Origin of the sequence: Stenotrophomonas sp. SI-NJAU-1, from assembly GCF_020883215.1 — a bacterium.
In the GTDB taxonomy this organism is placed as follows: domain Bacteria; phylum Pseudomonadota; class Gammaproteobacteria; order Xanthomonadales; family Xanthomonadaceae; genus Stenotrophomonas; species Stenotrophomonas indicatrix.
The window spans coordinates 3,455,466-3,570,808 of record NZ_CP086598.1 but is presented as its reverse complement, the minus strand read 5'-3'; the positions used below and the strand labels follow the sequence as shown (position 1 = coordinate 3,570,808).

Below are 115,343 nucleotides of genomic sequence, written 5' to 3'. Positions count from 1 at the left end.
CACCCCGCAAACCCACAGTACCCCGCCTTCGACAGTTTTCCGCGGCTGTTGGTAACGGCGGTTGTCGGCACGCGCGACTATTGGTAGGTGTCGACCTTGGTCGACACGAAGCGAGCGCAGCAAGCGACCCGCTTCTGCTTTTCTTTTTCTTTCCGTGGTTGGACGCGCGCAAGGAACTGTCAAAGGCGGGGTAAGAGGGGTTTCTGCAGGGCTTGCAGCCCTGCACCCGCTACAAGCCAGAGCAACAGCAACAGCGGCATTCGGTGGGATGGCGGGGCACCTGTGGGTTTGCGGGGCCGCCGCAAGTACGTCCTTGTAGGCTTGGTCGCCGCATCCATGCGGCTCACACCCCGCAAATCCACGGTACCCCGCCTTCGACAGTTTCCCGCGGCTGTTGGTAACGGCGGTTGTCGGCACGCGCGACTATTGGTAGGTGTCGGCCTTGGTCGACACGGAGCGAGCGCAGCAAGCGACCCGCTTCTGCTTTTCTTTTTTCTTTTCCGTGGTTGGACGCGCGCAAGGAACTGTCAAAGGTGGGGCGGGTGGGCCATGCAGGGGACGCTGCAAGTACGTCCCTGTAAGCTCGATGGCGCCATCCATGGCGCCAACGCCCCTGCATGGCCCACCCGCCCCGCCAACCGCGGCTTTTGATTTCAGCATCCAACCACGAGGGGCTCAGCCGTTGGCCGCCGCAAACACCGGGCGCGTCAGGTTGTCCGCCTCGCCATCAGTGCACAGCACTTCGTCTTCAATGCGGATGCCGCCGTACGGACGGAAGAAGTCCACACGCTCCCAGTTGATCGCATCGCCATGACCGGCGTCCTTCACTTCGTTCAACAGCATGTCGATGAAGTACAGGCCCGGCTCGATCGTCACCACCATGCCCGGCTCCAGCACGCGGGTCAGGCGCAGGTACGGATGGCCGGCGGGACGCTCGATGCGGCCGCCTTCATCGCTGGCCGCGAAACCGGCCACGTCATGCACCTGCAGGCCGATCAGGTGGCCGATGCCATGCGGGAAGAACGCGGCGCTGACGCCGGTTTCCAGCGCGGTCTGCGGCGATACCTTGATCACGCCGAAGTCCTTCAGCACGCCCATCAGCGACAGGTGCGCATCCACGTGCAGCTGCTTGTAGTCGAAGCCCGGGCGCACGGCCGCGCACATCGTCTGCTGCGCGGCATCGACCGCGTCGATCATCGCCGCGAACTCGTCATGGCCGGCGGCGGCGTAGGTGCGGGTGATGTCGCTGGCATAGCCGTGCGCGCTGGCGCCGGCATCGATCAGGAAGCTGCGCAGCGGCTGCGGTGCCTTGCGGCCCAGTTCGGTGTAATGCAGCACCGCCGCATGCTCGTTCAAGGCCACGATGTTGCCGTACGGCAGCTCGGTGGCGTCCTGGCCCACGGCCTGGCAGTACGCCATGTGGATGCTGAACTCGTCGGCGCCGTTGCGGAACGCCGCTTCGGCCGCGCGATGGCCGCGCACGCCGAGCACCTGCGCCTGGCGCATCAGGGCGATTTCGTACGCCGTCTTGCTGCCTCGGTGCCATTCCAGGTAGTTCACCACCGGCGCCGGATTGTTGGGTACATACGCGCCCAGCGCGCTCTGCGGCTCACCCAGGATCGCGCAGCGCGCCGGGTCGGGCGGCAGCAGTGCCAGCGCTTCGTCCGGCGTGCGGATGATGTGGATGTCGAAGTGCTCGACCCACCAGCCGCTCGGTGCATCCGGCACCACATGCCAGTAGTCGAACGGCTGGTGGAAGATCACCGCCGGACGCTTGCCCGGGGTGAACACGATCCAGCTGTTGGGCACGCGGGTCAGTGGCAGCCAGGCCTTGAACTGCGGGTTGACCGCGTATGGATAGTCACGATCGTCGAAGACCTGGTAATGCAGGGTGCCGCTGGGCACCACCAGGTGGTCGAAGCCGCCGCGGGCCAGCGCCTGCTCGGCGCGTCGGCACAGCACGGCCAGGTGGTCGGGATACAGGGCGCCGGGGTCTTGCTGGATCATTGCGGTGGCTCGACACGGAAAACGGCCCTAGATTCTGCCGGATACCGACGCAATCCGCTGTGCCGGAACCGGCACTCAGCCCGTCGAAACCGGTGCCTCGTCGCTGTCTTCGCCGATCCACCGGCGCAGCAGCTGCCGATGCTCGCGCGACAGGGTCAGGAAGCGGAAGCCCGCCCAGCTCTGGCCGGGTGCATGCGCCGGTTCGCTCCACAGCAGGTGTACGCCGACGTCGATCCACTCGCTGCGGCCATCGGCCAATGGCAACGGGAAGCGCAGCTGATACAGCGCGTCGTCGCGCAGCGCGGCACTGGCCAGCATCAGCATGCCGGTCTCGGACACGTTGCCAAGCCGACCGACCACGCTGTCGCGCATCTGGTCGGTCACCGGTACCAGATCGGACACCTGCCGGCGTGGCGCGCGGCGGGTATCAACGGGCGGTTGCGTACTCATGCGTTGGGCTCCTGCGGGCGACGTCCGGCCAGCGTGCGCAGTGCGCTCAGGCTGGCCTGCCAGGCGCGGTCGACCAGACGGCCCTTGTCTTCGGTGACCAGCTGCGCGCGTCCGGCGGCCATCTGCCGGGCGAGGGCATCCAAGCTGGTTTCGCCGATCTTCTGCCCACGCGCGTTGACCAACAGCACATGGCCGGTCAGCAGGCTGTACCAGGACAGGCGCTGGCGGCGCAGCGTGCCTTCGCCAGCGTCGATATCGAACCAGCTGCCGAAAGGCAGCGCGCACAGCTGCTGGTAACTGGCCTCCTCGGCCTCGCTGCGTGGTGCGGCAACGCTTGCCAGGGCCTGTGCGCCGGCGTGTTCGCCCAGCCGTGCACGGGCCTTCAGGCGTGCACTGAGCTCGGTGCGCGAGGTGCTTTCGTCTTCGCCACCCGGCGTGGACAGGCGGCGCGCGACGGCAGCCGCCTCCTCTGCGTGGTAGCCGACCTGCAGCAGGGCCGATTCAACCTCGGCAGCCAGCGCAGCGTCGGTCGCGCTGCTTTCGCTGGCGGCCTCGGCCGTGATCGCCGCGATGCGTTCGGTCTGCTGCAGGCGCTCCTGCCATTGCGGCGAATCATCGCCGTGGCGCAGGCGGGTCAGTGTCAATGCATCTGCCCACGCCTGGCGCAGCAGTGTCTGCACGAAGCGCGGCGGCTCCTGCGTATCGCAGCACTGGTCGATCTGCGCAGTGGCCTGGCGTCGCGCAAGTTCCAGCCGCTCCTTGCCGCGTGCGGCTTCCACGTGACGGCGCTCGGCCAGCTCGGCGCGGTGCGCGGCGGCACGCTGGTGCTGCTGTATCTCGTCGTTGGCGGCGGCAAAGGCCTCGGGCGTGCGTGCATCCTGGCCGAGCAGGCCCTGCACGCTCTGCGCCAGCCGCTGCAGCAGCTGCGGATCGACATCGTCATCGCCGAGCCAGCTGGCGCCGGCTTCAGCGACATGGTTGAGCAGTTCGCGTGCCGGATGTTCGTCGCGCACGAAGAACCCGGGATCGGCCATCGCTGCGCGCGCCAGCGGTACCTGCAGGCGCGCGAGCAGCGCGGCCGGCACCGGGTCCGGCCGTTGCTGCTGCTGCACCTGCTGCAGCAGCAGGCGCAGCAGATCGAGGTTGTCGCGGTCGTGGCTGCCAAGGCTGGCCTGCGTGCCATGTTCGCTGCGCAGCTGGGCGAGCACGGCGGCCTGCAGATCGGTCATGGCGCTGGCGGCGCTGGCCTGGCCCTGCAGGCGCGCCAGCACGGCATCGACCGCTGCACTGGGCAGGGCCGCTGGATCGGCCGCTGGCTGCGGGCTCTGCCGCGCCTGTTGCAGCATCTCGTGCAGCACGCTGCTGGCCGGTACCGTCATGCCGGCCGACGCGCCGGGCGCAGCCGCGTCGGCGAAGGCATCCTGCATCAACGTCGACCACGAGCCGGGCGGTGCCGAGCCACCCCAGCCGGTCATCGGCGTGGGCACGCGCGGCGACGGGCGTCCGCTGCGTCCGCTGCCGACCGACTGGGTGATGATCCGGCGGGTGCTAGAAGAGCGTGCCAGGTACGGGGTGTAGACCAGGCCCGGCAGGATGCCGTGCTGTGCCAGCAGTGCATTGGCGCGGTCGAGCACATCGCCCAGCCGCTCCAGCACCTGCCGCTCGAAGCTGCGGTACAGCGCCATCTGCACCTCGGCGCTGAGGGCATCCTGTTCGGCCAGCTTGCGCACCATCGCGCACAGGGCCTGCGGGGCCAGCGGCAGGGTATCGGCTTCAAAGGCCGGTGCACCGGCGACAACGCCCAGGCGCTGGCCAAGCAGGTTCAGGGCGTTGGCTGATCGCAGCGTTTCCCGGCGCACCATTTCAGTCAGCAGCAGGTCGCGGTCGACTTCATGCTCGGCGACCAGGGTCAGCCCCAGCATGCCGGGCAAGGGCGGTGGGGTGGCGGCGGCCACCACCGGGGCGGTCGGTTCACGCAGCCGCGCAAGCGCATCGGCCAGTGCATCAAGCATGCGGTCGCTGAAGTGGCCGGCGAACGCATGCAGCTGGCCGCGCTGTGCCAGCAGCTCGGCCTGCTGCTGCGGGTTGCGGGCATGGTCGGCGTCATGCAGCAGGGTCTGCTCCAGCGCTTCCACGGTCAGGATCAGCGGTGCCGTCAGGGCGTGGTGGCACAGGCCGATCAACGCGCCCAGCAGCTCGCGCACGCGCGGCGGCAGGTCGGCTGCGGCCAGGCGTGCTGTGTCGGCACTGGAAAGGGAAAAGACAGCAGACATCGGCGAGGGGGTCCGGATTCCCGCGGATCGATCTTGGAATCTACCGTGTCGGCCGGTGAAGGCGCTACTTTAGCGATGGATCCATTCAGGGCCGCCTGCGATGGCGGCGCCGCAGCAGATCATGCTTCCAGGAACAGGCTGACCACATCGTTGGTGAAGCGCCGGCCCAGTTCGGTCGGCTGCACGTGCCCGTCTGCCACCACCAGCCAGCCACGCTGCACTGCTTCGCGCAGCGGTGCGTCCAGCACGCTGCGGGCCAGGCCGGTGCGCGATTCGAAGTCGCGCAGGCTGAACCCTTCGTGCAGGCGCAGCAGGTTGAGCATGTACTCGAACGGCAGGCGCTCGGCGGCGATCACTTCATCACCGCCGAACGATGCGGGCGTGCCTGCGGTGTCCATGTACGTCTGCGGGTGCTTGTGCTTCCAGCGTCGCAGCACGTGTTCCTCGGCACCGGAACTGATCTTGCCGTGTGCGCCGGCACCAATGCCGAGGTAGTCACCAAAACGCCAGTAATTCAGGTTGTGTGCGCTCTGCCGGCCGGGACGGGCATAGGCACTCACCTCGTACTGGCCGAAGCCGGCCTGCGCCAGCAGCGCCTGGCAGTGTTCCTGCATGTCCCAGGCATGGTCTTCATCGGCGATGCCCTGCGGCGGCCGCGCGAAGAACACGGTGTTCGGTTCCAGGGTCAGCTGGTAGTGCGAGATGTGGGCCGGCTGCAACGCGAACGCGCGTTCCAGATCGGCCTCGGCACCGGCCAGGGTCTGCTCCGGCAGTGCATACATCAGGTCGATGTTGAAGTTGTCGTAGCCCGCATCCTGCGCCATCTTCACCGCGCGCTCGGCCTCGCCACTGTCGTGGATGCGGCCCAGTCGTTTCAGCGCGGCATCGTCAAAACTCTGGATGCCGAAGCTGAGGCGGTTCACCCCGGCCGCGCGGTAACGATCAAAGCGACCGTGCTCGGCGGTGCCCGGGTTGGTTTCCAGAGTGATCTCGGCATTCGGTGCAAAGCGCAGGCGGGCACTGGCCTGCTGCAGGAAGTGGTCGATCGCCTCGGGGGGGAACAGGCTGGGCGTGCCCCCCCCGAAGAACACGCTGCTGACCACCCGGCCCCAGACCAGCGGCAGGTCCTGGTCGAGGTCGCGCACCAGCGCATCGATGTAGGCATCGAAGGGCAGTTCGCCCTTGGCCTGGTGCGAGTTGAAATCGCAGTAAGGGCACTTGCGCACGCACCACGGCAGATGCACGTACAGCGCCAGCGGCGGTGGCACCAGGCGCGGTAGGGCGTCGTGGTCGCAGGCTTCACCGGGCAGGTGGTTGCAGTGGTCGTGGGCGTGGTCGTGCGGCATGGTGGTCATCGGTAGGGCCGGCCGCTGGCCGGCTTCCCTGTGTCGATCCGGTGGGGCATCAGAGCCAGGCCGCGAGCTGCTGCTTGAGCTGCTGCAGGGCGATGGCGCGATGGCTGATGGCGTTCTTCAACGCCGGTTCCATTTCCGCAGCAGTCAGGCCGTGGGTTGTGTCCAGGAATACCGGGTTGTAGCCGAACCCATTGGTGCCGCGCAGTTCGCGCATGATCTGACCTTCCCAGCGGCCTTCGCAGATCAGCGGCTGCGGGTCGGTGGCATGGCGCAGCAGCACGATCACGGCGTAGAAGCGGGCGCTGCGCTGGCCATCGGCGATGTCGGCCATCGCTTCCAGCAGCTTGGCATTGTTGGCCGCTGCATTGGTCGGGTGACCGGCATAGCGCGCGCTGTACAGGCCCGGTGCACCGCCGAGGGCATCGACGATCAGGCCCGAATCATCGGCCAGCGCCGGCAGGCCGGTCGCTTCGCAGGCCGCGCGCGCCTTCAGCAGCGCGTTCTCGACGAAGGTCAGGCCGGTCTCTTCCACATCGCCCAGGCCCAGTTCGGCGGCCGAGGTGATCTGCAGCGGCAGGTCGGCGAGGATTTCCTGCATTTCCACCAGTTTGCCAGCGTTGTGGCTGGCCAGGACAAGCTTCTTCATCAGCGGGGCTCCAACAGGTCCCAGGTGTTGCCATACAGGTCGCGGAACACCGCGACCGTGGCGTAGGGTTCTTCGCGCGGCTCTTCCAGGAACTGGACACCGGCAGCCAGCATCGCCGCGTGGTCGCGGCGGAAGTCATCGGTATTGAGGAAGAAGCCGACGCGGCCACCGGTCTGGTTGCCGATACGGCTGCGTTGTTCTTCGTTGCTGGCGCGGGCCAGCAGCAGGGCGGCGGCGCTGCCATCGGTTGGCCCGACCACTACCCAGCGCTTGCTGCCCTGGTCGATGTCGTCCAGCAGCTGGAAGCCGAGCTTGCCGGTGTACCAGGCAATGGCCTCGTCATAGTCGGCCACCACCAGGGTGGTCAGGGCGATGCGCCGGTTCATGCCGACAGCGCTGCCTGCTGCGCGGCCAGCAGCTCGGTCACGCCCTTCTCGGCCAGGCCCAGCAGCGCATCGAGCTCGTCACGGCGGAAGGCATGGCCTTCGGCGGTGCCCTGCAGTTCGATGAAACCGCCGCCGTCATTCATCACCACGTTCATGTCGGTGTCGCAGTCGCTGTCTTCGGCGTAGTCCAGGTCCAGCACCGGGGTGCCGCGGTAGACGCCGACCGATACCGCCGCCACCGCGCCGAGGATCGGATTGCGCTTGATGTCGCCGCGCTTCATCAGCACGTTCACCGCATCGACCAGGGCCACATAGGCGCCGGTGATGGCTGCGGTACGGGTACCGCCGTCGGCCTGCAGCACGTCGCAGTCCAGGGTGATGGTGCGTTCGCCCAGTGCGTTGCGGTCCACGCAGGCGCGCAGGCTGCGACCGATCAGGCGCTGGATCTCCAGCGTGCGGCCGCCCTGCTTGCCGCGTGCGGCTTCGCGGTCGCTGCGGGTGTGGGTGGCGCGCGGCAGCATGCCGTACTCGGCGGTCACCCAGCCTTCGCCCTTGCCACGCAGGAAGCCCGGCACCCGGTTCTCGATGCTGGCCGTGCACAGCACGCGGGTTTCACCGAAGCAGACCAGCACCGAACCTTCGGCGTGGCGGGTGAAACCGCGCTGGATGACGACCGGGCGCAGCTGATCGGGCTGACGGCCACTGGGGCGGAAATCGGACATGGGGCAGGTTCCGTAGGGAAAGGGAGTACGCCACCGTCCCCGCGGCCTTCACGGGGCGGGGAAAGGGGCTCAAAAGAGACCGCTAGGGTACCATTCCCCCTTTGCAAGCACCGGATACATCCATGATTCGAAGCATGACGGCCTATGCCGGCGGCGAGCGCTCCACCCCGTGGGGAACGCTGGGCTGCGAGCTGCGCTCGGTCAACCACCGCTTCCTGGAAGTGGGCACGCGCCTGCCCGAGGAACTGCGCGCATTGGAACCGCAGCTGCGCGAACGCATTTCCGCGCGCCTGAGCCGTGGCAAGCTGGATCTGGTGATGCGCCTGCGCGCGCCGGACTCGGCCGCCAGCCTGCAGGTCAACGAGGTGCTGCTGGGCCAGCTGGGCCAGCTGGCGCACCGGCTGACCTCCGATTTCCCCAACCTGCAGGTCAGCTTCACCGACCTGCTGCAGCTGCCGGGCGTCACCCAGGGTGAGGCCACCGATGCGGCAGCCCTGCAGATTGAAGCGCTGGCGCTGCTGGACCAGGTGCTGGAGGGCTTCATCGCCGCCCGCGAGCGTGAAGGCAATTCGCTGGCCACCGCCATCGCCGAGCGCGTGGATGCCATCGAGCGCATCGCCGCGGAGGTCCGTACGCTGATTCCCGCCATTCGCGACGGCCAGCGCACCAAGCTCGCCGCTCGCCTGGCCGACCTGCCGCATCCGGTTGATCCGGGCCGCGCCGAGCAGGAACTGGTGATGTGGCTGCAGAAGCTGGACGTGGACGAGGAGCTGGATCGCCTGTCCAGCCATATCGTCGAGATCCGCCGCGTGCTCAAGCAGCGTGAACCGGTCGGCCGCCGCCTGGACTTCCTGCTGCAGGAGTTCAACCGCGAGGCCAACACGCTGGGCTCGAAGTCGGTGGACAGCCGCACGTCCAACGCCGCCGTCGAGCTGAAGGTGCTGATCGACCAGATCCGCGAGCAGGTGCAGAACATCGAATGAGCATTTCCACGCCCCCGGCCGCGATCGCACGCGGCACGCTGTACATCGTTGCCGCCCCCTCCGGCGCCGGCAAGAGCAGCATCGTCAACGCCACCCTGGCGCGCGACCCGCAGATTGCCCTGTCGATCTCCTTCACCTCGCGCGCCATGCGCCCGGGTGAAGTGAACGGCCAGCACTACCATTTCGTCAGCGCCGAGAAGTTCGAGGAAATGATCGCCGCCGGCGATTTCTTCGAACACGCCTGGGTGCATGGTGACTGGAAGGGCACCGCCCGCCAGTCGGTGGAGCCGCAGCTGGCCGCCGGCCAGGACGTGCTGCTGGAAATCGACTGGCAGGGCGCGCAGCAGGTGCGCCAGCTGGTGCCGGGCACGGTGACGGTGTTCATCCTGCCGCCGTCCAAGCAGGCCCTGCAGGACCGCATGCGCAAGCGTGGACAGGACAGCGAGGCGGTCATCGCCCAGCGCCTGGGCGCCGCCCGCGATGAAATGCTGCACTTCAACGAGTTCGACTACGTCATCGTCAACGAAGTGTTCGATACCGCCGTGGACGAACTGTGCGCGATCTTCACCGCCAGCCGCCTGCGCCGGGATGCCCAGAAGGTCCGCCATGCCGGCCTGATCCAGGCCCTGTTGACCCCGGATGCGGGTTCAACTGATTGATTCCTAAAGGGTCCGGTGGGGGTTGGCTTGATTTTGTCCAGCCCCTGCCAGTACACTCCGTCCCCTTTCCCTCATTCGACTGAGCGGCCGACCGGTCGCCGGGAGCCCGTATGGCCCGCATTACCGTAGAAGATTGCCTGGAAGTCGTTAACAACCGTTTCGAGCTGGTGATGATGGCCTCCAAGCGCGCCCGTCAGCTCGCCAATGGCGTGCAGGCCACGCTGGACAACAGCGAGAGCGAGGACAAGCCGACCGTGCTGGCGCTGCGCGAAATCGCTGCCCGCAAGATCGACAACGCGCTGATCGACGAAGTCGAGAAGGCCGAGCGTGAGCGCGCCGAGCGCGAAGCGCTGGAGTGGGCCGCCGCCGAAGTGGTCGCCGACGAAGACATGTCCAAGAACGACGATTGATCGCATCGATCAACGTCATTGCTGGATACGCCGAACAGCCCGCCCCGTGCGGGCTGTTTCGCATTCAGGGTTTGCCGTAAACGTCGCGCTGGCATAGGCTTTGGCCATGAACCCAGGCCCCACTGCCAAGGTCGCCGCAGTCCCCGCTGCCGCCGTACCCGATTACGTACTCCAGCTCGAACGCGCCGCCCACTACCTGCCGCCCGAGCAGCTGCCGCTGCTGCGCCGTGCGTGGGAAGTCGGTGCCTCCGCGCACGCTGGGCAGACGCGCAAGTCGGGCGAGCCCTACATCACCCATCCGGTGGCCGTGGCCCAGGTGCTGGCCGAGCTCGGCCTGGACGTGGAAGCGCTGATCGCCGCGATCCTGCACGACACCATCGAAGACACCCCGCTGACCCGCGAGGCCCTGTCGGCCGAGTTCGGCGAAGCCGTGGCCGAACTGGTGGACGGCGTCACCAAGCTGGACAAGCTGAAGTTCCGTGACCGCCAGGAAGCAGCCGCCGAGAGCTTCCGCAAGATGCTGCTGGCGATGTCGCGCGACCTGCGCGTGATCATGATCAAGCTGGCCGACCGCCTGCACAACATGCGCACGCTGGGCGCGCAGAGCCGCGAAGCGCGGGGCCGCATCGCCCGCGAGACGTTGGAGATCTACGCCCCGATCGCGCAGCGGCTGGGCATGAGCCTGGTCAAGAGCGAACTGCAGAACCTCGGCTTCAAGGCGCTGTACCCGTGGCGCCACGCGATCCTGGAAAAGCACATCCGCAGCCAGCCGGTCGTGCGCCGCGAGGCGCTGGCGCAGGTGGAAGTGCAGCTGTCGCAGCGCTTGGCCAAGGAAGGCATCGAGCACCGCTTGGTCAGCCGCATCAAGACCCCGTGGAGCATCTACAACAAGATGCGCGACGAGAACAAATCCTTCGACCAGGTGATGGATGTGTTCGGCTTCCGCCTGGTGGTGCGCGGCGTGCCGCAGTGCTACCACTCGCTGGGCGCGGTGCATGCCGCGTTCAAGCCGCTGGACGGGCGCTTCCGTGATTTCATCGCCATTCCCAAGGCCAATGGCTACCAGTCGCTGCACACGGTGCTGTTCGGCCCGTATGGTTCGCCGATCGAAGTACAGATCCGCACCGAGGAAATGGACCTCATCGCCGAGCGCGGTGTGGCTGCGCACTGGACCTACAAGTTCGGCGGTGATTCGCCCAACAGCGCGCAGAGCCGCGCCCACGCCTGGATCGTCGAACTGATCGATTCGCAGCGGGCCGCCGGTTCGTCGCTGGAGTTCCTCGACAACGTCAAGGTCGACCTGTTCCCGGACGAGGTCTACCTGTTCACCCCCAAGGGCAAGATCCTGGCCCTGCCGCGCAATTCCACCGCGCTCGACTTCGCCTACGCCGTGCATACCGACGTCGGCAACATGGCCGTGGCCTCGCGCGTGGACAAGAAACTGGTGCCACTGCGTACCAAGCTGGTGTCGGGGCAGTCGGTGGAGATCATCACCGCGCGCTCGGCCACGCCCAAGCCGCAGTGGCTCGAATTCGTGGTGACCAGCAAGGCGCGCACCGCCATCCGCCACCAGCTCAAGCAGCTGGAGCACGAAGACGCCGTGCAGCTGGGCCACCGCATGCTCGACCGTGCGCTGGAGGCGATGGACAGCTCGCTGGAGCGCCTGCCCAAGGGCCGCCTGGATGCCTTCCTGGCCGAACACCGGTTCCCGCGCCTGGAGGCCCTGCTGGCTGAAGTCGCGCTGGGCAACTGGATGCCGACCCAGGCCGCGCAGGCACTGATGGCCTACGCCGAACTGCGCGGCGGCGCGCATTCGCGCCACAGCTCGCAGGAAAAGATCCTGATCAACGGCAGCGAGCGGGGCGTGGTTACCTTCGCCGGCTGCTGCCAGCCCATTCCGGGCGACGACATCATGGGCTACCACACCGCCGGCAAGGGCATTGTGGTGCACCGCATGGATTGCCCGAACCTGGCCGAACTGCGCAAGTCGCCCGAGCGTTGGGTGCTGATCGGCTGGGATACCACCGTATCCGGCGACTACGACACCTCGCTGGTGGTGGAAGTGGAGAACGGCACCGGCGTGCTCGCACAGCTGGCCGCGGCGATCGCGCAGAGCCATTCCAACATCGAGCGCGTGGATTACCTGGACCGCGACTTCAACGCCGCAGTGCTGGCGTTCAACATCCAGGTGCGCGACCGCAACCATCTGGCCGAAGTGATGCGTCGCCTGCGCCGCCTGTCGGTCGTGCAGGCCGTTCGCCGGCAGTAGATCCACGCCATGCGTGGATGACGTTCCGCGCACACAACGCACGGGGTCGGATCCGTTTGCCGCCGGGAAACGGATCCGACCCCAGCCGACATTGCCCCCACCCGGTACAATCACCGCTCTGTTTTCCCCCAACGCACCGGAGCGACCCATGTCCCGCCAGATCATCAACACCGAAAAGGCCCCGGCCGCCATCGGCCCGTACTCGCAGGCCGTGCGCGCCGGCAACACCGTGTATTTCTCCGGCCAGATTCCGCTCGACCCGGCCACCGGCGACATCGTCGGCGTCGGTGACGTCGAAGCGCAGGCCCGTCGTGCCTTCGACAACCTCAAGGCCGTGGCCGAAGCCGCCGGCGGTTCGCTGGACAAGGTCGTGCGCCTGGGCCTGTACCTGACCGACCTGGCCGAATTCGCCAAGGTCAACGCGGTGATGCAGGACTACTTCCAGGCCCCGTTCCCGGCCCGTTCCACCATCGAAGTCTCCGGCCTGCCGAAGGGCGCCAACTTCGAGGTCGACGCGGTGATGATCATCGACTGACCGCCACGTGGCACGCAAGGCGGCGGTCACCCCGGCACTGGCACCGTCCGGTGAAGCATCGCTTGCGATGCTCGCCGGCGTCGGGCCGGCCGTGGCCGCCAAGCTGCAGGCGCGTGGCCTGGCCACCCTGCAGGATCTCTGGCTGCACCTGCCGCTGCGCTATGAAGACCGCACCCGGCTGACCCGCATCGAAGACCTTCGCAACGGCATTCCGGCGCAGGTGGAAGTGCGGGTGGTCGCCGTCGAGCGCGGCATGCGCTACCGGCCGATGCTGAAAGTGGCGGTGGAGGATGAAGGGCAGGGCACCCTGGTGCTGCGCTTCTTCCATTTCCGCCAGCAGCAGGTCGGCCAGTTCGCGGTCGGCAACCGCCTGCGCTGCTTCGGTACACCCAAGCCGGGGCACCTCGGGTTGGAGATTGTCCATCCCAGTTACCAGGTACTGGGCCGCAACGACGATCCCGATCTCGGCGACCGCCTCGACCCGGTGTATCCCACCGTCGAAGGCGTCGGCCCGATGACGATGCGCAAGCTGATCGGCCAGGCGCTTGATCGCCTGCCGGAAGAAAGCACGCTGGAACTGCTGCCGACCGGCTGGCTCGAGGGCCTGGGCCTGCCATCGCTGCGCAGTGCGTTGCTGACCGTGCATCAGCCACCGCCGGATGCAGACCTGGCCGCACTTGCCGCCGGTACCCATCCAGCGCAGCGCCGGCTGGCAATGGAAGAACTGCTGGCGCACCACCTCAGCCTGCGTCGCCAACGCATTGCGCTGCAGGCGCATCACGCGCCGCCGCTGGCCGGTCCCGGCAAGCTGGCCAAGGCGTTGTTGAAGCAGCTGCCGTTCGCCTTGACCGGCGCGCAGGCACGCGTGTTCAAGCAGATCCGCGAAGACCTTGCGCGCCCCAGCCCGATGCTGCGGCTGGTGCAGGGCGATGTCGGCTCGGGCAAGACCGTGGTGGCGGCATTGGCAGCGATGCTGGCGGTGGAGCAGGGCAAGCAGGTCGCACTGGCCGCCCCCACCGAACTGCTGGCCGAACAGCATCTCAACAACCTGCGCGGCTGGCTGGAGCCGCTGGGCGTGCGCATCGCCTGGCTGGCCGGCAAGGTCACCGGCAAGGCGCGCGCAAAGGTGATGGAACAGGTTGCCAACGGCGAAGCGCAGGTGGTGGTGGGTACCCACGCACTGATGCAGGAGGCGGTGGTATTCCACGATCTGGCGCTGGCCATCGTCGATGAGCAGCACCGCTTCGGCGTTCACCAGCGCCTGGCGCTGCGCGACAAGGGCAAGGGCGGCAACAACGTGCCGCACCAGCTGGTGATGACCGCCACGCCGATTCCGCGCACGCTGGCGATGTCCGAATACGCCGACCTGGATGTATCGGCCATCGACGAACTGCCGCCGGGCCGCACGCCGGTGCAGACCGTGGCACTGAACAACGATCGCCGCCCCGAGCTGATCGAGCGCATCGCCCTGGCCTGCCGCGAAGGGCGGCAGGTGTACTGGGTGTGCACGCTCATCGAAGAAAGCGAAGAACTGGATGCCACCCCGGCACAGGCCACCTACGAATCGCTGCAGGCGCTGCTGCCGGGCGTGCGCGTGGGGCTGGTGCATGGCCGGCTGAAAGCGGCCGAGAAGCTGGCGACGATGGTCGCGTTCAAGGCCGGCGACATCGACCTGCTGGTGGCCACCACCGTGATCGAAGTCGGCGTGGACGTGCCCAACGCCTCGCTGATGGTGATCGAGAACGCCGAGCGCCTGGGCCTGGCCCAGCTGCACCAGCTGCGTGGCCGCGTCGGCCGTGGTTCGGCGGTGTCGCGCTGCGTGCTGCTGTACCAGGCACCGCTTTCGCAGATGGCACGCGAACGCCTGCAGACCATGCGCGAAACCAACGACGGTTTCGTCATTGCCGAGAAGGATCTGGAGCTGCGCGGGCCCGGCGAACTGCTGGGCACCCGGCAGACCGGCCTGGCCGGTTTCCGCATTGCCGATCTGGCCCGCGACGCCGGCCTGCTGCCGGGCGTGCATGCGCTGGCCGAACGCCTGCTGGCGCAGCAACCGGCGCTTGCAGATCGCGTGGTGCAGCGCTGGATCGGTACGGCCGTGCGCTACGCCTCGGCCTGACCGCGCGCGGCACGTCGCCTCGACACACCTCCACGCATGGCGTGGAGCTACAGTGCCAAGCGCTCGGGCAGCCCAGGAAGCACGAAATACTCGGACGCCTTCCCCACGCGCTCTTTACTGACAAGTCCGGCCGTCACCAATCCGTTCAGGTCCTTCAGCGCAGTCGGATATGTAATGGTGTGCGCTGCCTGGTGGCTGGCCACGGTGTAAGTGCGATCGGGATCCTTCAGTGCGTTGGCGAGCAAAGCGCGCTGGCGGTGATTGAGCGGTCCGTTGCCAAGTCGAGCTGTACGAAGCATGCGCCTCGCCGCTTGATCCTCTGCATGCTTCCTGGCGATGTAGGCATGCAGTCCCTGGATCGACTGCTCAATGGCCTCCAGTTGCTGCGACACGAAGTAGCCAAGATCCCGATTGTCACTCTCGGTATACAGGTAAGCCCGCATGTACTTGCCCGGGGATTTCTTCAGTACGCTGGAAATGGACAGGTATTCGGTCATCCAATACCCAGCATTCATCATCGCCCAGTAGAAAAGCACGCGTGCGGTGCGCCCGTTGCCATCCACGAAAGGATGGTCGTAGCCGATCTGGAAATGCAGTGCGATTGCCTTGGCGACCGGATGAATGAACGGTGTGCTTTCCTCATTGATGAACTGGCACAGCCGCTCAATTCTCGCAGGCACTTCCTCGGCCGGGGGGGGGATGTGCAGCAGCGTCGGCGGTGAACCGCGGTCGAAGATCGCAACGTTGTCCTCGGCCGTCCTGAATCGCCCGGAGTCGGTTGGAAGCTCAAGCGTGCCGTCAGTGAGGATGTTGTGCAGTTCCAGGATCTCGGCGGGCGTGATGGGGCGTATGCCGCGCTCGCGGATGACGTTCATCGCCACGTAGTTGTTGTAGATCATGCGCTCGGACTGGTCACGTGGAGCCCGACCAGTACTCAGCATTTCCTTCGCTACGGCTCGCGTGGTTGAGGCGCCTTCCAGCTGCGATGAGGTCATGGCTTCCTCAATCAACGAGCGGATCAGGAACCGTCCTTGGCCGCTGGCTGCGTCCACGCCCTTCACCGAACCTGCGGCTTCCCTGTCGATGTAGTGCAGGCGCCGTTGCATCGAGTCGGTGAGTGCCAGCTTGAAAGGTTGCTGTGTCTTGTCCAGCAACTGCGGCAGGGGCTTCAACAACGCCGCCCGCGTCCACGTGATGCCCAGCCACCACTGTTCCGCGTTCAGGCCTTCCGGGGGCGTCCTATGGCGCAGTTTGTCCCAATGTTCGTAGACGCCGTTTACCTCAGGGCCGATCCGGGCATCGAGAATGCTCCCGAGGGTCTCGACGTGTTTCCGGGCAAGCGTCGACAGGTCAGGCGCTGGAGTGGGCAGCTTCATGGCTGTTTGCTATAAAAAGAATATATGTTTTTATAGCAAACAACGTTGAGATCGCCAAGAACGCCTCTAACCGAAGCCTGTTCATGTTTATGAGCGGACATGGCATGGGCCTTCTCCGATCTGAAAGGGGCTACCCAAGGCTTGGTCACGCTGCCGGCAACTGCGTACCCATGTATTCGGCCAAACCCCGGCATGCCAGCAGCAACCCGAAGGGATAACGGGATGCAGTCATGTCGGCAGTCCTTGTGCGCAAGGCAGGAGGCCACCCACGCGAAGGCGAGGGTGGCGGACGGTGAGTGGTTCCAATACCGGTGACTGCCTCAAGAACGCCGGCGGGCGCGAAGCCCCCACGCACCGCCCGCCATAGAACGCGCGGACGGATTGCCTGCCGGACGCCACGCAGTAACACGCGCGCAACGCCAGCAGGCAAGCGTAAACAACAAGGCAGTCAAACGGGATTGGAAGCCCGCGCCATCCGTTGTCGATGGCCTCCCATGTTTTCCATGAAGGACCGTGCGCCTCAATGAGAAAAGTTGGAAAGATCGAAAACGCTGCAATTGCAGCGCGGCCCTGCGCGGCACGCCGATTACGTCATCTTTCCCGATCCCGCCGACGTCCATCCACGCATGGCGTGGATCTACCGTGTCGACCAAGGTCGACACCCACCAAGAGCAGGCCATTCCATTCCGAAAGATCGCGGAAATCTGTCGAAGGCGGGGTGGGGCCGGTTGCGGGGGCGTGAGCGCCATGGGCCCGAGGCATGCCTCGGGCGGGTTGGGCAGGACGCCCAACCCCGGTCTTGCCGTGTGCGCAGGACAGCGCACACGAGCAAGGCGCGACCGAGCTTACATGGACGTACTTGCAGCGTCCCCCGCAACCGGACCCACCCCGCCATCCCACGGAATGTCAGCTTCTGCCGTTGCCGTTGCCGTTGCCGTTGATTCGGCGGGTGCCGGGCGCAGCCCGGCCGAACCCGAACCCCCGTACTTGCAACGGTCATCATCCCGGTCCACACTTCGTTGCCGATCTGAAGACGGCAACGATGACCAAGAAGATCCCGCTGTTGATCGATACCGACCCCGGTGTCGACGACGCACTGGCCCTGCTGATGGCCTTCGCCGATGAACGGCATGACGTGGTCGCCCTGACCATCGCCGCCGGCAACGTAGGCCTGCAGTACACCGTCCGCAACGCCCTCAAGCTCTGCGACATCGTCGGCCGCACCGACGTGCCGGTGTTCGCTGGCAGCCCCGATCCGCTGCTGCATCCATCCGTCGACGCCGCCCACGTGCATGGCCGCGATGGCTATGGCGATGTGGACCTGTCGCCGCCGAGCCGCCAGGCCGACGCCGAGCACGCCGCGCTGGCCATCCTGCGCCTGTCGCACCAGCATGCCGGCGAACTGATGCTGGTGATGCTCGGCCCGCTGACCAACCTGGCACTGGCGCTGAAACTCGATCCGACCCTGCCCCAGCGCATCAAGCGCATCGTGGTGATGGGCGGCGCAGTCACCTGCCACGGCAACATCACCACCGCCGCCGAATTCAACATCGCCTTCGATCCGGAAGCCGCGCATGTGGTGTTCACCGCGTTCCCGCACTTGCTGGTGTCGGACTGGGAAGCCACCGTTGCCCACGGCCTGCCGTTGGCCGAAGCCGAGCAGTGGCTGGGTGCCGATTCCGATCGCGCGCGCTTCTACGAGCTGATCTCGCGCAAGACCCGTGGCCTGTCCGAAGACAGCAAGGGCGGCCGCTGGTATACCGCCGACGCGCTGGCCATGGCCTGGGCGCTGAACCCGGAAGGGCAGCTGCAGGTTGAATCGCGGCCGCTGAATGTGGAACTGAACGGCACGTTCAGCCGCGGCGCGACCATCGTCGACTGGAACCGCCAGACCGGCCAGCCGGACAACTGCGACCTGCTGATGGCCTACGACCAAGGGCGTTTCGAGGCCCTGGTACGCCAGGCCCTGGGTGCGGACTGAGGTCAGCCCCCTGCACTGGTTGCCCCGGGCGGCAACCAGTGCTTATAATGCCGCTCTTGACCACCAGCCCATTTACGGTGTGAGCCCATGAAGGCCGATATCCATCCGAACTACCGCGACGTCGTCTTCCATGACGTCACCTCCGATTTCAAGATCCTGACCCGCTCGACCATGAGCACGAAGGAAACCATCAAGTGGGAAGACGGCAACGACTACCCGCTGGTGAAGGTTGAAATTTCCTCGGCTTCGCATCCGTTCTACACGGGCAAGCACAAGGTCATCGACACCTCGGGCCGTATCGACAAGTTCCAGAAGCGCTACGCGCGCTGATACGTCGTACCCGGTTCGAACCGACGGCCGCGCTCTGCGCGGCCGTTTGTTTTTGTCCAGCGCCTGCCCAACGGGCGTTTGGATGGACGGAACACTGCGTCCTTGTGACAACGCTTTTGCCGATCCCGGCCGCTCGCTGGCAGGGTGCCGGCTGCCTGTCGTCTACGACTTCTGTCTAGCGCCCGGCAAATGCTGCTGTGCGATAATGACCTGATCCCCGGCACAGGCCGAGGACGTCATTCACGTGCCTGACCAATGCGCTTGGGCAGGCGCCTTCCCATGAAGGAGCGCACACAGTGTCCGATCTTGATCAGGTCACGCTCAACGCCGGCGATAAGTCGGTCGTTCTGCCCGTCATCAAACCCACCCTCGGCAACGACTGCGTCGACATCGCGAAGCTGACCAAGGAAACGGGGTATTTCACCTACGATTCCGGTTTCACCGCGACGGCCAGCTGCAAGTCCGCCATCACCTACATCGACGGTGACAAGGGCGTGCTGCTGTATCGCGGCTACCCGATCGAGCAGCTGTCGGAAAAGTCGAGCTACGTCGAAGTGGCCTACCTGCTGATCAACGGCGAGCGCCCGAGCGCCGAGCAGCTGAAGGCCTTCACCGACGAGCTGGCTGCCGAAGCCAACGTCGATGAGTCGATCAACACCCTGATCGGCAGCTTCGCCAAGGATGCCCATCCGATGGCCATCCTGACCGCCGCCATCGCGCAGCTGTCGGGCATCTACCACGCCTCGCTGGACCTGTCCGACGCCGAACAGCGCCGCCAGGCCGCCGTGCGCCTGATCGCCAAGGTGCCGACCCTGTCGGCGCTGATCTACCGCCACGGCAAGGGCCTGCCGGCCAACAAGCCGGATACCTCGCTGGACTACGTCAGCCGCTTCCTGAAGCAGACCTTCGAGTCGGCTGATGGCAAGTACGAGCTGAACCAGGACGTGGTCAAGGCACTGGACCTGCTGTTCATCCTGCACGCCGACCACGAGCAGAACGCGTCGACCTCGACCGTGCGTCTGGTCGGTTCGACCGGTGCCAACCCGTATGCGTCGGTCGCCGCTGGCGTCACCGCGCTGTGGGGTCCGGCCCACGGCGGTGCCAACGAAGCCGTGCTGAAGATGCTGGAAGAGATCGGTTCGGCCGACAACGTCGAGTCGGCAGTGCTCAAGGCCAAGGACAAGACCTCCGGCTTCCGCTTGATGGGCTTCGGCCACCGCGTGTACAAGAACTTCGACCCGCGCGCCAAGGTCATCGGCGAGATGACCGGCAAGGTGCTCAAGCAGCTGGGCGTGCAGGATCCGCTGCTGGACGTGGCCGTGAAGCTGGAACAGGCCGCGCTGCAGGACGAGTACTTCGTCGCCCGCAAGCTGTATCCGAACGTCGATTTCTACAGCGGCATCATCTACAAGGCGCTGCAGATCCCGACCGAGATGTTCACCGTCATGTTCGCCCTGGGCCGTACCTCCGGCTGGGTCTCGCATTGGCTGGAACAGCAGGTCGACCCGGAAATGAAGATCGGCCGTCCGCGCCAGGTCTACACCGGCCACGACGTGCGCGACTACCAAGGCTGATCGCCTGCGGTAGGTTGTGCTGAAAACGCCCCGCGATTGCGGGGCGTTTTTTTTGCTTCGCTTTTGGTAGATGCCAACCTTGGTTGGCAAGCTTTCGGTGCCGCGAAACATCACCCACGCATGGCGTGGATCTACTGCGCTCCGGGCGCTTGGCATGATGTTCGCCGCGGCAAGACCGCGTGATTCAAGGGTCTCACCAGCTTCACAAGCGCTCGCGCAGCCTCAGGACGCCAGCTGCACCTGCAGCACTGATACGGAGCGTCCAACCCATGAGTACCCGTTTCGACCTGCCCGAGCGCGATCCACTCGGTCCTGATATCGCCACCGTGGTGGCCACTCCCGTCGTGCCACCGCCCAGCGAAAGCGCGGTGTCCTGGGGCGCCATTTTCGCCGGCGCCGTTGCGGCCGCCGCACTGTCGCTGATCCTGCTGATCCTGGGCGTTGGCCTCGGCCTGTCCTCGGTTTCGCCCTGGTCGTTCGAAGGGGTGTCCAAGGAAACCTTCGGCTGGACCAGCGTCGCGTGGCTGACCTTCACCGCGCTGGCCGCTTCCGGTCTGGGCGGCTACCTGGCCGGTCGCCTGCGCACCAAGTGGACGCAGCTGCACGGCGATGAAACCTACTTCCGCGACACCGCACACGGCTTCGTGTCCTGGGCTGTGGCGACCCTGCTCACTGCTGGCCTGTTGACCTCGGCCATCGGTGGCGTGCTGGGCGCCGGCGCAAAGGTGGCCGGCGCGACCGCAGGCGCCGCTGCCACCACTGCCGGTGCTGCCGTGGCCGGCGCTGGCAGCGCTGCTGCAGGCGCACCGGAGAGCGACCTCAACTACTGGGTGGATTCGCTGTTCCGCAACGCCACCACGGCCGGCCCGGACGCCGCCGGTGCTCCTCCGGTTGCGCCGGCAGCGGGCGCAGCGCCGGGTACCAGCCCGATGGACCCTGCCGCACCACTGCCACCCCCGGCCGCCGCCAGCGTTGGCCCACGTGACGCCCTCGCGGCCCCGCCGCCGCCGCGCCCGTTGCCGGGCACTGGCCCGATGGGCGACCGCCGCGAAGTCCGTGCCGAAGTGAACCGCATCATCGTCAACAGTCTGCAGGGCGATGGCCTGGACCAGGCCGATACCCAGTACCTGTCGCAGCTGATCGCACGCGAGACGGGCATGAGCCAGGCTGAAGCGCAGGCCCGTGTGACCGACGTGCAGACCCGCATGCGTGCTGCGCTGGAGAAGGCGAAGAACACCGCCAAGCAGGCCGCCGACGATGCGCGCAAGGCAACGGCCTATGCCGCACTGTGGCTGTTCATCACCCTGCTGATCGGCGCCTTCTTCGCCAGTCTCAGCGCCACCTGGGGCGGCCGTCGCCGCGATCTGTAACCCGCATCTGATGCAAGGAGACCTTTGATGAAAACGCTTCTGCTCTGGTTCCTGGGCGTGCCGATTCCGCTGTTGATCCTGTACGCGATCTTCTTCTAGGCACCGCACCGTTCATCGCATCAGGCCGCCGAAAGGCGGCCTGATGCATTTGTCATTACTGCAATGAGGTTTGTTGCAAAGACCGGGTGAGGAAATTTGCATAATCCTCAAACATTGAACGCCTTCAAGGAATCTCCTTAACACTCATCTATTTAGGAAAGCTTGAATGGCCGCAAGGTACGGCGCTGCCTACCATTCTCTCGTCGCCCGCCCCCACGCAGGCGGGTGATGCCTCCGCACTGGAGGCCTCATATCCCACCGTCCGAGAGAGACACCATGAACTCCATCCTGAAGAAGGCCGCGCTCGCTGCAGCGCTGGCTACCGTTTCGCTGTCCGCCAATGCATTCGATGCCGACATCAAGGTCTGGGCCAACGTCGATCCGACCCTGGCCCTGCTCAAGGCCGATGGCACGGCGCTGGAGTCGGTGGTCAACCTGGTCCACAACCCGGTCAGTGGCCTGGTGCCGTGGACGCAGCAGGTGCGCATCTACTCCAACGATGAAAGCAAGGACATCGAAGTGCGTGTTGGCAGCACCCCGCAGCTGCTCAACACCGATGGTGGCGGCGCGCCGGTGCCGTTGACCGTCAGCCTCAATGGCAAGGCACTGACCGTGGCCGCACAGGACTTCACCGCATCCGACCTGTTCGATGGTTCGCTGCCGGGTGCGTCGATCCCGATGGCGCTGCGCATCGCGCAGACCACCCCGGCGCCGATCACCCGCGGTGGCAGCTACGAAGGCATCGTCACCATCGCCATGCAGCAGAAGACCACCAGCCCGTAAGGCACCCGCGCCGGCCCGCTTGCCGGGCCGGCTGCTTCCGGTAATTCCCCCATGAATGCTCCCGCACCCGCCGTCACCCGGCTGGCGGTCGCGCTCGCCCTGTCGCTGGCCACACCCCTGGTCGCGGCGCGCGGCGTTCCCGCCGGTTTCGAGGATCTGGTCGAAGGCCAGACCGAACACCTGGAGATCCGTCTGTTCGGTCGTTCGACCGGGCTGGTGCCGGTGCGCGTGACCCTGGAACACGTGCAGCTGGAAACCCCGGCCGAGGCGCTGCAGGCCTTGCAGCTGTCCGCCGAAGCGCAGGCCGCGCTGCTGCCGGCGTTGTCGCAGCCGCTGCCGCGCAACAGTCATCTGGCGTGCCGTTACGGTGGTGCCAGCGCCGGTTGTGGGTACATCGATCCTCCCGAGGAGCCCACCGCCGTGCGCGCGCTGTATGACGAAGGCGAGGGCGCTGTGCGCCTGTTTGTCGCCCGCCAATGGATCCCCGGCGAGCCGGCCGCCGAGCGCTACCACCAGGTCAGCGCCAATGCCGAGAACGCCTTCCTGCACCAGCACACCTTCAACGTCAGCGGTGGCCGCGGCTACCAGGCGCTGGCCGCGCAGGGCATGGGCGCACTGGGCGTGTTCCAGCGCGGGCACCTGTCCGCCGACTGGACCTTCAGCCAGCAGCACTACCGCGGCGGTCTTGCCAGCCGCCGTTTCCAGCTCGACAACGCCTACTACCGCCATGACCTGGGCCAGCAGCACTACCTGCAGGCCGGGCGCATGGACCGCCGCAACCTGGGCAGCCCGCAGGGCGGCACCTTCAGTTTCAGCATGCTGCCGATGGATCGCTTCCAGGGCCTGCGGCTGGGCACCACGCAGGCCTACGTGGATTCCGCCGCCGCCGTGCAGGCCACGCCCCTCACCGTGCTGCTGGCGCGCGATGCGCGCGTGGATGCATTCGATGGCGAGCGCCTGCTGCAGACCTTCTACCTGCAGGCCGGCATCAACCAGCTCGATACGCGCCGGTTTCCCATGGGCAACTACACCGTCAGCCTGCGCATCTACGAAGACGGCGTGCTGGTACGCAACGAGGACGCGCCGTTCGACAAGGGCGGTGACTGGACCGACAGCAGCGTGCAGTGGTTCCTGCAGGGCGGCCGCCGCAACGAGCGCCGCAGCGACCGCTTCGACGACGAACTGGCGGCCATGGGCGGCCTGCGCGTGCCGATGGGGCGCAACGTGGCCATGACTGCTGGCATCGCCGATCTGGGCGGTTTCAGCTACGGCGAACTGCGGGTGGACCTGCGCCATGTGTTTGCGACCCAGGAAGTCCGCGCCACCTTCAGCGGCATGCACGGCAGCGATGGCAGCCGTGGCCAGCAGCATCAGCTTTCCTACCGTCGCCGTGCTTCGTGGAATGTGTACCACCAGCGCATGCGCGGCCGTGCCTGCCAGTTCGAGGATGACGCGCGCGACCGGCTCGGCTGCGCCGATTCGCTCAGTGCCTCGATGGCGCTGCCGGTGGCCGGCGGCAACGCCTACGTGGCCTATACCCGCCGCCAGACCTGGCGTGCAGGCACCGTGCGGCCGGGGCTGGGTGATGATCCGCTGGCCGGGCTTGACCCGCTGCTGCCGCCGTGGCTTCCAGAGCCCACGCGCATACCGCAGCTCAGCCGCACCTGGCAGGCCAGCTACAGCCGCAGCCAGCGCTGGGGCGAGTTCAGTGTGTCCAGCCGCATCGGCGTGTGGCAGCAGACCAGCGGCGGTGGACTGCGCGATGGACGTGACCGCGGCATCTACCTCAATTTCAGCCTCAACCGCCTGCAGCACGATGACCGCGGCAGTTCGCAGCGACGCTATGGCGTGGACGTGCGGCAACCAAAGCATGCGCGGCCGGACATCAACTACAGCGCCGGGCAGACGCTGCGCCAGGAATACGAGGATCAGTACCGGGAGGTATCCGGCGAACTGCGTGGCAACAACAACGAGCGCTACAGCGCCACGCTGAGTACGCAGCTGCAGAATCGCATCGGCCAGACCGGTGCCACGGTGTCGCGCTACCAGCATCAGGGTGGCAACGAAGTGGCATACAGCGCCACGCACAGTTCCGGCCTGGCCATCGGCAAGCGCGGCGTGTACTGGGGCGCTGGCGTTGGCGCCGACGCGGGGCTGGCGGTGCAGGTGGATGACACCGACGACCTGGACCTGACCGGTGTTGCCGCCGAGCTGCAGGTGGGCGGGTTGCGCCGGCAGCGACTGAAGCTGGGCGAGCGCCGGCTGCTGCCGATCTCCGCCTACCAGTCGCACCGCGCTGAAGTGCAGGACGCCAGCACCCTGGACAGCATCGCCGCCGTGCGCGTGAGCGGTGTGGGCGGCGCGCGTCCGTTGTTCCTGCCACCGGGCCGGCTGGTGCGCATGCCGGTGCCGATTGAAGTGACCTACACCTTCATCGGCAACGCCCAGGACATCGCCGGCGCACCGCTGCGCGGTGCCCGCATTCTCAACGCGCCGGTGCCTGGCACCGGCAGCAATGGAGGTTTCGTGGCCGACTTCCCACGACGCGAGAAGACCCTGTACCTGCTGCAGGACGACCGGTTGCTGCACTGCCCGCTGCAGGTGCGCGAGCGCCGCAGCGTGGTGATGCTGGTAGGCGCCGTGCAGTGCGAGCCGCTGGCCGTGGCCCAGCTGCCGGCCGACATCCGCCATCAGGCACGGGTGACGCGGCTGCTGCAGGAGCGGGCGCTGATTGCCGCCACGCCGCAGACCGCAGCAGCGGGAGGTGCGAAGTGAGCCGGCGCGTGTGGTGGGCGATGGCGGTGTTGTGTGGGCTGGTGCTGCTGGTGCCGCGGGCGATGGCGCAGAGGCCGCCGGAAACGCATCCGTCGAGCGAGCATCGCGACATCGTGATGAGTTGGGATCGCTCTGCGATGCCGGGAGATATCGAGTTGTGGCCATCCAAAACTGTATTTGGATACGAAGAGCAGGGCACGCTGGGCTACGGTCATATGTTCATGACGTGCAGCTCGAACTCTAGCTCGGAACGCGGAAAGTGCCCGACTAATGACACCTTGGAGCATACCGTAGGGGCAGTTAGCACAATCCCACTGAGGTTCACGGAAAGTCGCAGCGGTATGGAGGTCGATGTCGAAGTCACTGCTGCCATCCGTCGTATAGACGCTACGTTCGCCTGCAGCTTCGACTACTGGTCCGGGCCGTTCCGGAAAATCTGGTCTTCCACCACTGGCGCGTGCGCGGGTATTGAACGCGTGGGCACATCCGTCGAGATGAAGCTGACTTCCGATCAGTTGAGCCAACTTGTAGCAGGTCACTGGTCAGCCGCATTGGACCTGACGCTACGAATGCCGCCCCACCAGCACCTTGCGGACTACTCGTTCTCCTTCGACTTCACCATCACCGATCACAACGCAGTCTCCATCTACTTCCCGCTTTTCGATCAGGTCACCCCGCACGTCGGTCTGAACCTGCAGTACGACCCGATCGCGCAGACCGTCGGCGGCCGTACCCAGCTCGACATGTGCCTGTACGACGGGCTGGGCTCGCAGAGTGCTTACCTGGGCGTCACCGTGCGTGACAGCGGCGCGCAACCTCCCGGGCCCTCGGGCTATTCGGTATGGCACGTCGATGGCGGCAGTGATGCCACCCAGCGCGTGGACTACACCGTGACGCTGGATCACAACGGCAGCAGCCTGCCGATGCGCAATGGTGTGGAGCAGCTGCTGCATGGCATCGATACCGCACGGCTGCGCCTGGTGCTGCTGCCCGGCATGACGCAGCCGGTGTTCTGCGTGCCTACGCCATTGACGCTGGAAACACCGCGCGTGCCGGTCAGCACCAAGCGCCCCGGCTACTACAGCGGCGATCTCAAGGTGGAACTGCGTGTTCCCACCGTCACGCCCTGAACCCCACACGGAGTACCCGATGAAGTCCTTAGTCCGCTGCCTGCTGCCGCTGTCGCTGCTGATGGCGTTGCCTGCCCACGCCAATCTCACCGTGCATCCCATGCGTACGTCGGTGGACGCGAAGAAGGGCGCGCAGATACGTATCTACTCGCAGTCCACCCAGCCGCAGTACGTGCAGGCATCGATCAAGCGCATCGTCGACCCGGCGGGGGCAGGTGAACAGGAGGTCGAGGTGGAGCCGAATGAGGCGGCCATCGCCATCACACCGGGCAAGTTCGCTCTGGCCGGTGGTGGCAACCGGCTGATCCGGGTCATTCCGCTGCAGCCGGTCGAAAAGGAAACGGCATACCGCGTGTACTTCGAGGGCGTGCGCAGTCCCGAACGTGCGGACCCAGCGGGCGATGGCGAGAGCGCCCAGGCCAATGTCGGCGTCAGCCTGGTCTGGGGCGCACTGGTCAATGTACTGCCCGCGCAGTCCACGATGGACGTGCAGGTGGAGGGAAACCACCTGCGCAATACCGGCACGCTGCGCGTTGGCATCACCAGCATCGCTGACTGCGATGGCGCGCGCTGCACCGCGCATGACGTCTCACGCAGCCTCTACCCCGGCAGCGCGCTGCAGCTGCCGTTCCCCGTGCAGCCGGGCCACACGCTGCAACTGCGCTACCGGCTGACCCGCGATGGCTATCGCGAGCACGTGCACAACGTCGCGCTGTGAATGCACCACGCCGCTGTGGCTTTGCGCCGCAGCGGTTCCTTTTGTTTCGTTTGTTAAGGAGTATCCATGAACAAGATCCATCGTCGTATCTGGTCCACTGCACGGCAGTGCTGGGTGGTGGCAAGTGAGCTGACCCGAAGGAAGGGACGTAGCGCCGGAAGTACCAACGCTGCTCTGTTGGTCTCCGTTCTGCTGGGCTCAGTTTCCACCAATGCAAGCGCCGCGCGCTTTTATGGTTGTGATAGTGCTGCGGTCGGAGCGGTGTACTGCGTTCCGATTGCGGGACAGGAGGACGTGGCAAATGCGAGCTCCTCGTTGCGCAGTTTTCACCATCTTTCGATAGGAGGCAGCGCGTGGACCGATGGCAGCTATTCCACGAGTTTTGGGAATAGAACGTCTGCCGAGGGCGACAAAAACTCACTCCTGGGCTATGGGGCGGTCGCTACACAAGGGTACGCGTCAGTATTCGGTGCACATGCGGTCGGTGATGGCATCGGAACAGTCGCCTTAGGCCATGACGCGAAGGCCTACACCGAGAATTCAATCGCAGTAGGCAGTGGCTCACGGACAAATGAGGGCGCAGGCGTGTCGAAGATTGCCATCGGCGGCGATGCTTACGCAGGGACCAGTGGCTGGACCGGATCCATAGCACTTGGCGGCAAGGCACGCGCCGAGTACGACAGCCTGGCCATGGGATACGAGGCCAGGGCTACCGCGAGCGGAGCGGTGGCAATCGGGCGTGGCTCGGTAGCCAGCGAACGAAACACCGTATCGGTCGGCAACGGCAACACCAAGCGGCGTATCGTCAACGTGGACGATGCGCGCCTCAATGCCACCAGCACCGATGCAGTAACGGGCAAGCAGCTGTATCAGTTGTCCACTGCGACCAACGGGCTGATCAGCCAGACGAGTACGGGTGGGACAGTTCGCATTGGCGCGGAGAACACTGGCCCGACATTGACGATCAGCAACAAAAGTGGAGCTGCCCGGTATCTCAACGGGGTCCGCAATGGCGCGCTCAACGCAACCAGCACCGATGCGGTCACTGGACAGCAGCTGTTTGCCACCAATCAGAACGTGACGGCGGCGACCAATCGCATCAATGCGAAGGCCCTCTCACTGGGGGAAGGTGCAACGGCCGAATCTGTTGCGTACGGGGTGAGTACAGCGCTGGGTCACAACGCCAAAAGCTACAACGGCCAGAGTGTAGCCGTCGGTTTCGACGCCCGTGCCGGCGTGGATGCTGCCGGCAACAAGGTGGACAACCTGAACGCGGGTGTCTCGCTGGGCTCGCGCAGCCGCAGTGGCAATGGTGCCGTGGCGGCTGGTCTGCAGGCCAGCGCAGTAGGTGATCGTGCCATTGCCATTGGCCACGAGGCGTCGGCAGACGTCATTCATGCCACCGCGATCGGGTTCCAGAGCAAAGCCAGTGCCGGCCAGGCCACGGCATTGGGGCGTGGTACCCAGGCAAGTGCTTCCTACTCGACTGCCATGGGCAATCTGGCCCATGCCTCGGCCGAGAGTGCTGTGGCCATTGGAGATCGCTCCCTCGCCCAGCACAATGGTTCGGTGGCGCTGGGCAATGGGTCGCAGACCAGTGCCGCCCATCAGATATCAGTCGGCAGCGCCAGCATCAAGCGCAAGCTGGTCAACCTGGCCGACGGCGCGCTCACTGCGTCCAGTACCGAGGCGGTGACCGGCAAGCAGCTAAACGCAACCAATACCAACGTGACTACGGCACAGAACGCGGCCAATACCGCGCAGGTGACTGCCACAGGAGCGAAGACCGCAGCCGACAGCGCGCTTGCCAAGGCCAACGCCCTGGCCGGGCTGGTGAGCCAGGTGTCCGCCACGGGAAATGTGCGACTGGGCAGTGAAAACACCGGTACTGTGTTGGACGTGCGCAACAAGGCCAATGCCAGCCGCAGTATCAGCGGGGTTACCGACGCGACGCTGAGCAGCAGCAGCACCGAGGCTGTCACCGGTCGGCAACTTACCGCTACCAACAGCAACGTGACCACGGCACAGAACACCGCCAATGCCGCGCAGACGACAGCCACTGCGGCCAGGGCCACTGCGGACAACGCGCTGGGCAGGGCCACGGCATTGAGTGGACTTGTCAGCCAGGTATCGGCCACGGGCAACATGCGCCTGGGCGCAGACAATGCCGGCACCGTGGTGGATGTGGCCAACAAGGATGGCGCGAAGCGGCGCGTCAACAACGTTGCCAATGGCGTGCTGAGCAGCACCAGTACCGATGTCGTGACCGGACAGCAGCTTCATGCCACCAACCAGGCTGTTTCCACTCAGGCCCAGTCGCTGGTGCTGCACGGCCAACAACTGACAACGCATGCCCAGGCTCTTGCGGCACAGGACCAGCGCGTCGCGATCAATCGCGCCGACATCGACCAGCTTCGTACGGACGTGGACAACTTCGATCCGGATCTGGATGGAGTGGTGAAGTTCAGTGCCGATCGCCTGCTTGTGGACATGGAAGGTGCGCGCGTATCGGGAGTGGCGGCGGGGGATGTCAGCTCTGCGGCCAGTACTGATGCGGTGAATGGTGGGCAGTTGTTTGCGACTAACGAGAAGATCTCGGTACTTGAGGGCGTGGGAAAGTTTGTATCAATCGGTATAGGTGGCAGCCAACGAGCATCGGCTGCAGGAGTGGGGGCAGTTGCAATCGGTGATTCGGCTGAAGCAACCGTCGGTGGTGAAGGTGGAGTCGCGCTGGGGGCATTTTCTCGCGCGGTGGGAAAGAACTCCATCGCCATAGGTCGCGCAGCGTACGTTGCTGAAAGCGCAGAAGGTGGCTTTGCATTAGGCGTTGGCACATCCGTCAACGCGAACCGAGGGGTGGCACTGGGCGCTGAAAGTCAGGTGGAGGCGGGAGCAAGCAATAGTGTCGCAGTTGGCTATGGCTCGATTGCATCAGAACCTGACACCGTTTCTTTTGGAAACGACAGCATCCGTCGAAGGTTGACCGGCGTTTCTCGAGGACTTGGCGATGCCGAAGCTGTTGCCATCGTCCAGTTGTCTGAATCCCTCTCCACTTTAGGAGGTGGTGCGAGGTTGAGCAGCGAAGGTGGCGTGATAGCGCCCGTCTACAACGTACAGGGTGGTACGCAGAGCAATGTAGGTGACGCCTTGGCTGTTCTCGATGGCGCAGTGCTCAGGTCCGATAGTCGCGCGGATGGCATCGAAGGCCAGTTGCGTGCGACATTCCAACAGTCGCCATCAATCAGCGCAGATGGAATCGGCCAGGTGAACCTGGTCGGTGCGCAGGGCATGGTTCTGTCGAATCTGGCCGATGGGCGCATTGCCGCGGGTAGTCGTGATGCGGTGACTGGGAGTCAGCTGTATGCGGCGAAGGAGGATATTGCTAGGAACGGAGATGAGATCGAGCGTATGAAGAGCATGTCGGATGAAGGCGTGAGGTATGTTCTTCAGCAAGTGACTGACGCACGAGGAGGACCGATTGATTTCGCTGGATCGCGATTGACTGGGATTGATTCCGCGGACATCTCATCTGCCTTCAGTACTGATGCAGTTAATGGCGGTCAGCTCTATTCGACCAATGAGCGAATCGCGAGCGTGGAATCGACTCATCGATTCTTCAAGATCGGTCGGGATGATTTGAGTGAGGACGCCAAGGTTGGATCATTTGGTGTTGCAATTGGTGAATCCGCGCAAGCCACACCTCAGGATGGAAGTGAGGGTGGAACAGCCGTTGGCGCTTTTGCGATTGCTTGGGGCAAGAATTCCGTTGCTCTGGGGAGAGGCGCCTTGGTCGAAGAGGGAGCGGATAGCGCATTCGCTCTCGGTGTAGGGTCACGTGCGGCTGGTTCTGATAGCGTGGCGCTAGGCGCGGTCACTAGAATAGAAGCCGGTGCGGTCAGGTCCGCCGCCATTGGCATGGGGTCCGTTGCCACAGAGGCAGACACGGCATCCTTCGGAAACAGCAGATACCAGCGTCGCCTCGTCAACGTAGCCAACGGCCGCAACACCAACGACGCCGCCACCATCGACCAGCTCCGTGGCGCACTGTCTACCCTCGGCGGCAACATAGACGCCAACGGCAACGTCACAAGCCCCGGCTTCAACGTCCAGGGCCAGCGGCAGAACACCGTCAACGAAGCCCTCGCCACGCTCGACTCGGCCGTAGTCACCACCGGCTCCCGCGTCGACCGCGTGGAAACCCAGCTCCGCGCGGTGTTCCAGGAATCTCCGTCCACCCGCAGCGACGGCACCGCCCAGCTCACCCTGGCCGGCGCCAACGGCATGGTCATCTCCAACGTCGCCAATGGTTTGATCGCCGCCGGCAGCCGCGAGGCGGTCAACGGCGGCCAGCTGCATGCCGTGCAGCAGCAGCTCAACGGTCGCATCGATGGCTTGGAGCAGCGCGTGGACGGCCAGCTGCAGGCGCGTGCAATGGGCACGGCATCGGCGGCACCGACCGAAGAGATCATGCCAAGCCCGGAAGCCAGCGGTTCGCCGCAGGTCGCTTCGGCGGGCGAGGGCGCTTCGCCTGCACCGCAGCCGAAGGCGAAAAAGGATGACTCGCCCGCGCCCACGCCGCAGGTCGACACCGCCGAGTTGGAAAAGATGCTGGCCCGCGCCAACGAGTACACCGATGGTGCGATCAGCAACGTCGAGCGCCGCCTGGACAAGATGGACAAGCGCTTCAACCGCATGGCGGCGATGAGCAGTGCGCAGACGGCCATGGCCATGAACACCGCGGGCCTGGCCACCTACAACCGCCTTGGCGCGGGCGTGGGCTACGCAGAGGGCGAGTCGGCCATGGCGGTGGGTTACCAGCGCGTACTCAACGACAAGGGCTCAGCCACCTTCAGCCTCAATGGGGCGTTCACCAACAGCGGTGAACGCAGCATGGGCGTGGGTGTGGGCATCGGCTGGTAAGCCATGGCGCCCCGGTGTGGTGCGCGTAACGAGCCCCGCCGCGCCGGGGCCATTGCAGAGGAGGTTGCAATGTATCGCTTCATGAGCCGCTTCATGACCTATCGGCGCTACTACCTGTGGCGCGCCCGCATCCGCTACTTCACCCACGACATGGATACGTGGACGCTGGCCTGCCTGGTGCTGATGGTCTGCATGGGGTTGATGGTGTGGGGGTTCTGGCGCGTGGTGAACGTGCCGAAGCCCCGAATCCACCCGGAGGCCGCGGCCGTGCGGGTGGAAGTGCTGACCGACGAAGCGATCCATCGCATCGTGCTGGTGCGCCACGGCGGCACCACGCCGGGTCATCCCTTCTACAGTGCTGCGGAGATCCGCGGCAGCACCCAGCGCACGCTGCGGGTCCGGCAGACCCTGCAGGACCCGGTGGCGATGAAGCTGCAGGCGGACATGTACGCCGACATTGCCGACTACATCAACGCTACCGGTGCCTGCATGCCCTTTCCCTGCCGCCGCGTGAGTTTCCGCATCGAACAGCTGCAGCGGTCGGGGTACGAGAGTGCGGTACGCAACAAGGCGCTGGCCGAGATCCTGCAGGTGCCGTGGTACCTGGTGCCGAACCTTGATGGCGAACGCACGCGCGTGCGCAGTGGCTGGGCCGATGACTTCCAGGATGTGTATGCGCACGCCTGGAACCTGGATGACCTGCAGAAGATGCATGCGCGCATGATGGCCGAGTACCCGTACCGTGCGGCGGTGCCGTGGCTGGCACGATTGGCAACCCCTGCCCAGGAGCAGCTGATCTTCCCGTAGCGCCGGGCCATGCCCGGCTGCTCTTGGCGCAGAGCCGGGCACAGGCCCGGCTCTGCCATGATCAACCGCCGATGTAGGCGGTGATTTCCATCTCGGCCAGCAGCTGCCGCAACTGCGTGGCCGACGCCCGCCGCATGGGTTTCTCATCCACCGGCGATAGCGGGGCCTGGCGCAACGCATCGTAGGGCAGGACGGCGAGGTCGAAGGTCAGGTCTTCGGCACTGAACACCCACACCGGTACATCCAGATTGCGCTCACGGTCCATCCGCAGGCGCCGCGTACGCGATTCGGCGGGGATGCGATGTTCGTCCAGGAAGCGATGCACGGCCTCCGGGTCGTCACTGTGCAGGTGCAATTGCACGGGGCTGTTGGCATCGGCGGTGCCGTCCAGCACCGGTCCGGCCAGGCGCGGCGAAAACCCGTGCAGGAACTCCAGCGCCCGCAACGCGGACTCGCGCCGCCGCTGTAGTTCGCTGCCGTGCTGCGGGCCGGAGAACAGCCGCTGGTACTCGCGCAGGGCCTGTTCGATCTCGACGTTGCGGGGCAGGGAAGCATCGTCGTGGATGCCAAGGCGGCTGGCGGCCTTGAGTTTGGCCTGGTGGAAGTCGCGGATTCCGCCTTCGGCCATCAGCCGGGCGGCTTCGTGGGCGAGGCGATGACGCCGTTCGCGGGTCTGGCTGACAGCATGCTGGTGAGCGCGGTGCATGCGATGACTCCCTGTTGCGACCTGGCCACAGACTAGCGCAGGCGTGTGACATCTGCGTGGGCGGATGCATCGGCGCCAACCAAGGTTGGCATCTACCGGGTAGCGCCGGGCCATGCCCGGCGGATGCGTGAGTGCCAACCAAGGTTGGCATCTACCGGGTAGCGCCGGGCCATGCCCGGCGGATGCGTGAGTGCCAACCAAGGTTGGCATCTACCGGGTAGCGCCGGGCCATGCCCGGCGGATGCGTGAGTGCCAACCAAGGTTGGCATCTACCGGGTAGCGCCGGGCCATGCCCGGCGGATGCATCGGCGCCAACCAAGGTTGGCATCTACCGGGTAGCGCCGGGCCATGCCCGGCGGATGCGTGAGTGCCAACCAAGGTTGGCATCTACCGGGGTAGCGCCGGGCCATGCCCGGCGAGTGCATCGGCGCCAACCAAGGTTGGCGACTACCAGGGCAACGTCGGGCCATCGTGCCAACCAACGGTTGGCACCCACCCAGCCTGGCTTCAGAAGATATCGAACGCGGCCGCGTCAGCCTGCGGGGTGCTCTGCAGGTTGAGGTCGTAGTCGGTCAGGCGGTCCATGTCTTCCACCTTCACCCACTCCACCGCGCCGTTGAGGGTAGCCTGGACCATGCCGCTCGGCGGTTCGTTCTGTGCGATCGGGGTGTCCTTCAGTGCAGTGCGCATGTAGTCGATCCAGATCGGCAGGGCGGCCTTGCCACCGTATTCGCGGTAGCCCAGCGAGCGGAAGTCGTCGCGGCCCACCCACACGGTGGTCACGTACGGGCCGCCGAAGCCGGAGAACCAGGCGTCACGGTGGTCGTTGGTGGAGCCGGTCTTGCCGCCCACGTCTTCGCGGCCGAGTACCTTGGCCTGCGCGCCGGTGCCGCGCTGGACTACGTCGCGCATCATCGACACCAGCTGGTAGGCGGTACGGGCGTCGATCGCACGCGGTGCGGTACGCGCGTCCGGGTTGGCGGGTGCGGCCGGCGTTTCGGTCTTGGCTTCCGGCTTGGCAGCGGCGGTGGCATCGACCTTGGGTGCCGGGGCGCCGAAGTTGAAGCCGTCCACGACCTGGTTCACCGGCTGGTCGCTGCTGCCGGCGCAGTCGCGGCAGGCCATCGCCGGGTTTTCCTTGAACACCAGGTTGCCATCGCGGTCGTTGACCTGGTCGATCAGCCAGGTGTCCACGCGCGAGCCGCCGTTGGCGAACACGGCATAGCCGCGGGCCACCGACAGTGGGGTCAGCGAGGCGGTACCCAGCGACATCGACAGGTTCGGCGGCAGCTCGGACTCGGCAAAGCCAAACTCGCTGATGTACTTGCGCGCGTAGTCCACGCCCATGCCGTCGAGCAGGCGCACCGAGACCAGGTTGCGCGACTGCACCAGCGCCTCACGCAGGCGCATCGGGCCGCGGAAGCCGCCGCCATCGTTCTGCGGGGCCCAGGTCTTGCCGCGGCGGTCGCGGAACACGACCGGGGCGTCGAGCACGATCGAGGCCGGGTTGTAGCCCTTGTCGAAGGCGGCCGCGTAGACGAACGGCTTGAAGCTCGAACCGGGCTGGCGACGGGCCTGGGTGGCACGGTTGAACTTGTTGCCGGAGAAGCTGAAGCCGCCGACCAGCGCCTTCAGTGCGCCGCTGTGGGCGTCCAGCGAGACCAGCGCGGACTGGCCGCGCGGGAGTTGGTCGAGCAGCCATTCGCCCTCTTTGGCGCCAGCGCGCACGCGCACGATGTCGCCACGCTGCACCAGCTTGGCCGGGCTCTTGTTGGTCCACTTGGCGGCGCCGGCCGGCAGCACGATCTCGCTGCGGTTGGCCAGCACCACGGTGGCGCTGCCGTCGGCGCCGGTGCTGGCGACGATCGCCGGCAGCAGGCCGGCCTGGCCGGACATGCCGCGCAGGTGCACGGCCAGAGCGGCGGCATCATCGCCCGCGCCCAGCTGCACCTGCTTCTCCACGCCGTGCCAGCCGTGGCGGTGGTCGTACAGCAGCAGGCCGTCACGCACCGACAGGTTGGCGGCGGTCTGCAGGGTCGAATCGATCGTGGTGGTGACGTGGTAGCCCTTGTTGACCACGTCGCCGCCGAAGCGGGCGATCATCTCCTGGCGTACCAGCTCGGCCACGTACGGGGCATCGACCTGCACCGGCGGCTCGTGGGCGGTGGCGTGCATCGGCACGGCCTTGGCCGCATCGGCCTCGGCCTGGCTGACGAACTTCAGGTCGGCCATGCGCTGCAGCACATAGTTGTCACGACGCTGGCGGGCGCGCTCCGGGTTGGAGATCGGGTTGCCCGAGGACGGGAACTTGGGGATGCCGGCCAGCGAGGCCATCTCGTCCAGGTCCAGCTCGCCCAGCTTCTTGCCGTAGTAGAACTCGGCGGCGGCGGCCACGCCGTAGGCGCGGTTACCGAAGAAACTCTTGTTCAGGTACAGCTCGAAGATCTCGTCCTTGCTCAGCTCGGACTCGATCTTGCGCGCCAGCAGGATCTCGGCCAGCTTGCGGGTGTAGCTGTACTCGGAGCTGAGGAAGAACTGGCGGGCCACCTGCTGGGTGATGGTGGAGCCGCCGGGCACGCGCTTGTCGTTGGTGGTGGCCAGCAGCCAGACCGCACGGCCGATGCCCTTGTAATCCACGCCGCCGTGCTCGTAGAAACGGGCATCCTCGGTGGCCAGGAACGCCTGCTTCAGCTTCTCCGGCACGTCCTTCATGGTGATGGGGGTACGCCGGGTCTCGCCGAACACCGCCATCAGCTTGCCGTCGGCAGCGTAGACGTACATCGGCTCCTGCATTTCCACGTCGCGCAGGGTCTGCACGTCGGGAAGCTTGGAAGAAACGGCGTAGTACAGGCCGCCAACGGCGGCCGCTCCGACCAGCGCCAGGACCAGGACAACAAGAAAGATCCAGCGCAGCCAGCGGCGGAGACGGGTCATCGGTGTCAGATTCCGATTGCGAATTTCGTGGTCGCAGAGTATAGATTACGCAAGGTGGCGGCTGGGGCCGGCACTGGGGAGTGCAAGGGGACGCCAGGGGCTGCGTGTTCATCCTGTGAGGGGTGTCACAGCAGGGCGGTTGCCATTTGCTAAGAATACGTTATTAATGCGCGGACGCAGCTCTTGCGTCCAAGTGCCCGTCGGCAGGGGAGAAACCGTGGGGCTCATCCCAAAAAGTCAGTCGCCGCTCATTGGCGTCGACATCAGTTCGACTGCGGTAAAGCTGTTGCAGCTTTCCCGCAGCGGCAACCGTTTCCGTGTGGAACATTATGCCGTGGAACCGCTGCCGCCGAACGCGGTGGTGGAGAAGAACATCGTTGAAGTGGAGGCCGTGGGAGAGGCCATCCGCCGGGCGATGAACCGTTCCGGCAGCAAGGCCAAGCTGGCCGCTGCGGCCGTGGCCGGTTCGGCGGTGATCACCAAGGTGATCCCGATGCCGGCCGACCTGGACGAGAACGACATGGAAGCCCAGATCGAGCTGGAAGCGGTCAACTACATCCCGTATCCGATCGAGGAAGTGAACCTGGACTTCGAGGTGATCGGGGCGATCCCGAACAACCCGGAAATGGTCCAGGTGCTGCTGGCGGCGTCGCGCTCGGAAAACGTCGAACTGCGCCAGTCCGCGCTGGAACTGGGCGGTCTGCAGGCCAAGGTGATGGACGTGGAGGCCTTCGCGGTCGAGAACGCCTTTGCTCTGGTGGCCAACGAGCTGCCGGTTTCGGCCGAGGGCGTGGTCGCGCTGGTCGATATCGGCGCCACCATGACCACCCTCAACGTGCTGCGCGGTGGCCGTAGCCTGTACAGCCGCGAACAGGTGTTCGGCGGCAAGCAGCTGACCGACGAGATCATGCGCCGCTATGGCCTGAGCTACGAGGAAGCCGGTCTGGCCAAGCGCCAGGGCGGGCTGCCGGAAAGCTACGAGATGGAAGTGCTGGAGCCGTTCAAGGAAGCCACGGTCCAGCAGATCAGCCGCCTGCTGCAGTTCTTCTACGCCGGCAGCGAGTTCAACCGCGTCGATCACATCGTGCTGGCTGGCGGCTGTGCCGCCCTTGCAGGCCTGCCGGAGATGGTCGAGGAACAGCTGGGTGTGCCGACCGTAGTCGCCAACCCGCTGGCACAGATGACCCTGGGGCCGAAGGTGCAGGCGCACGCGCTGGCCCAGGACGCCCCCGCGCTGATGATCGCGACCGGTCTGGCGCTGAGGAGCTTTGACTGATGGCACGCATCAATCTATTGCCCTGGCGCGCCGAACGGCGCAAGCAACGCCAGCGCGAGTTCGGCATCATGCTGGGCATGGCCGCCCTCGGTGGCCTGCTGCTGTCGCTGTTGATCTGGTTCTACTACGACATGCAGGTGAGCGGGCAGAATGACCGCAATGCCTATCTGCAGACCGAGATCGACAAGGTCAAGGAACAGAACAAGGAAATCGACCGCCTCGACGAGCAGAAGAATCGACTGCTGGCCCGCAAGGCCGTGATCGAGCAGCTGCAGGCCAAGCGTTCGCAGATGGTCCACCTGTTCGATGCGCTGGTCCGCACCATTCCCGATGGCGTGGTCCTGACCGCTCTGCAGCAGGAAGGCGACGTGTTGACCCTGGAGGGCCGCACCCAGTCCAACGCCCGTGTCTCGGCGTACATGCGCAATCTCGAAGTTTCCGGCTGGATGACCAATCCGGAGCTGGCGATCATCGAGGCGCGTGAGCCTGACAAGGACAAGGACGGGCGCGCGACCGGCCCGGTGGCTGACATCAAGGCATTGCCGTACGTGTTCAAGGTCAAGGTCAAGCTGCCTGCGCAGAGCGAGGAAGCAGGCGCCACGCCGGGCCTGAACCCGGATGGCAGTGTGGCCGGCACCACGCCGGCGGCACCGACGGTCGCACCGCTCAGCGCCGGGCCGGACGCCGCAGCCCCGGCTGCTGCCGCACCGGCGCCGGGATCGACTCCGGCACCAGCAGCCACGCCTGCAACTGCTCCGGCACAGGCCCCAGCACCGGCGGCAACGCCTGCGCCGGCCACGCCTGCACCAGCCGCACCCGCACCCAAGTCTGAGGGCAGCCGCCTGGCGCAGCCTCCGCAGGCCTTCCACGCCCCGATGCAGGGGGATCGCGCATGAGCAAGAAAGTCGACATCAAGAACCTGGACTTCAACGACATCGGCAATTGGCCGAGGAACGCGAAGATCGTGTTCTGCTCGCTGATCGCCCTGGTCATCATGTTCGTGCTCTGGATGCTGCTGATCAGCGGCAAGCGCGAGGAGCTGGCAGGCCTGGAATCGCGGGAAACCGAGCTGCGTGCCGAGTTCACCAAGGAACAGGAACGCGCGGTCAATCTGGAGCCGTTGAAGCAGCAGCTGGCACAGATGGAGCAGGTGCTGCAGCAGATGCTGCGGCAGCTGCCCAGCAAGACCGAAATGCCGGACCTGATCATCGACATCTCGCAGACCGCGTTGTCCAGCGGCCTGGCCAACGAGCTGTTCGAGCCCGAACAGGAGCAGATCAAGGAGTTCTACGCCGAGAAGCCGATCAAGCTGCGGATGGTGGGCAGTTATCACCAGTTCGGCGCCTTCGTCAGCGGCGTGGCCTCGTTGCCGCGGGTGGTGATCCTGACCATGCACGACATCAACCTCAAGCCGAAGGACAAGACCGGCGGCAACATCCGCGCCGGTGCGCTGGAACTGTCGGGCACGGTCAAGACCTATCGTTACCTGGATGAGGCCGAGGTTGCCGAACAGCAGAAGGCTGAAGCGGGCAAGGAGGCGAAGAAGTGATCCGTTCCTTCATTGCGCGTGGTGGTATGGCGTTGACCGTGCTGCTGCTGGCCGCCTGTGGCCGCGGCGTGACCAGCACGCCGGGCGATGCACCCAATCTGGAAAAGTGGGTCGAGAGCGAGCGTGCGCGACCGGCGCAGCCGCTGGAACCGCTGCCGGTGATGCAGCAGTTCGAGACCTTTGAATACTCCGCGCAGGGCATGCGCGATCCGTTTACCGATGCCTGGACCAACCCGCAGCAGGGGAATGGGGGACTGCGGCCAGATCCGAACCGGCGCAAGGAGCCGATGGAAGGCTTCCCGCTGGACGCGCTGGACATGGTCGGCACCATCGGAACAGGCGCCGGCACCGTGGCGCTGGTGATGGGGCCGGACAAGGTGACCTATCGGGTGCGTCCCGGCGGTTACCTGGGGCAGAGCGACGGGCGGGTCACCGCGGTCTTTGAAGACCGCGTGGAGCTGATCGAACTGGTGCCGGATGGCGCGGGTGGCTGGCTGGAACGTCCAGCAACGCTCGCGCTGGAAGATCAATGATCGTTTACTGGGGATAGCACGATGACCTTTCACCAAGCCAAGGGGCTGCGTCCCATCCGGCGCTCTACCTTGAACCGCATCAGCGCGCTGGGAGTCGCGTTGATGCTGGCCTGCGCTCCGGCGCTGGCCGCCGCACCGTCGGAAAAGCCGGCCGGCACGGCGCTGGCGGCCACGCCGGCCGCTGCACCGGCAGGCCTGTCGGTCGCACGCATCGATTTCAAGCGTGGCGATGACGGCGCGGGCCGCCTGATCCTGCAGTTCGATGGCCAGGGCGCCATGCCCGACCTGCGCAGCCAAGGCAACAGCGTGGTTGTCGATGTCGGCAACGCACGCCTGCCGGCCAACCTGCAGAAGCCGATGAACGTCACCGACTTCGCCACCCCGGTGCAGCGCATCGACGCCAAGCCGTCCGGGGCCGGCACCCAGCTGGTGCTGAGCACGGGCGGTCCGGTCGAGTCGCTGGCCTACCAGAGTGGCAACGAGTATGTGGTGGAGATCAGCCCGCGGCAGGCCCAGGCCGCCGTTGGCGCAGTCACTGCCGGCAGCGTGACCCAGGCTGCCAAGGGTGTGCCGCAGCGCGGCTACGCCGGCAAGCCGGTGACCTTCAACTTCCAGGACGTGCCGGTGCGCACCGTGCTGCAGTTGATCGCCGAAGAGTCGAATCTGAACGTGGTGGCCTCCGACTCGGTGCAGGGCAATGTGACCCTGCGTCTGGTCAACGTGCCGTGGGACCAGGCACTGGATATCGTGCTGCGTGCCAAGGGCCTGGACAAGCGTCGTGACGGCAGCGTGGTGTGGGTTGCGCCGCAGTCCGAGCTGGCCAAGTTCGAGCAGGAGAAGGAAGACGCGCGCATCGCCATCGAGAACCGCGAAGACCTGGTGACCGACTACGTCCAGATCAACTACCACAGTGCCACGCAGATCTTCAAAGCGCTGACCGAGGCCAAGGGTATCGGCGGTGGCGGCGGTGGTGGTGGTGGCGGTGGAAGCTCGCAGGAAGAAAGCGGATTCCTGTCGGCACGCGGCCGCATCGTCGCCGACGAGCGTACCAACACGCTGATGATCAGCGACATTCCGAAGAAGATCGCGCGCATGCGCGAGTTGATCAACGTGATCGACCGCCCGGTCGACCAGGTCTTGATCGAAGCGCGCATCGTCATCGCCACCGACACGTTCGCGCGCGAGCTGGGGGCCAAGTTCGGCATCAGTGGCAGCCGTGACAATGTGTACTTCAGCGGCGACCTGGACTCCAATGCGAAGAACCGCGATTCGGAAGTAAGCACCTCCATTGCCAACCAGACTGCGTTCAACCAATGGGTGGCCGGTGGCAGGACGGGGCCGGCGCCGGTACCGGTGGGTCCCACCATCACCCGTGGCCTGAACTGGAACCTGCCGGTGGCAGCGGCCAGCAACCCGGGTTCGCTGGCACTGTCGATCCTCAACGCCGGCTATCTGCTTGATGTGGAATTGTCCGCCATGCAGGAAGAGTCGCGTGGTGAAGTGATTTCCAACCCGCGCGTGGTGACCACCAACCAGCGTGAAGCGCTGATCAAGCAGGGCAAGGAAATCGGCTATGTCACCATCAGTGGTGGCGGCGCAGCAGGTGGCGCACAGACCCCGAATGTCCAGTTCAAGGAAGTGGTGCTGGAACTGAAGGTCACCCCGACCATCACCAACGACAACCGCGTGTTCCTCAACATGGCGGTGAAGAAGGACGAGGTCGATCAGCTGATCCAGCTGCAGGGCTACGGTACCGTGCCGTCCATCAACCGCCGCGAGGTCAATACCGCCGTGCTGGTGGAAGATGGCCAGACGGTGGTGATCGGTGGCGTGTATGAATTCACCGACCGCAACAGTGTCAGCAAGGTGCCGTTCCTGGGCGACGTGCCGTTCCTGGGCAACTTGTTCAAGAAGCGTGGCCGCAACAAGGACAAGGCCGAACTGCTGGTGTTCGTGACCCCGAAGGTCCTGCGCGTGGCCCGCCAGAACTGAGGCATCGCTTCTGCTGTATCCGACCGGGGCCGCCACGTGCGGCCCCGCGTCGTTTGCGCGGGAGGCCCGGTTGATCGGTCATGCGTGGAGGCTGTTCAGCCGTTCTTGATGCCAGCAGCCGGACGGCCTGCGATGATGTGGGGAACCCGAGCCATCCCGCGCCGGTCAAAGGCCCCCATGAACCTGCCTCCGCCGATGCCCGAATCCATCTCTCCGCCGCCTGCCCCCACTACCTCGCGCCTGCATGCGGCCTTCAGCGATCTGCGTGATGCACTGTCGGCCGAGATCGTCGGCCAGGCGGCGCTGGTCGAACGCCTGCTCATTGCCTTGCTGGCCGATGGCCACCTGCTGGTGGAAGGGGCCCCGGGCCTGGCCAAGACCACGGCCATCCGGGCCTTGGCGGCGCGGCTGGAAGCAGACTTCGCACGTGTGCAGTTCACTCCGGATCTGCTGCCTTCGGACCTGACCGGTACCGAGATCTGGCGCCCGCAGGAAGGCCGTTTCGAGTTCGTGCCGGGGCCGATCTTCCACCCGATCCTGCTGGCCGATGAAATCAATCGTGCGCCGGCCAAAGTGCAGTCCGCGCTGCTGGAAGCGATGGGCGAGCGCCAGGTCACCGTCGGTCGCCACACCTATGCGCTGCCGTCGCTGTTCCTGGTGATGGCCACGCAGAATCCCATCGAGCAGGAAGGCACCTTCCCGCTGCCGGAAGCGCAGCTGGATCGTTTCCTGATGCACGTACGCATTGGTTATCCGGACCAGGCGGCCGAGTCGGAGATCCTGCGGCTGGCCCGCGAGCGCGCCCGCGGCGCGCTTGGCGAGGCCGCAGCGACGCCGGAAAAACTGCCGATGCAGGATGTCTTCGATGCGCGCCGCGAGGTGCTGGAGCTGCACATGGCTCCCGCGCTGGAGCGCTATCTGATCGAGCTGGTGCTGGCCTCGCGCGACCCCTCGCGCTACGACGCCTCGCTGGCGCGCCGCATCGCGTGGGGCGCAAGCCCGCGTGGCTCCATCGCGCTGGAGCGGTGCGCACGGGCGCGGGCGTGGTTGGCCGGGCGTGATTTCGTCACTCCCGACGACGTGCGTGCCGTGGCGGCCGATGTGCTGCGCCACCGGGTACTGCCCAGCTATGAAGCCATCGCCGAAGGCTGGGATGGTGAGCGCCTGGTGCAGGAGCTGCTGGCCCGGGTACCGGCACCCTGAGTGCGCGCATGACCGGCACGACCCACGTACCTGCTTCGGGTGCCAGCGAAGGCGATGGCCTGCGACCGCAGCTGGTTGAGCTGGTGGCATTGCGCCGCCTGGCACAGCGTCCGCCGCCGCCGCGTCGAGGGCGCGCGGGCAGCGCCGGGCAAGCGCCTTCGCCGCTGCGCGGACGCGGCATGGAATACGCAGAATCGCGCGACTACGTGGCGGGCGACGACGCGCGCCATATCGACTGGCGCGTCACCGCGCGCACCGGTCGCACGCACACCAAACTGTTCCAGGCAGAACGCGAACGGGTCACCCTGATCGTTGCCGATACTTCACCTGCGCTGTACTTCGGTACCCGCGTGCGCTTCAAGTCGGTGCAGGCGGCACGCGCCGGCGCCGTTGCGGCATGGTCCGCGCAGCGGCGCGGCGACCGCATCGGTGCACTGCGCGGCAGTGATCGCGAAGCACCGATCGCGCCGGCCGGTGGCACGCGCGGCGTACTGCGTGTACTCGATGCACTCACGCGCTGGTACGCGCAGCCACCGGCCGATGACCTTGGCCTGGAGCGCGCGCTGGACCATGCCGGGCGGGTGCTGCGCCCCGGCGCGCGGATGCTGGTACTGGCCGATCCGCAGCAGGCGATCCGGATTCCGTCGGCGCGCTGGAGCGCATTGGCCCAGCACCATGACCTGAGTCTGCTGCTGCTGGTTGATCCGCTGGAGTTGCAGCCGCCAACGGCGCCCCTGCAGTTTCTCGCCGCGCAGCAGCGCATCGGCCTGGACCTGCGCCGCAGCGATGTGCAGGCGCACTGGCAGGCGCATTTCGTTGAACCGCTGCAGCAGCTGCGCCGCCAGCTTGCCGCGCGTCGCGTCGATGTGCAGGTGCTGTCCACCGATGCGGCAAGCGATGCCTGGCTGGCGCCGGCACCAACGGAGGTGCCGGCATGAGTACCTCCCTGCCACTGCGTGATGTGCAGTTGCCGCCCTCGCCAACGTGGTGGCCACCGGCGCCTGGCTGGTTGATGCTGATCGCATTGGTTCTGCTGATGCTGGCCATTGTTGCTGCGGTGGCATGGCGTCGTCGCCGTCGCCGCCAGCAGTGGATGCGCGTGTTCGATCAGGACATTGCGGCAGTGAACGGCGCGCCGTCGGAACTGGCGGCCATCGCCAGCCTGCTGCGGCGTGCGGCGCGTCAGGCGCGACCGGGCACCGAGGCACTACGCGATGACGCGTGGTGGCAGTACGTAGATCCCAAGGACACCCTGCCACTGGCGCAGCGCAACCTGCTGGCCGAGGGTGCCTATCGTCCACACGTGGATGCCGCTGCGGTGGCTGACGTGCGCGCTTGGGCACGGGCGCGCTACCTGGCCTTGCTGCAGGAGCGCCGCCGATGAGCGCGCTGGCAGCTTACTGGCCCTGGCCGGATCTGCAGCTGGCGTGGCCGCTGGCACTGCTGGCATTGCCGTTGCCGATCCTGATGTACGCGTGGAAGCGGCGTACCGATCCGGGCGCTGCGCTGCGTGTGCCTTACGCTGCTGCCGAACTGGAAGCACTGGCGGGCGGTGGTCGTGTCGGGATTTCCTGGCTGCGCAGTGGCTTGCTGTGGCTGGGCTGGCTGGCGCTGTGCCTGGCGATGGCTCGCCCGCAGCAGCTGGGTGAGGCGATCACTCCGCCGCAGGAGGGCCGGCAGATGATGCTGGCAATGGACGTGTCCGGCAGCATGAGCGAGCCGGACATGGTGCTCGGTGCGCAGGCAGTGGAGCGCCTGACCGCCGCCAAGGCGGTGCTCGCTGATTTCCTCGACCGTCGTGCCGGCGACCGCGTCGGTCTACTGGTATTCGGCGATCGCGCCTACACACTCACGCCGTTGACCGCGGATCTGTCCAGCGTGCGCGATCAACTACGCGACAGCGTGGTTGGCCTTGCCGGGCGCGAGACGGCCATTGGCGATGCCATCGCGCTGGCGGTCAAACGCCTGCGCGACCAGCCCGAAGGGCAGCGTGTACTGATCCTGCTGACCGACGGCGTCAGCAACGCCGGCGTGCTGGAACCCCTGCGCGCGGCCGAGCTGGCGCGCGCCGAAGGTGTCCGCGTGCACACCGTGGCGTTTGGCAGCGACGGCGGTGCCCGGTTCTTCGGCATTCCCGTGGCCGCCGACCGCGATCCGGTGGATGAGGCAACGTTGCGCAGGATCGCCGAGATGACCGGCGGCCGCTTCTTCCGTGCGCGTGATACCGACCAGCTGGCCGGCATCTATGCCGAACTGGACAGGCTGGAGCCGATCGCCGCGAAGGGACCGGCACTGCGTCCGCGCAACGAGCGCTACGCGTGGCCACTGGCGGTCGCCTTGCTGCTGGGCGCGTTGGCGTGGGCCTGGCCGGGACGTCGCCGATGAGCGCCACGTTGCTGAAAATGCCGGACTGGAGCGCGTTCGATTGGAGCGCACTGCATTTCCTGCGGCCGGACGGATTGTGGTTGCTGGTGGCACTGCCGTTGATCGTCGCGGTGTCCATCTACCGGCAACGGCGTAGCGACGCGTGGCGGCAGGCGGTCGACGCCCATCTGCTGTCGCACCTGCTGGCGGGCGAGGGCAAGCGACGCACGCGCCTGCCATGGGCGTTGCTGCTGGGCTGGACCCTGGCGGCACTGGCGATGGCTGGCCCCAGCTGGCGGCAGCAGGCGCAGCCGATCTATCAGGCCAGTGCGCCGTTGGTGGTGGTGCTGGATCTCTCCAGCCGCATCACCGCGACCGACCTGCCACCCTCGCGCCTGCTGCAGGCGCGGGCAAAGATCGGTGCGCTGCTGCGCGCCCGTCAAGGCGGCCAGGTGGGTCTGGTGGTGTATGCCGATGACGCCTATACCGTGGCGCCGTTGACTGACGACGCGGCTAATGTCGCGCTGTACCTGGATGCGCTGGCGCCGGAGGTGATGCCGCGTGATGGCCAGCGCGCCGACCGTGGCATCGACTGGGCGGTCCGCTTGCTGCGGCAGACGGGTGCCGTGCGCGGCCAGATCCTGCTGGTCAGCGACCAGGCGGACAGCGAAGCGGCGCTTGCCGCAACACAGGCGCGTGGCCTCGGCCTGCAGGTGTCGGTGCTGGGCCTGGGCACGCCATCTGGCGCCGCTTATCGCGATGGTCAAGGCCAGATCGCACAGGCCGCGCTGGATGAAACCAGCCTGCGCGCCGTCGCCACCGCAGGCGGCGGGCGTTACCAGCGCATCGTCAGCGATGATCGCGACCTGAAGGCATTGGACGTACTTGATGCCAGCGACGGCGGTGCGTTGCAGCGGCCCGGGCAGGCCCGGCAGTGGCAGGACGAAGGCTATTGGTTGTTGCCGCCGGTGATGCTGCTGGCACTGCTGGCGTTCCGCCGCCGCGCGGTGCTGGCGGCGGTGCTGGCCGTGGGTCTTCTGCCCTTGAGCGGGCAGTTGCAGGCACAGCCGCGCGCGCCCACAGCTACGCCGGCCGCGGGCACGATGTGGGAACGTGCCGACCAGCGTGAGCATGCACGCCTGGCCGAGGGTGTGCAGGCGTACCGTCAAGGTGATTTCGCCACGGCCCGCAAGCAGTTCGAAGGCATCGACAGCGATGCGGGCTGGTACAACCTCGGCAACGTGCTTGCCCGCCAGGGCGACTACGACGGTGCCATCGCCGCCTACGACAAGGCACTGGCGCGCCACCCGCAGATGGCCGACGCCGTCGCCAACCGGGCGGTGGTCGACGCGGCGCGAAAGCGCAAGTCGTCGTCGAACAACAGCCAGGGGCAGGGCAAGGGGCAGCAGAAGCCGCAGCGGGGACAGCAGCAGAATCAGCAAGGCCAGCAAGGTCAGCAGAATCAGCAGCAGGGCCAGCAAGGCCAGCAAGGCCAGCAAGGCCAGCAAGGCCAGCAGCAACAAGGCACGCAGAATCCGCAACAGGGCCAGCAAGGCCAGCAGCAACAGCAGGGGCAGAAGGGCCAGCAGAATCCGGCGTCCGCAGGGGCCGGCCAGCCGGGGGCGAAGCAGCAGCCGCAGGCAGCCGACGCTCAGGCCCAGGCGCAGGCCGATGCCCAGCAGCGCCAGCGCATGCAGCAGGCCCTGCAGCAGGCGCGCGCCGGCGAAGCCGGCAAGACAGCAGTGCGCGGCGATGGCGGCACACCGCAACAGCGCGAGGAGCAGCAGGCCGTGGAGGCGTGGATGCGGCGCGTGCCGGATGATCCGGGGGCACTGCTGCGGGCCAAGTTCCAGTTGGAAAACGAACGTAGAAAGAGGGAAGGGCGATGACAGGCATGGCGAGCAGGCAATTCCGGTGGCCTCTGCCTGTGCTGGCGATGCTGCTGCTGTGGCTGCCGATGGTGGCCATGGCGCAGACGCGCGCCTGGCTGGAGCAGGACAGCATCGCCGCCGGTGACGCCGTCACCCTGCACATCGAGACCGACCAGGGCGCGCCTGACTATGCACCGTTGAATGCCGATTTCGTGCTCAGCGCACAGAGCAGCAACCGCCAGGTGCAGTGGAGCAATGGCGGCGTCCAGCAGCGCAACCTCTACACGGTTGCGTTGACGCCGCGCCGTACCGGTACGCTGCAGGTTCCCTCGTTGCAGGTGGGCAGTGCACGCACGATGCCCTTGGTGCTGCAGGTAAGTGATGCCGTAGTGGCCACACCGCAGAGCAATGCCACCGCCTTCATCGAAATAGAGGTGGATGACCCGACGCCCTACGTGCAGCAGAGTGTGGGCGTGGTGGTCAAGCTGTACTTCGCCTCGCAGCTGGCGTCGGGCGAACTGGTGCTGGACACCCCCAGCGGCGCTTCGCTGCAGCGGGTGGGCGAGGATCGCACCGAGGTGCGCCAGGTCAACGGGCGTCGCTACAACGTGGTCGAACGTCGCTTCCTGCTGATCCCCGAGCGCAGCGGGGCGTTGCGCCTGCCGGGTGCGCGCTTCACCGGCCGCAGTGCAGGTGGCTTCTTCGATGACTTCTTCGGAAGCGGTGGCGATGGCCGCATGAATGCCGTCGGTGCCGAGCGCACGTTGCAGGTGCAGGCGCAACCGGCGCAGGCGGTGCAACCCTGGTTGCCACTGCACAGCCTGCAGCTGCGCTATACCACCGCACCCAGCAGTGCGCGCACGGGCGAAGCGGCCACCGTGATGGTCGAAGCGATCGCCAACGGTGCTACCCGGGCCCAGTTCACCGATCTGCCCGTGCCCGACCTCGGCGACGCCGCACAGGTGTTCGCCGAACCTGCCCAGTACGAGGAGACCTTCAACGGCAGCACGCCTCGCCTGAAGATCACCCGTCGCTACTCGATCGTGCCGCGGCAGGTTGGATCCCTGCGTGTGCCGGGGCCGCGCGTGGCCTGGTGGAACGTGGACAGTGGCAGTGCCCAGCAGGCCAGCCTGCCGGATCTGGAACTGGCCGTGGCCGCAGGCCGGGCCGGCGCGGCGGTGGCACAACCGATCGATACCGATGCCGCGCTGCCGGAAGACGCCGCGCCCGCCGCTGCATCCTCTCTCGCACCCACCGCAGCAGGTACCCGGCCGTGGCCGTGGATGGCCGCCGCCGCAGCTCTGGCGCTGCTGTGGCTGTTGACCTTGGCCTGGGGATGGCGACGTGGTCGTCGTGCAGTCACCCATGACCGCTCGGTTCCCCGGCCAGGGCCCATTGCTCCTGCGGCGCCGTCGCGCGCCAGCGTGGCCGAGCTGCGCCGGGCCATCGATGGCGAGGGCTTCGACCAGGTAGAGGCGCTGCTGTGTTCGATGGCCGGCGTGGAACGCCTGGAACAGGTGATCGAGCGCCTGGCCGATCCGGCCCAGCGGCAGACCCTGCAGGCGTTGCAGCAGGCGCGCTGGGGCGGGATGGGGGATGTCAGCGCGCTGCGGGCCCGCCTGCGCGAAACCTTCCGTGACGGACCGCACTGGTCGGCCGCCACCGGCGCCGTCGACACTGGGCTGCCGCCGCTGTATCCACCGCGGCAACCCTGAACCGGCGCGGCTTGCGCGCTTTGTTAGAGTAGATTCATTTTTCGAGGAATCCCGCGCATGACAGCAGCTGCTGCCGACAAGAAGAAGTTGCCCCTGCATTGGAAGATGGGCATCGGCTTTGCGATCGGCCTGGTCCTGGGACTGATCGTGCATGCCCTGGGCGGCAGCGTCGACGGCCTGCAGACCGGTGCCAAGTGGGTAATGGACTACGTCACCACCCCGGCGTCGGGCCTGTTCCTCAACCTGATCTTCATGCTGATCGTGCCGCTGATCTTCTCGGCGCTGATCATGGGCGTGTCGGAGATGGGCGACATCCGCGCCCTTGGCCGCATCGGCTGGAAGACGCTGGCCTACACCGTGCTGCTGTCCGGCATCGCGGTGGGTATCGGCCTGGTGCTGGTCAACCTGCTCAAGCCCGGTGCCGGCGTCGACCCGCAGGTGGCCGCGCTGATGCTGTCGGAGAACGCCGAGCGCAGCAAGGAAATCGTTGCTGGCATCCATGGCACGCCGAAGGGCATGGACATGCTGCTGTCGATCGTGCCGAGCAACGTGCTGCAGGCCGCCTCCGACAATGGCGCGATCCTGTCGCTGATGTTCTTCGCGCTGATGTTCGGCATCGGCATGGTGCTGACCGACGAGGCCAAGGTCGCCCCGCTGCGTCGCGCCATCGAAGGCGTGTTTGAGATCTCGATGACCCTGATCAACCTGGTCATCCGCCTGGCGCCGTATGCAGTGGCCTGCTTCATGTTCAATCTGGCCGCGCTGTTCGGTTTCGATCTGATCATCCGCCTAGGTGCCTACGTGGGCGTGGTGGTGCTGGCGCTGGGCCTGCACATGGTGGTGACCTACGGCACCGCGGTGTGGCTGTCGGGCCGTTCACCGCTGGCGTTCTTCCGCCAGACCCAGGAGGCCACGGTGATGGCCTTCTCCACCGCCTCCAGCAACGCCACCCTGCCGACCGCGCTGCGCGTTGCCGACCAGATGGGCCTGCCGCAGCGCGTGTCGCGCTTCGTGCTGACCGTGGGCGCCACCGCCAACCAGAACGGCACGGCGCTGTTCGAGGGCGTGACGGTGATCTTCCTGGCCCAGTTCTTCGGTGTCGACCTGAGCATCGGCCAGCAGGTCATGGTGATGGCGGTCTGCATCCTCGGTGGTATCGGTACGGCCGGTGTGCCGTCCGGCTCGCTGCCGGTGGTGGCGATGATCTGTGCGATGGTCGGGGTCAATCCGCTGGGCATCGGCCTGATCCTGGGCGTGAACCACTTCCTGGACATGTGCCGCACCGCGCTGAACGTGACCGGCGACCTGGCCCTGACCACGCTGGTGGCCAAGGGCGAAGCGCCGGACACTCCGGCCGAGGCCGCTGCCGCCGCGGCCCGTCTGGACAACTGACCCAGGCAATACCTGATCGGGGTCGGATCCCTTTCCGCAGGAAGGGGCTCCGACCCCTCTTCATATGCGGAATCCAGCGCAGATCACGACGTTGCCGGCCAACGGCCGGCACTGCCGCCCTGGCCGACCTGACCCTGCCGGGCGTCTGTGGGACAATAGGCCGCCCGCAGTTCCGCGGCCGCCTCCCGATTCCGACAGAACCATGACGCAGCCTACCCGTCGCCAGTTGGCCAACGCCATCCGCTTCCTCGCCGCCGATGCGGTTGAAACCGCAAAGTCCGGCCATCCCGGCATGCCCATGGGCATGGCCGACATCGCCGAAGTCCTCTGGAACGACTACCACCGTCACAATCCGAACAACCCGCAGTGGTTCAACCGCGACCGCTTCGTGCTGTCCAACGGCCACGGCTCGATGCTGCAGTACGCGCTGCTGCACCTGAGCGGGTATGACCTGCCGATCGAGCAGCTGAAGGCATTCCGCCAGCTGGGCAGCCACACCGCTGGCCATCCGGAGCGTCACGAGACCCCGGGCGTGGAGACCACCACCGGTCCGCTGGGCCAGGGTTTCGCCAACGCCGTCGGTTTTGCCTTGGCCGAGAAGCTGCTGGCACAGCGCTTCAACCGCCCGGAGCTGGAAATCGTCGACCACCGCACCTGGGTGTTCATGGGCGATGGCTGCCTGATGGAAGGCATTTCCCACGAAGCCGCCTCGCTGGCCGGCACCTGGGGCCTGCACAAGCTGGTCTGCTTCTGGGATGACAACCACATCTCCATCGACGGCAACACCGAAGGCTGGTTCACCGACAACACCCCGGAGCGTTTCGAGGCCTATGGCTGGAACGTGGTCCGTGGCGTCGATGGCCACGATCCGGAGAGCATCAAGGCCGGTATCGAAGCGGCCCTGTCGCAGGACGGCAAGCCGACCCTGATCTGCTGCCGCACCACCATTGGTTTCGGCTCGCCGAACAAGTCCGGCAAGGAATCCAGCCACGGCGCACCGCTGGGCAAGGACGAACTGGAAGCTACCCGCAAGGCGCTGGACTGGAACTACGGTCCGTTCGAGATTCCCGAAGAGATCTACGCCGGCTGGCGTGCCGGCGGTACCGGCACCCTGCGCCAGGCCGAGTGGGAGCAGCAGTTCGACAAGTACGCTGCGCAGTACCCGGCCGAAGCTGCTGAACTGACCCGTCGCTCGCATGGCGATCTGCCGGCCGACTTCATCGCCAAGGCCGACGCCTACATCGCCCAGGTTGCCGCCGAAGGCCAGACCATTGCGTCGCGCAAGGCGTCGCAGCTGGCCATCGAGGCGTTCGCGCCGCTGCTGCCGGAAATCGTGGGCGGTTCGGCCGATCTGGCGCACTCCAACCTGACCCTGTGGAAGGGCAGCAAGTCCGTCGCCACCGACGATGCCAATGCCAACTACGTGTACTACGGTGTGCGCGAGTTCGGCATGACCGCGATCGCCAATGGCCTGGCCCTGCACGGTGGTTTCATCCCCTTCGACGCCACCTTCCTGGTGTTCAGCGATTACGCCCGCAATGCCGTGCGCATGAGCGCGCTGATCCCGGCCCACGCCATCCACGTCTACACCCACGACTCGATCGGCCTGGGCGAAGACGGCCCGACCCACCAGCCGGTGGAGCATCTGGCCTCGCTGCGCTACATCCCGAACAATGACGTGTGGCGCCCGTGCGATGCCGTCGAGTCGGCCGTGAGCTGGAAGGCGGCGATCACCCGTCAGGACGGCCCGAGCTGCCTGGTGTTCAGCCGCCAGAACCTGCCGCACCAGCCGCGCGACGCTGAGCAGATCGCACAGATCGAGCGCGGTGGTTACGTGCTGGCCGATGCTGCCGGCACTCCGGACGTGATCCTGATCGCCACCGGTTCGGAAGTCTCGCTGGCGACCGAAGCGAAGGCGCAGCTGGATGCGGCCGGCCTGAAGACCCGCGTGGTCTCGATGCCGTCCACCGATGTGTTCCTGCGCCAGGATGCGGCCTACCGCGAATCGGTGCTGCCGAACGCCGTGCGCAAGCGCGTGGCCATCGAAGCTGGCGTTACCGGCTTCTGGCGCCAGTTCGTCGGCCTGGACGGTGCAGTGATCGGTATCGACACCTTCGGTGCCTCGGCCCCGGCCGACAAGCTGTACCAGCACTTCGGCATCACCACCGCGCACGTGGTGGAAGCAGCCAAGGCGCTGTAAGTCCCGCTGCAATGGAAATAGGGAAAAGGCCGGCGAAAGCCGGCCTTTTCTTTTCCGGGCGAAACGTTTCGCCCGCCGTGCCCGTAGATCCACGCCACGTGTGGACGCGCGTTACATCGTGTCCCGCACGTCCATCAGCGCAAACCCCAGCAGATTCAATCCGCGCCACCGCGCCGGGTTGTGTGCGTCGGCGTGATCCTTGGCCAGGCCGATTCCCCAGACGAAATCCACTGGGCTGGCTTCCACCAGCACCTGGTCTGCGGTGGCGCGCAGGAAATCACCCAGCGCCGCATTCTGCGAGAACTTGGCCCGATTGCCTTCCACCACCAACGCATAGCGCGCCTGCGCCCATTGAGCATCGTCGAAGCCTTCGATCCTGCGGCCCAGTGCCTTGGCGCTCTCCGGCGTCGCACTGGCCAGTATCTGGTCGAGCATCTTCGTGTCACCGTACAGTCGCGCTTTGCCGGCCATCATGTAGTGTTCTGCGGTGCGGTAGTGCACGCCATCGATGCTGAAACCTGCGTCATACCACTGGCTGAAACACGAAGCCGACACGCCGGTGCGCGGCGGCTGGTGGCCCCAGAAGCAGAGATAACGCAGGTGTTCGCCATCGGCTTGGCGGCGTTGCAGGTCATGCAGGAAACGGGAATCGTCGTTCATCGGTACAGGATAGCGCGCCGCGCCACTGCGGTAGGTGCCAACTCTGGTTGGCGCTGATCGTTGTCCGCCGGGCATGGCCCGGCGCTACCCTCCGCGCGATCACGCGGTGCGCGCCAGGGCCAGCCTCAACAACCGTGCATTGAGCCGCTCGCCGAAGTCCTTGGGCGACTGCAGTTCCATCCGCTGCAGATACACCGCGTCACCATCACCGGCAGGCTGCCACAGCGCGTCCCACACGGTACGCAGCTTGCTGCCGCGCGTCTGTGTGTTGGCCTTCAGCCAGCCCAGTGCCTTCACCAGTACCTGTTCGATCTCGGTGAAGTCGCTGCCCAACGGGTAATCGGGCAGGGTGCCATCGTTGCGGAACGGCGCCAGCGCCGCCGCCAGCGCCTGGGGGGTGTTGCGCTGCTGCCGCTGCGCATCAGGTTGCGCCGTGGCGGCCAGCTTGCGTGCCGAAAAGGCCTGCTGCAGCAGCGCGCCCTGGAACGGGGCTTCGGTGATGGCCGCCATCGCGTGCACGCAGTCGTCGTCGGTCAGGCCACGCACGTCGGCGATGCCGTACTCGTTGAGATAGATGTCACGCAGGTGGCGCGGAATGGTCGTGTGCCCGTAGTTCCAGCGCACGTTGGATTCGCGCTGGCCACGGTCATCACGGGCAGCGCGGAACATCAGCACACTGCGCGCTTCCGGCAGGGCGTGCGCCATCGCCACGAAGTTGTACTGGCCGCCCACACCGGAGACCACACGGCCATCCTCCAGTGCATCGGATACCGCCGCGCCAAGCGCGGTGGCCATCATGCAGGAATTGAAGAAGCGGGCGTGACGCCGCTGCAGGCGCTCCAGCGTTTCGTTTCCGCCGTACAGCTGGTTGATCTCGCTGATGCGGCGCATGCCGATCGCCCGGCATTCGTCCTCGGGCAGGGTGCGCAGCCATTCGTAGAATTCCGACGAGCCCAGATAGAACGCGCCGTGCAGGTATTCGCCCTCGGCCTCCAGCGTGGCATGGTCGATGGACAGCGTGCTGCCGTTTTCGATGCGCTGCATCAGTGCCAGGTCGTCATGCACCTTGCGCTTGATCACACCGGTCTGCACCAGCCGACGGAATCCTTCGTTGAGCATTTCGCTGCAGCCGTACAGGCCGATCTCGAACGGGTCCAGTCCGCCGATCTCCTGTACCAGCGGATGGCTGGCCAGTTGCGGATCCAGCGCGTTCAACACGCGGCGGTAGCGTGCGTTGTCGGTGTGGCGCAGCACCAATGCATGGCTGAGTGCATCGGCCAGGGTGCCGATGCCGATCTGCAGCGTGCCGCCATCGCGCACCAGGGTGCTGGCGTACAGGCCGATGGCGTAGTCGGCGTCGGCCACCGGCTGCCGTGGCAGGCCGAACAACGCCGGATACGGCGCTGGCGGGGTGATGACCAGATCGAAGAAGGACACGTCGACCGTGGCCGTGCCGCCCAGATAAGGCAGCTGCGGATCGATTTCGGCGACCAGCAGCGGGCGCGGCAGGCCGCGTGCGGTCATCGCGTCCAGCGTGTCCTGGGTGATGTCGTTGTTGCACGACAGCGAAAGGCGCCGGTCGTCCGGACGCATCGCCACTTTCTGCACGATCACCTGCGGCGCGCGCTGCGCTACCGCGTCGGCAGCGTGGGTGTAGTTGAGGCTGGTGTAGCTCGATTGCGCCTGCCGCGAACCGAGCAGGGCACCGGACTGCATGTAGAATTCTTCCACCTGCACGTGTGCCGGCAGCGCATCGCGGGCGATCGCATCGGCGTAGGCCAGGCGCGGGAAGTCTTCACCGAAGTGGCGGGCCGCGAACGGCGCCAGGAAGCGCGCTTCCAGGCCGTTGCCCTTTGCCTGCGGCGGGTTCAGTGACAGCGCGGTATACAGCTGCAACGGCCGCGACGGGTCCTGTTCGACGCGCGCATACAGGGCGTTGAGCAGGCGGTGTGGTTTGCCCAGCGCCAGCGGCGCACCGATCCGCAGCGGCCCATCCACGCGCGCAAACAGCCAGTCAACGGCGGCGTCGAGGTCGGTGAGGTGTTCGGTCATCCGGGGCGGTCCTGCTTGGGGGAGTGCTGGCATTACAGCATGTCGGGCTTGAACCGCCGTCGACGCGAGACTTCGGCACCGGACACCATGAACTGCCCATCGCCGCGGTAATGCACCGTGCGCGGCAGCTTTGGGTGAGGCGCAACATGGGCGCGCACGATTTCCCAGATGAACAGGTTGCTCGATTCGACCTGGCTGTCGTCAAGCAGGCGGCACTCGAAGCTGGAATGGCACTGGCCCACCAGCGGTGCCCCCACCTCCCGCGCTGGCATCGCATCCAGGCCGAACCGTTCGAACTTGTCGACGTCACGGCCGCTGCAGTTGCCGATATCGACCACCGTGTCCAGCAGCTCCACGCCCGGGATGTTGATCACGCATTCGCCGCTGCTGCGGGCCAGGCTGAAGCTATGGTTCTCGTTCCACAGGTAGGTGGCCACCAGCGAGGGTGAGAAGCCCATCACCATGTGCCAGCCCATCGTCATCAGGTTGCGCTGGCCTTGCCAGGCGGTGCTGACCAGCACGATGGGGCCGGGCTCGAGGAAGCGCCGGGCCTGCTCGACCGGGAAGTCTTTCTTGGGCAGCGCCTTCATGCGGGGCCTGGAGCGGGAGGAATCGATGCTGGCGCAGGCGCGATGAACCTGGAGTCGAGGCTTGACAATTGATCCGATTACGCCCGTAATCGAATTGTCGATTACGGATGTAAACCATGACCCCGATCAGCGAAGCCGAAGCCGTTGTGATGGAGGTGCTGTGGCAGCAGGCACCGCGTAGCGCCGACGAGGTGGTGGCCGCACTGGCGCACCGCGACTGGGCCGAGCCGACCATCAAGACCCTGCTCAACCGCCTGCTGACCAAGGGCGCGATCGCCGCCGAGCGCGATGGCCGCCGCTATCTGTACCGGCCGCTGCTGCAGCGCCAAGCCTGGGTGCAGGCGCAGAGCCAGGACTTCATCGGACGCGTCTTCGAAGGCCGCGTGGCACCGCTGGTCGCGCACTTCAGCGAACGCGGACAGCTGAGCGCGCAGGACATCGCCGAACTGAAGAAGCTGATCCAGGAGCTGGACCATGAATGAGCTGCTCGACGGACTGTGGCAGGCCAGCTTGTGGTTGGCGGTGGGCGTGGTCCTGCTGGCGGTGACGCGGCCGTTGCTGGTGCGATTGGGCGGCGCCGGGCTGGCCTACCGTAGCTGGTGGCTGCTGCCCCTGCTGTTGGGCACGCTGTTGATTCCCCTGCCACAGGTCGCGCTGTTGCAGCATGTGCCGACCTTGCCGCTGAAGGTGGTGCCCGAAGCAGTGGAGGGCCTGCCTGCGTCATCTCTGCAATGGCCCTTGCTGCTGTTGGTGGTGTGGGCGCTGGGCGCGGGCGTCTGCCTGTTGCGCGACCTGCGCGCACAGCGCAGCTTCGAACGCGGCATGGGCGGTCTGCAGGCACGCGCCGATGGCAGCTGGCAGGCCAGTGGCGATCCCGGGCTGCCGGCGCTGGTGGGCCTGTGGCGGCCGCGCATCGTGGTCGGCCCCGATTTCGACCAGCAGTTCACTGCGCAGGAGCAGGCACTGATCCTGCAGCACGAGCACAGCCATCGTCGCAATGGCGATCACTGGGCCAACGGCGTACTGCTGCTGATGCGCGCGGTGTTCTGGTTCCACCCGTTGCAGCCATGGGCCGCACGCCGTTTCCTGCGTGACCAGGAACTGGCCTGCGACGCCCGCACCATTGCCCCGCAGCCTGCGCTGCGCGGCCTCTACGCCAGCACGCTGCTGAAGGCGCAGCTGGTCCACTCGGTTGCGCCGGCGGTCTGCCACTGGCGCAGCCAGCCCGTGTTGAAGGAGCGTATCGCCATGTTGAAGCAGTCCAAGCGGAAGGCATTGCCGTGGGTGTCGGGGCAGGTGTTGGTGGTCGGGTTGTGCCTGGGCGTGGGGGCGGTGGCGTGGGCCAGCCAGAGTGGGACAGCGGGCGTGCCGTCGATCAACGTAGAGCCGTTCGAACATGCTGGAGAAGACGCGGCCGAAGCGGGGCTCGACCGTCCGATCCAGGTCGACAAGATGTCGCCGCCCTCGTATCCGAAGTCTGCGATCGAGCAGCGTCAGGTAGGCGTGGTGAACCTGCGCGTGCAGGTGGATGCCAAGGGACACCCCGCCGATGTGCAGGTGCTCAGCGCCACCAATCCGGGCGTGTTCGAAGCGGTATCGATTGCAGCAGCGCGAAGCTGGACCTATCGCCCGGCGCTGAAGAACGGCAAGCCGGTGGCGGGCGCTGTACGCATTCCGATCACCTTCGCCATGGATGAGAACGACGACGTGACGGAGACCGCCAGGTGATGCGCATCGCGCTGCTGTTGGCAGCGGGGATGCTGGCAGGCTGCGCCACCCAGGAACGGTTGACCACCGTCGATACCCGCAATGAGAGTGTCGGCCATCAGCGCCTGCATGCGGAAGGGAAAGGTGGCAGCGGCCAGGTGCAGGCGTACACGCTGGGAGCGACCGAAGGCTATCGGATGCCGCAGCTGTATGCGGCGCCGGATCCGCAGATCGGTGATCGTGACCCGCGCACAGAGCTGGCGCCGACCACGATCTGCCTGCAGGTGGTGGTCGATGCCGAAGGCGCTGTCGAGCGAAGTCTGGCGCTGGTCGACCGCAGCGAATGCGCGGCAGGCGCGGCGAGCGAGAATGCGCCGCTGTTGCAGGCTGCGCAGGAGGCGGTGGCGATGTGGAAGTATTCGCCCGCCGCGGTCTGCCACTTCGCCCCCGGCAAGGTGCCGAGCGACCGTGGCGACTGCCAAGGCGCAGAGCGCGTCGAACCGGTGCGGGTGAGCCTGCTGTACGCCTTCACCTTCGAGATCGTGAAGGGCCAGCATGTGGTGCGCACGCAGGGCAAATGACGCGGTGTCATTGCTGGTGCGATGGGGCGACCGTGCGGGCCCTACGCGCCGCCCTGGATGTTGGCCTTCACCGCCGGCTGCATCAGCTGCGGTTCTGCCAGCGTCGCATCACGCGCCTGGCGCACGCTGACGAACTCCGCCTCGGCCACGCCTTCATGCACGTGGATGTTGTGCGCGCGCTGTTCACCAATGGTGGTTTCGTTGGCGAAATCGCGTCCGCCCGGGCCGTAGTCGTGGCAGACGAACACGCGGGTAGCATCGGGCAGGGCCAGCAGGCGCTGGATCGAGCGGTACAGCTGCGCAGCATCGCCGCCGGGGAAATCGCAGCGTGCGGTGCCGCCATCGGGCATGAACAACGAATCGCCGGTGAACAGCGCATCGTCGATCAGATAGGCGATGCTGTCGCTGGTGTGGCCGGGTACGGCGATGATGCGCCCCTGCAGTTCGCCCAGTGCGAAGGTCTCGCCATCAGCGAACAGGTGATCGAAGACGGCATGTTCCTCGGGCAGCTGCAGGCCATAGCGCGGTGCAAACGTGGCCTGCACCGCACGGATGCCTTCGCCGATGGCCAGCGTCGCATCCGGGAACCGCTGCTTGAGCCGACGTCCTGCCGACACGTGGTCGGCATGGGCGTGGGTTTCCAGCAGCCAGCGCACGTGCAGCTGCTGTTGCGCGATGGCATCGAGCATCGCGCGCACCGGCGATTCGCTGCTGGCGTCGGTATCCGGGTCGTAATCCAGTACCGGGTCGATCAGCGCGGCCTCGTTGCTGGCCGGGTCGCTGACCAGGTAGCTGAAGGTGTTGCTGTCACGGTGGAAGAACGATTGCACCTGGACCGACATCGGGCACTCCTCAGCGTGTGGCGAGCACGCGGTTCAGCAACTGCGCCAGGTTTTCACCGGCCAGTCGCAGCTGCGCTTCGGCCACCGGCCGGTAGCGCGTGGTGTAGTCGTCGCCGATCTTACGCGAGGCAGGGTAAACGCCAGGTTGCACCGAAATGCGGCAGCTGGCTTCAGCCCAGCTGACCGGATCGCGCTGCGGGTTGGACTGGCGTGCCAGCTTCGGCCCCGGCAGTGCGCGCAGCACCGGCAGGTAACCGGCATCGTCGACCTTGCGGGTATTGAGCATGCCGCTGTCCCACAGCGAGTGCAGGTTGGTACCGCGGTTGCCGAACTGCAGCTGGAAATCGTTGCCGCCCTTGTCGTGACCGTAGCCGGCGTGCATCGGCTGGTGGATGTCACCGACCAGATGCACGACGAATTTCAGCGCCTGCAGGCGCTCGCCATCGGTCAGGCTGCGGTCGCCGAGGATCGCGCTCTGCGCCTTCAGCGCTTCGACGATGCAGGTGCCGCTCTTGCAGTGCTTCGGCGCCTCGTAGTGGCAGCCATCTTCGGCGATGTTGACGTAGTGCCAACGGGCCGAGCGGCGGCCCAGGCCCGGGTCCTTGGCGCGCAGCTGGTCGGCCCAGGGCGCGATGCTGGCAAGGGTGGCGCCGGGTTCGGTGGCCAGCAGGCGGTCGACTTCAGCGCGCGTGGTCGGGTTGAGGCGGCTGTCGGCGACTTCGGCGACCAGGCGGTGGCCTTGCGCGCCCCAGGCATGGGCGGGGGTGGACAGGGTCAGCAGGGCCGGCGCGAGGGCGGCGGCGAGGAACAGGGAGTGCAGTGCTTTCATCCGCTCATTCTAGCCAGCGGGGGAGATGGGTGGTTGATGGAAAGCGGCGCGTTCCTGTTCGCTGGGCAGGTGGCTGCAGGGGCAGGCGCTGCGAGACACGCCGCAAGTACGTCCCTGTAGGCTCGGCCGCGGCTTGCTCGTGTGCGTTGTCCTGCGCACACGGCAAGACCGGGGTTGGACATCCTGTCCAACCCGCCCGAGGCATGCCTTGGGCCCATGCCGCGGACGGTCCCGCAGCGCCCGCCCCTGCAGCCACCATCCAACATGGCCGCGTTGGCGGATGCAAACGACAAAAGCAGAATCACAGTCAAATGCAGGATCTCATCCTGCAGCCCGCAATCGCATGCAGCCGATGGCAACTGCGCAATGCGGTTGCCCGCTTCTGCTTGCGCTTGCGCGCGCGTGGAAAATGGAAGGGCGAGGCAGGGGAAGGGGACGGGACCGTTGGCGCCATGGATGGCGCCATCGAGCCCCCATGGATGGGTTTACGGCGTGTCCCGGCCCCTTCCCCTGCCTCGACCCACACCGGGACCTGGGCCCGTCGCGACCAACAAAAAAGCCCCGGCACACACATACCGGGGCAACATGCTGCGAGGGTTTTGCCTGTAGCGGGGGAGCGGGGGCGCAGCCCCCGCCAATCAACCCCTTAGAACTTGAAGACGTAGGACGCGCCGTAGACCAGCGGATCGATGTTGACCGTGCCGATCTTCTCGCCGTCCAGCTTCACCTTGCTGTCGATGTCGATCCAGCGCATGTCCACGCGCAGGGCGCCCTTCTCGCCAATCGCAAAGTCGATGCCCGCATGTGCGGCCAGGCCCCACGAATCCTGCAGCTTCAGCTTGCTGCCCGCCAGCGCACCGGTGGTGTCTTCGCTGAAGAAGGTCGTGTAGTTCAGGCCGGCGCCCACGAACGGCGACACCTTGCCCTTGCTGTTGAAGTGGTACTGCAGGGTGACCACCGGCGGCAGCTGCTTGGTGCTGCCCACGCGGCCCAGGCCGTTGATGTTGATGTCGTGCTTGAACGGCAGCGCCGCCAGCACTTCGATGCCCAGGTTGTCGGCGACGAAGTACTCACCAGTGATGGTCGGCTTGACGTCGTTGTCGACGTCGACCTTCAGGGTGCCACCGGCCAGCGAGCCGTTGTTCGACTTCGGGGCGACCTGGTGCACGCCAGCCGAAACGGTCCAGTCGCCCTTGGACTGGGCCATGGCCGGGGCAGCGGCCAACGACAGGGCGGCGGCCAGGCTGGCCACGATCAGGGGGGAGGTCTTGCGCATGGGGGTGATCTCGTTGCGGGGTGGATGTGGCCAGTCTCGGCCTCACGCCGCGCTAACGCTTTGATCCGGATCAAATCCTGTCCGGCCCCCGTCCCGGCGGCGGGCCTGGCCGGCGGTGGTCAAGGCCGGCCTGCTAGACTTGTGGGCCCTATCCACCCCGCCGCACCTGTCGCGGCTGCAGGAGCTTGAGAACATGGCAATCAAGGTTGGTATCAACGGTTTCGGTCGCATCGGGCGTAACGTCCTGCGCTCGGCGGTGCTGAACTTCGGCGACGACATCGAAATCGTGGCCATCAACGATCTGCTGGAGCCGGATTACCTGGCCTACATGCTCAAGTACGACTCCGTGCACGGCCGTTTCAAGGCCGACGTAGCCGTCGATGGCAAGGATCTGCTGGTCAACGGCAAGAAGATCCGCCTGACCCAGGAACGCGATCCGTCCAACCTGAAGTGGGACGAAGTCGGCGTTGACGTCGTGCTCGAAGCCACCGGCCTGTTCCTGGACAAGGTCAGTGCGCAGAAGCACATCGATGCCGGCGCCAAGAAGGTCATCCTGTCGGCACCGTCGAAGGACGACACGCCGATGTTCGTGTTCGGCGTGAACGACAAGACCTACGCTGGCCAGGCGATCATCTCCAACGCCTCGTGCACCACCAACTGCCTGGCGCCGCTGGCCAAGGTCATCAATGACAAGTGGGGCATCAAGCGCGGCCTGATGACCACCGTGCATGCGGCCACCGCCACGCAGAAGACCGTCGATGGCCCGTCCAACAAGGACTGGCGCGGCGGCCGCGGCATCCTGGAGAACATCATTCCGTCCTCCACCGGTGCGGCCAAGGCCGTCGGCGTGGTCATCCCGGAGCTGAACAAGAAGCTGACCGGCATGAGCTTCCGCGTGCCGACCTCGGACGTGTCGGTGGTCGACCTGACGGTCGAGCTGGAAAAGGAAGCCACCTACGCCGAGATCTGCGCCGAAGTGAAGGCACAGAGCGAAGGCGCGCTGAAGGGCATCCTGGGCTACACCGAAGACAAGGTGGTGGCCACCGATTTCCGCGGTGAAACCCACACCTCGGTGTTCGACGCCGACGCCGGCATCGCCCTGGACGGCACCTTCGTCAAGCTCGTGTCGTGGTACGACAACGAGTGGGGCTATTCCAACAAGTGCCTGGAAATGGCCAAGGTCGTCGCAGCCAAGTAAGGCCTGCGAAGATCCTCGCGCGAACCCCGGCTTGGCCGGGGTTCGTCGTTTAAGTGGCCCGGCCTGACGTAGCATGGCCCCGTCGACCGCCGCCATCGTGGCGCGGGATCGCATTGGAAGGCGAGGAATGGAAGCACTCTTGGTCCTGGCAGTACTGGTCCTGCTGGCGATACCGCTGCTGCTGGTGGTGGCGCTGGTGATGATTGCCGGCCTGCGCCGGCGGGTCGCCGCGCTGGAGGCCGCGCAGAGCGTGCAGGTCGCGCCCAACCCGGCAGGAGAGACCGTTGGCCGTGCACCCTCGGCCGTGGCCGAGCCGCCGCGCGCGCCTGCGGCAACGCGCGAGCCCGGCAGCGAGCCTTCGTTCCTGCGGCCCACGGCGGCCACGGCCCCGCCGCCGCTTGCCGCCCGCGAGGAGCTGCCGACACCGGCCCCGCCCGCGCGTCCGTCGCCGCCACCGCCGTTGCCACTTGAGCCCACAGTGCCGCCCTTGCCAGCGGAACCGGCCCTGCCGAACCTGGTCGAGCGCGCGATCGGTGCGGTCAAACACTGGTTCACCCAGGGCAATGTGCCGGTGAAGATCGGCATGCTGGTGCTGTTGGCCGGCGTTGCTGCGCTGCTCAAGTACGTCAGCGACCAGGGCTGGCTGGTGGTGCCGGTCGAGCTGCGGCTGGCGGGCATCACCGTCGGTGCGCTGGGCCTGCTGGCCTTCGGCTGGCACCAGCGCGAGCGCCGGCGGATGTTCGCGCTGGCCCTGCAGGGCGGCGCCGTCGGCGTACTGCTGCTGACCATCTTCGCCGCCTTCAAGCGTTTCGATCTGCTCGCGCCCGGTTTCGCCTTTGCCAGCTCGATCGCGCTGGTGGCGGGGCTGTGCGTGCTGGCGGTCGTGCAGAACTCGCGCACGTTGGCGGTGCTGGGCATCCTGGCCGGCTTCATGGCGCCGCTGTGGCTGTCCACCGGCAGTGGCAACCACGTCGGGTTGTTCAGCTACTACGCCGTGCTCAACGCCGGCATTTTCGCCATTGCCTGGTATCGCCCGTGGCGTGCGCTGAACCTGCTGGGTTTCGCGTTCACCTTCGGCATCGGCACCTTCTGGGGCGTGCTGCAGTACGACGCGGCCAAGTTCGCCAGTACCGAACCGTTCCTGCTGCTGTTCTTCGTCTTCTATCTGCTGATTCCGTTGTTGCATGCGCGCCGGCAGCCGGCCGGGCGTCGTGATCTGGTCGACGGCAGCCTGGTGTTCGGCACGCCGCTGATCGCCTTCTCGCTGCAGGCCGGCATGCTGCACGAACAGCCGATGACGCTGGCCCTGTGCGCGCTGGGACTGGCAGCGATCTATGCGCTGCTGGCGCGGGCCTTGATCGCGCGCGCGTCGTACACGGTGCTGGCGCAGTCGCATGCAGTACTGGCGGTCGGCTTTGCGACGCTGGCGGTGCCGCTGGCGTTGTCGGCGCGGGCCACCGGCGCGGTGTTCGCGCTGGAAGGTGCCGGCCTGGCGTGGCTGGGGTTGCGCCAGAAGCGCTGGTTGCCCCAGGTGACTGGTGCGCTGCTGCAGCTCGCCGCCGCATTCGCATTCGTGGTGGGGGCCGACCATTGGCACCAGGATCAGCGTTTCCTGCTCAACCCGACCGCGATCGGCGCATTGCTGCTGGCCGTGGCGGGTTTCGCGGCGGCATGGAGCTACCAGCGCAGGCAGCGCCATGACATCGCCCTGGCGTATTACCTGTGGGGCCTGCTGTGGTGGTTGGGCGGTCTGGTGCATGAAATCGGCCGCTTCTTCCAGCATTCGGCGCAGGCCGACGCGGTGTTGATGCTGGCCGCCGTCACCGCCTGGCTGGCCTCGGAGGTGCAGCGCCGCATGCCGGCACGTGCGCTGGGCGTGACCGCGTTGACGATGCTGGCCGCCGGCTTCCCGCTGGCCCTGCTGCAGAGCGATGCGCACCAGCAGCCCTTTGCCGGCTACGGCGCCTTGGCATGGGCAGTGTTCGCCGTGCTCGGCGTGCGCAGCCTGCTGTGCCTGCGCCAGGGCAGCGGCGGCGTGGCCCGTATCGCGCAGTTCCTGTGGTGGCTGCTGTGGCCGTCGCTGCTTTCGCTGCTGGCCCTGTGGGGCGGCGGCGACGCGCGCTTGGCGCAGGGCTGGACGGCATTGCTGGTCACGTTGCCGTGGCTGCTGCTGGCGGCGCTGTCGCTGTGGCGCTGGAACGTGCTGCGCTGGCCGCTGGGTGCTGCGTTTGACCCAGTGCGCCTGCCGCTGCAGTGCGTGATTTTCGCGATGCTGGCGCTGGCCTGGTTGTTCGGCCTGACCCTGGCGGGCGACGCCACGCCGTTGCCGTGGTTGCCGCTGCTCAATCCTGCCGAGCTTGCACAGTGGGTCAGCCTGCTGCTGATCGCGCGCTGGCTGTATGACCCGCAGGGACCGGCGCAGCTGCAGCGGTTGCGTGTGCCGGTGCTGGCCGTGGCCGGTTTCATCGCGTTGACCAGCACCGTGCTGCATGGCGTGCATCATTGGGGCGGTGTCGCCTGGAATCCGACGATGGCCCGCTTCAGCCTGGCCCAGACCAGCCTGACCGTGTTGTGGAGCGTACTGGGCGTGATCGCCTGGGTGTGGGGCTCGCGTCGCGGCCAGCGTGTGCTGTGGATGGTCGGTGCCGTGCTGATGGCCGTGGTGCTGGCCAAGCTGGTGCTGATCGACCGCCAGCATCTGGGCAACCTGCTGGGAATCGCATCGTTCATTGCCTACGGCCTGCTGTGCACCGTCGTGGGCTACCTGGCGCCCGCGCCGCCGAGCGCGCCGCCAACCGTGGAGGAAAACCAATGAGGAAGTGGAGCCGAGCGTTGCTGCCGGTCCTGTTCGGCGTGGCCGGTGCGGTTGCCGCGCAGGCCACGGACTACCGCGCGCAGTACGCCGAACAGTGGCCGCTGAGCCTGTCCAGCGCGCAGTCCGGTGCCTATCGTGTGGTGCTGGAGCCGGCGATCTACCGCCGCGCAGGCGCCGCCGATCTGGGCGATCTGCAGGTGTTCAACGCTGCCGGCCAGGCATTGCCATCGGCACTGCTGGCGCCGGACCAGCCGTTGGCGCAGCCGCCGGTGCAGCGCGAACTGCCGTGGTTCGCGCTGCCACCGCTGGCCGAGGCCCAGCGCAACGACCTGCAGCTGCTGACCGAGCGCGATACCGACGGCCGTGTGCGCCGGGTCGAGGCCAGGCTTGGTGGTGGTGCGGTGGCGAACGGGCAGGGTGGCTGGTTGATCGATGCCAGCGTGCTCGGCCAGCAGCCGCTGGCAGCGCTGGTGCTGGACTGGGCCGAAAGTGGCCAGCCGCTGCAGGCGCAGGTACAGCTTGATGCCAGCGATGATCTGCAGCGCTGGCAGTCGATCGCCCGTGATGTCCCCTTGGTGGACCTGCAGCGTGCGGGCAAGCGCCTGCTGCAGCGACGGCTGCAGGTCGACAGCAACGTGCGCTACCTGCGGATCCTGCCGCAGGGCGAGGCGCGCCTGCCGGAGCTGCGCAGTGTGTTGGCGGAGCTGCCGCCGGCGCCGGCAACGGTGCCCTGGGAGTGGCTGTCGCTGACACCGACCGCGCAGGGCAAGGGGGAATTCACCTTTGAACTGGATGGTCGATTCCCGGTGACCCGGGCCGACGTGGCCAGCACCGACAACAGCCTGGTGCAGTGGACCCTGTTCAGCCGCGACGACGAAAGCGCCGAATGGCAGCGCCGCAGCGCGCCCTGGATCGCCTATCAGCTGCAGCAGGGGGCACCGGGCCAGCGCCAGCAATCGGCGGCACAGCCGTTGGGCGGCATGTACCGCGACCGCTACTGGAAGCTGGTCGCGAGCCCGGTGGAGACCACCAGCGCCCCGACCCTGCGCTTGGGCTATCAACCGGAAGTGATGGTGTTCCTCAGCCAGGGCGCAGCACCCTACGCGCTGGCCGTGGGCAGCAGCACCGCGCGCCGCGCGGAGGCGCCGATCGCGGTGCTGATCGAGGAACTGCGGCAGCGCAATGATCCGTCGTGGCAGCCGACGCTGGCACGCTTGGAGGGCAGTCCGGAGACGCTCGCCGGTGACGCAGCGCTGAAGCCGCAGCACGACTGGAAGGCGTGGTTGCTGTGGGCGTTGCTGGGGCTGGGCGTGCTGGTTGTGGGTGGACTGGCGTTGAGCCTGCTGAAGCAGAAGCCGTCGCCTTCGGCGTAGTTTGCAGCGAACGGCGCAGCCCCTCGTGGGTGGCCGGTCGTTGAGAGCAGAAGCCGTGCTTGGCCGGGCAGGTGGACTGTGCAGGGGACGCCGCAAGTACGTCCTTGTAGGCTTGGCAGCCGCATCCATGCGGCTGACTGATCAGACACCCCTGCCCAGCCCACCCGCCCGGCCTCTGACAATTTCCGTGTGCGTCTACCCACGGAAGAGAAAAAGGAAGAGCAGGAGCCAAAGCGGGTCGCTTCGCTCCACGGCCATCGAGGTCGGAGCCTTTTCCCGCAGGAAAAACGGATCCGACCCCTTCTTTTCTTTCTTCATCCGACACCAGAAACCGCTTTTGCTTCCGCCGTCCGCTCCGCCTCATGAACGTATCGGGGCCGGGGCGGCATGGGTTGGCAGGGGTGTCCGCGGCATGGATGCCGCGGCCAAGCCCCCAGGGTGAAGTGACCCCCAGGAGTTGGACACCAAATCCAACCCCGAGGGTTACATGAATAGATATGAGGTTTGTTTCAAATTGCAGGTCGCCAAAGAGGCCTGCAAGACCGCCACGTCGGTCAAGGCGGTTGCCCGCCGCCATGGTCTGGAGTTCTCCACGGTCAGGCGGTGGGCAGCAACCTACCGGCTGCATGGCCGGCAAGGGTTTCAGCGCAAACCCCGGTCCTACGATCTCCAGTTCAAGCTGGATGTCCTGGAAAAGATGGGCCAGCTGGGCATGTCGGCACGAGAGGCCACGACGTACTTCCAGATCGGAGATGCCGGCGCGGTGGGGCGATGGCAACGGCTGTATGCTCGCGGGGGCGCTCAAGCGCTGGCACCACCTCCACCACCGCCACCAAGACCGATGAAAAAGACCGGCTCGTCCAAGCCCGCCGAGGACATGAGCCGCGATGAGCTCCTCAAGGAAGTGGCCTATCTGCGTGCGGAGACCGCCTACCTAAAAAAGCTCGATGCCTTGATCCAGGAAGAGCAGGCGGCGCAGCGCGCAAAGCGCAAGCCGTCCAAGGATTGAGGCAGGCCCATGCGTTGCCGCTTTTGCTCGAGGCGGCCGAACTGTCACGCAGCACGTTCTATTACCAGGTGAACGCCTTGGCCCATCCCGATGAGGGCGAGGCCGATCTGCGTGAGCGTATCCGTGCGATTTACGATGAGAACCAAGGGCGCTACGGCTACCGTCGCATAACGCTGGAACTGGCCAATCAGGGCGAGGCCATCAACCACAAGCGGGTGCAGCGGTTGATGGCCGAACTGGGCCTGCAATCGCGGGTACGCATCAAGCGCTACCGCGCCTTCAAGGGAGCGGCCAATGTCGTGGTCTCCAACGACCTGGGCCGCCAGTTTGAGGCCCAGACGCCCAACCAGAAGTGGGTGACCGACGTAACCGAGTTCAAGGTGCAGGGCATGAAGCTCTATCTTTCGCCGATCATGGATCTCTACAACGGCGAAATCGTGGCGTACCAGATGAAGCGCCGACCGGTGTTCGACCTGGTGGGGGAGATGCTGGACCAAGCGATCAAGAAGCTTTCGCCCGAAGATCGACCGATGATCCACTCTGACCAGGGCTGGCATTACCAGCACGAAAACTACCGCCACAAGCTCGCCAAGCACTCGCTGAAACAGAGCATGTCCCGGCGTGGCAACTGCCTGGACAACGCGGCCATGGAGAGCTTCTTCGGGACCCTGAAGTCGGAATTCCTCTACCTGAACACCTTTGACAGCATCGAAAGTCTGGAAGCCGGACTGGTGGAGTACATCCGGTACTACAACGAAGACCGTATCCGACTGAAACTAAAGGGCCTGAGCCCGGTAAAGTACCGGGAACAGGTCGCGCTGGCTGCCTGATCCCCAACTGTCCAACTTTAGGGGGTCACTTCAAGGATGGGTTTACGGCGTCCCCTGCCAACCCATACCACCCCGGCCCACCCACAGCACCACGAAGCGCCAGCGCTCTGGCCGTTGCCGTTGCCGTTGCTGTTGCACCTGCTGTTGGCCTCTGCCTGCCGCAGGCATCGGCACCCGATACAATGACCGTCTGCCGCACGCCGGCATCCCATCTCCAGAGCCAAAGAGTTGCCCATGTCCATCGTCCGCATGACCGACCTCGACCTCTCCGGCAAGCGCGTGCTGATCCGCCAGGATCTGAACGTGCCGATCGAGAATGGCCGCATCACCTCCGAACAGCGCATCACCGCTTCCCTGCCGACGCTCAAGCGCGCGCTGGAGCAGGGCGCGGCGGTGATGGTCACCTCGCACCTGGGCCGCCCCAAGGAGGGCGTGTGGAGCGAAGCCGATTCGCTGGCGCCGGTGGCCGAGCGCCTGTCGGTGCTGCTGGGCCGCGAAGTGCCGCTGGTGCGTGACTGGGTCGACGGCGTCGACGTGCAGCCGGGCCAGCTGGTGCTGCTGGAAAACTGCCGCATGAACGTTGGCGAGGGCAAGGACGATGAAGCCCTGTCGAAGAAATACGCTGCCCTCTGCGACGTGTTCGTGATGGATGCGTTCGGTACCGCGCACCGCGCGCAGGCGTCCACCCATGGCGTGATCCGTTTCGCCCCGGTCGCTGCTGGTGGCCCGCTGCTGATGGCCGAGCTGGATGCGCTGGCCAAGGCCCTGGATGCGCCGGCCAAGCCGCTGCTGGCCATCGTCGCCGGCAGCAAGGTCAGCACCAAGCTGGAGCTGCTGGCCAACCTGGTCGGCAAGGTCGACCAGCTGATCGTTGGTGGCGGCATCGCCAACACCTTCATCGCGGCGGCCGGCTACAAGGTCGGCAAGTCGCTGTACGAGCCGGACCTGCTGGATACCGCCCGGAAGATCGTGGCCGACGCCAAGGCGCGGGGTGCGGACATCCCGCTGCCGGTGGACGTGGTCACCGCCAAGCAGTTCCTGCCCGACGCGGCTGCCGAAGTGAAGGCCGTCGGTGCGGTGGCCGAGGACGACCTGATCCTGGACATCGGCCCGCAGACGGCCGCGCAGTACGCACAGCTGATCGCCAAGGCCGGCACCGTGGTCTGGAACGGCCCGGTCGGCGTGTTCGAGTTCGAAGCCTTCAGCAAGGGCACCGAAGCGCTGGCCCGCGCCATCGCCAGCTCGCCGGCGTTCTCCATCGCCGGTGGTGGCGACACCCTGGCGGCGGTCGACAAGTTCGATATCGCCCAGCAGGTCAGCTACATCTCCACCGGCGGCGGCGCGTTCCTGGAATTCCTGGAAGGCAAGACCCTGCCGGCGGTGGCTGCCCTGGCCGCGCGCGGCGCATGAGCACTGGAACTGCGATGGACGGAGAGGAGCGTGCAACGCTCTTCTTCGACATGGACGGCACGCTGATCGATTCGGAAGTGGGCATCACCACCTGCATCGCCTACGCGCTGCAGAAGATGGACCACCCGGTGCCGCCGCAGGAAACGTTGCTGGGCTGGATCGGTCCGTCGCTGCGCACCACGTTCGCACCGTTGTTCGGTGAGCCCGAGCGCGTGGAGCAGGCCGTGGCCTTCTATCGCGAGCGTTTCGACGTAGAAGGCTGGCGCGAGCACACGATCTACCCGGACATCGAAGCGGTGGTACGCGCGCTGCACGCACGCGGCCATCGCCTTGCGGTGGTCACCGCCAAGAACGAGCCGCATGCCCGCCGCATCGTCGAGCATCTGCCGTTCGGTGGCCTGTTCGAGGACGTGATCGGTTCAACCCCGGATGGCTCGCGCAGCAGCAAGCCGCAGCTGGTGGGCGAGGCGCTTCATCGCCTGCAGCTGGCGCCGCAGCACTGCTGGATGATCGGCGACCGTCGCATGGACATCGAGGGCGCCCATCACCACGGCCTGCGCAGTGTGGGCGTGCTGTGGGGCTTTGGTGGCGAGCAGGAGCTGACCCAGGCCGGTGCCGGGCAGCTGGCCCATGATCCGGCGCAGCTGCTGGCATTGCTGGCCTGAGTTTGACGATGCCGCGCGCCGGGCCTTGCCCGGCGGTGTTTCCGCTGCCATCGACCAGCGTATGTCCGGAACATGTCCGGGCGATGTCCCGCAGAGTCAGGCAGCACAAGGCTGTAACCGTATACATGGGACGTGAAGGATGTGCTAATTTCCGTCCTTTAACGGGAGAGGCCCATCCACATGTTCGAGCGTCAGCGTCGCACCAAGATCCTTGCCACCCTCGGTCCGGCTACCGATCCGCCGGGCGTGCTGGAGGATCTGTTCCGCGCCGGCGTCAACGTGGTGCGCCTCAACTTCAGCCACGGTGACCCGTCCGGCCAGGCCAAGCGTGCCGCCGATGTACGTGCCGCCGCGCAGCGGGTGGGCGTGGAAGTGGGCATCCTGGCGGACCTGCCGGGTCCGAAGATCCGCATCGAGCGCTTCGCCGAAGGCAAGGTGCAGCTCAAGGCCGGTGACCGCTTCGACCTGATCGCCAGCACCGATGCCGGCCCCGGCGATGCCACCCAGGTGGGCGTGAGCTACCTCGGCCTGCCGCAGGACGTGACCGCCGGTGACGTGCTGCTGCTCGACGATGGCCTGATGCAGCTGCAGGTGGTCGAAGTGCAGGGCGAGCGCATCATCAACACCGTGCTCAATGACGGTCCGTTGTCCGATCGCAAGGGCCTGAACAAGCAGGGCGGTGGCCTGTCGCTGGGCGCGCTGACCGAGCGCGACAAGGAACTGATCGGCATCGTCGCCAAGATCGGCGTGGATTTCATCGCCGTGTCGTTCTGCCGCAATGCGCAGGACATGAACGATGCGCGCGAGATCGCCGAATCGCACGGCTGCTACGCCGCGCTGGTGTCCAAGATCGAGCGCACCGAAGCCATCGAGAACCTGGAAGAGATCGTCGACGCCAGTGACGTGGTGATGGTGGCGCGTGGCGACCTCGGCGTGGAAATCGGCGATGCCGAACTGCCGGGCCTGCAGAAGAAGATCATCAAGGCCTCGCTGGCGCAGAACAAGGTGGTGATCACCGCCACCCAGATGCTGCAGTCGATGGTCGAAAGCCCGATCCCGACCCGTGCCGAAGTGCTGGACGTGGCCAACTCGGTCATCGACGGTACCGATGCGGTGATGCTGTCGGCCGAAACCGCCGCCGGTGCGTATCCGGTCAAGGCGGTCGAGGCGATGGCGCGCATCTGCCTGGGTGCCGAGCGCCAGTTCCAGACCGAGACCGACTTCGGCGCTTCGCCGCGCAACCTGGAACGTGCCGACCAGGCCATTGCCATGGCCACCATGTTCCTGTCGCAGCACGTGGGCGTGCGTGCGATCGTGGCGATGACCGAATCCGGCGGCACCGCGCGCTACCTGTCGCGTTTCCGTGCCTCGGCACCGGTGTTCGCGGTCACCCGCCACGACGGCGCCCGCCGGCAGATGGCGCTGATGCGCGATGTGTTCCCGATCAACTTCGACAGCCGGGGCTTCACCCCGCGCGAAGCCGCACGCGGCAGCATCCGCCTGCTGGTGGAGGGCGGCATGCTGCAGGCCGGCGACCGTGTGGTGTTCACCAGCGGTGAGCACATGGAAACCCACGGCGCGACCAATACCCTGCGCCTGCTGGAAGTGGGCGAAGACGGCCGCGCCAGCGGTCTGGGCGACCTGTAAGAGGGGGGCATCGGGTCGGAGCCGCGGCGCGGATCCGACCCCGGGGTCAGATCCCCTGAAGGGGCTCTGACCGCCAACGGCAGGACATTTCCTGTCCGGTGCGGACGTGGAATCGTTTCCATCCTGGCCTCCACGTCGGGGCAACGGATAGCGGGGCTATACTTACGTTTTTCCCGCACCCGCCACAGGAAGTACATGAGCATCGAACAGCTGGCTGAAACCGCCCAGGCCATGGTTGCCCCGGGCAAGGGCATCATCGCGATCGACGAATCCACCGGTACCATCGCCAAGCGCTTTGCCAGCGTCGGCATCGAGAACACCGAAGAGAACCGTCGCGCCTACCGCGAACTGCTGCTGACCACGCCGAAGCTCAACGAGCACATTTCCGGCGCCATCCTGTACGACGAGACCATCCGCCAGTCGACCAAGGACGGCGTGCCGTTCGCCAAGTACATGTCCGACCACGGCATGATCCCGGGCATCAAGGTGGACAAGGGTGCGCACCCGCTGGCCGGCTGCCCGGGCGAGCTGGTCACCGAGGGCCTGGACGGCCTGCGTGAGCGCCTGCAGGAGTACTACAAGCTGGGCGCGCGCTTTGCCAAGTGGCGTGCGGTCATCAACATCGGCGAGAGCATTCCGTCGGGCACCTGCATCGAGTCCAACGCGCATGCGCTGGCCCGCTATGCCGCGCTGTGCCAGGAATGCGGCCTGGTGCCGATGGTCGAGCCGGAAGTGATCATGGACGGCGAGCACGACATCGAGACCTGCTACGAAGTCACCGAAGCCACCCTGCGTTCGCTGTTCGACGCGCTGTACCAGCAGAACGTGCTGCTGGAAGGCACCATCCTGAAGGCTTCGATGGTCATCTCCGGCAAGGGCTGCGACGAGCAGGCCGATGTCGAGGAAGTGGCCGAGTCGACCGTGATGTGCCTGAAGAGCACCGTGCCGGCAATCCTGCCGGGCGTGGTGTTCCTGTCCGGTGGCCAGAGCGATGAGCAGTCCACCGCCCACCTCAACGCCATGAACCAGATGGGCAACCTGCCGTGGCCGCTGAGCTTCTCTTACGGGCGCGCCATGCAGCAGGCGGCACTGAAGCTGTGGGCCAAGGACATGAAGGGCAACTACGCCGCCGCGCAGAAGACTGTGTTCGAGCGGGCCAGGGAAAACGGCCAGGCCGCGCTGGGCAAGTGGAACGGCTGATCCGCAGGTTCTGCAGCATGAACTGAACAGGGCAGCGCCGGCATCATGCCGGCGTTTGCTTTTGCCGGTATCGTTGCCGCCTCCCGCACGCCAGGCCAGTGCGGGGGGCATACATGGAAGGCCAAGGAGAAAAAACATGCGTATCACCGCAATCACGCTGGCCGTTGCCACGGTGCTGGCTGTCGGCGGCTGCAACCGGATGGGCGGCAGCACGGACATGGGCAAGGCCCCCTCGCTGGAGTTCGACAAACCGGTCTCCGGCGAAATCACCTCGCGCAGCGGCGTCAATTTCAACGATGGCAGCCACCATCAGCTGTACCAGCTGAAGCTGGAAGACAAGCAACTGGCCGGCATCACGTTGACCGGTGCGCTGCGCGGCTCGATCGCCGTGTTCAACAATGGCGTGCTGGTGGCCAGCAGCAACTCGGGCTACGAGCGCGGCAACGACGTCTCGCTGGCGTTCCGCGCCAACGGCACTGGCAGCTACCAGGTGGCCATCAATGCCGACGGCCCCTCCGCCTTTGGTCCGTACCGCCTGCGCGCCGAGAAACTGGTGCCGTATGACGGCAAGCCGATGGTGGCCGAAGGTGAGATCGCCGACCTGCTGGTCTCCAAGTCGCAGGATTACACCCTGCAGGTGGACAAGGCGGGCATGTACGAAATCCGCCTGGAATCGAAGGCGTTCGATACGGTGCTGAAGCTGGATGGCAACGGCGTCCAGTCGGAGAACGACGATGGCGGTGATGACACCAATTCGCGCATCGGCATGCCGCTGGAACCGGGCAAGTACACCCTGCGCGTGCGCAGCCTGGATGAAGACAGTACCGGCGCTTTCAAACTGACGGCCAAGCGCACCGAGCTGCCGGCCAACATTGTCATGCGTGATGGCACCTCCCTGCCGAACACCGGCAGTGTGTTTGCCATGCTCGATGGCGAAGGCCGCCGCCGCTTCCTGCTGAGCCTGCCGCGTGCGGCCGATGTGCGCCTGGACGCGATTTCCAGCCAGGTGGATACGGTACTGCGCGTGGTCGGTGGCGACGTGGAACTGGTCAATGACGATGGTGGCAACGGCACCAACGCACGCGTGGAAGAATCGCTGCCGGCCGGCCACTACACCGTGGACGTGTCCAGCCTGAGCGATGAAGCCGGCATGGTGGAAGTACGCGTGCAGATCGACGGCGCCGCTTCGGCCGCCGTTTCGGCTGCAGCGGCGGCAACCGCCGATGCTGCTGTTGAAGCGATGGACTGACGCCGCTGCAGCGGAGGCAAACGAAAAGGCCGGGCATTGCCCGGCCTTTTTTCCTTCCACACCCGGCGTTCTTTCAATGCGCCGGCACGAATCCGGTATCGCCCAGTGGCGGCAGCAGCGATCCGCGCCCACTGTCGGCAACCTGGCCTGCGGCTGTCAGCGCCTGCTGGTAGGCCTTGGCGGTCGCTGTGTTGAACGCTACCAGCACGATCCGCATCGGCTGTGCGTGGCTGCGCTGCCAGGCCAGTGTTTCGGTGACCGCAATCTGCGCCGCCTGGTACAGCGGATAGCCATACACGCCACAGCTGATGGCCGGGAACGCGATTGACTGCAGGTTCAGCGATTCGGCCAGCTGCAGCGACTTCCAGTAGCAGTTCGCCAGCAACGCCGGTTCGTCGCGCTGGCCGTCGTGCCAGACCGGGCCAACGGTGTGCAGTACATACCGTGCCGGAAGCGCATACGCATCGGTTGCGCGCACCTCACCAGTCGGGCAGCGTACACCGGGGCGCAGCTCCGGCAGACGCTCGCACTCGGCCAGCAGGCCAGGGCCCGCCGCACGATGGATGGCACCGTCGACACCGCCGCCGCCGAGCAGTGATTCATTGGCCGCGTTGACGATCGCATCCACCGCCAGGGCCGTGATGTCGCCCTGCCACACTTCGATCTTCATGCGTCCGTCTCCTGCCTGTAGTTGTTGCGCGCCGTGCCCACGCTGGCTGCACCCGCATCTTGCGGGACAGGGCATCGATGCTGCGTCATGACCGTCTCATGCACTGCGATCCGCGCTGTTCATGCACGATGGCCGGCGGCGCCTTCACGCAGGCTGAAGCGAGCGCCGCACGCGGGCAGAACGAAAGTTTTCGGGGTGAATCTCTTATGATTTCTGGGGGAAGCTGTCCGCTTCCGTCGGCAATACCCAGACAGGATCACCCAAATAGCAAACGCCCACCGCGAGGGTGGGCGTCATCCTGCTGTCATCGACAACGCGGCGATCAGGGCAGACCGGCCAACCAGTCGTCGTCCGAACCTTCATTGACGTCGGCGAACAGCGGCGTGGAGAAGTAGCGTTCACCGGTGTCCGGCAACATCGCCAGGATCACCGCGCCCGGTTCGGCGCGATCTGCCACGTCCAGTGCGCTGGCAACCGTGGCACCGGCGGAGATGCCGACGAAGATGCCTTCCTCCGCCGCCAGCCGGCGGGCGGTGGCGATCGCGCGGTCATCTTCCACCGTCACCAGCTCGTCCACCACATTGCGGTTGAGCACATCGGGTACGAAGTCCGGGGTCCAGCCCTGGATCTTGTGCGGCTTCCAGTCATCGCCCTTCAGCAAGGCGGCGCCGGCCGGCTCGGTGGCGATGACGCGGGTGTCCGGGCGGGCGACCTTCAGTACTTCGCCGACGCCGGTCAAGGTGCCGCCGGTTCCCCAGCCACTCACGAAGTAGTCCAGCCGCTTGCCGGCGAAATCACGCAGGATCTCCGCGGCGGTGGTGTTGCGGTGGTAGGCCGGGTTGGCCGGGTTGGCGAACTGGCTGGCCAGGAACCAACCGTGTTCCTCGGCCAGCTCGCGAGCCCTGCGCACCATGCCGCTGCCGCGCTCGGCGGCCGGGGTCAGGATGACCTTCGCGCCATAGGCCCGCATCAGCTTGCGGCGTTCCACCGAGAAGGTCTCGACCATGGTCGCCACGAACTTGTAGCCGCGTGCGGCCGCCACCATCGCCAGGGCGACGCCGGTGTTGCCCGAGGTGGCTTCGACGATGGTGTCGCCCGGCTTGAGCAGGCCACGCTGTTCGGCATCGAGGATGATCGCCAGCGCCAGGCGATCCTTCACCGAGCCCCCCGGATTGAAGGACTCGACCTTGGCGTACACGGTCACGCCCTGCGGCGCCAGTCGCTGCAGCTTGACGATGGGGGTGTTGCCGATGGTGTCGAGGATGGAGTCGTACAGGGCCATGGGAGCGCTCCAGGAACAGGCCGCGCCGGGCTCGGCGGGCGGAAAGGAAGTGGGCTGGCTGTTCAGGCCAGCGGCTGCCGGCTGACCGTAGCGCCGGCATATGACGCCCGGAAATGACCAGATACCTTTCTTAAACAACCTTTGGTTATAAGCTGGTGACGGCAATTGACCCTAGAGTGGACCTCCGCCCCCACATCGCCCGCCTGCCATGACGCTGACCCAGCTGCGCTACCTGGTTGCCATCGCCGACGCCGAGCTGAACATCACGCTCGCCGCCTCGCGCGTGCATGCCACGCAGCCTGGGCTGTCCAAGCAGCTCAAGCAGCTGGAGGACGAACTGGGCTTCCTGCTGTTCGTGCGCAAGGGGCGCAGCCTGGAGTCGGTCACCCCGGCTGGCACCGAAGTGATCAGCCGCGCCCGCGCGGTGCTGTCCGAGGCCAACAACATCCGCACCTACGCGGCCAACCAGCGTCGCGAGAGCCAGGGCCAGCTGATCCTGACCACCACCCACACCCAGGCGCGTTTCGTGCTGCCGCCGGCGGTGTCACGCATCAAGCAGGCCTATCCGCAGGTCAGCGTGCACCTGCAGCAGGCCGGTGAGGCCGATGCGCTGGATCGGCTGAACCAGGGCGATGCCGATATCGCGATCATCAGTACCGCCGGTAGCGAACCCGGCGATGGCATCGCCGTACCGCTGTTCCGCTGGCGGCGGCTGGTGGTGGTGCCCAAGGGCCATCCGCTGGACCGCGCCGGTCGCGCACCGGACCTGGCGGCATTGGCGCGACAGCCGTTGATCAGCTACGAATCCTCGACCCGGCCCAACTCCTCGTTGCAGCGCGCCTTTGCCGCGGAGCACCTGGTACCCGATCTGGCGCTGACGGCGCTGGATGCCGACCTGATCAAAACCTATGTGCGTACGGGTCTGGGGGTGGGGCTGCTGGCCGAGATGGCGATCAGCGCCAACGACGAGGATCTGCGGGTATGGCCAGCGCCGGCACCGATCACCGAGTGCGTCGCCTGGGCGGTGCTGCCGCGCGACCGGGTGCTGCGCGACTACGCGCTGGAGCTGGTGCATGTGCTGGCCCCGCAGATTGATCCGCGCGACCTGCGGCGGGTGCTGGATGGCAACCAGGCCGCGTCCTGGCCGGTGCCGCCGACCTGGGAATCGCTGACCCAGACCATCACGGTGTGAGGTTGGTCGTGCAGGGCTGCGCCCTGCACCTGCTACGACATTCAAGCAACGGCAACAGCAACGGCGACAGCGGGCATTCCGTGGGATGGCGGGGCGGTGTGGGTAGGCAGGACACGCCGTAAACCCATCCATGGGGGCTCGATGGCGCCATCCATGGCGCCAACGGTCCTGCCTACCCACTCCGCCCCGCCTCTGACAGATTCCGGCGGCCGTTGGTAGGTGTCGACCTTGGTCGACACGGTAGATCCACGCCATGCGTGGATGAAATCTGTCAGATATCGAAATACATCTGGGGTCAGATCCGTTTCCTTCGGAAAGCGGATCTGACCCCAAGAGCCGTTCCAACAGACCGCAGGAATCTGTCGAAGGCGGGGTGGGTCCGGTTGCGGGGGCGTGAGCCGCATGGATGCGGCGACCGAGCTTACATGGACGTACTTGCAGCGGCCCCCGCAACCGGACCCACCCCGCCTACCCACAGGAAGCCAGCTTTTGATGTTGCTTCGGCTCTTGCCGTGGACGTGGCCTCTGCGGGTGCAGGGCGCAGCCCTGCCGATAAACCCCCTCCTGCGACGGTTCGTCGCACGGTGCCTTCTGGAGGCACCTCTACACTAGCGCGGTGATCCGTACCGGCTGCCTGCGTCGAACCCTGCTCCAGCTCGCCTTCATCGCGACGCTGTTAATGGTGCTTGCGCCGCTGGTCAGCCGTGCGCTGCAGCAGCAGCCGACGGACCATGCGGCGATGGCGGGCATGGACCACGCGGCCATGGGCCATGACATGCACGACATGGCCATGGCCGGGCACGAAGACCATGCTGCTACGCCAGCAGCCCCCAGCCCGCCCGCCGACCCCCACGCCATGCACGGGGAGGCCTGCGAGTACTGCGTGCTGGCCATGCGCCTGCTGCCGTGGCTGGCCGTGCTGGTGCTGCTGCTGCCCCTGCTGTGGCGGCCGAAGCCGGTGTTCCCTTGGTCGCAGCGGCGACTGCCGCTGCTGCATTGGCCGGCACATGCCGCGCGTGGCCCGCCGCTGATCTCCACCGTCCGCTGATTTCCCTATCGAATCCGCCGCACGAGGCCTGCAAGGGCGTCGTGCGCGCGTGCGTACCTTGGAGCTGTTTCCATGAAAATGACTTTCCCCGCTGCGGGCGCCCGTGCGCGCCTGCCGTTTGCGCTTGGCGCTGCCCTGGCTGCCCCCTTCGCCCATGCTGCGCCCGCTGAAGAAGCGCGGACGCTGGATACGCTGGTGGTCACCGCCGCCGCGCCGTCCTCGCCGCTGCATTGGGTGACCGATCCGCGCCTGCCGCGGCAGCCGGTACCGGCCAGCGATGGCGCCGATTACCTGAAGACCGTTCCCGGCTTCTCCGCCATCCGCAACGGCGGCACCAACGGCGACCCGGTGCTGCGCGGCATGTTCGGTTCGCGCCTGAACATCCTCAGCAACGATGGCAATCTGATTGGCGCGTGTCCCTCGCGCATGGACAACCCGCTGTCCTACATATCGCCGGAGAGCTTTGACCGGCTGACCATCATCAAGGGCCCGCAGAGCGTGCGCTGGGGCGCCGGTGCCTCTGCGGGCACCGTGCGTTTCGAGCGTGACACCCCGCGTTTCGATGCGCCCGGGCTGCGTGCCGATGCCAGTGCGCTGGTCGGCTCACGCAACCGCAACGACCAGGTGCTGGACCTGACCCTGGGCAATCCAACGGGCTACGTGCGTGCCAGCGGCAATCGCTCCGAAGCCGATGACTACAAGGACGGCAACGGCGATGTGGTTCCGTCGAAATGGCGCAAGTGGAATGGCGACGTAGCGGTGGGTTGGACGCCTGACGCCGATACCCTGCTGGAGGTCTCCGCCGGTGCCGGTGATGCGATCGCGCGCTACGCGGGGCGCGGCATGGATGGTGCCGCGTTCGAACGCACCAGTTACGCCGCACGCTTCGAGAAGCGCAATCTGCCCGGGGCGTGGGACACGCTGCAGGCGAACGTGTACTACAACGAAGCCGACCACGTGATGGACAACTACACGCTGCGCACGCCGAACCCACACAGCATGATGCCGATGCCGATGGCGTCGAACGTGGATCGCCGCACGCAGGGTGGGCGCATCAGCGCCGAATGGCGCTGGCAGGACGTGCAGCTGGTGGCCGGCGTCGACGGCGAAGACAGCCGGCATCGCGGCCGCATGGGCATGGGCCGCGATACCTACAAGCAGGCGGACTGGAACACCGACGCCGATTTCCGCCGCTACGGTGCATTCACCGAACTGACCCTCGGCGTGGACACCGGGCAGCGTTGGATCGGCGGGCTGCGCATCGATCGTGCCAGCGTGCGCGATGCGCGTGCCGACATCGGCGGCATGATGATGGCCATGCCCAATCCCACCGCCGGCCAGCGCCGCAGGGAATGGCTGGGCAGTGGTTTCCTGCGCTACGAACAGGACCTTGCGGACGGCCTGACCTGGTATGCCGGGCTGGGCCACAGCCAGCGCATGCCCGACTACTGGGAACTGTTCTCGCCCGATCAGGGGCCGGCAGGTGCGGTGAACGCGTTCGCTGGCATCCAGCCTGAGCGCACCACCCAGCTCGACGTCGGCCTGCAATACAAGGGCCCGCGCGTGCAGGCCTGGGTCTCGGCGTATGCGGGTCAGATCCAGGACTACATCCTGTTCACCTATCGCGGCAGCGGCATGATGGGCATGAGCCAGGCTGACAATGTGCAGGCACGCATCGCCGGTGCCGAGGCCGGTCTGCAGCTGCAGCTGGACGAACAGTGGAAGCTGGGGGGCACGCTGGCCTACGCGTGGGGCGAGAACCGCGATCAGCATCGACCGTTGCCGCAGATGCCGCCGCTGGAAGCGCGCCTGAGCGCTGATTGGCAAGGCCAGCGTTGGAGTGCCGGTGCGCTGCTGCGCGCGGTCACCCATCAGCATCGGGTCGCGGACGGGCAGGGCAACGTGGTGGCGCAGGACCTGGGGATGAGCAGCGGCTTTGCCACGCTGGCGCTCAACGCGGCCTATCGCTTCAGTTCGCAGCTGCAGCTCAGCGCCGGTGTCGACAACCTGTTCGACCGTGCCTACAGCGAGCATCTGAACCTGGCCGGCAGCGCCGATTTCGGCTTTCCGGCAGACCCGGTGCGCATCAACGAGCCCGGCCGCAGCCTGTGGATGAAGGTGAACTACCGGTATTGAGCCGCCGGGCATGGCCCGGCGCTACCGGTGCGCCGGGCCAACAAGGCCTGTGCCGAAAGAAAACGGGGTCGGATCCCCGCCAGGTTCCGACCCCGCCCGGCGCCCTCGGCCGGGCCCCTCGACTGTACGACGGCATCGCCGGTCATGGCGCGCCGGGATACATCCCGACATACACCGACACCGTGATGCGCACCCCCTGCATGGAATGGGCACACGGCGCTATCGCAGCACCGCGTTCACGCCAGTAAACGCTTGGCACATACCGCTTTCGCGGAGCCTTGCCTACACTCGGCGGCCGTGCACCACTCAGGACGCTTCATGTTGGCTCGTATCGCTTCGACCCTGGCCCTTGGCCTCAGCCTGGCCGTGCTGGCCGGGTGCGCAGGCAAACAGGAGGCCGCCGCGCGTCGGCAGGGCGAAGCCGTGCCGGTCACCGCGCAGGTCGTGCAGGCGGTGCAGTGGAACGACACGCTGCAGGCGCTGGGCACGGCCAAGGCGCGCGAGTCGATCAGCGTGACCGCCAAGGTCAGCGAGATCGTCGAGCGCGTGCACTTTGAAAGTGGCCAGCAGGTGGCCGCCGGTGCGCCCCTCGTGACGCTGCGCGGGCAGGCCCAGGAGGCCGCATTGGTGCAGGCGCAGGCGACCTTCCGCGAAGCCGACCAGCTGTACAAGCGCCAGCGCGAACTGGCGGCGCAGCGGTTGGTATCCAGCGCGACCCTGGACACGCAGAAGTCGATCCGCGACGCCGCCGAAGCGCGGGTGGCACAGATGCAGTCGGACATCGGTGACCGTCGCGTGCGCGCGCCGTTCGCCGGCGTGCTTGGCCTCCGCCAGGTCAGCCCGGGTGCGCTGCTGACGCCGACCACGGTGATCGCCACCCTCGACGACGTCGAGCGCATGCACGTCGATTTCCAGGTGCCGGAAGTGGAACTGGCGTCGCTGACCACCGGCGACAAGGTGCAGGCCACCAGCGTGGCATGGCCGGGCCGCACCTTCGAAGGCGAGGTCAGCACCATCGATGCACGCATCGACCCGGCCACCCGCGCGGTGACCGTGCGTGCCGACTTCGCCAATGGCGACCATGCGCTGCGGCCGGGCATGCTGCTCGACGTGCGCCTGTTCCATCCTGATCGACCGGCACTGGTGGTGCCGGAAATCGCGGTGGTGCAGGTCGGTCGCGACAGCTTCATCTACCGCATCAAGGCCGATGACACCGTCGAACGCGTGGACGTGGTCACCGGTGCGCGCCGCGCCGGCGTGGTCGAGATCAAGCAGGGCCTGCAGGCAGGCCAGCGCATCGTGGTGGACGGCACCGGCAAGCTGCGGGCGGGCCTGAAGGTGGCAGCCTCCGATACCGCGCCCGCCAGCGGCGCGCAGCCGGCCCCCGCCGAAGCACCTGCAGCCGCCGAGGGCCACGGCGGATGAAGCTGTCCGACATCTCCATCCAGCGGCCGGTGTTTGCCGTGGTGATGAGCCTGTTGCTGCTGGTGCTGGGCGTGATGTCCTTCACCCGGTTGACGCTGCGCGAACTGCCGGCCATCGATCCGCCGATCGTTTCGGTCTCGGTGGATTACACCGGCGCCTCGGCAGCGGTCATCGAGAGCCGCATCACCCAGGTGCTGGAAGACGCGCTGGCCGGCATCGAAGGCATCGATACGATCAACGCGCGCAGCACCAACGGCCGCTCGCAGGTCAGCATCGAATTCACCTCCAACCGTGACATCGAAGCGGCGGCCAACGACGTGCGCGACGCGGTCAGCCGCGTGGCCGACCGCATGCCCGAGGAGGCACGGCCACCTGAGATCGCCAAGGTCGAGAGCGATGCCGATCCGATCATCTGGTTCAACATGGTCTCCTCGACCATGGATACGCTGGAACTGAGCGACTACGCCGACCGCTACGTGGTCGACCGCTTCTCCAGCCTCGATGGCGTGGCCCAGGTCCGCATCGGTGGCCGCCAGCGCTATGCCATGCGCATCTGGCTGGACCGCGACCAGCTGGCCGCGCGTGGGCTGACCACCGGCGATGTGGAAACCGCGCTGCGCAACGAGAACGTGGAACTGCCGGCCGGCCGCATCGAATCCACCGACCGCGATTTCACCCTGCGCGTGGAGCGCAACTACATCAAGCCGGAAGACTTCGCGACCATCCCGCTGGGAAAGGGCAGTGATGGCTACGTGGTGCGCATGGGCGATGTGGCGAAGATCGAGCTGGCCTCGGCCGAGCGTCGCGCCTACTACCGCAGCAACGGCGAGCCCGGCATCGGCCTCGGCATCGTCAAGACCTCCACTGCCAATTCACTGGATGTAGCACGCACCGCGCGCGCCGAGGCCGAACGCGTCGCGCTGACCCTGCCCAAGGGCACGCAGATCTTCGTTGCCTTCGACAACACCACCTTCATCGAGGCTGCCGTCGACCGCGTGTACGCCACCCTGGTGGAGGCGATGATCCTGGTGCTGGCGGTGATCTGGCTGTTCCTCGGCAGCTTCCGCGCGGCGTTGATTCCTGCGGTCACCGTGCCGGTGTGCCTGGTGGCGGCGTTCATCGCGCTGTACGCGTTCGACTTCTCGATCAACCTGCTGACCCTGCTGGCGCTGGTGCTGTGCATCGGCCTGGTGGTGGATGACGCGATCGTGGTGGTGGAAAACGTGCAGCGCCGCATCGACCTGGGCGAACCGCCGCTGGTGGCGTCCAAGCGGGGCACCGCGCAGGTGGCGTTCGCGGTGATCGCCACCACCGCCGTGCTGGTGGCGGTATTCCTGCCGGTCGGCTTCCTGGAAGGCAATACCGGGCGCCTGTTCCGTGAACTGGCGGTAGCCCTGGCCGCCGCTGTCGCGCTGTCGGCGTTCGTCGCGCTGACGCTGACGCCGATGATGGCCTCCAAGCTGCTCAAGCCGCATACCGGGCAGGCACCGCGCGGGCTGCACGGCTTCATCAACCGCAATCTGGAACGCCTGGCCGGCGCCTACGGCCGCGTGCTCGATCACCATGTCGATCGCACCTGGATCTACCTGCTGGTGATGGTCGCTGCGTTGGCGGCCAGCTGGCTGCTGATCAAAGTGCTGCCGTCGGAACTGGCGCCGGCCGAAGACCGCGGTTCGTTCCAGATCATGATCGACGGGCCGGAAGGCGCCGGCTACGACTACACCGTGCAGCAGGTGCAGCAGGTCGAGGCGCTGCTGGCACCGCACGTGGGTGCGGACAAGCCGATCGTGCGCGCCAACCCACGCGTGCCCGGCGGCTGGGGTGCCAGCGAGGAAATGCACACCGGGCGCGTCAGCGTGTTCCTGCAGCCCTGGCGCCAGCGCAGTGAAGGCACGCCGGAGGTGGCCGACGAACTGCAGAAGGAACTGGACACCATCCGTGGCGTGCGCGTCCGTACCCAGGTTGGTGGCGGCCTGGTGCGCAGTGGCGGGCAGCCGTTCCAGATCGTGCTGGGCGGCCCGGAGTACGCCGAGATCGCACAGTGGCGGGATCGCATCCTGCTGCGCATGGCCGACAATCCCGGCCTGGTCGGCGCGGACTCGGACTACAAGGAAACCCGTCCGCAGATGCGGGTGAACATCGACCGCCAGCGTGCGGCCGACCTCGGCGTGCCGGTCACCGCAATTGGTACGGCGCTGGAAACGATGATGGGCTCGCGCCGCGTCACCACCTTCGTCGACAACGGCGAGGAGTACGATGTGCTGGTGCAGGCCGGCCGTGAGGGGCGCGCCAGCCCCGCCGATCTGGCCGCGATCCGCGTGCGTGCGACCTCCGGCGAGCTGGTGCCGTTGTCCAACCTGGTCACGCTGAGCGAAGTGGCCGAGGCGGGAACCCTGAACCGCTTCAACCGCCTGCGCTCGATCACCATCAGTGCCGGCCTGGCACCGGGTTATCCGCTGGGCGAGGCCATCGCCTGGGCCCAGCAGGTGACCGGTGAAGAGCTGCCGCAGTACGCACAGGTGAACTGGAAGGGCGAATCGCGCGAGTACCAGAGTGCGGGCGGCGCGGTGCTGCTGACCTTCGCCATGGCCCTGCTGGTGGTGTACCTGGTGCTGGCCGCGCAGTTCGAGAGCTTCATCCACCCGCTGACGATCATGTTGACCGTGCCGCTCGGCGTGCTCGGTGCGCTGGTTGGCCTGTGGCTGAGTGGCGGCACGGTGAACCTGTTCAGCCAGATCGGCATCGTCATGCTGGTCGGCCTGGCGGCCAAGAACGGCATCCTGATTGTCGAGTTCGCCAACCAGCTGCGCGATGATGGCCGCAGCGTGCGCGAAGCGATCATCGAATCGGCGATGGTGCGCCTGCGTCCGATCCTGATGACTTCGATCGCCACCGTGGTAGGTGCCATCCCGCTGGTGGTGGCCGGTGGCCCGGGCTCGGCCAGCCGTGGCACCATCGGCATCGTGATCATCTTCGGCGTCACCCTGTCCACCTTCCTGTCGCTGTTCGTGGTGCCGGCGTTCTACGCGCGGCTGGCCCCGTACACCCGCTCGCCGGAGGCGGTGAAGCGCGAGCTGGAGAAGCAGGAGGCCGACTCGCCGTCGGTGGGTGGTCATGCCTGAGCCGGCGCGGATCCTGCACGGCGCAGGCTTCCTGCTGCGCCCCTGGCGCAGTGATGACCTGCAGTCGCTGCTGCATCACGCCAACGACGCGGATGTCTCGCGTGGGCTGCGTGACCGCTTCCCGTATCCGTACACCCGCGAGGATGGCGAAGCCTTCCTCGGCGGGCGCGTGCTCGACCCCGGCACGCTGAGCCTGGCCATCGAAATAGAGGGCCAGGCCTGTGGCAGCGTCGGCGCCCAGCAGGGCGTGGCCGAGCGCGGGCATACCGCGGAACTGGGCTACTGGCTCGGCCAGGCCCACTGGGGACAGGGCCTGATGACCGCTGTGGTCGGCCTGTTCGCGCCCTGGGTGATGGATGAGCTTGGCCTGTTCAGGCTGCAGGCCACGGTGGTCGACTTCAACCTGGGCTCGGCCCGGGTACTGGAAAAGAACGGTTTCCAGGAGGAGGGCGTGGAGCGCTGCGCCGTCTACAAGCGCGGCGTCCTGCATGACCTGCGCCGCTTCGCCCGGGTACGCAGGCAGCTGTCCTGAAAGGCCGCCGGGCACGGCCCGGCGCTACCCGTGGGGGCACGGTCATTGCCGGTCGCCGGGCACGGCCCGGGGCTACCCGTGGCGCAGCCGGCATACCCGGTAGCGCCGGGCCATGCCCGGCGGAGAACACGCCCCCACATCCGGCGCTATCGCAGCGACCTTCGATCAGGGAGAATCGACCGGTCCCTTCCAGCCGACGGGACGTCCTCACAACCCGCCGACTGGAGAGAGCGCGCGTGGAAGCTACCGTACATTTCATCAACAGCATCATCTGGAGCAAGGCGCTGATCTTCATGTGCCTGGCCGCCGGCCTGTTCTTCAGCCTGCGCACCCGCTTCATGCAGATCCGTGGTTTCGTCGAGATGTGCCGCCTGACCGTGTCCGGTGAGAAATCCGACGCCGGCGTGTCCTCGTTCCAGGCCCTGGCCATGTCGATGGCCGGCCGCATGGGCATCGGCAACATCGCCGGCGTGGCCACCGCCATCGCCTTCGGCGGCCCCGGCGCGATCTTCTGGATGTGGGTGATGGGCTTCCTTGGCGCCTCCACCTCGTATGTGGAATGCACCCTGGCGCAGATCTACAAGACCAAGGATGCCGAAGGCCGCTACCGCGGTGGCCCGGCCTACTACATCGAAAAAGCGATGGGCCTGAAGTGGTATGCCATGGCCTTCGCCATCGCCACGATCATCGCCGCCGGCTTCCTGATGCCCGGCGTGCAGGCCAACGCGATCGCCGACAGCGTCATCAACGCCTGCCGCGGTACCGCGCTGTGCGGTCCGCTCGATGGCCAGGCCTTCGGCATGGAATCGGCGCAGGCGCTGAAACTGGGCATCGGCATCGTCGTCGCCCTGCTGCTGGGCGTGGTGATCTTCGGTGGCGTCAAGCGCATCGCCAACTTCGCCGAAGTGGTGGTGCCGTTCATGGCCGCCGGCTTCATCCTGATGGCCATCGTCATCATGATCATCAACTACGACCGCGTGCCGGAAATGTTCGGCATCATCTTCAAGAGCGCGTTCGGCACCCATGCCGCGTTCGGCGCGATGATGGGCCTGGCGGTGGAGTGGGGCATCAAGCGCGGCATCTACGCCAACGAGGCCGGCCAGGGCTCGGGTCCGCACGCTGCGGCGGCCTCGGAGGTCTCGCACCCGGCCAAGCAGGGCTACGTGCAGGCGTTCGCCATCTACTTCGACACCATGATGGTGTGCACCGCCACCGCCTTCCTGATCCTGGCCAGCGGCACCTACAACGTGTATTCGCCGGTCGCCGGCGCCGCGCCGATCTTCCAGGGCCTGGCCGGCATTCCCGAAGGTGCGGGCTACGCGCAGGCGGGTGTGGAAGCGGTGCTGCCGGGCTGGGGCTCGGCCTTCGTGTCGGTGGCGATCTTCTTCTTTGCCTTCACCACGATCATGGCCTATTACTACATGGCCGAAACCAACCTGACCTACGTCAACCACAACAAGCGCCGGCCGCTCACCGTGCTGCTGCTGCGCCTGGGCATCATCGGCATGGTGGTGTTCGGAGCCTTCCACAACGCCACCCTGGCCTGGGCGCTGGGTGATATCGGCGTGGGCCTGATGGCCTGGCTGAACATCATCGCCATCCTCATCGTGCAGAAGCCGGCCATGCTGGCCCTGCGCGATTACGAACGACAGAAGAAGCTCGGTCTCGACCCGATCTTCGACCCCGATGCCCTGGGCATCAAGAACGCCGATTTCTGGCGTCAACGCAAGCTGGAGTTGTCCCGTAGTGAATGATCCCTGGAAGAATGCCCGCCGCCCGTCGTCGCGACCGCCGCGGGCCACCCCGCTGCCGCCGCGTGAGGGCGGCACCCCGCCACCGCCGGGGCGGGGCAACGACGAACTTCGCCTGTACGGCTGGAACGCGGTGCAGGCGCTGTTCGCCAAGCGTCCGCAGGCGCTGCGCAAGCTGTACCTGGTGGAATCGCTGATTCCGCGCATGCAGCCGGTGCTGAAGTGGTGCGTGGCCAACCGCGTGGGCTATCGCGTGGTGGAGGAGGGCGACCTCAACAAGCTGGCTGCCACCACCCACCATGAAGGCCTGGTGGCCGACGTGCTGCGCGCGCCGGTGTTGCCGCTGGCGCAATGGCTGGCCGAACTGGGCGAAGGCCCGGCGCTGGCACTGTGGCTGGATGGCGTCGGTAATCCGCACAACTTCGGTGCGATCCTGCGCTCTGCCGCGCATTTCGGCGCCAAGGCGCTGCTGCTGCCGGCCAGCAGCACGCTGGCGCTGTCCGGCGCGGCCGCACGCGTGGCCGAGGGCGGCGCAGAGTCGGTGCCGCTGGTGCAGTTGCCTGAGGATGCAGAAGCGATGGCGCAGCTGCGCGCGGCCGGTTTCGGCCTCGCCGCGACCCTGGTCGAGGGTGGCGATGACGTGTTCCGCACTTCGCTGCCGGCCCGCCTGGTCTACGTGATGGGCGCGGAAAGCGAAGGCATGGATCGTGGCCTGGCCAGCCAGTGTGACCAGCAGCTGTCGATTCCCGGCAGTGGCGCGGTTGAAAGCCTGAATGTCGCTTCCGCCACGGCCGTGTTGCTGGCGCAGTGGGTCAGCCAGCGCGGCTGATGGGCGTGTCTGCGGGCACCGCAAACCGGTGCCCGCACAGAGCAGTTCCAGGTCGAGCGGGACTTCCCGGCAGCCGGGCAACGTCTGGCGGTGTTGCTGGCAGTGCGATGCATAAAGCATGCATGACGAATTGAAAGTTTCCTTATTGGTGTGCCGTTCCCGGCGACGCAGGGTGGAAGTCCATCCAACGTCGTACAGGAGCGGTTCCCATGCATCAACCTCGTCACAGTGCGGTGCGTGTCTGCCTGGTACTGGCACTCAGTGTGCTTGCCGCCGTTTCCACGCACGCCAACGAGCGCACGCTCGAGGGCGTCAACTTCACCGGCCCGCTGATCACGCCCAATCCTGCCGGGATGCCGGCGGGTCGCTGGTACGTCGAACCCTATCTGGTGCGGGTCGACAGTTCCTCCTCCTTCGATAGCAGCGGCGACCGCCAGCGCAGCAGCGAACGCAGCGGCGCGTGGGCGATGGTGGTTCCCATCGCATACGGCTTCAGCGAACGGGTGACCGGCCAGGTCAACCTGAGTGCATCACGCGCCGAATCCGGCAACACACACAGCCGGGGCTTCCGCGCCGGCGATACCACCGCACGCCTGCAATACCTGTTGCAGGCCCCCAGTGCCGATGGCACCACGCCGGCGGTGTCGGTCGCCCTTGTACAACGCTTCAGCACCGGCAGCCACGACCGCATCACCGGCAATCCGCTGGATGCGCAGGGTGATGGCGTGCAGCGCACCGTGGCCGCGTTGGCCGTGCAGCAGGTGCTGTGGCTGGGCAACGATCGGCCGCTGCGCTGGCGGGCGCAGCTCAGCGCGGGGCCTGCGCCATCGCGAACGGCCATCTCCGGCACCAGCGTGTATGGCACCGAGGACGGCTTCCAGGGCCATATCGCGCGGGGCTCGGTACTGGGTCTTTCGGTGGGTGCCGAATACAGCTTCAACGAACGCTGGGTTGGCGTGATGGAAGTTGCCGCCAGCCGCGAGACCGGCCAGCGCCTGACCGGTTTCGCGCCCGACGCTGCAGGTGGCGTCCGGCCGATCAACGAACAGCGCCCGGCCAGTCGCAACCTGACCTTCGCGCCCGCTGTCGAGTACCACTTCAGCCCGTCGCTGGGGCTGATCGCCGGCGTCGAATTCACCGTTGCCGGCCGCAATACCGGCCGCATCATCAGTCCCCAGGTCGCCCTGGGCATGTTCTTCTGATGGGGGCCCTGCGATGAATGTCGAATCGATCGTCAATGCCGTGCTTGCCGTTGTCTGGAGCCCGTACCTGGTGGTGCTGTGCCTGGCAACGGGCCTGTACTTCAGCGTGCGTACCCGTTTCGTGCAGTTGCGCGCGCTGCCGGACATGCTGCGCCTGATGTTCCGCCACGAGCGCTCCGATGCCGGTGTCTCGCCGTTCCAGGCGTTGTCGCTGTCGCTGTCCAGCCGGGTGGGCGTGGGCAATATCGCCGGTGTCGCCATGGCCATTGCCTTCGGCGGTCCCGGCGCGATCTTCTGGATGTGGATCGTCGCCTTCCTCGGTGCCTCCAGCGCGTTCATCGAGTCCACCCTGGCGCAGATCTACAAGGATCGCGATGCCAAGGGGCAGTATCGCGGTGGCCCGGCGTATTACATCGAGAAGGGGCTGGGCCAGCGCTGGTACGCCGTGCTGTTCGCGCTGGTCACGGTGCTGGCAGGGGCGATGCTGGCGGGCACGCAGTCCAACGCCATCACCAGTGCGGTGAACGAAGCATGGGATGTGCCGGTGATGGTGACCACCGGTGTGCTGCTGGTGGTGTTGGCGGCGATCCTGCTCGGCGGCGTGCGTCGCATCGCGCGCGTCGCCGAATGGGTGGTGCCGGTGATGGCCGTGGCCTATCTGCTGGTCACTGCGGTGGTGATGGTACTCAACGCCGAGCGCGTGCCTGAAGTCATCGCCCTGGTGCTGCGCAGCGCATTCGGTGTTGACGCCGCATTCGGCGCGATGATCGGGACCGCGATCCAATGGGGGGTACGTCGTGGCGTGCTGTCCAACGAAGCTGGCATGGGCAGTGGCGCGCATCCTGCTGCTGCAGCGGAAGTATCGCACCCGGTGAAGCAGGGGCTGGTGCAGTCGTTCTCGGTGTACATCGACACCATGGTCGTGTGCAGCGCGACGGCCTTCCTGATTCTCTCCACCGGGCTCTACAACGTTTACGACCCGGCGGTGAACGGTGTACCGGATGAGGCACGCCTGCTGCTGGGCAACCTTCCCGGGGTGGAAGCAGGGCCACGCTTCGTACAGCACGCGGTGGAGTCGGCCTTGCCCGGCTTCGGCAAGTCGTTTGTCGCGCTGGCGATCCTGCCATTCGCGTTCACCACCATCCTGGCCCTGTACTACATGGCCGAAACCAACGTCAGTTACCTCTGCCGCGATCGTCCCCGAGGGTGGGTGCTGGGCACCTTCCAGCTGTTGTTCCTGGCCGCTACGGGCTACTCGGCGATGAACAGTGCGACAGTGGCGTGGGCGCTGGGCGATATCGGCGTAGGCATGATGAGCTGGCTGAACATCATCGCCATCCTGCTGCTGCAGAGGCCGGCGCTGGCGGCGCTGCGCGACTACGAAGATCACCGGCGTCACGGGCGTGACCCGTTGTTCAACCCGAAGCTGCTGGGGGTTCGCAATACCAGCGTGTGGGCGCAGTAAGCGCCCACGCCGGTAGCGCCGGGCATGGCCTGGCGCTACCGGGTCATGAGTCAATCCACGCACAGCGTGGAGGTGAACTCACTCGTTCGGCGGCGTGGTTGGCTTGGCTTCGCTACCGAAGTTGCCATCGGCCTCGGCCGCCAGGTAGGCAAACACGGTGTAGGCCGCCACGTTCTGTGCCAGCGCCTTCGGGTCGATCTTGTCGAGGGTGTCGTCGGCGGTGTGGTGCAGGTGGAAGTAATCCGAGCCATCCTGCGCCAGCCACGCCCATGCGCCACCCTTGGCGGCCAGCGGACCGACATCCGGCCCCGGGCCACCCTTGTCGGCCTGGTACTCGATGCCGAGCGGCTTCATCACTTCGGCAATCTGCTTCGTCGCTTCGCGCGAGCCTTCCGGGTTCGGCGAACCGGTGTTGAAGGCGTAGATGCGGCCAGCACCGAAATCGCTCTCGGCGGCCAGCTGGTGCAGCGCCACGTCCTTGGCATGCGCCTCGGCGTAGGCCTTGCCGCCATACAGGCCCTGTTCTTCGTTGGCGAAGGCGACCACGCGGATGGTGCGCTTCGGCGCCTGCTTCAGCTGGCCGATCAGGTGACCTGCCGCCATGGTGATGCCCACGCCTGCGCCGTCATCGACCGCGCCGGTGCCCAGGTCCCACGAGTCCAGGTGTCCACCGATCACCACCACTTCCTTCGGCAGCGTGCGGCCGGTGATCTCACCGATCACGTTGTACGAGGTCGCCGTGCCATCCCAACCGCAGTCCAGCGCGACCTTCACCGTGGTTGCGCCACGGGCAAGCAGGCGCGCCAGCTGGTCGGCGTCGGGCACCGACAGCGCCGCCGACGGCACAGGGGTCAGGCCGTCATCGAAGCGGGTGATGCCGGTGTGCGGCACGCGGTGCGAATCGGTACCGGCCGAGCGCATCAGGAAACCGATCGCGCCCTTGCGGATCGCCTCGGACGGGCCCTTGCTGCGGATCGCACCGCCACGGCCATAGTCGCGGCCATCGCGGAACGGCAGCATCTGGTAATCGACGAAGGCGATCTTGCCCTTCAGCGAACCCGCCGGCGCGGCCTGCAGCGCGGCCAGATCGGCAAAGCGCACCACCTCGGCTTCGACCGTACCGCCCGGGCTGCCGCCCAGTGCGGTGATCTGCAGCGGTTGCGGGTTCCTGCCGGTCACGGCGGCGTGTTCACTGCGGCGCTCCCATTTCGGGAAGGTCACCGGTTCCTTCCACACCTTGTCAAAACCCAGCGCCTTGAACTTGGCTTCGGCCCAGGCCACGGCACGGGCGTCGGCCTCGCTGCCGGCGATGCGAGGGCCGATCTCGGTGGTCAACGATTCGACCACCTTCCAGCCGGTGTCATCGGCCAGCGCCTGGTCGCGCAGCTGCGCGGCGGTGGCCAGCGAGGCCGGCGGCAGGGTGGTGGCATGCGGCGCCGCGAAGGCCGGCGCGGCCAGCAGGGCGAGGGAGGATGCGATGGCAAGGACGCGGCGACGCATGGACAGCTCCGGGAAGGGTGTAAGCCTTCGAGCTTAACAGTCGTTCAGCGCCGCGCATGGGCGGGAGGTCATGGCTGGCGCGGATGCTGTTTTCCGCCAGATGCAGCAAAGCGAAAGCCCCGCCGGGGCAGGGCTTTCGCAGGGCGGCGTTCATCGTTTCCGCCGGGCATGGCCCGGCGCTACCCACCTTATTTCTTCAGGCTGTCGCGGATCTCGCGCAGCAGCACCACTTCCTCGGCCGGCGCTGCCGGAGCGGCTTCCTTCTTGCGCGACAGGCGGTTGATCACCTTGATCACCAGGAAGATGGCGAACGCCACGATCACGAACTGGATCAGTGTGTTGATGAAATCGCCGTAGCCGATCACCACGGCCGGGATCTCCTTGCCATCAGGACCGATGCTGGCCGGCGACAGTGTCCACGCAAGCTGGGAGAAATCGACCTTGCCGATCAGCATGCCCAGCGGCGGCATGATGATCTTCTCCACCAGCGCGGTGACGATCTTGCCGAAGGCCGCGCCGATGACCACGCCGACGGCGAGGTCGATGACGTTGCCGCGCATCGCGAATTCCTTGAACTCGGTGAGCATTCCCATTGTTGTTTTTCTCCTGAGGGCGAGGGGACAGCGCGAAGGGTAGCGCAGGTGATGTCAGCCGGCGATCACGCCGTGGCGCTCGGCGACGTTCTCAAGGCGTGCACTGAAGCGATCGCCCGGCTGCAACGCGGCCACGCCGGACGGCGTACCCATGAACACCAGATCGCCTGCGCGCAGCTGCCACAGTTTGGACAGCTCGTGCAGGATCTCCGGCACGTTCCAGATCATCTGGTCGAGCAGGGACTGCTGGCGTACCTCGCCATTGATCTCCAGCGACAGATTGAGCGCGGCCAGATCGCCGACTTCACCGGCGTGCACGATCTCGCTGATCGGTGCAGAGGCATCGAAACCCTTGGCCGAATCCCACGGGTGGCCCTTCTCCTTGGCGGCAGCCTGCAGATCGCGGCGGGTCAGGTCCAGGCCCACGGCATAGCCATAGACCAGGGCCTCGGCATCGGCCACTGCCAGCTCACCGGTGGGCGCGTCACGGCCGATTGCCACCACCAGTTCCACCTCGTGATGCAGGTTGCGGGTGGCAGGCGGGTAGGGGATCACATCGTCGTGGCCGACCACGATGGCGTCGGCCGGCTTGGTGAAGAACATCGGGCGGCCGCGGTCATCTGCGGCGGGCACGGCGGCGCCCATCTCACGCGCATGGTCGGCGAAGTTGCGGCCAACGCAGTAGATGCGGTGCACGGGAAAACTGCCGCCGCCAACAACCGGTACACGCGGCGTGGCTGCAGCAGGGATCACATCGGAGACATCGGACATGCGGGCATCCAGGAAGGGAGTGCCCGCAGTCTAGAACGCAGCAAGGCCCGCCGTCAGCGGGCAGCGTCGATCAACGCGACGCCGGCAGCGCCGATTTGCGCACCACGTGGTACTCGCCTTCGACCACGTTCGGGTCGGCCGGGCGGTTCGGGCCGGGCTTGCGCGAAGCCAGCAGCTTCCACGCCAGGCCCACCAGGATCATGGCGGCACCGACGAACACGCCGATGAACACCATCGCGGCCAGGATCGCCAAGCCGAGCAGGCCGACGGCAACGCGCACCAGCGGATGGCGCGGCTTGCGCGGGGCAAACAGGGTGCGGAACTGGTTGAAGGCGAAGTCGCGATTGAACATGGTGGCTCGATAGGCTGGAAATCAGCGAGCCATGAGTATCGGCAGCTGCCACTGTCATTGAGTGAAAAACTCGTTAAATATAGCCTTGGCTTATTACGGATCAATGACTTGTGTTCATGTCACAGCTAGCCACATGACCAGGCATGCGACAATGCGCGATTCCGTCCGAGCCTTCGCCATGACTGCCGCTGTTGCCCTGATCACCCTGGATGCCATTGCCGATGGCGCGTTTGCCGAGGTTGAAGCGGTGGTCGATGGCGATGCCGAGTCGCTGCTGCTGTACCGCGACGGTGAGCAGGTGCGGGCGTTCCTGAACATCTGCCCGCACGCGGGCCGACGCTTGGATTGGGCGCCCGGCCAGTTCCTGAAGAGCCGCGAAGGCCACCTGGTCTGCGCCGCCCACGGCGCCTCGTTCGCGCTGGACAGTGGCGACTGCATCGCCGGCCCCTGCAAGGGCGACCGCCTGCGCGCAGTGCCGGTGGATGTGCGGGATGGACAGGTCTACCTGGCCTGAGGCATCGCTGTGCGGACCAACGGTCCGCACCCACCGAGTTCAGAACCCACCAAGTTCAGAACCCACCACATCAGCGAAACATCCAGGAATCCATCCACGCATGGCGTGGATCTACCGTGTCGACCAAGGTCGACACCTACCAACCGCAGCACAGAATGCCGTTCCGACAGCGCGCGGAAATCTGTCGAAGGCGGGGTGGGTCCGGTTGCGGGGGTGTCCGCGGCATGGATGCCGCGGCCAAGCCCCCATGGGTGAGGGCGCTTTGCTTGCGAAGCACTGCTTCGCAAGCGCCCGAACGCACAGCCGCCAGCGGCTGGGCCGGTCTGGGGGTTTACGGCGTCCCCCGCAACCGGACCCACCCCGCCATCCCAAGGAATGCAGGCCGTTGCCGTTGCCGTTGTCGTTGCCTCTGCGGGTGCAGGGCGCAGCCCTGCCAACAAACCCAACCCTCAGAACATCAGGTTGATCATCACCACCACCACGCAGGTGTAGATCAGCGACAGCGGGCCGCCGACCCGCCACATCTCGCGCGGGGTGTAGTTGGCCGGGCCGGTGATCATCGAAATCACCGGGTTCGACGCCGTCATCAGGTTGTTGGACGCCGACAGCGCCACGATCAGTGCGAACGCCGTGGGATTGCCGCCGGCCGCAAGCGCCAGGTTCACCGCGATCGGCACCATCACGATGGTCGCGCCCACATGGCTGATCACCAGCGAGAACACCGTGGTCAGCAGCGCCAGCGCCAGTTCCAGCACCCAGATCGGAATACCGGTGGGCAGCTTGTCGATGGTGTGGCCAGCCACCCATGCCGCTGCGCCGCTGGAATCCATCGCCCAGCCGAGCGGAATCAGCCCGGCCATCATGAACACCGTCTTCCAGTTGATCGAAGCATAGGCCTCGTCCATGCGCAGCACGCCGGTCAACAGCATCCCGGCCACGCCGGTCATCAGGGTCAGCGCCACCGGCAGCTTGCTGGTCAGCGCGATCAGGATGGTCAGGGCGAAGATCGCCATGGCGATCTTGAACTTGTGCGGGCGCTGCTCGCCGGTGGGGTAGTCGGTGACCACCACGAAGTCGCGGCTCTTGGCGGCCTGCGCCAGGTCGGTCCAGATGCTGTGGAAGACCAGCATGTCGCCGGCGCGCAGCTGCACATCGCGCACATCCTCGCGGATCACCTGCTTGTCGCGGTTGATCGCCAGCAGGCTGATGCCGCGTTCCTTGCGCAGGCGCAGCTCGCCTGCGGTCTTGCCGATGACGCCGGAGGTCGGCGGTACCACCGCCTCGGAAATGCCGGCGCGGCTGGGATTGAACAGGTCACCGAGGTGTTTCAGGCGCGAGGACATGCGCAGGAACTGGTTCTGCGCGAAATCGTGGATCTGCTGGCGCGGGCCCATCGCACCGAGCACGCTGCCGACCCATATGCGCATTTCCGCAGGCGGTGCCAGGCGGGTGTCATTGCCGGTCTTCAGTGCCAGCAGCAGTGGCGCGTCATGCAGGTTCTCGGCCTCGCCCAGGGTCATGCCGACCAGCGGGCTCTCGGCGGTGACCACAAGTTCGAACACGTCGCCTTCGATGCCATAGGTCTTGGCGAAATAGCTCTCGGTGCGGGCCGGCGTAGTGCCGTCGTTGACCAGGCTTTCCTCTTCCACCAGCTTGCGGTCACCGTAATAGCGGAAATACAGCAGTGAGGCGATCAGCAGGGCGACGCCGATCGGCAGCGGCGCGAACATGCGCAGCGGCTCGATGGTGGCCAGGCCGGAGGGCAGGTTGTTGTTGGCCGAGGCCAGCAGATCGTTCAGCAGGATCAGCGGCGAGTTGCCGACCATGGTCAGCGCGCCCCCCATCACGATCGCCGCCGAGATCGGCAGCAGCAGGCGCTGCATGGTCAGCCCGGTGCGCGCGGCCAGGCGCGAGGCGACCGGCAGGTACAACGCCATCACCGACGGGTTCTGCATGAAGGACGAGTTCAGGCCAGCGATGGCCGTGGTCATCATCAGCAGCCGCTGCTCCACGCCATGGCCACGCCGCAGCAGCCAGGCCGCGAGCCGGTTCAACGCACCGGTGCGGTCCAGGCCTGCGCCAAGGATGGTGGTGGCGATGATGCTCATCACCGCGTTGCCGGAGAAGCCGCCGAAGATCTCCTCCGGCGCGATCAGGCCGGTCACGCCCAGCACCACCAGCACCACCAGCGCGACCACGTCGGCGCGGATGCGCTCGAACAGGAACATCGCCATTGTGAAGCCGACCAGCCCGAGCACGAGCTTCATGTCGTTGGTCAGCGTCAGCGCGGTATCCATGTGGGGCGCGGCGTCCTCAGGCGTTCATCAGGTGCGGTCGTACAACAGGTCCCAGACGCCGTGGCCAAGCTTCTGGCCGCGGGTCTCGAAGTGGGTCTGCGGGCGCCAGTCCGGGCGCGGCACGCTGCCACGCGGACCGGCACGGTTGACCAGGCCGGGGGTGGCATCGAGCACGTCCCACATCTGCTCGGCGTAATCCTCCCAGTCGGTGGCACAGTGCAGGCGGCCACCGGAGCGCAGCTTGCGCACCAGCAGCTCGGCAAAACCCGGCTGGATCAGGCGACGCTTGTTGTGGCGCTTCTTGTGCCACGGGTCGGGGAAGTAGATGCGCACTTCGTCCAGCGCGCCATCGGCGATTTCCTTTTCCAGCACTTCCACCGCGTCGTGGTGGTACAGGCGCACGTGGTCGGCGTTGTCTTCGGCCAGCGCGTTCAGCAGGCGGCCTACACCAGGTGCGTGCACTTCCAGGCCGATGTAGTCGCGGCTGGGGTCCTGCTGTGCGGCGAAGCGCAGTGCGGCGCCGTTGCCGAAGCCGATTTCCAGCACCTTGCGCGCATCGCGGCCGAAGGTGGCATCCAGATCACGCGGTTCGCCGCTGAAATCCAGGCCGAAACGCGGCCAGCGCTCGTCGAACGCGCGCTGCTGGGCCGGGGTGAAACGGCCCTGGCGCAGCACGAAGCTGCGCACTTCACGGCGGCCTTCATTGACCGTGAACGGCTTGGGTGGCGCCTTCGAACCGGCGCTGTCGAATGGATTGGTCATCAGCCGATCAACCCATCGATCGGCGAGGACGCACTGGCATAGCGCTTGCGCGGAATGCGGCCGGCCAGGAACGCCTCGCGGCCGGCTTCCACGGCCTTGCGCATCGCGCTGGCCATCAACACCGGATTGCGCGCGCCGGCGATGGCGGTGTTCATCAGCACGCCGTCGCAGCCCAGCTCCATCGCGATGGCCGCATCCGACGCGGTGCCCACGCCGGCGTCGACGATGATTGGCACCTTGGCGTCTTCGATGATCTGCAGCAGGTTGTACTTGTTCTGGATGCCCAGGCCCGAGCCGATCGGCGCGGCCAGCGGCATCACCGCAGCGCAGCCGATCTCTTCCAGGCGCTTGGCCAGGATAGGGTCGTCGGAGGTATAGACCATCACCTCGAAACCGTCCTTGACCAGCTGTTCGGCGGCCTTCAGGGTCTGCACGACGTCCGGGTACAGCGACTTCTGGTCGCCCAGTACTTCCAGCTTGGTCAGGTTGTGGCCGTCCAGCAGTTCGCGGGCCAGGCGGCAGGTGCGCACGGCATCCTCGGCGGTGTAGCAGCCGGCGGTGTTGGGCAGGATGGTGTAACGGTCCGGCGGCAGCACGTCGAGCAGGTTCGGTTCGCCCGGGTTCTGGCCGATGTTGGTGCGGCGGATGGCCACGGTGACGATCCGGGCGCCTGCGGCCTCGGTGGCCAGGCGGGTTTCTTCCAGATCCTTGAACTTGCCGGTGCCGGTGAGCAGCCGCGAGCTGTAGGCCTTGCCGGCGATCACCAGCGAATCGGGGGAGACATGAGCTTTCATGACGCGATTATCGCTTATCCGCCTGAAGATGGGGTCGTCACTTCGACGCCGCCGGGCATGGCCCGGCGCTACCGCAACGGATGCGCAGGGTAGCGCCGGGCCATGCCCGGCGAGCGCGGAGCGCGGGATGCCTCAGCCACCGCCCAGAGCGTGCACGATCTCCACCACATCGCCCTCGGCCAGCACATGCTCGGCATGACGGCTGCGGCTGACGATCTCGCCATTGACCTCCACCGCCACCCGCCGTTGCAACAGCTGCTCGGCTGCAAGCAGGTCCAGGACGGTCGCCGAAGCGGGCAGGGTGCGGGGTTGGCCATTGAGCTGGATGTTCATGACGCCATTGTCGCTGATCGCCGGTTCGCATCGGAACCGTTGCAAGTTGCGCGCGACGCCCGCACCGGCAAAGCCTGCCAGGCCCTGCGCGGGCGACAATCCATGCGGCGGCGCAGCGTGAGCAATTGGCGGCGCAGTGAAACCATTCACCGTGCGCCGGCGTACGTGCGTCGGATCCTCAACGATATCCCCCACAGGAGTTTTTACATGCTGCTCAGCAAACGCCCGATCCGCTCCCTCATGGCGGCCGCGATCGCGCTGGCCGCGCTGCCGGCCATGGCAGGCGAATCCCCGTTCAGCCGTACCGTGTTCTTCGGTGACAGCCTCACCGACAGCGGCTACTACCGCCCCCTGCTGCCGGCGGAAGTGCGTCCGGTCACCGGCCAGTTCACCACCAACCCCGGCCTGGAATGGGCGCAGTTCGTCGCCGACTACTACGGTACCGATGCCACGCCGAACGGCAACGGCCAGACCGGCGACAACTACGCCGTCGGCGGCGCCCGTGTGGGTACCGACCTGACCCAGCCGGCCTTCGGCAACGTGCCGGTGCCGTCGCTGAAGACGCAGATGGCCAAGTACCTCGCCGCCAACGGTGGCAAGGCCGACCCGGATGCGCTGTACACCGTGTGGGGCGGCGCCAACGACCTGTTCTCCATTACCGCCCCGGCCCAGGCGCCAGCCGTCATCGGCGCGGCGGTGACCGACCAGATCGGCATCGTCGCCAGCCTCAAGCAGGCCGGCGCGCAGTATGTGCTGGTGCCGAACCTGCCCGACGTCGGCATCACCCCCGGGTTCATCGACCGCGGCGCAGCGGGCCAGGCGCAGGGTACCGCCCTGTCCACCGCGTACAACAAGGCGCTGTACGGTGGCCTGAAGCAGGCCGGCATCGACTTCATCCCGCTCGACACCTATACCCTCCTGCACGAAATCATCGCCAACCCGGGCATGTATGGTTTCAGCAACGTCACCGGCCGCGCCTGCCTGACCGCGTCGTCGCTGACCTGCAGCCCGCTGGCCTACGCGCGCCCGGATGCCGCCAGCAGCTACCTGTTCGCCGATGATGTGCACCCGACCTCGGGCGCGCACCAGATGCTGGGCCAGTACGCCATCTCGATCCTGGAAGGCCCGCGCCTGCAGCAGGTGCTGAGCCATTCGGCACAGACCATCGGACGTTCGCGCGCCGACCAGGTCAGCCTGCACCAGGCCGGCCGCCCGGCCGACGGGATGTCGTGGTGGGGCGGTGTGCGCGGTGACATGCAGCGCTACGACCACGCCGATCTGTACGACGGCCTGGCCCCGGCCGGCCTGTTCGGTGTCGACTGGGCACGTGACGGCATGGTCTTCGGTGGCTTCGCCGGCTTTGGCCGCCTGAATGCCGACTTCGGCAACAGCCGCGGCGACTTCACCCAGAAGGACACCACCGCCGGTCTGTTCGCCGGCTGGTACGGCGACCGCATCTGGGTCAATGGCCAGGTCAGCTACACCTGGCTGTCCTATGACGTGAACCGCAAGGTCCAGCTCGGCCCGGCAACCCGTGAGCACAGCGGCTCGCCGGACGGCAGCAACCTGACCGCCGCCCTGAACGCCGGTTACGAATTCGGCACCGAAGGCGGCTTCCGCCACGGCCCGATCGCCTCGGTGATCTGGCAGCAGGTCAAGATCGACGGTTACACCGAAAGCGCCGATGCCGGCACGCTGGCCACCGCGCTGGGCTACGGCAAGCAGGATGTCGATTCCACCGTCGGCCGAATCGGTTGGCAGGCCCGCTTCGACGGCGGCACCGTCAAGCCGTACGTGCAGGTGACCTACGACCACGAGTTCGAAGACACCAAGCAGGCCAGCGCCTGGGTGCAGAGCCTGCCGGACGTCGGCATGTACCGCGTGCCGGGCATGGACTTCGACAAGAACTATGCAACCGCCATCCTGGGTGCGCGCATGGAACTGTTCGGCCTGCAGAGCAACATCGGCCTGAGCGCCACCACCCTGCAGAAGCGTGCGCAGGACGCGACGCTGTTTGCCAGCTTCAGCGGCAGCTTCTGATGCACCCGACGGCAGGCCTGCGGGCCTGCCGTCACCACCACGGGCAGGCTGCAAGGGCCTGCCCGTTGCGTTTGAACATGTGCCCCGCATAGACTTGTCGGGCAACGCGGGCGTAGCTCAATGGTAGAGCTGTAGCTTCCCAAGCTACTGACGAGGGTTCGATTCCCTTCGCCCGCTCCATGTTTCCGGTCTCGGTACGCCGACGGTTGTTCCTTGTTCAACGCATCAGATTGCGTGCATCAGCGCCGGGCGTAGTCGACCAGATCGGATGGGTAGTGCGGGCAGGTGCGCAGCACCGCGTCGTCGCCACCATAAACGACCACCATCGCGGCCACCTCCAATGCCCAGTAGCCCCAGGCGTTTGGACCCACGAGTCGGCGGGTCCGCTTCTGCGCCTTCGGTGCCAGCTGGAAAAAGTCGCGGTACTGCGTCTGCAGATAGCCGGCCAGCAGGGAAGGATCGAATGCTTCGCCCTCGCGCAAGGGCGTGAACAGGCTCGCAAATGGCCGAGGGTGAAAGATCTCGTCGCTGGCCTCGGCCAGGCCCAGAGCGGGGGCGCTGACGTAGTCGAGTACGCGGTCGGTATCGAAGCAGAGCACTTTTTGCACCAGCGCGGGCAGCAGGTCCTCAGTGCCCAGCACCGGGCCCAGGGCAAGCAGCTGCAGCGCGTATTCGTAGTGCTGCGCCGTTCGCGGCTGTAGTGAAGCACCCACGGCAATGGCATGCCCTTGCTGTTGCAGATTGTGTTGGGCCGCTGCCAGCAACTGCGCATGATCCAGCCACAGCGCCGCCGCCTCGATATGGATCTGGCGCAGTACCGACCCATCAAATCCGCGATCGATACCCTTCAACAGCAGATTGCTGGCGGCCTGTGCGGCCGCCTCCCACCCCAATGCGTGCTCCAGCGCCAGATGGCCGTCGGCCTGCAGCACGTCGAGCCGATCATCGCGACGCGCGTGACGGGACAGCAGGGCGAGGTTCCCTTCCCAGTCTGCCTGCCAGTCGGCTAGCCGCAGCGGGCGCCGGGGCTTGGCATTGGTTCTGGACAGCGCCTTCCACTGGGGCAGGCAATCGATCAGCTGGCTTTTCAACGACACGCTACGCCGCAGGGAGAGAGAGAGCGGGGTGCAATTCTAGCCGCAGCGCTGCCATCCATCATTCGTCCGGAAGCAGGCGTACTGCGCAAGCGGCAACCGTGAAGCCTTCAGCGGCCCGGCCCTGCAGGTGGCCTGCATTGGCCTGCGGGGCGAAGCGGCGCACGTGGTCGGGGTCGTGGCACAGCATCATCCAGGCGCAACGCTGCCACGCTATGCTGCGCGCCTGCCGACCGATCCCACTGCGATGAAGCTCGCCATCCTGTCCCGCAACACCCGGCTGTACTCCACCCGTCGGCTGGTCGAGGCCGCGCGCGCGCGCGGCCATACCGTGCGCATCCTGGATCCGCTGCGCTGCTACATGCGCATCGCCGCGGACGGCTTTTCCATGCACTACAAGGGCCGGCCGATGACCGGCGTGGATGCGGTCATCCCGCGCATCGGCGCTTCGGTCACCCGCTATGGCACCGCCGTGCTGCGCCAGTTCGAACTGATGGGCGCACGCACGCCCAATCCGTCCGACGCGATCCTGCGCTCGCGCGACAAGCTGCGGGCGCACCAGCTGCTGGCGGCCAAGGGCATCGACATGCCGGTCACCGTCTTTGGTGACAACCCGGATGACACCGTCGACCTGTTGTCCATGCTCGGCCCGCCGCCGCATGTGGTGAAGCTCAATGAAGGCACCCAGGGCCGTGGCGTGATCCTCACCGAAAAGGCCAGCGCCTCGCGCGGCATCGTTGAAGCCCTGCGTGGCCTGTATGCCAACTTCCTGATGCAGGAGTTCATCGGCGAGGCCAAGGGCGCCGACCTGCGTTGCTTCGTGGTCGGCGACCAGGTGGTGGCGTCGATGCAGCGCCAGGCGCCGGAGGGGGATTTCCGTTCGAACCTGCATGCCGGTGGAACAGCGGTGGCGTCCAAGGCCAGCCGGGCCGAGCAGCAGTTGGCGGTGCGTTCGGCCAAGGCGCTGGGGCTTGGCGTCTGCGGGGTGGACCTGATCCGCTCCGAGCGCGGCCCGCTGGTGCTGGAGGTGAACTCAACCCCGGGTCTGGAAGGGATCGAGGCCGCCTGCGGGGTGGATGTGGCCGCACGCATCATCGAACACGTCGAGAAGATAAAAAAATCCTGATATTTCAGTGACTTGAAATTCAATTCAGGCGGTGTTTGCGGGTTTAACACCGCTTTAATCGCCCCGGGCGTAGCCTTCAACGAACCGCAGCTCTGCCTCTCAGCAGGATCGGTATCGGGATACAACTTCAGGCCCAGGCGGGTGCACCGCCTGGGTCTTTTTTATGTCCAATGCCCCCTGCCACGGGTCCCTTGTGGGCGCGCGGGGACACTCGTAGAGTTGGGTCTTCGTTCCGAAGGATCGGGAGGTTGGCGATGTACCGCACCACGATGATCGTGCTGTTGCTGTGCCTGCCTGGCGTTGCACTGGCCAAGCAGGAAAAGGCCGCTGTGCAGATGGACCGCCAGACCCCGGTGGCCGAGCAGGTCCGCCAGGTCGAAAGAGCCCTGCAGCAGGGCGACTACAGCGAAATTTCCGCCGAGGACCGCAGTCAGGTCCAGCAGGCATTGGCGCGGATCACCCAGCGGATGGGCGACCGGCAGACCGTCCAGGAGCTGCCACCGCAGGTGCAGAACGAGGTATTCAACGATCAGGAGCGGATCAACAGCATCCTGACGCGCGCCCATGACGACAGCCGCCAGATCTGCTCCTACCAGCGCACCACGGGCAGCAACATGCCCAAGAGCCGCTGCCTGACCGTCGCCGAACGGCGCCGCATCGAAGAGAAGGGCAAGGCCCTGCTCAACGACCAGCGCACCTACAGCAACTTGAACCCGGACTCCAAGCTTTAGGGCCACCTGCACCCTGCCGGCCAGCACTTGCTGGCAGAGCGGGCATCCGCATACAGTCGGCGTTCACCTCAGACAGGGATTCGTTTGTCATGAAGCATCCAGTGATATCAGTGGTTCTGGTTTCGGCGTTGGCCCTGGTCGCTGCCTCGGCAGGGGCCAAGAGTGCCGAAGAGGTATTCCTGCCGGGCAAGCCGCTGCTGCAGCAGGTAGAGCGCATCGAGATCGAGCTCAACGATGGCGAAACCTATTCCGAGCTGCGTCAGGAAGAGCGCGGCAAGGTCCGCGAGACCCTGGTTCGGATCCGCGCCGCCGCCGAGCAGTACCCGACCAAGGACGCGATGCCTGAATCGGTACGAACCGAGGTCTTCAACGATCAGCAGGTCGTGAACACCGTTTTGACACGGGCGCGTGAAGATAGTCGTCTAATATGCCGACGTGAGAAGGCCATTGGTTCCAACATGTCGTCCACGCAGTGCTTGACCGTCGCCGAGCGTGCTCGGCAGAAGGACAAGGCGCAGCGCGACATGGGCCAGGCCCAGCGCGTCGGTAAATTCGTCAATTAGAGGTGACAGTGAGAATCCTGGTAATCGAAGACAACAGCGACATTGCGGCCAATCTGGGCGACTACCTGGAGGACCGGGGCCACACCGTGGACTTCGCTGCCGACGGAGTGACCGGGTTGCATCTGGCTGTCGTGCACGAGTTCGACGCGATTGTCCTGGACCTCAACCTGCCCGGCATGGACGGCATCGAAGTCTGCCGCAAGCTTCGCAATGAAGCGCGCAAGCAGACTCCGGTGCTGATGCTGACCGCGCGCGATTCGCTGGACAACAAGCTGGCCGGCTTCGATTCCGGTGCTGACGACTACCTGATCAAGCCGTTCGCACTGCAGGAAGTGGAAGTGCGTCTGAACGCCCTGTCGCGTCGCGGCAAGGGCGTGCAGACCCGCGTGCTGGAAACCGGTGATCTGGAATACAACCTGGACACGCTGGAAGTGCGCCGCCAGGGCAAGCTGCTGCAGCTCAACCCGACCGCACTGAAGATCCTGCAGGCGCTGATGGAAGCGGCCCCGGCCGTGGTCACCCGGCAGGAGTTGGAAACCCGCGTATGGGGCGAAGAGCTGCCGGACTCCGATTCGCTGCGCGTGCACATCCACGGCCTGCGCGCCGTGGTGGACAAGCCCTTTGAAGTGCCGATGATCCAGACCCGCCATGGCATCGGATACCGCATCGCCACGCCGGAAGCCTGATTCGGTGGCAAGCAAGGGGGAGCGCCGGCGCACGCCTTATCGGCGGCGCCTGCGCAGCCGCATCATCGTCTCGTTCGTGTTGTTGGGCTTCTGCCTGACGACACTGTTCGCGTTCGCCACCAACTGGGCCCGCATGCGGGTGGAAAACCAGCTGGTGGAAGACGTGATCAACCACAACATCGAAGAGTACGCCCGCCGCTTCTACGAGCACCCGGGGCGAAACCCGGCGGTACCAGTACAGCAGATCCGGGCATATGCATATTCGGCCGACAAGTTCGACAAGGCCCGCGAATCGTGGCCGCAATGGGCCGACCTGCAGACGGGCAACTACAACCTGAGCGGTACCGATGAGCAGGGGCAGTCATACGCCTACAAGCTTGCGGTGCGCAAATCCGACGATGCTTGGTTCTTTCTTGCCTACGACATGACCGACAGCGTTCGCGGTGGGCAGCAGCTCAACCGCGCGCTGTTCCTGTCGGTGCTGGTGTTCAGCGTTCTGTCGCTGGTTCTGGGCTGGTGGTCGGCCTCCAAGGTGATGAAGCCGGTCTCGGATCTGGCCGCGCGCCTGCGTGCGTACCGTGGCGGTACCAGTGAGCCCGAGCCGTTGGCACCGCGCTTCCCGGATGACGAAGTGGGCCAGCTGGCACAGGCGCTGGATGACTATTCCTCGCGGCTGACCGAAGTGGTGCAGCGCGACCGTGAGTTCAATGCCGATGTGAGCCACGAGCTGCGAACGCCGTTGGCGGTGATCCGTGGCGCCACCGAACTGCTGCTGACCCGCCCGGGCCTGGACGAGAAGGTATTGCAGCGCCTGCAGCGCATCCAGCGTGCCGAACAACAGTGCAGCGATCTGATCGGCGCGCTGCTGCTGCTGTCGCGCAATGAACGCGGGCAGGGCAGCAGCAATGTGGCCCGGGTGGCCGAACAGCTGCTGGACGCGCACCGCGCCCAGTTGGGTGGCAAGCCGCTGGAGCTGCACCTGGATGGCGAACGCGATCTGGTCATCGATGCCCCCGAAGCGGCGCTGTCGGTGGCGCTGGGCAATCTGATCGGCAATGCGGTGAAGTATTCGCAGGATGGCGAGGTGCGCGTGCATGTGGGCGCCAACGCCGTATCGGTGACCGACAGCGGGCCGGGCCTGAGCGAGGAAGATGCCGCCAAGCTGTTCCAGCGCGGCTACCGCGGTACCCATGCCGGTCACTCGCAGGGTGGCGGTATCGGCCTGTCGATCGTCAGTCGCCTGTGCGATCTGTACGGCTGGCAGGTAAGCGTGCGCCCGGGCGGCGCCCGTGGCGTGATCGCCACGTTGACGTTCTCGCCGAAGCCGCTGTAACCCATTCTGGCTGCTGCTTTGGTGGGTGCCGACCTTGGTCGGCACAAATCCTCCCGATGCCAAAAATCTCCCGCTCGGCGCGAAATGTCGCATGCAACGCCAATGCAGCTTCCGCGAAGGTGCGGCGTTTCTGGTCCAGCACGACACCTGCGTGACGCACTCCGCGCCCTGCGCGTGTCACACCGCACGGTTCCGCAGACGGTTGGCCCGCATGGCGTTTTCGCCTCATGACCGCAATGCATGCAGCTGGCGAGATGGCACGGTCGGGGTCATCGCCCCGGCCGGGATTGGCGTCCTGAAATCGACCCAACAATCAACAAACCTCTGATGCGCCGAAGGCCGTCATGGAAAATGCATCGCGATGCCCTTGCTTCGGCGGGCGGTGCGTGGGGACTTTGAAGAGTCCGCCGGAGTGTTTTGTTGATTGTTGTGATCCGGTACGCCAACCCGCACCGTCCGCCACCCCGCATCCGCGGGTGGCCTTGCCGTCTGCGAGGAGCATTGCCATGTCTGCACGCACCACCTATCCGAACCTGCGCCGCCTGGTCGGCGAATCCGCCGATCAGTTGCCGGCCAACATTGCCGAACGCATCGAAGACGTACTGTCCGAACCCAGTGACCTGCTGCCCGCGCTGATGGCACGCATGGATGGCCGCGACAATGCCGATGGCCAGACCCGGCAGGGCACCGGTCTCACGCCCTCGCAGGTGGTAACCCTGGCCAGCCTCAGCCGTACCCTGGCCGGTCTCAATGCGCTGATCCAGATGCTGCACGCCGCCGAAGCGGCACGGGTGCAGGGCAGTGCAGGCCAGCAGTTGCCGCCGGACGTGGTGGAAGGTCTGTTGCTCGCCACCCGTGAGCTCGCCCGCTACGCCCGCCAGCAGCTGGAGTAGATCCACGCCATGCGTGGGTGCGCGTTCGCGCGGTACCGATGGACCTGCAGGATTACCCTGCCGCCAACACCAGGTACCGCGCGTGCAACCGCTCGACCTGCGCCTGCAGCTCATCCGGGTGCCCATCATTGACCACCACGTCATCGGCCAGCGCCAGGCGCTGTGCGCGGGTGGCCTGGGCGGCGATCATCTGGTCGGCCAGCGCGGCGTCGATGCCGTCGCGCTGCATCAGCCGGGCGTGCTGCACGGCTTCCGGGGCATCCACCAGCAGCACCCGGTCCAGCCAGGGATAGGCCTGGCGGCCGCCCACTTCGGTCAACAACGGGATCGCCGCCAGCGCATAGGGGCTGGCGGCCTGCGCGCACTGCTGCTGCATCAGCCGGCGGATGGCCGGGTGGGTGATCGCTTCCAGCGCAGTCCGCTCGGCCGGGTCGGCAAAGATGTGGGCACGCAGGCGCGCCCGGTCCAGGGCGCCATCGGCGAGCAGCATGTCTGCACCGAAGCGCTCTGCAATCAAGGCGAGGGCAGGGCTGCCCACCGCCACCACGGCGCGCGCGGCCAGGTCGGCGTCGGCCACGACAATTCCCAGCGCCTCGAAGCGCCGGGTCACCTCACTCTTGCCCGAGGCGATGCCGCCGGTCAGGCCCACCACATACTGGCTCATGGGGACTCCCCTCAGCGCAGCCCGCTCATCACCAGATACTGGTTCAACAGCGGCTCGCCCCACATGAAGAACAGCCAGCCGGCCAGTGCCAGATAGGGGCCGAACGGGATCGGCGTCGCCCGGTCACGGCCACGGCTGTACAGCCAGATCGAACCGATGAGGGCGCCCAGCACCGACGACATCAGGATGATCGGCAGGATGCCCTTCATCCCGCACCAGGCCCCCAGCGCGGCCAGCAGCTTGAAGTCGCCGTGGCCCATGCCTTCCTTGCCGGTCAGCTGCTTGAACAACCACCACACCGACCACAGCGACAGGTAGCCCAGCAGAGCCCCCAGCAGGGCAGGCTTGGCCGGCATGTACAGGTTGTCGATGCTGCCGATCAACCCGAGCCACATCAGCGGCAGGGTCAATTGGTCCGGTAGTAGCTGGGTGCGCAGGTCGATGCCGGACAGGGCGATCAGGAAGCAGGTCAGCACGATGGCGCCAAAGCCCTGCCAGCCGAAGCCGAACTGCCACACGCAGGCCAGCACCATCACCGCGGTCAGCGCCTCCACCAGCGGGTACTGGATGGAGATGGGCGCCTTGCAGTGGCGGCACTTGCCGCCCTGGATGATCCAGCTGAACAGCGGGATGTTCTCGTACCAGGCCAGCTTGTGCTTGCAGTGCGGGCAGTGAGAAGGCTCCACCACGATGCCCGGCGGGGGCGGCTCGTAGAAGTCCGGCTCCTCCAGCACCTCGCGCGCATCGCGCTTCCACTGCCATTCCAGCCGCTTGGGCAGGCGCAGGATGACGACGTTCAGGAAGCTGCCCAGAAGCAGCCCCAGGCCGGCCGCGGCGGGATAGCCGAGGCCGGGATGCTGGTCGAGAAATGCCATTGTTACCTTTAGCCGACGACGGCGCCGAGTTTGAAGATGGGCAGGTACATCGCAATGACCAAGCCACCGACAAGGGTACCAATGAATACCATGATCATCGGTTCCAGCAGGCTGCTCAGGGCGTCCACTGCGTTGTTGACCTCTTGCTCATAATACTCGGCCACCTTGAACAGCATCGTGTCCAATGCGCCGGCCTCTTCGCCGATGCCGGTCATCTGGATGACCATGTGCGGGAACAGGTTGAGCTGTTTCATGGCCATATTGACCGGATAACCCACCGACACGTCGTCGCGCATGCGAAGTACGCCATCGCTGTAGACCTTGTTGCCGGTCGCACCGGCAACGATGCCCAGGCCTTCCACCAACGGCACGCCTGCCTTGAAGGTCACCGCCGTGGTACGGGCGAAGCGGGCAATGGCACTGTTGTGCATGATCTGGCCGATCACCGGTACCTTAAGTACCAGCCTGTCCACCGTATGCTGCATTTTCTCCGAGCGCCGGTAGGTCATGGCGATTGCGACAACCGAGCCGATCAGCATGATCGCCATCAACCACCACCACGACACCATGAACCGGGACAAATTCACTACCATCTGGGTGAACGCCGGCAGATCGGCGCCGAAGCTCTGGAAGACCTCTTCGAACTGCGGCACCACCCATACCAGTAGGATCGTGCTGACCAGAAACGCAACGGCCAAGACCATCGCTGGATAGAACAGGGCCTTCTTTATCTTGCCCTTCAGGGCCTCGATGTTCTCTTTATAGGTGGCGATGGTGTCCAGCACCGTCTCCAGCACACCCGCGCTTTCGCCAGCCCGGACCAGATTGCGGTAGAGCTCGTCGAACTGCACCGGGTGGCGGCTGATCGCTTCATACAGCGAAGAGCCGCCCTCGATGTCGGTGCGTACCGCATCGACCAGCTTCTTCATTCGTGGGTTTTTGTGACCGCTGCCGATGATTTCCAGCGCCGCCACAATGGGCACGCCGGACTTCATCATGGTGGCCATCTGCCGGCTAAAGAAGGCGATGTCCTTGGGCGATACCGGCTTCCCGGCGGCGCCGAAAAGCGGTTTCGGCTTCACCTTCACCTGGCTTGGGTTGATGCCCTGGCGGCGTAGTTCGGCCCGCAGCAGATTGGCATTCTTGGCCAACTGCTCGCCCTTCATCTTGATTCCCCGCTTGTCGGTCCCCTCCCAGACAAACGGCTGCAACTCCATGGTGCTACGCGCCACGGGCTCTTTCTTGATCGCACTGCGACTGACAGACATGTTGGCTCCCCGGCCCGCCATCCCCAGACGGGCATCTGCCGATGGTAGCGGGTTCACCGCCGACTTGGCAGATCCGGAAGGGGGCAGAATGCGAATTCGTGCCGGCTGCCGACCAAAGGTGACGCACTGCGTCACATTGCCGGGTTCGTCGCAATTCCTGTTGAGGGGGCTTCCCATTCACGAATTTGCTGCCATCATTGGCCCCGGGGAAATCCAGGGGGAGGCGTGCCGGGGTTGGCACGCAACCTGCGTTGATCCACCCGCAGGGTGCAGGACACGCTCAGCCGGCCATTGGCCGGACCGATCCAGCGCACTGACTCAACCACCACTATCTTGGGGATGTATGACTATGAAGAACCAGAAGGGCTTCACCCTTATCGAACTGATGATCGTCGTTGCGATCATCGCCATCCTGGCCGCCATTGCGCTGCCGGCATACTCCAACTACACCAAGAAGGCCAAGGTCTCGGAAGTGATCCTGGCGGCTTCTTCGCTGCGTACCGACGTGTCGGAATACGTGGCGAGCAACAATGCGCTGCCGCCGACCACCTGGAAGCCGGACTTCCAGGCGACCAAGTACGTCAGCAAGCTGGAATGGGACGGCAAGTCCATCGTTGCCACCGCGCAGGCAATCGGCGACGCGAACATTGACGCCAAGACCATTACCCTGACGCCCGATGCCACCAAGGTGGCCGATGGCGTGATTCCGGAGTGGGTCTGCGAAGGTTCGATCGACACCAAGTTCCGCCCGGGTTCCTGCCAGGGCAAGAAGGCAGCGGCTCTGTAAGCGCCGCGTCTGAGTGCGATTGAAGCGGGCCCCGTGCGAACGGGGCCTTTTTCGTTTGTTGATTGGGTGAAAATTTGATCTGGAGGTACTCCATGTGTGCATTAGCCGTGCTGGTGCCCAAAGTGGAGATCGACCTGGTAGGCCAACTAGGCGCTGCCTATTCCGAGGTCAGTGTGGAGGCAGGTGCGTTCCTGCTGCTCGCGCTGGTATTGCAGCGGAAAAATGTCGCAGGCATTCTGCGGAACCTCTGGCCGCAGGGCGCGTGGGTGAACCTGCTTTGCCTGATGATGGAGGTGCTGCTGCTGATGCCCCTGATGGGCATGTTGCTGATCTGGATGTATCGATCCACCCGGGGGTGGCAGATGGACCGGGCGTCAGGCCTCTGGGACAGTCTGCCGTCCTGGGGCGTCCTGCTCATGGTCTTGTTTGTTGCCGACGGCATCAGCTATTTCAGACATCGCCTCGAGCACTCCCGCTGGTTCTGGCCGATCCATGCCATGCACCACAGTGATCGTCAGCTGACATGGTTCTCGTCGTATCGCCAGCATCCCCTGAATCGCTTGAATGCTGCAATACTTGATGTTGGCGTGTTGCTGCTGATAGGCGTGCCACTCTGGGCGATCTATGCCAATGCGCTGGTCAGGCACTACTACGGCCTCATGACCCACGCCAACCTGCCATGGACTTTCGGCTGCCTGGGGCGGGTGCTCGTCTCCCCGGCGATGCATCGCTGGCATCATGTGCGGCAAGGCGAGGGCGTCGGCAAGAATTTCGCGACCGTGTTCTCGGTGTTCGACCAGGCGTTCGGAACGTATTATGTGCCATCGGCATGCCGCGAGCCCACAGGGCTGGACGAAGCGGGACATAGCGCCTTTCTGTGCCAGATCTGCAAGCCCTTTGTGACGGCGGCAAGAGCAATGCGGGGCCCCTTCCTCTAGCGCAACGAAGCAGGGCGCGTTGAGTAGGTGCTTCGCGCCTGCATTTTCCGGACTCGATGAGGTGGAATGAACGCGCCAGCGGTGGGGGGCTTGCGCGGTGTGCATCGATGTTGTTTTTTTGCTGATCGAAGATGCGACTGAGGAGCCGCAATGAGCCTTCCATCACGCAACCATGGCCCGTGGCTGCTGCTGATCCTCATCCTTTCCAGTTTTGCCGGGCTGATCTACCAATCCATCTGGACGTAATACCTGGGGCTGTTTCTCGGGCATTCTTCTCGCGCCCAATCGCTGGTGCTGATCCTGTTCATGGGCAGAATGGCGCTCAATGGCCGCAGCTGTACGAGATCACCCCCGAGCGCGTCAGCTCGGTGCTAGCCGGCATGCTGGAGCAGTTCTCGGACATGCGCGCCTACCTGGCCAACCCCGGTGATCTGATCCTGGTCGCCATGCCCAAGGGCAAGCTGCCGCCGATGAATGACTGCGTCTTCCAGCAGCCGGCGCCTCGTGAGGAGCTGGCGCGGATCGGCGTGCATTCCGTGGCAGATCTGAACGACAGTCTATCGATGGACGATGCCGCACTGAGGGCATTCGTTCCGCTGTATCCATCCCGAGCAATTCCGATTACTTCCCGACGCTGAAATTGAAGGCGCCGGTGGCGCGTTTCCAATGTGCGTTCACGCCTGACTTCCAAGACGTGATGGCTGGGCCTTAGCCAGTCCTCGCGCAACCGGAGCCCGTGCGCCATACCACCGCCGCAGCTGCAGTCAGGCAACCTGCTTCAGGACGTGAAGACAGGCGCCTGCGAGCGCAGGCGCTGGCAGACGTGCTCCAGGATGGGGCAGTGGTAGCGCCGGTTGACGTCTCTGCCGCTGACTGGATGCGAGCCCAGGCGCTGCGTGGCTTGGTCGCCGGCTGTGAACCGGACAAGGCTACCTTGGAAGCTACCCGGTTGCTGTTCGCACTGGCGAGTGACACCAACCCATTCCTTCCGGCGGAACAGCGCGCGGTCTTGTGGGTAGAACGAGAATGGATGGATTGCACCCCGCAGGATGCGGACGTGTCCTCCAGCTTGGCCTTGGTCGCAGCGACTGCTGCGGAGGACCACCACGCGGTAATTACAGAAGGCCGACGATTTTTGCAGGGAGAGTAGGGGCAGGCGCTGCTTGCTGATGCCGCAGCAGGCTATTATCTGTTCGGTGCAATGCAGCATGCCGCACGTGCGCGTGGTGACACAACCGCCTCGCGCCAGCTTACGGATCAGTACTGGGAGGCGCTTGCGCCGGACACCCGACGGAGCGGACCATTGCGCCTGTTGAGCTATCTGGACTCCACTGAGCCAGTGGCTACAGCAAAGGCCGATTCACTGCCGTCAGGTCACGAGTAAAACGAGGAATACCATGAGTACCGTTTCCACCCCAAACCTCGTCGGCATTACTGGCCTGGCCCGCCGCCTGGTCCAGGACGGCGCGCTGGACGAAGTCGCTGCCCGCGACGCCATGGCCAAGGCCACTGCCGCGCGTCAGCCGCTGCCCACCTGGTTTGCCCAGAACAAGGTCGTCGGTGCGGCCCAGTTGGCCGCCGCCAACGCGGTCGAATTCGGCATGCCGCTGTTCGACGTGTCTACCTTCGACAGCAGCCAGAACGCGATGAGCCTCGTCAGCGAGGAGCTGCTGCGCAAGCACAACGTGTTGCCGCTGTTCAAACGCGGCGGCAAGCTGTTCGTCGGCACCAGCAACCCCACCCATTCTCTGGACGAGATCAAGTTCCACACCAATCTGGTGGTGGAGCCGATCCTGGTCGATGAAGACCAGATCCGTCGCACCCTCGAGCAGTGGCAGTCCAGCCACGACACCATCGGTGATGCCTTGGGCGGCGATGACGAGGGCATGGCGAACCTCGACATCGGCGGTGGCGACGATGAGATGGGCAGCACCGACAGTGGCATCGACGCCAAGGGCGACGACACCCCGGTGGTCAAGTTCATCAACAAGGTGCTGATCGATGCGATCCGCAAGGGCGCCTCGGACATCCACTTCGAGCCCTACGAAGACGACTACCGCGTGCGTCTGCGCATCGACGGCCTGCTGAAGATGGTCGCGCGCGCGCCGAACAAGCTCAACCAGCGCATCGCCGCGCGCCTGAAGGTGATGGCGCAGCTGGATATCGCCGAAAAGCGCGTGCCGCAGGATGGGCGCATCAAGCTCAATCTTTCCAAGACCCGGCAGATTGACTTCCGCGTCAGCACGCTGCCTACGCTGTTCGGTGAGAAGGTGGTGCTGCGTATCCTCGATGGCAGCGCGGCCAAGCTGGGCATCGACAAGCTGGGTTACGAGCCGGACCAGCAGAAGCTGTTCCTGGATGCGATCCACAAGCCGTACGGCATGGTGCTGGTGACCGGCCCGACCGGTTCGGGCAAGACGGTGTCGCTGTATACCGCGCTGGGCATCCTCAACGACGAGACCCGCAACATTTCCACCGCCGAAGATCCGGTGGAAATCCGCCTGCCGGGCGTCAACCAGGTGCAGCAGAACAACAAGCGCGGCATGACCTTTGCTGCAGCGCTGCGCTCGTTCCTGCGACAGGATCCGGACATCATCATGGTCGGCGAAATCCGCGATCTGGAAACGGCGGAAATCGCGATCAAGGCGGCGCAGACCGGTCACATGGTGCTGTCCACGCTGCATACCAACGATGCGCCGCAGACCATCGCGCGCCTGATGAACATGGGTATCGCGCCGTACAACATCACCAGCTCGGTGACGCTGGTGATCGCCCAGCGCCTGGCGCGCCGTTTGTGTTCGAACTGCAAGCGCCCGGCCAATCTGCCGGAGCATGCGCTGCTGGCCGAGGGCTTCACCCAGGCGCAGCTGGATGCGGGCATCGAGCTGTATGAGGCAGTGGGCTGCGACGAATGCACCGAGGGCTACAAGGGCCGTACCGGCCTCTACCAGGTGATGCCGATGACCGACGAGATCGCGACCATCGTGCTGGCGGGCGGCAACGCGCTGCAGATTGCCGAGGCCGCGCAGGCGATCGGTGTGAATGACCTGCGGCAGTCGGCGTTGAAGAAGGCGGCTGCGGGTGTGACCAGCCTGGCCGAGATCAACCGCGTCACCAAGGATTGATGCCGTAGGTTCACGCCATACGTGGATGGGGTAACCAGTAGATCCACGCCATGCGTGGATACGCGGTGCACGAGATTGCCGGCCAGCGGCCGGCACTACCATTTCGGCGCAGAACGGCCGGTTGATCCACGCCATGCGTGGATGGCGCGGCGGCGCAACGCCAACCAAGGTTGGCATCTACCAGGGCCGTTCGGCCCTTATTCCATCCCCAGCTTCTTCAGCTTGTAGCGCAGCGCACGGAAGGTGATGCCCAGCTGCGCGGCAGTGCGGGTCTTGTTCCAGCGGTTTTCTTCCAGCGCGCGCTG

94 protein-coding genes and 1 tRNA gene (1 of these 95 only partly in view) are annotated in these 115,343 nt (G+C 66.1%); 64 read left to right on the top strand and 31 right to left on the bottom strand.

Going from position 1 to position 115,343, the window contains the following annotated elements; all coding sequences use genetic code 11:
• Positions 1-675 precede the first annotated feature (675 nt).
• From pepQ to rph, 7 genes are all read right to left on the bottom strand, one after another.
• The gene (gene pepQ, locus LMF57_RS16230; RefSeq protein ID WP_117311305.1) at positions 676-2,007 is read right to left on the bottom strand and encodes a Xaa-Pro dipeptidase; all 1,332 of its coding nucleotides are present in this window, start codon (positions 2,005-2,007) and stop codon (positions 676-678) included.
• Between the two features lie 75 nt (positions 2,008-2,082).
• Entirely contained in the window at positions 2,083-2,457 is a 375-nt protein-coding gene (locus LMF57_RS16225) for a PilZ domain-containing protein (protein ID WP_025874204.1), read from the bottom strand.
• On the bottom strand, positions 2,454-4,730 hold the full coding sequence (locus LMF57_RS16220; RefSeq protein WP_229290221.1) for a DUF1631 family protein: 2,277 nt from the start codon (positions 4,728-4,730) through the stop codon (positions 2,454-2,456). Before LMF57_RS16220 ends, LMF57_RS16225 begins: the two co-directional genes overlap by 4 nt.
• 119 nt (positions 4,731-4,849) lie before the next feature.
• On the bottom strand, positions 4,850-6,076 hold the full coding sequence (gene hemW / locus LMF57_RS16215; RefSeq protein ID WP_229291403.1) for a radical SAM family heme chaperone HemW: 1,227 nt from the start codon (positions 6,074-6,076) through the stop codon (positions 4,850-4,852).
• 58 nt (positions 6,077-6,134) lie between these two features.
• Positions 6,135-6,731, bottom strand: a complete 597-nt coding sequence (gene rdgB, locus LMF57_RS16210) for an RdgB/HAM1 family non-canonical purine NTP pyrophosphatase (protein ID WP_229290220.1) — start codon at positions 6,729-6,731, stop codon at positions 6,135-6,137.
• Positions 6,731-7,117, bottom strand: a complete 387-nt coding sequence (locus LMF57_RS16205) for a VOC family protein (protein WP_117311303.1) — start codon at positions 7,115-7,117, stop codon at positions 6,731-6,733. Before LMF57_RS16205 ends, rdgB begins: the two co-directional genes overlap by 1 nt.
• Entirely contained in the window at positions 7,114-7,839 is a 726-nt protein-coding gene (gene rph, locus LMF57_RS16200) for a ribonuclease PH (RefSeq protein ID WP_025874210.1), read from the bottom strand. The genes LMF57_RS16205 and rph overlap by 4 nt, the downstream gene beginning before the upstream one ends.
• A 122-nt stretch (positions 7,840-7,961) precedes the next feature.
• Between rph and LMF57_RS16195 the strand changes: the two genes are divergently transcribed.
• The 6 genes from LMF57_RS16195 to recG all read left to right on the top strand — a co-directional run bounded on the left by LMF57_RS16195 (position 7,962) and on the right by recG (position 14,814).
• Positions 7,962-8,822 carry a YicC/YloC family endoribonuclease gene (locus LMF57_RS16195; protein WP_229290219.1) on the top strand — a complete coding sequence of 287 codons (861 nt, stop codon included), beginning with the start codon at positions 7,962-7,964 and terminating at the stop codon, positions 8,820-8,822.
• Positions 8,819-9,481 carry a guanylate kinase gene (gene gmk, locus LMF57_RS16190; RefSeq protein ID WP_032976987.1) on the top strand — a complete coding sequence of 221 codons (663 nt, stop codon included), beginning with the start codon at positions 8,819-8,821 and terminating at the stop codon, positions 9,479-9,481. The genes LMF57_RS16195 and gmk overlap by 4 nt, the downstream gene beginning before the upstream one ends.
• Before the next feature lie 110 nt (positions 9,482-9,591).
• Positions 9,592-9,891: a DNA-directed RNA polymerase subunit omega gene (rpoZ, locus tag LMF57_RS16185; RefSeq protein ID WP_049469622.1), complete on the top strand. Its 300-nt coding sequence runs from the start codon at positions 9,592-9,594 to the stop codon at positions 9,889-9,891.
• 106 nt (positions 9,892-9,997) lie between these two features.
• The gene (locus LMF57_RS16180) at positions 9,998-12,160 is read left to right on the top strand and encodes a bifunctional (p)ppGpp synthetase/guanosine-3',5'-bis(diphosphate) 3'-pyrophosphohydrolase (RefSeq protein ID WP_025874213.1); all 2,163 of its coding nucleotides are present in this window, start codon (positions 9,998-10,000) and stop codon (positions 12,158-12,160) included.
• Positions 12,161-12,308: 148 nt separating this feature from the next.
• Positions 12,309-12,695: a RidA family protein gene (locus tag LMF57_RS16175; protein ID WP_229290218.1), complete on the top strand. Its 387-nt coding sequence runs from the start codon at positions 12,309-12,311 to the stop codon at positions 12,693-12,695.
• Positions 12,696-12,702: 7 nt separating this feature from the next.
• Positions 12,703-14,814 carry an ATP-dependent DNA helicase RecG gene (gene recG / locus LMF57_RS16170; RefSeq protein WP_059064985.1) on the top strand — a complete coding sequence of 704 codons (2,112 nt, stop codon included), beginning with the start codon at positions 12,703-12,705 and terminating at the stop codon, positions 14,812-14,814.
• Positions 14,815-14,861: 47 nt separating this feature from the next.
• Here recG and LMF57_RS16165 read toward each other — a convergent pair whose 3' ends face one another.
• Positions 14,862-16,190: a Fic family protein gene (locus tag LMF57_RS16165; RefSeq protein WP_229290217.1), complete on the bottom strand. Its 1,329-nt coding sequence runs from the start codon at positions 16,188-16,190 to the stop codon at positions 14,862-14,864.
• A gap of 1,042 nt (positions 16,191-17,232) precedes the next feature.
• On the opposite strand from LMF57_RS16165, the gene LMF57_RS16160 reads away from it, so the two are divergent.
• The 10 genes from LMF57_RS16160 (at position 17,233) to LMF57_RS16115 (ending at position 32,677) form a co-directional block, all read left to right on the top strand.
• Entirely contained in the window at positions 17,233-18,171 is a 939-nt protein-coding gene (locus tag LMF57_RS16160; RefSeq protein ID WP_229290216.1) for a nucleoside hydrolase, read from the top strand.
• 87 nt (positions 18,172-18,258) lie between these two features.
• Positions 18,259-18,501 carry a type B 50S ribosomal protein L31 gene (locus LMF57_RS16155; protein WP_006389217.1) on the top strand — a complete coding sequence of 81 codons (243 nt, stop codon included), beginning with the start codon at positions 18,259-18,261 and terminating at the stop codon, positions 18,499-18,501.
• A 296-nt stretch (positions 18,502-18,797) separates the two neighbouring features.
• Positions 18,798-20,075 carry a citrate synthase gene (locus LMF57_RS16150; RefSeq protein WP_025874217.1) on the top strand — a complete coding sequence of 426 codons (1,278 nt, stop codon included), beginning with the start codon at positions 18,798-18,800 and terminating at the stop codon, positions 20,073-20,075.
• A gap of 269 nt (positions 20,076-20,344) precedes the next feature.
• Positions 20,345-21,445 (top strand): hypothetical protein, encoded by a 1,101-nt coding sequence (locus LMF57_RS16145; protein ID WP_229290215.1) that lies wholly within the window; start codon positions 20,345-20,347, stop codon positions 21,443-21,445.
• Between the two features lie 375 nt (positions 21,446-21,820).
• Positions 21,821-22,327, top strand: coding sequence for a CS1 type fimbrial major subunit (locus tag LMF57_RS16140; RefSeq protein WP_140226628.1), 507 nt, complete (start codon positions 21,821-21,823; stop codon positions 22,325-22,327).
• A gap of 51 nt (positions 22,328-22,378) precedes the next feature.
• Complete coding sequence (locus LMF57_RS16135) at positions 22,379-25,102, top strand: TcfC E-set like domain-containing protein (RefSeq protein WP_229290214.1); 2,724 nt, start codon at positions 22,379-22,381, stop codon at positions 25,100-25,102.
• A gap of 20 nt (positions 25,103-25,122) precedes the next feature.
• On the top strand, positions 25,123-26,232 hold the full coding sequence (locus LMF57_RS16130) for a CfaE/CblD family pilus tip adhesin (RefSeq protein ID WP_324255971.1): 1,110 nt from the start codon (positions 25,123-25,125) through the stop codon (positions 26,230-26,232).
• Between the two features lie 19 nt (positions 26,233-26,251).
• On the top strand, positions 26,252-26,950 hold the full coding sequence (locus tag LMF57_RS16125; protein ID WP_229290213.1) for a pilus assembly protein: 699 nt from the start codon (positions 26,252-26,254) through the stop codon (positions 26,948-26,950).
• Positions 26,951-27,016: 66 nt separating this feature from the next.
• Complete coding sequence (locus LMF57_RS16120) at positions 27,017-31,870, top strand: ESPR-type extended signal peptide-containing protein (protein WP_229290212.1); 4,854 nt, start codon at positions 27,017-27,019, stop codon at positions 31,868-31,870.
• Positions 31,871-31,939: 69 nt separating this feature from the next.
• A complete protein-coding gene (locus tag LMF57_RS16115) occupies positions 31,940-32,677 on the top strand; it encodes a hypothetical protein (protein WP_229290211.1) in 738 nt (245 codons plus the stop codon).
• A 61-nt stretch (positions 32,678-32,738) separates the two neighbouring features.
• Here the strand turns inward: LMF57_RS16115 and LMF57_RS16110 are convergent, their stop codons facing one another.
• Together LMF57_RS16110 and LMF57_RS16105 are read right to left on the bottom strand one after the other, a co-directional pair.
• Positions 32,739-33,383, bottom strand: coding sequence for a hypothetical protein (locus LMF57_RS16110; RefSeq protein WP_059064965.1), 645 nt, complete (start codon positions 33,381-33,383; stop codon positions 32,739-32,741).
• A 507-nt stretch (positions 33,384-33,890) separates the two neighbouring features.
• Positions 33,891-36,317, bottom strand: a complete 2,427-nt coding sequence (locus LMF57_RS16105) for a penicillin-binding protein 1A (RefSeq protein ID WP_324255943.1) — start codon at positions 36,315-36,317, stop codon at positions 33,891-33,893.
• A gap of 217 nt (positions 36,318-36,534) precedes the next feature.
• Between LMF57_RS16105 and LMF57_RS16100 the strand changes: the two genes are divergently transcribed.
• The 13 genes from LMF57_RS16100 to tkt all read left to right on the top strand — a co-directional run bounded on the left by LMF57_RS16100 (position 36,535) and on the right by tkt (position 52,412).
• Positions 36,535-37,593 (top strand): pilus assembly protein PilM, encoded by a 1,059-nt coding sequence (locus LMF57_RS16100; protein ID WP_117311294.1) that lies wholly within the window; start codon positions 36,535-36,537, stop codon positions 37,591-37,593.
• A complete protein-coding gene (locus LMF57_RS16095) occupies positions 37,593-38,489 on the top strand; it encodes a PilN domain-containing protein (protein ID WP_229290210.1) in 897 nt (298 codons plus the stop codon). Before LMF57_RS16100 ends, LMF57_RS16095 begins: the two co-directional genes overlap by 1 nt.
• Positions 38,486-39,142 (top strand): type 4a pilus biogenesis protein PilO, encoded by a 657-nt coding sequence (gene pilO / locus LMF57_RS16090; RefSeq protein ID WP_032977008.1) that lies wholly within the window; start codon positions 38,486-38,488, stop codon positions 39,140-39,142. The genes LMF57_RS16095 and pilO overlap by 4 nt, the downstream gene beginning before the upstream one ends.
• On the top strand, positions 39,139-39,675 hold the full coding sequence (locus LMF57_RS16085; RefSeq protein WP_170919634.1) for a pilus assembly protein PilP: 537 nt from the start codon (positions 39,139-39,141) through the stop codon (positions 39,673-39,675). The genes pilO and LMF57_RS16085 overlap by 4 nt, the downstream gene beginning before the upstream one ends.
• A gap of 21 nt (positions 39,676-39,696) precedes the next feature.
• On the top strand, positions 39,697-41,667 hold the full coding sequence (locus LMF57_RS16080; protein ID WP_208082538.1) for a type IV pilus secretin PilQ family protein: 1,971 nt from the start codon (positions 39,697-39,699) through the stop codon (positions 41,665-41,667).
• Positions 41,668-41,844: 177 nt separating this feature from the next.
• Positions 41,845-42,870, top strand: coding sequence for a MoxR family ATPase (locus tag LMF57_RS16075; RefSeq protein ID WP_100436853.1), 1,026 nt, complete (start codon positions 41,845-41,847; stop codon positions 42,868-42,870).
• A gap of 8 nt (positions 42,871-42,878) precedes the next feature.
• Positions 42,879-43,808, top strand: coding sequence for a DUF58 domain-containing protein (locus LMF57_RS16070; RefSeq protein ID WP_208082537.1), 930 nt, complete (start codon positions 42,879-42,881; stop codon positions 43,806-43,808).
• Complete coding sequence (locus LMF57_RS16065) at positions 43,805-44,254, top strand: DUF4381 domain-containing protein (RefSeq protein ID WP_229290209.1); 450 nt, start codon at positions 43,805-43,807, stop codon at positions 44,252-44,254. The genes LMF57_RS16070 and LMF57_RS16065 overlap by 4 nt, the downstream gene beginning before the upstream one ends.
• Positions 44,251-45,255 carry a VWA domain-containing protein gene (locus LMF57_RS16060; protein WP_208082535.1) on the top strand — a complete coding sequence of 335 codons (1,005 nt, stop codon included), beginning with the start codon at positions 44,251-44,253 and terminating at the stop codon, positions 45,253-45,255. Before LMF57_RS16065 ends, LMF57_RS16060 begins: the two co-directional genes overlap by 4 nt.
• Positions 45,252-47,123, top strand: a complete 1,872-nt coding sequence (locus LMF57_RS16055; protein ID WP_229290208.1) for a tetratricopeptide repeat protein — start codon at positions 45,252-45,254, stop codon at positions 47,121-47,123. Before LMF57_RS16060 ends, LMF57_RS16055 begins: the two co-directional genes overlap by 4 nt.
• Complete coding sequence (locus LMF57_RS16050) at positions 47,120-48,820, top strand: BatD family protein (protein WP_208082534.1); 1,701 nt, start codon at positions 47,120-47,122, stop codon at positions 48,818-48,820. Before LMF57_RS16055 ends, LMF57_RS16050 begins: the two co-directional genes overlap by 4 nt.
• A gap of 57 nt (positions 48,821-48,877) precedes the next feature.
• Positions 48,878-50,212 (top strand): dicarboxylate/amino acid:cation symporter, encoded by a 1,335-nt coding sequence (locus tag LMF57_RS16045; protein ID WP_033831880.1) that lies wholly within the window; start codon positions 48,878-48,880, stop codon positions 50,210-50,212.
• Positions 50,213-50,414: 202 nt separating this feature from the next.
• Positions 50,415-52,412 carry a transketolase gene (gene tkt, locus LMF57_RS16040; RefSeq protein ID WP_032977193.1) on the top strand — a complete coding sequence of 666 codons (1,998 nt, stop codon included), beginning with the start codon at positions 50,415-50,417 and terminating at the stop codon, positions 52,410-52,412.
• Between the two features lie 111 nt (positions 52,413-52,523).
• Here tkt and LMF57_RS16035 read toward each other — a convergent pair whose 3' ends face one another.
• From LMF57_RS16035 to LMF57_RS16025, 3 genes are all read right to left on the bottom strand, one after another.
• On the bottom strand, positions 52,524-53,072 hold the full coding sequence (locus tag LMF57_RS16035) for an NADAR family protein (protein WP_229290207.1): 549 nt from the start codon (positions 53,070-53,072) through the stop codon (positions 52,524-52,526).
• 99 nt (positions 53,073-53,171) lie between these two features.
• A complete protein-coding gene (locus LMF57_RS16030; protein WP_229290206.1) occupies positions 53,172-55,124 on the bottom strand; it encodes an acetyl-CoA hydrolase/transferase C-terminal domain-containing protein in 1,953 nt (650 codons plus the stop codon).
• Between the two features lie 32 nt (positions 55,125-55,156).
• Positions 55,157-55,714, bottom strand: coding sequence for a flavin reductase family protein (locus LMF57_RS16025; protein WP_208081781.1), 558 nt, complete (start codon positions 55,712-55,714; stop codon positions 55,157-55,159).
• Between the two features lie 116 nt (positions 55,715-55,830).
• On the opposite strand from LMF57_RS16025, the gene LMF57_RS16020 reads away from it, so the two are divergent.
• From LMF57_RS16020 to LMF57_RS16010, 3 genes are read left to right on the top strand one after another with little or no spacing between them, the layout of a single operon-like run.
• Complete coding sequence (locus LMF57_RS16020) at positions 55,831-56,196, top strand: BlaI/MecI/CopY family transcriptional regulator (protein WP_229290205.1); 366 nt, start codon at positions 55,831-55,833, stop codon at positions 56,194-56,196.
• Complete coding sequence (locus LMF57_RS16015) at positions 56,189-57,442, top strand: TonB family protein (RefSeq protein WP_208081783.1); 1,254 nt, start codon at positions 56,189-56,191, stop codon at positions 57,440-57,442. The genes LMF57_RS16020 and LMF57_RS16015 overlap by 8 nt, the downstream gene beginning before the upstream one ends.
• A complete protein-coding gene (locus LMF57_RS16010; protein ID WP_117311279.1) occupies positions 57,442-58,002 on the top strand; it encodes a hypothetical protein in 561 nt (186 codons plus the stop codon). The genes LMF57_RS16015 and LMF57_RS16010 overlap by 1 nt, the downstream gene beginning before the upstream one ends.
• Before the next feature lie 41 nt (positions 58,003-58,043).
• On the opposite strand, the gene LMF57_RS16005 is transcribed toward LMF57_RS16010, so the two are convergent.
• The 3 genes from LMF57_RS16005 to LMF57_RS15995 form a co-directional block, all read right to left on the bottom strand.
• Entirely contained in the window at positions 58,044-58,844 is an 801-nt protein-coding gene (locus LMF57_RS16005) for an MBL fold metallo-hydrolase (protein WP_117311278.1), read from the bottom strand.
• Positions 58,845-58,854: 10 nt separating this feature from the next.
• The gene (locus LMF57_RS16000; RefSeq protein ID WP_229290204.1) at positions 58,855-59,673 is read right to left on the bottom strand and encodes a S1/P1 nuclease; all 819 of its coding nucleotides are present in this window, start codon (positions 59,671-59,673) and stop codon (positions 58,855-58,857) included.
• Between the two features lie 646 nt (positions 59,674-60,319).
• Entirely contained in the window at positions 60,320-60,949 is a 630-nt protein-coding gene (locus tag LMF57_RS15995; protein ID WP_229290203.1) for an OmpW family outer membrane protein, read from the bottom strand.
• A gap of 193 nt (positions 60,950-61,142) precedes the next feature.
• Between LMF57_RS15995 and gap the strand changes: the two genes are divergently transcribed.
• The 9 genes from gap to LMF57_RS15950 all read left to right on the top strand — a co-directional run bounded on the left by gap (position 61,143) and on the right by LMF57_RS15950 (position 74,345).
• Positions 61,143-62,147, top strand: a complete 1,005-nt coding sequence (gene gap / locus LMF57_RS15990) for a type I glyceraldehyde-3-phosphate dehydrogenase (RefSeq protein ID WP_025874252.1) — start codon at positions 61,143-61,145, stop codon at positions 62,145-62,147.
• 127 nt (positions 62,148-62,274) lie between these two features.
• On the top strand, positions 62,275-64,962 hold the full coding sequence (locus LMF57_RS15985; protein WP_229290202.1) for a DUF2339 domain-containing protein: 2,688 nt from the start codon (positions 62,275-62,277) through the stop codon (positions 64,960-64,962).
• Positions 64,959-66,335, top strand: coding sequence for a DUF3999 domain-containing protein (locus tag LMF57_RS15980; protein WP_117311276.1), 1,377 nt, complete (start codon positions 64,959-64,961; stop codon positions 66,333-66,335). Before LMF57_RS15985 ends, LMF57_RS15980 begins: the two co-directional genes overlap by 4 nt.
• 487 nt (positions 66,336-66,822) lie before the next feature.
• Positions 66,823-68,174, top strand: a protein-coding gene (locus tag LMF57_RS15975; RefSeq protein WP_229290201.1) for an IS3 family transposase whose coding sequence is annotated in 2 segments (ribosomal slippage) — positions 66,823-67,279 and positions 67,279-68,174 — 1,353 coding nt in all. Because the reading frame shifts where the segments join, the coding sequence is not laid out codon by codon here.
• Between the two features lie 234 nt (positions 68,175-68,408).
• Positions 68,409-69,584 carry a phosphoglycerate kinase gene (locus LMF57_RS15970; protein WP_229290200.1) on the top strand — a complete coding sequence of 392 codons (1,176 nt, stop codon included), beginning with the start codon at positions 68,409-68,411 and terminating at the stop codon, positions 69,582-69,584.
• The gene (locus tag LMF57_RS15965; protein WP_229290199.1) at positions 69,581-70,249 is read left to right on the top strand and encodes an HAD hydrolase-like protein; all 669 of its coding nucleotides are present in this window, start codon (positions 69,581-69,583) and stop codon (positions 70,247-70,249) included. Before LMF57_RS15970 ends, LMF57_RS15965 begins: the two co-directional genes overlap by 4 nt.
• Before the next feature lie 180 nt (positions 70,250-70,429).
• On the top strand, positions 70,430-71,896 hold the full coding sequence (gene pyk, locus LMF57_RS15960) for a pyruvate kinase (protein ID WP_117311273.1): 1,467 nt from the start codon (positions 70,430-70,432) through the stop codon (positions 71,894-71,896).
• A 195-nt stretch (positions 71,897-72,091) separates the two neighbouring features.
• On the top strand, positions 72,092-73,096 hold the full coding sequence (locus LMF57_RS15955; RefSeq protein WP_117311272.1) for a class I fructose-bisphosphate aldolase: 1,005 nt from the start codon (positions 72,092-72,094) through the stop codon (positions 73,094-73,096).
• A gap of 136 nt (positions 73,097-73,232) precedes the next feature.
• Positions 73,233-74,345, top strand: coding sequence for an ABC transporter substrate-binding protein (locus LMF57_RS15950; protein ID WP_117311271.1), 1,113 nt, complete (start codon positions 73,233-73,235; stop codon positions 74,343-74,345).
• A gap of 73 nt (positions 74,346-74,418) precedes the next feature.
• Here the strand turns inward: LMF57_RS15950 and LMF57_RS15945 are convergent, their stop codons facing one another.
• Together LMF57_RS15945 and cysK are read right to left on the bottom strand one after the other, a co-directional pair.
• A complete protein-coding gene (locus LMF57_RS15945; RefSeq protein WP_117311270.1) occupies positions 74,419-75,015 on the bottom strand; it encodes an O-acetyl-ADP-ribose deacetylase in 597 nt (198 codons plus the stop codon).
• A 322-nt stretch (positions 75,016-75,337) separates the two neighbouring features.
• Positions 75,338-76,297 (bottom strand): cysteine synthase A, encoded by a 960-nt coding sequence (gene cysK / locus LMF57_RS15940; RefSeq protein WP_117311269.1) that lies wholly within the window; start codon positions 76,295-76,297, stop codon positions 75,338-75,340.
• 208 nt (positions 76,298-76,505) lie between these two features.
• Here cysK and LMF57_RS15935 point away from each other — a divergent pair, with 208 nt between their 5' ends.
• The 10 genes from LMF57_RS15935 (at position 76,506) to LMF57_RS15890 (ending at position 90,999) form a co-directional block, all read left to right on the top strand.
• Positions 76,506-77,489: a LysR family transcriptional regulator gene (locus LMF57_RS15935; RefSeq protein WP_117311268.1), complete on the top strand. Its 984-nt coding sequence runs from the start codon at positions 76,506-76,508 to the stop codon at positions 77,487-77,489.
• A 679-nt stretch (positions 77,490-78,168) separates the two neighbouring features.
• Positions 78,169-78,537 carry a DUF2946 family protein gene (locus LMF57_RS15930; protein ID WP_229290198.1) on the top strand — a complete coding sequence of 123 codons (369 nt, stop codon included), beginning with the start codon at positions 78,169-78,171 and terminating at the stop codon, positions 78,535-78,537.
• Between the two features lie 72 nt (positions 78,538-78,609).
• Complete coding sequence (locus LMF57_RS15925) at positions 78,610-80,673, top strand: TonB-dependent copper receptor (protein WP_229290197.1); 2,064 nt, start codon at positions 78,610-78,612, stop codon at positions 80,671-80,673.
• Between the two features lie 318 nt (positions 80,674-80,991).
• Positions 80,992-82,098 (top strand): efflux RND transporter periplasmic adaptor subunit, encoded by a 1,107-nt coding sequence (locus LMF57_RS15920; RefSeq protein WP_208081507.1) that lies wholly within the window; start codon positions 80,992-80,994, stop codon positions 82,096-82,098.
• A complete protein-coding gene (locus LMF57_RS15915) occupies positions 82,095-85,220 on the top strand; it encodes an efflux RND transporter permease subunit (protein ID WP_117311265.1) in 3,126 nt (1,041 codons plus the stop codon). Before LMF57_RS15920 ends, LMF57_RS15915 begins: the two co-directional genes overlap by 4 nt.
• Positions 85,213-85,752 carry a GNAT family protein gene (locus LMF57_RS15910; RefSeq protein ID WP_229290196.1) on the top strand — a complete coding sequence of 180 codons (540 nt, stop codon included), beginning with the start codon at positions 85,213-85,215 and terminating at the stop codon, positions 85,750-85,752. The genes LMF57_RS15915 and LMF57_RS15910 overlap by 8 nt, the downstream gene beginning before the upstream one ends.
• 236 nt (positions 85,753-85,988) lie before the next feature.
• The gene (locus LMF57_RS15905) at positions 85,989-87,506 is read left to right on the top strand and encodes an alanine/glycine:cation symporter family protein (protein WP_025874267.1); all 1,518 of its coding nucleotides are present in this window, start codon (positions 85,989-85,991) and stop codon (positions 87,504-87,506) included.
• Complete coding sequence (locus LMF57_RS15900; RefSeq protein WP_208081509.1) at positions 87,499-88,332, top strand: TrmH family RNA methyltransferase; 834 nt, start codon at positions 87,499-87,501, stop codon at positions 88,330-88,332. Before LMF57_RS15905 ends, LMF57_RS15900 begins: the two co-directional genes overlap by 8 nt.
• 209 nt (positions 88,333-88,541) lie before the next feature.
• Positions 88,542-89,534: a hypothetical protein gene (locus LMF57_RS15895; protein ID WP_229290195.1), complete on the top strand. Its 993-nt coding sequence runs from the start codon at positions 88,542-88,544 to the stop codon at positions 89,532-89,534.
• A 13-nt stretch (positions 89,535-89,547) separates the two neighbouring features.
• Positions 89,548-90,999, top strand: coding sequence for an alanine/glycine:cation symporter family protein (locus LMF57_RS15890; RefSeq protein ID WP_117311261.1), 1,452 nt, complete (start codon positions 89,548-89,550; stop codon positions 90,997-90,999).
• A 78-nt stretch (positions 91,000-91,077) separates the two neighbouring features.
• Here the strand turns inward: LMF57_RS15890 and LMF57_RS15885 are convergent, their stop codons facing one another.
• The 4 genes from LMF57_RS15885 to LMF57_RS15870 form a co-directional block, all read right to left on the bottom strand.
• A complete protein-coding gene (locus LMF57_RS15885; RefSeq protein WP_117311260.1) occupies positions 91,078-92,499 on the bottom strand; it encodes a M28 family peptidase in 1,422 nt (473 codons plus the stop codon).
• Between the two features lie 188 nt (positions 92,500-92,687).
• Entirely contained in the window at positions 92,688-93,092 is a 405-nt protein-coding gene (gene mscL, locus LMF57_RS15880; RefSeq protein ID WP_025874272.1) for a large-conductance mechanosensitive channel protein MscL, read from the bottom strand.
• 54 nt (positions 93,093-93,146) lie between these two features.
• Positions 93,147-93,863: a fumarylacetoacetate hydrolase family protein gene (locus LMF57_RS15875; protein ID WP_117311259.1), complete on the bottom strand. Its 717-nt coding sequence runs from the start codon at positions 93,861-93,863 to the stop codon at positions 93,147-93,149.
• 70 nt (positions 93,864-93,933) lie between these two features.
• Positions 93,934-94,215 carry a hypothetical protein gene (locus LMF57_RS15870; protein ID WP_117311258.1) on the bottom strand — a complete coding sequence of 94 codons (282 nt, stop codon included), beginning with the start codon at positions 94,213-94,215 and terminating at the stop codon, positions 93,934-93,936.
• Positions 94,216-94,393: 178 nt separating this feature from the next.
• On the opposite strand from LMF57_RS15870, the gene LMF57_RS15865 reads away from it, so the two are divergent.
• A complete protein-coding gene (locus LMF57_RS15865; protein ID WP_049469607.1) occupies positions 94,394-94,729 on the top strand; it encodes a Rieske (2Fe-2S) protein in 336 nt (111 codons plus the stop codon).
• A 449-nt stretch (positions 94,730-95,178) separates the two neighbouring features.
• Here LMF57_RS15865 and LMF57_RS15860 read toward each other — a convergent pair whose 3' ends face one another.
• From LMF57_RS15860 to thiS, 4 genes are all read right to left on the bottom strand, one after another.
• A complete protein-coding gene (locus tag LMF57_RS15860; RefSeq protein WP_229290194.1) occupies positions 95,179-97,026 on the bottom strand; it encodes an SLC13 family permease in 1,848 nt (615 codons plus the stop codon).
• Between the two features lie 27 nt (positions 97,027-97,053).
• On the bottom strand, positions 97,054-97,788 hold the full coding sequence (gene trmB, locus LMF57_RS15855; RefSeq protein WP_208082113.1) for a tRNA (guanosine(46)-N7)-methyltransferase TrmB: 735 nt from the start codon (positions 97,786-97,788) through the stop codon (positions 97,054-97,056).
• Positions 97,788-98,582: a thiazole synthase gene (locus LMF57_RS15850; RefSeq protein WP_208082114.1), complete on the bottom strand. Its 795-nt coding sequence runs from the start codon at positions 98,580-98,582 to the stop codon at positions 97,788-97,790. Before LMF57_RS15850 ends, trmB begins: the two co-directional genes overlap by 1 nt.
• A gap of 132 nt (positions 98,583-98,714) precedes the next feature.
• A complete protein-coding gene (thiS, locus tag LMF57_RS15845) occupies positions 98,715-98,915 on the bottom strand; it encodes a sulfur carrier protein ThiS (RefSeq protein ID WP_208082410.1) in 201 nt (66 codons plus the stop codon).
• Positions 98,916-99,122: 207 nt separating this feature from the next.
• Between thiS and LMF57_RS15840 the strand changes: the two genes are divergently transcribed.
• Both LMF57_RS15840 and LMF57_RS15835 read left to right on the top strand, forming a co-directional pair.
• The gene (locus LMF57_RS15840; protein ID WP_229290193.1) at positions 99,123-100,955 is read left to right on the top strand and encodes an autotransporter domain-containing protein; all 1,833 of its coding nucleotides are present in this window, start codon (positions 99,123-99,125) and stop codon (positions 100,953-100,955) included.
• A gap of 106 nt (positions 100,956-101,061) precedes the next feature.
• Positions 101,062-101,135 (top strand) — tRNA-Gly (locus LMF57_RS15835).
• Positions 101,136-101,194: 59 nt separating this feature from the next.
• Here the strand turns inward: LMF57_RS15835 and LMF57_RS15830 are convergent.
• Entirely contained in the window at positions 101,195-102,046 is an 852-nt protein-coding gene (locus tag LMF57_RS15830; RefSeq protein WP_229290192.1) for a PoNe immunity protein domain-containing protein, read from the bottom strand.
• Between the two features lie 250 nt (positions 102,047-102,296).
• On the opposite strand from LMF57_RS15830, the gene rimK reads away from it, so the two are divergent.
• From rimK to LMF57_RS15800, 6 genes are all read left to right on the top strand, one after another.
• Complete coding sequence (gene rimK / locus LMF57_RS15825; protein ID WP_208082239.1) at positions 102,297-103,175, top strand: 30S ribosomal protein S6--L-glutamate ligase; 879 nt, start codon at positions 102,297-102,299, stop codon at positions 103,173-103,175.
• Between the two features lie 254 nt (positions 103,176-103,429).
• Positions 103,430-103,906 (top strand): hypothetical protein, encoded by a 477-nt coding sequence (locus LMF57_RS15820; RefSeq protein ID WP_117311253.1) that lies wholly within the window; start codon positions 103,430-103,432, stop codon positions 103,904-103,906.
• Between the two features lie 89 nt (positions 103,907-103,995).
• Positions 103,996-104,469 (top strand): hypothetical protein, encoded by a 474-nt coding sequence (locus LMF57_RS15815; RefSeq protein ID WP_117311252.1) that lies wholly within the window; start codon positions 103,996-103,998, stop codon positions 104,467-104,469.
• A gap of 8 nt (positions 104,470-104,477) precedes the next feature.
• Positions 104,478-105,155 carry a response regulator transcription factor gene (locus tag LMF57_RS15810; protein WP_025874286.1) on the top strand — a complete coding sequence of 226 codons (678 nt, stop codon included), beginning with the start codon at positions 104,478-104,480 and terminating at the stop codon, positions 105,153-105,155.
• Positions 105,118-106,488, top strand: coding sequence for a HAMP domain-containing sensor histidine kinase (locus LMF57_RS15805; RefSeq protein WP_229290191.1), 1,371 nt, complete (start codon positions 105,118-105,120; stop codon positions 106,486-106,488). Before LMF57_RS15810 ends, LMF57_RS15805 begins: the two co-directional genes overlap by 38 nt.
• Positions 106,489-106,994: 506 nt before the next feature.
• The gene (locus LMF57_RS15800; RefSeq protein ID WP_229290190.1) at positions 106,995-107,381 is read left to right on the top strand and encodes a hypothetical protein; all 387 of its coding nucleotides are present in this window, start codon (positions 106,995-106,997) and stop codon (positions 107,379-107,381) included.
• Positions 107,382-107,433: 52 nt separating this feature from the next.
• Here LMF57_RS15800 and coaE read toward each other — a convergent pair whose 3' ends face one another.
• From coaE to LMF57_RS15785, 3 genes are read right to left on the bottom strand one after another with little or no spacing between them, the layout of a single operon-like run.
• Entirely contained in the window at positions 107,434-108,045 is a 612-nt protein-coding gene (coaE, locus tag LMF57_RS15795) for a dephospho-CoA kinase (RefSeq protein WP_117311250.1), read from the bottom strand.
• Positions 108,046-108,056: 11 nt separating this feature from the next.
• Positions 108,057-108,920, bottom strand: a complete 864-nt coding sequence (locus LMF57_RS15790; protein ID WP_049463888.1) for an A24 family peptidase — start codon at positions 108,918-108,920, stop codon at positions 108,057-108,059.
• Positions 108,921-108,928: 8 nt separating this feature from the next.
• Complete coding sequence (locus LMF57_RS15785) at positions 108,929-110,188, bottom strand: type II secretion system F family protein (protein ID WP_229291400.1); 1,260 nt, start codon at positions 110,186-110,188, stop codon at positions 108,929-108,931.
• Between the two features lie 349 nt (positions 110,189-110,537).
• Between LMF57_RS15785 and LMF57_RS15780 the strand changes: the two genes are divergently transcribed.
• The 4 genes from LMF57_RS15780 to pilB all read left to right on the top strand — a co-directional run bounded on the left by LMF57_RS15780 (position 110,538) and on the right by pilB (position 115,038).
• Positions 110,538-110,975 (top strand): pilin, encoded by a 438-nt coding sequence (locus LMF57_RS15780; protein ID WP_132824358.1) that lies wholly within the window; start codon positions 110,538-110,540, stop codon positions 110,973-110,975.
• Positions 110,976-111,067: 92 nt separating this feature from the next.
• Entirely contained in the window at positions 111,068-111,913 is an 846-nt protein-coding gene (locus LMF57_RS15775; RefSeq protein ID WP_229290189.1) for a sterol desaturase family protein, read from the top strand.
• A 380-nt stretch (positions 111,914-112,293) separates the two neighbouring features.
• On the top strand, positions 112,294-112,551 hold the full coding sequence (locus LMF57_RS15770) for a hypothetical protein (RefSeq protein ID WP_229290188.1): 258 nt from the start codon (positions 112,294-112,296) through the stop codon (positions 112,549-112,551).
• A gap of 759 nt (positions 112,552-113,310) precedes the next feature.
• Positions 113,311-115,038, top strand: a complete 1,728-nt coding sequence (pilB, locus tag LMF57_RS15765; protein WP_229290187.1) for a type IV-A pilus assembly ATPase PilB — start codon at positions 113,311-113,313, stop codon at positions 115,036-115,038.
• 197 nt (positions 115,039-115,235) lie between these two features.
• Here pilB and LMF57_RS15760 read toward each other — a convergent pair whose 3' ends face one another.
• On the bottom strand, positions 115,236-115,343 hold the final stretch of the coding sequence (locus LMF57_RS15760; RefSeq protein WP_025874296.1) for a sigma-54 dependent transcriptional regulator. It continues 1,266 nt past the right edge of the window; the window shows 108 of its 1,374 coding nt (coding positions 1,267-1,374); the start codon falls outside the window, past its right edge; its stop codon occupies positions 115,236-115,238.

Excerpts from the sequence above, each read along its gene's own strand:
- pepQ (WP_117311305.1), bottom strand. The coding sequence starts at position 2,007 with ATGATCCAGCAAGACCCCGGCGCCCTGTATCCCGACCACCTGGCCGTG.
- LMF57_RS16225 (WP_025874204.1), bottom strand. The coding sequence starts at position 2,457 with ATGAGTACGCAACCGCCCGTTGATACCCGCCGCGCGCCACGCCGGCAG.
- LMF57_RS16220 (WP_229290221.1), bottom strand. The coding sequence starts at position 4,730 with ATGTCTGCTGTCTTTTCCCTTTCCAGTGCCGACACAGCACGCCTGGCC.
- hemW (WP_229291403.1), bottom strand. The coding sequence starts at position 6,076 with ATGCCGCACGACCACGCCCACGACCACTGCAACCACCTGCCCGGTGAA.
- rdgB (WP_229290220.1), bottom strand. The coding sequence starts at position 6,731 with ATGAAGAAGCTTGTCCTGGCCAGCCACAACGCTGGCAAACTGGTGGAA.
- LMF57_RS16205 (WP_117311303.1), bottom strand. The coding sequence starts at position 7,117 with ATGAACCGGCGCATCGCCCTGACCACCCTGGTGGTGGCCGACTATGAC.
- rph (WP_025874210.1), bottom strand. The coding sequence starts at position 7,839 with ATGTCCGATTTCCGCCCCAGTGGCCGTCAGCCCGATCAGCTGCGCCCG.
- LMF57_RS16195 (WP_229290219.1), top strand. The coding sequence starts at position 7,962 with ATGATTCGAAGCATGACGGCCTATGCCGGCGGCGAGCGCTCCACCCCG.
- gmk (WP_032976987.1), top strand. The coding sequence starts at position 8,819 with ATGAGCATTTCCACGCCCCCGGCCGCGATCGCACGCGGCACGCTGTAC.
- rpoZ (WP_049469622.1), top strand. The coding sequence starts at position 9,592 with ATGGCCCGCATTACCGTAGAAGATTGCCTGGAAGTCGTTAACAACCGT.
- LMF57_RS16180 (WP_025874213.1), top strand. The coding sequence starts at position 9,998 with ATGAACCCAGGCCCCACTGCCAAGGTCGCCGCAGTCCCCGCTGCCGCC.
- LMF57_RS16175 (WP_229290218.1), top strand. The coding sequence starts at position 12,309 with ATGTCCCGCCAGATCATCAACACCGAAAAGGCCCCGGCCGCCATCGGC.
- LMF57_RS16165 (WP_229290217.1), bottom strand. The coding sequence starts at position 16,190 with ATGAAGCTGCCCACTCCAGCGCCTGACCTGTCGACGCTTGCCCGGAAA.
- LMF57_RS16160 (WP_229290216.1), top strand. The coding sequence starts at position 17,233 with ATGACCAAGAAGATCCCGCTGTTGATCGATACCGACCCCGGTGTCGAC.
- LMF57_RS16155 (WP_006389217.1), top strand. The coding sequence starts at position 18,259 with ATGAAGGCCGATATCCATCCGAACTACCGCGACGTCGTCTTCCATGAC.
- LMF57_RS16145 (WP_229290215.1), top strand. The coding sequence starts at position 20,345 with ATGAGTACCCGTTTCGACCTGCCCGAGCGCGATCCACTCGGTCCTGAT.
- LMF57_RS16140 (WP_140226628.1), top strand. The coding sequence starts at position 21,821 with ATGAACTCCATCCTGAAGAAGGCCGCGCTCGCTGCAGCGCTGGCTACC.
- LMF57_RS16135 (WP_229290214.1), top strand. The coding sequence starts at position 22,379 with ATGAATGCTCCCGCACCCGCCGTCACCCGGCTGGCGGTCGCGCTCGCC.
- LMF57_RS16130 (WP_324255971.1), top strand. The coding sequence starts at position 25,123 with ATGGCGGTGTTGTGTGGGCTGGTGCTGCTGGTGCCGCGGGCGATGGCG.
- LMF57_RS16125 (WP_229290213.1), top strand. The coding sequence starts at position 26,252 with ATGAAGTCCTTAGTCCGCTGCCTGCTGCCGCTGTCGCTGCTGATGGCG.
- LMF57_RS16120 (WP_229290212.1), top strand. The coding sequence starts at position 27,017 with ATGAACAAGATCCATCGTCGTATCTGGTCCACTGCACGGCAGTGCTGG.
- LMF57_RS16115 (WP_229290211.1), top strand. The coding sequence starts at position 31,940 with ATGTATCGCTTCATGAGCCGCTTCATGACCTATCGGCGCTACTACCTG.
- LMF57_RS16110 (WP_059064965.1), bottom strand. The coding sequence starts at position 33,383 with ATGCACCGCGCTCACCAGCATGCTGTCAGCCAGACCCGCGAACGGCGT.
- LMF57_RS16105 (WP_324255943.1), bottom strand. The coding sequence starts at position 36,317 with ATGACCCGTCTCCGCCGCTGGCTGCGCTGGATCTTTCTTGTTGTCCTG.
- LMF57_RS16095 (WP_229290210.1), top strand. The coding sequence starts at position 37,593 with ATGGCACGCATCAATCTATTGCCCTGGCGCGCCGAACGGCGCAAGCAA.
- pilO (WP_032977008.1), top strand. The coding sequence starts at position 38,486 with ATGAGCAAGAAAGTCGACATCAAGAACCTGGACTTCAACGACATCGGC.
- LMF57_RS16080 (WP_208082538.1), top strand. The coding sequence starts at position 39,697 with ATGACCTTTCACCAAGCCAAGGGGCTGCGTCCCATCCGGCGCTCTACC.
- LMF57_RS16075 (WP_100436853.1), top strand. The coding sequence starts at position 41,845 with ATGAACCTGCCTCCGCCGATGCCCGAATCCATCTCTCCGCCGCCTGCC.
- LMF57_RS16070 (WP_208082537.1), top strand. The coding sequence starts at position 42,879 with ATGACCGGCACGACCCACGTACCTGCTTCGGGTGCCAGCGAAGGCGAT.
- LMF57_RS16065 (WP_229290209.1), top strand. The coding sequence starts at position 43,805 with ATGAGTACCTCCCTGCCACTGCGTGATGTGCAGTTGCCGCCCTCGCCA.
- LMF57_RS16060 (WP_208082535.1), top strand. The coding sequence starts at position 44,251 with ATGAGCGCGCTGGCAGCTTACTGGCCCTGGCCGGATCTGCAGCTGGCG.
- LMF57_RS16055 (WP_229290208.1), top strand. The coding sequence starts at position 45,252 with ATGAGCGCCACGTTGCTGAAAATGCCGGACTGGAGCGCGTTCGATTGG.
- LMF57_RS16050 (WP_208082534.1), top strand. The coding sequence starts at position 47,120 with ATGACAGGCATGGCGAGCAGGCAATTCCGGTGGCCTCTGCCTGTGCTG.
- LMF57_RS16045 (WP_033831880.1), top strand. The coding sequence starts at position 48,878 with ATGACAGCAGCTGCTGCCGACAAGAAGAAGTTGCCCCTGCATTGGAAG.
- tkt (WP_032977193.1), top strand. The coding sequence starts at position 50,415 with ATGACGCAGCCTACCCGTCGCCAGTTGGCCAACGCCATCCGCTTCCTC.
- LMF57_RS16035 (WP_229290207.1), bottom strand. The coding sequence starts at position 53,072 with ATGAACGACGATTCCCGTTTCCTGCATGACCTGCAACGCCGCCAAGCC.
- LMF57_RS16030 (WP_229290206.1), bottom strand. The coding sequence starts at position 55,124 with ATGACCGAACACCTCACCGACCTCGACGCCGCCGTTGACTGGCTGTTT.
- LMF57_RS16025 (WP_208081781.1), bottom strand. The coding sequence starts at position 55,714 with ATGAAGGCGCTGCCCAAGAAAGACTTCCCGGTCGAGCAGGCCCGGCGC.
- LMF57_RS16020 (WP_229290205.1), top strand. The coding sequence starts at position 55,831 with ATGACCCCGATCAGCGAAGCCGAAGCCGTTGTGATGGAGGTGCTGTGG.
- LMF57_RS16015 (WP_208081783.1), top strand. The coding sequence starts at position 56,189 with ATGAATGAGCTGCTCGACGGACTGTGGCAGGCCAGCTTGTGGTTGGCG.
- LMF57_RS16010 (WP_117311279.1), top strand. The coding sequence starts at position 57,442 with ATGCGCATCGCGCTGCTGTTGGCAGCGGGGATGCTGGCAGGCTGCGCC.
- LMF57_RS16005 (WP_117311278.1), bottom strand. The coding sequence starts at position 58,844 with ATGTCGGTCCAGGTGCAATCGTTCTTCCACCGTGACAGCAACACCTTC.
- LMF57_RS16000 (WP_229290204.1), bottom strand. The coding sequence starts at position 59,673 with ATGAAAGCACTGCACTCCCTGTTCCTCGCCGCCGCCCTCGCGCCGGCC.
- LMF57_RS15995 (WP_229290203.1), bottom strand. The coding sequence starts at position 60,949 with ATGCGCAAGACCTCCCCCCTGATCGTGGCCAGCCTGGCCGCCGCCCTG.
- gap (WP_025874252.1), top strand. The coding sequence starts at position 61,143 with ATGGCAATCAAGGTTGGTATCAACGGTTTCGGTCGCATCGGGCGTAAC.
- LMF57_RS15985 (WP_229290202.1), top strand. The coding sequence starts at position 62,275 with ATGGAAGCACTCTTGGTCCTGGCAGTACTGGTCCTGCTGGCGATACCG.
- LMF57_RS15980 (WP_117311276.1), top strand. The coding sequence starts at position 64,959 with ATGAGGAAGTGGAGCCGAGCGTTGCTGCCGGTCCTGTTCGGCGTGGCC.
- LMF57_RS15970 (WP_229290200.1), top strand. The coding sequence starts at position 68,409 with ATGTCCATCGTCCGCATGACCGACCTCGACCTCTCCGGCAAGCGCGTG.
- LMF57_RS15965 (WP_229290199.1), top strand. The coding sequence starts at position 69,581 with ATGAGCACTGGAACTGCGATGGACGGAGAGGAGCGTGCAACGCTCTTC.
- pyk (WP_117311273.1), top strand. The coding sequence starts at position 70,430 with ATGTTCGAGCGTCAGCGTCGCACCAAGATCCTTGCCACCCTCGGTCCG.
- LMF57_RS15955 (WP_117311272.1), top strand. The coding sequence starts at position 72,092 with ATGAGCATCGAACAGCTGGCTGAAACCGCCCAGGCCATGGTTGCCCCG.
- LMF57_RS15950 (WP_117311271.1), top strand. The coding sequence starts at position 73,233 with ATGCGTATCACCGCAATCACGCTGGCCGTTGCCACGGTGCTGGCTGTC.
- LMF57_RS15945 (WP_117311270.1), bottom strand. The coding sequence starts at position 75,015 with ATGAAGATCGAAGTGTGGCAGGGCGACATCACGGCCCTGGCGGTGGAT.
- cysK (WP_117311269.1), bottom strand. The coding sequence starts at position 76,297 with ATGGCCCTGTACGACTCCATCCTCGACACCATCGGCAACACCCCCATC.
- LMF57_RS15935 (WP_117311268.1), top strand. The coding sequence starts at position 76,506 with ATGACGCTGACCCAGCTGCGCTACCTGGTTGCCATCGCCGACGCCGAG.
- LMF57_RS15930 (WP_229290198.1), top strand. The coding sequence starts at position 78,169 with ATGGTGCTTGCGCCGCTGGTCAGCCGTGCGCTGCAGCAGCAGCCGACG.
- LMF57_RS15925 (WP_229290197.1), top strand. The coding sequence starts at position 78,610 with ATGAAAATGACTTTCCCCGCTGCGGGCGCCCGTGCGCGCCTGCCGTTT.
- LMF57_RS15920 (WP_208081507.1), top strand. The coding sequence starts at position 80,992 with ATGTTGGCTCGTATCGCTTCGACCCTGGCCCTTGGCCTCAGCCTGGCC.
- LMF57_RS15915 (WP_117311265.1), top strand. The coding sequence starts at position 82,095 with ATGAAGCTGTCCGACATCTCCATCCAGCGGCCGGTGTTTGCCGTGGTG.
- LMF57_RS15910 (WP_229290196.1), top strand. The coding sequence starts at position 85,213 with ATGCCTGAGCCGGCGCGGATCCTGCACGGCGCAGGCTTCCTGCTGCGC.
- LMF57_RS15895 (WP_229290195.1), top strand. The coding sequence starts at position 88,542 with ATGCATCAACCTCGTCACAGTGCGGTGCGTGTCTGCCTGGTACTGGCA.
- LMF57_RS15890 (WP_117311261.1), top strand. The coding sequence starts at position 89,548 with ATGAATGTCGAATCGATCGTCAATGCCGTGCTTGCCGTTGTCTGGAGC.
- LMF57_RS15885 (WP_117311260.1), bottom strand. The coding sequence starts at position 92,499 with ATGCGTCGCCGCGTCCTTGCCATCGCATCCTCCCTCGCCCTGCTGGCC.
- mscL (WP_025874272.1), bottom strand. The coding sequence starts at position 93,092 with ATGGGAATGCTCACCGAGTTCAAGGAATTCGCGATGCGCGGCAACGTC.
- LMF57_RS15875 (WP_117311259.1), bottom strand. The coding sequence starts at position 93,863 with ATGTCCGATGTCTCCGATGTGATCCCTGCTGCAGCCACGCCGCGTGTA.
- LMF57_RS15870 (WP_117311258.1), bottom strand. The coding sequence starts at position 94,215 with ATGTTCAATCGCGACTTCGCCTTCAACCAGTTCCGCACCCTGTTTGCC.
- LMF57_RS15865 (WP_049469607.1), top strand. The coding sequence starts at position 94,394 with ATGACTGCCGCTGTTGCCCTGATCACCCTGGATGCCATTGCCGATGGC.
- LMF57_RS15860 (WP_229290194.1), bottom strand. The coding sequence starts at position 97,026 with ATGGATACCGCGCTGACGCTGACCAACGACATGAAGCTCGTGCTCGGG.
- trmB (WP_208082113.1), bottom strand. The coding sequence starts at position 97,788 with ATGACCAATCCATTCGACAGCGCCGGTTCGAAGGCGCCACCCAAGCCG.
- LMF57_RS15850 (WP_208082114.1), bottom strand. The coding sequence starts at position 98,582 with ATGAAAGCTCATGTCTCCCCCGATTCGCTGGTGATCGCCGGCAAGGCC.
- thiS (WP_208082410.1), bottom strand. The coding sequence starts at position 98,915 with ATGAACATCCAGCTCAATGGCCAACCCCGCACCCTGCCCGCTTCGGCG.
- LMF57_RS15840 (WP_229290193.1), top strand. The coding sequence starts at position 99,123 with ATGCTGCTCAGCAAACGCCCGATCCGCTCCCTCATGGCGGCCGCGATC.
- rimK (WP_208082239.1), top strand. The coding sequence starts at position 102,297 with ATGAAGCTCGCCATCCTGTCCCGCAACACCCGGCTGTACTCCACCCGT.
- LMF57_RS15820 (WP_117311253.1), top strand. The coding sequence starts at position 103,430 with ATGTACCGCACCACGATGATCGTGCTGTTGCTGTGCCTGCCTGGCGTT.
- LMF57_RS15815 (WP_117311252.1), top strand. The coding sequence starts at position 103,996 with ATGAAGCATCCAGTGATATCAGTGGTTCTGGTTTCGGCGTTGGCCCTG.
- LMF57_RS15805 (WP_229290191.1), top strand. The coding sequence starts at position 105,118 with ATGGCATCGGATACCGCATCGCCACGCCGGAAGCCTGATTCGGTGGCA.
- LMF57_RS15800 (WP_229290190.1), top strand. The coding sequence starts at position 106,995 with ATGTCTGCACGCACCACCTATCCGAACCTGCGCCGCCTGGTCGGCGAA.
- coaE (WP_117311250.1), bottom strand. The coding sequence starts at position 108,045 with ATGAGCCAGTATGTGGTGGGCCTGACCGGCGGCATCGCCTCGGGCAAG.
- LMF57_RS15790 (WP_049463888.1), bottom strand. The coding sequence starts at position 108,920 with ATGGCATTTCTCGACCAGCATCCCGGCCTCGGCTATCCCGCCGCGGCC.
- LMF57_RS15785 (WP_229291400.1), bottom strand. The coding sequence starts at position 110,188 with ATGTCTGTCAGTCGCAGTGCGATCAAGAAAGAGCCCGTGGCGCGTAGC.
- LMF57_RS15780 (WP_132824358.1), top strand. The coding sequence starts at position 110,538 with ATGAAGAACCAGAAGGGCTTCACCCTTATCGAACTGATGATCGTCGTT.
- LMF57_RS15775 (WP_229290189.1), top strand. The coding sequence starts at position 111,068 with ATGTGTGCATTAGCCGTGCTGGTGCCCAAAGTGGAGATCGACCTGGTA.
- LMF57_RS15770 (WP_229290188.1), top strand. The coding sequence starts at position 112,294 with ATGCTGGAGCAGTTCTCGGACATGCGCGCCTACCTGGCCAACCCCGGT.
- pilB (WP_229290187.1), top strand. The coding sequence starts at position 113,311 with ATGAGTACCGTTTCCACCCCAAACCTCGTCGGCATTACTGGCCTGGCC.